Origin of the sequence: Psychrobacter sp. L7 (assembly GCF_002810365.1) — a bacterium.
In the GTDB taxonomy this organism is placed as follows: Bacteria; Pseudomonadota; Gammaproteobacteria; order Pseudomonadales; family Moraxellaceae; genus Psychrobacter; species Psychrobacter celer.
This window is the reverse complement of record NZ_NEXR01000004.1, coordinates 115,344-230,686: the sequence shown is the minus strand read 5'-3', so window position 1 is coordinate 230,686 and position 115,343 is coordinate 115,344. Positions and strand designations below refer to the sequence as shown.

Genomic DNA, 115,343 nt, shown 5'->3' with positions numbered 1-115,343 from the left:
TTGCCACTGACCCACGCGCCATTATCAACGGATTGATTTTTTCTAACATCTGCGCGGCTGTCAGGGCTTTGGCTTTGCCGATGTCACTAGGCAAAAACAGCGTCTGCCGCTGCAGATTGCTGGCCTCAATCACATCATCATCGATCAAATGGATTTGTCCAAGCCCCGCCCGTACCAGCGTTTCAGAAGCTGGACACCCAAGGCCACCGGCTCCTATCATAACGACGCGCGCTGATTTTAAACGTAACTGAGCATCGACATCCCAGCCCTCTAGCAGTATCTGCCGCGCATAACGCATCAGCTCGCTATCTGATAGCGGCTGTACCTCTGTCGCCTGCGTCATATCTTTCATCACACTCTTTCACCACGATTTGTTAGAAAAAATATCTCAAAAGCCCTTTATGCCAGATGCCCCAGCGTCACCCGATCGTTTCCGCCATAGTCTTGCACCGTCTGTACCGCGCCAAAGCCATGGGACGAGAGTATCTGACGCACCGCCTCACCTTGATCAAATCCGTGCTCTAGCGCCAGTAGCCCGCCTGCACGCAGATATTTAGGTGCCAGCTGCGTGATATGCTCGATATCAGCCAGACCATGATTGGGCGCACTAAGAGCGCTCATTGGCTCGGCTCTCAAATGTGCCAAGTGCGCATCTTCCTCATCGATATAAGGCGGGTTTGAGACAATCACATCAAAAATCATGTCGGTCGGCAGCGACTCATACCAACTGCTCTGGATAAAATCAATATCCCCCACTTCATTGATCAGCGCATTATACTTAGCAACCTCTAGCGCTTCAGGCGAGACATCGAGCGCAACAGTATGCCAATGAGCATATCGCAAGTGGTGATTTAGCTCATGCGCCAAGCTGATCGCGATACAGCCTGAGCCAGTGCCTAAATCCAAAAGACGTTTTGGTGTAGGATGCTCGTCATTTATCGGCTGCGATTGTATCCATTGTAGTACTTGCTCGACCAATACCTCGGTGTCGGGCCGAGGAATGAGGGTATGCTCATTGACAGTAAAGCTAAGCGACCAAAACGCTTGTTGACCGGTCAGATATGCCAATGGGGTACCAGCCTGCAGTTTGTCGATACCTGCATAAAACTGCGCAAGCTCACTTTCTGTCAGCTGATACTCTTCGTCAGTGATCAAAAATAAGGACGGTTTATCAATGACCGCCAGCAGCCAATCTGTAAACCAAAACGAAGGCAAACGGCTATTGTCAGCCTCATCCGATAGCTGGCGAATGTACTGTTTTAGATGTTTAATACTAGACATGACTACCGCTTATATTTTTCATATATACTCTCAAACGCCGACATTAACTACAGAGCCCTAACGATATAAATGACCACTACTCTGATGCACGAGGCGGCGCTTTGGTGTCAGTCAAGTTAGGGTTTGCCTTGGTCAATGAAGGCACGCCCGCACCATTATCATCATCGTCATTATCATAAATATCATCATTATCACCGATGACGATGTGTTTATCGACAAAATAAATCAGCGCCAAAATTGGAATACCGATGGCAAAGGTAAAAATAAAGAAAAATGGATAACCCATGCTATCGACGATAGAGCCAGAATAGCCGCCCATTACCTTAGGAATCAAGGTCATCAATGAGGAAAAAATCGCATACTGCACAGCCGTAAAACGTATGGACGTCAAAGCAGACAAAAAAGCGATAAACACAGCACTGGCCAGCCCTGCCGCCAAATTATCAAATATCACCGCCATATACATGATAGGCAAGCTGCCTGGATTATAAGTCAAAACCACAAACAATAAATTGGTCGCACATGCCAAGATGGCACCAATCATCATGGCATGCATGATACGAAATCGCTGCGCTAACAGTCCACCCAAAAAGCCACCAGCGATGGCCATAATCACCCCAACCAGTTTTACCGCATTGGCGATGTCGGTTTTGCTAAAGCCCATGTCTTGGTAAAACACATTGGATATGACCCCAGCGACGATATCAGAGATACGATATAGACCGATCAGCGCCAGTAGCAAAAGCGCTTTCATACCATAGCGTTTAAAAAAATCAACAATCGGCTCAATCCATGTCGCCATGGCGATTTGTTTGTTGACTAGCCCCGCCTGCACCAGCGCAAAGCCTGCTACTAAAGCGACCGCCAAGCTCATCAATAAATGCAGCGTCTCACTAACAAAGCTGACAAACACCCCGTCAAACGCCGGCAAGAGCTGCCCTGTCAATACATAGGCGGCGATAAATGCCATGACAGCAAAGACAAACAATAATACAAGTCTGACATAGTCTTCACGCGTCTCGGCCACCAGCGGTGCTTTATTGATGATTTTTGGCTGATTGATAATAAAGTACAGCAGCAGCAGGGGCGCACAAGCAACCAATGCCAAAAAGTAAAACTTGATACTGGGCAGAGCGACCTGCGGTATCAATGCCACAGGAGTATCGAGCGCCAAGTTAATCAGCATATTGAGTAAATAAACCACACCAAACAACAGCCCTGGTATGAGCAGCAACGCTGAATAAATCAAAAAAACCTTTAAATTGCGATGTTGTTTGTTGCTTTGCAATATCTCAGCGGTCGGCTCATAGCTGGCAAACGTCGTCAAGATACCTAATGTCATAACCCCTGCCATAATATAATAGGTATTGCGCCATGCTTCATAACTATAAAAAGCCTCCGTCGAGCCAAAATAGTCCGCCAAATATAGCGCACCTGCCCCAGCGACAATCATACCGATACGGTAGCCTGACACATAAATAGAAGACAAAATCGACTGCATAGACGGCGGTGCCAGCTCAATACGATAGGCATCAATGACGATATCTTGGGTGGCTGACGAAAAACCCAGCAATACCGCCGCACCTGCCATATAAATCAGCACATCTTCACTGACAGGGTTGACGGTCGCCATCAAAAAGATCGCCAATACGATAAGCAGCTGCGACACCACCATCCAGCTGCGACGCCGTCCCAGCCACTTGGTCAAAAAAGGCACCGGCAGCGCATCAATCAAAGGCGCCCAAATAAACTTAAACGAGTAACCAAGTGCCGCCCAGCTAAACATCGTCACCACGCTGCGATCTATACCCGCTTCTCTTAGCCATAACGACAGACTAGAAAATATCAGCAAGATAGGAATACCGGCTGAAAACCCCAAAAACAGCATCACAATGACACGCGAGTCCAAATAAGCCTTGGCGGCCTCGCCCCATGATTTTTTTGCACTCGGTTGATTGGGTGGCACAGATTTGACAGCAGACATAATAACTCACCAGCACTTAGGACAGATAACACACCATCATACAGCACCACACGCGCATTGGGCTTGTATGACGATAGTCATAATAACAAAATTGAATTATGGTACTTGAGAACGCTGACCTTGACTAGATATTTTTGTATGGGCTGGCAAGTAAATCTAATATTGAGGCTTTATGTTGTCCCTTTATCAATCACTGTATCCCTTTACCGCTTCTACCTTACTTTATTGTTAATCATATTTCTTATTCAACGCTGTATCTTGCTTCTTTAAACAGTTCTTTATCGCAAATATGGTATGACAGCTAATAAAGCTGAATGTGACGAAACTTTCTATATTCACAACCTATGTTTACAGCCTATATTCATAATTATCATAATTTGATAGCTATTTATTATATACAAGAATAATAACTTTGTTTTACACTAGGCCGTATTCGTACGTTTTCATTTTTATATACAAGCATTTTATATACAGGCAGGGTCTGTGTATTTATATAATAGGATTTAGTTATGGCAATCGACGTAGTGGTCAATCAGCGACATCTACAAATTCAGCTCAAACAGTTGGAGACGGTGTGGCACACGGTGATTAATGGCTATAACTTAAGCCAGGCTGCGACCGTACTACACACCAGTCAATCGAGCTTATCCAAACATATTGCCGCGCTCGAAAACCAGCTCAAGACCGAAGTGTTTATCCGTCAAGGCAAACGTCTGACTGGGCTGACGGCAATGGGTACGGCGCTGATGCCGCATATTGAGTCTATCTTTGCTGAAATCCGCACCATCGAAAACCTAAGTCTGGATTTTAATAATCCAAATATCGGTACTTTGACAATTGCCACCACGCACACGCAGGCCAGATACGTACTGCCAAAAGTGGTCAAAGAGTTCAAAGAGCGATTTCCAAAAGTCAACTTGATCTTGCAGCAAGCGGATCCTGAGACCATCGCACAGATGGTCATTCGTGGGCAGGCCGATATTGGTATTGCAACGGAGTCATTGCTCCATAATAACTACCTACGCTGTTATCGTTATTATGACTGGACACACCGCGTCATCGTACCAAGCGATCATGAGCTTGCAGGCTTAGAGTCCATTGATCTGCCGACGCTGGCCAGCTATCCGATTGTGACTTACCATGGCGGCTTTACCGGTCGCGGCGCTATCGACAAGACCTTTAACAATGCTGGTCTTGAGCCTGATATCGTTTTGGCCGCGCTCGATGCCGACGTGATTAGCACTTACGTGGGTCTAGGGCTGGGCATTGGGATCATCGCCGAGATGGCGTTTGAGCCCAGTCACTATCAAAACCTAACCGCCATCCCCGTCGATCATTTTGGACGGTTTACCAGTTGGATGGCTGTACGCGATGATGCTGAGATTCGCCAATATGGCCGCGCCTTTATGACGCTCTGTCAGCAGCAGTTTAGTCAATCGCTATAGCAGCTGCTAAAAAAGCGCCTATACCCGCTATTCCCCTAGCCGAGATATAACAAGACAAAAAACCTTTATACAAGGCACCGCCCCTCCATACAGGGCACCGCTATTGATATATAGCGGTGCTCTGTATTTTTATCAGCTCAACGAGCATATTAAAAAATTTTGAGATTTGTTATTGCCACTTTTAAATTGCAGATGTGCCCTAATACAGTCAACTATAAATATAATCATACCGCTTAAAGGCGGTCACAAATATTAGGTGACTTATGAGTAATACCATCCCTTTATCGTTTTTGGATCTCGCCCCCGTACCCGAAGGTAAAACCATCGCTGACGGTATCGCCCAAACCGTGGCAACCGCTCAGCAAGCAGAAAAAGTCGGCCTCAACCGCTACTGGATGGCAGAGCACCACAACATGCCAGGTATCGCCAGTGCCGCCACCTCGGTGCTACTCTCACATATTGGTAGCCAGACCAGCCGTATCCGTATCGGTGCAGGCGGTGTGATGCTGCCCAACCACGCCCCGCTGGTCATCGCCGAACAGTTTGGCACCTTACAAGCGCTTTATGGCGATCGAATTGATCTCGGCTTGGGCCGCGCTCCTGGTACTGATGGCGCGACATTTCAGGCGCTGCGCCGGCAGATGAAAGATGCTGAGCGCTTTCCGCAGGATGTACAAGAGCTGCAGTATTTTTTGGGCAACGATACGGACAACAGCCCTGTACAGGCGTTCCCTGGAGCCAAGTCTAATGTGCCCATTTGGATCTTAGGCTCATCGCTGTTTGGCGCGACATTAGCGGCGCACTTAGGCTTGCCGTATGTGTTTGCCTCGCATTTTGCCCCGCAGATGCTAGCGCAAGCGATTAATACCTACCGCGAGCAGTTTACACCTTCAGCATATTTACAAAAGCCGTATGTGATGCTGGCCGCCAATTTGCTACTCGCTGATGATGATGCGACCGCACAGTACCACTTTACCTCAGCGCAGCAGAGCTTTGTACGTTTGCGCCGGGGCGAAACGGGACAAATGCCCAAACCCACTCATGATATGGATAGTATCTGGAGTGCGGCTGAAAAAATGATGGTGGATAATGCGCTGTCAGTATCGTTTATCGGTTCGGTTGAGACAGTCAAACCAAAGCTTGCTCAGTTTTTGGCACAATATAAGCCAGATGAGCTAATCGTCACGGCCAACGTCTATGATCAAGCAGCGCGTTTGCGTTCACTTGAACTTACACCTGAGCTAAATTTGTTTACTTTACAATAAGATAGGGCGCTTGCATAATTATTAATAAACCACTATGAGATCATATTTATGGAACCCTCTGCTTTTATTGGTTCATCGATATTTTTATACATTGCAGCATTTATTGCTGTGCTGGTCGTTGGCGGTTATCTGACGTATCGTACCAGCCCCAAACGCAAGCAGCGCCGCGATAATAAGCGTGCAAAAGACGAGTAGGCCTATGCCTGCAGTATGCCATTGTTCACATTTGTTAATTTCAATACTTGACGATGGCATTGATATAGACGGTGTGTATGGACTGCCTCAAATAGCGCACGCGCCTCATTCAGACCGTCTATATCAGATCAAAGCCAATATACGCAGCATCGCCGCCCCAATCGCCATACCAAACATCCCCACCACTGTCGTAAAGGCTAAAATATTGGCCGCGAGCACATCATTGCCGCCCATGGCTTTTGCCATCACGTAGCTGGCGGCGGCGGTTGGTGACGCCACCATCAAAAACAGCACGCCCATATGCATCCCCGACAGCCCAAAGCTCAGTCCAACGGCGATAGCAACGATAGGTGCTATCACGATACGGCCGATACTGGCCTGCATGGACAAGCCCGATGGATGCAGCATCGATTTTAAATCAATACTCGCGCCAGCACATATCAGCGCCAGTGGTAGCGCCACAGCCGCCAACAAATCGCCTGTCTTATGAATCACCCCCGTCAGCGGTGGTAGCATCAGCGCCTTGTAGGTAAACGCCGCCAGTAAAGCAAGTATCAGTGGGTTGGTAAACAGTTTTTTGCTGATCATCACACTGCGGCTCACCCACGTATCGTCTATGTTTTTCGACACACGGCTGAGCGTAATGACAGCGAGGATATTAAACAATATAGTCACTACGCCCATATAAACAGCACCGATACTCAGGCCGCGCTCGCCATAGGCGTTTGCCACGGTCGCCAAGCCAATGATTGCCATATTGCTACGAAAGACACCTTGGACAAAGACCCCTTGATCGATAGGCCGACTGACGAAACGCTTGGCATAGAGCTCTGCACCGACAAACAAAATAAAGGTCACGATAATACCTGCCACGATCAGCGTGATTTGCTTAGCATAGTCCACTTCACTGTCGACAACACTAAAAAAAAGCAAGCACGGCAGGCAGTAATTAAACACAAAGCTTGAGGCCTGATCGATAAAAACCTGACTGGCCTCACCGCGTCTTTGCATAAAAAACCCCAACCCCATCAGCGCTAAGTTAGGTAAGACAATAGTAATCGCAAAAATGATGGCTTCTATCATAAAAAACTCAAAAAACACCATAGACGCACAGCAGCACGCTTGCCGCCATGCCTCTATATCAGGTGATAAGGTGACTAGAAAATCAGATAAACGCCTAATCTAGCATAAAATCGGCTGACGTTTGGTCTGTCGTAATGCGGCTGTAGTCAATCCCGCATAAAGCTGGCAGGCAAGATACTGTGTGCTACGTACTTCTGAGTGTCAGTAACTACTTCTCGCTACAGGCCAAAAGCGTTATTTATGATCTGGTTTTTTGACCCATTTGCCGTCCGAGTTTTTTTCGTAGACGTTTTCGACCGCCGCCCATGCCGTGGCAAACCAGCGTGACTCGTCGTCGTATTGCTCGCTTGCACTATTAAATGCCGCAAGAAATATCTCTTGTCCGTGTTTGGGTAGATGGTCTTTTACTGCCGCTGGCAGCTCTGATAAGGTATTGTAAGGCATCATCGCACTCCTTTTTTGTCATTCATTGGCTTCATTGCCGATACAGTATTCTACCTGCTATTTTTACTGTCGCCAAAAACCGCCAAGCCTTTAGCAACAAAAAACCCATAATGACGAATCATTATGGGTATTAGGGCGAGCCTCTTGCCGTCTTATATTGAATAACAAATCTGTGTCATCATCAAACGTTAAGCGTCGCCTGTGCTTTCTTTTGTTTTTTGACCGTCATGGCCAGTAGCTGAACCGCCGCCGGCGTCACGCCGCTGATGCGACCAGCTTGACCTAGCGTCGCAGGCCGTACTTTCGATAGCTTTTGTACGATCTCATTTGATAAGCCTGAGACCACACTATAATCAAAATCCATCGGTAATGTCGTACTTTCCAAACGCTTCATTTGCTCAATCTCTTCGGATTGACGGTCGATATAGCCGGCGTATTTGACCGAAATCTCTATCTGCTCACCGACTTGCTCATCGACTTGCGAGTCAGTCATCGCAGCAATATCTGCAAAGTGAATCTGCGGACGCTTTAGCAAGTCAAACGCCGTGGCTTCTTTGGATAAGACTTCACCGGTTTGCTCAGTAAGTTTTTTTCCGAGCGCATTGGCAGGCGTGGCCCACATGTCTTTTAGACGAGCAGATTCGGTCGCGATGGCTTCCATTTTGTCTTGATATGCTTGCCAGCGAGCGTCATCAACCAAACCGAGCTTGCGGCCCGTCTCGGTCAAGCGCTGATCGGCATTGTCCTCACGCAGGAGCAAACGATATTCAGCACGGCTGGTAAACATACGATACGGCTCTTTGGTACCATGGGTGATGAGATCATCGACAAGTACGCCCAAATATGCCTCGTCACGGCGCGGTGTCCACGTCTCAAACTCACTATTATTGGTGGTGACGAGTGCCGCGTTAGTACCAGCCAGCAGCCCCTGCACGCCCGCTTCTTCATAACCCGTCGTACCGTTGATTTGCCCTGCAAAGTACAATCGATCAATGGATTTGGTCTCAAGCGTGGGTTTTAGGCTTTGTGGATTGAAGTAGTCGTATTCGATGGCATACCCTGGACGAGTGATATGCGCATTCTCAAGCCCCTTCATACTATGAATAAAGTCTAACTGCACATCAAAGGGCAAGCTGGTTGAGATGCCATTTGGATACAACTCATGCGTGGTCAGGCCTTCAGGCTCGATAAAGATTTGATGACTGTCTTTATCAGCAAAACGATGGATTTTGTCTTCGATAGACGGGCAATAACGCGGGCCGACGCCTTCGATTTTGCCAGAAAACATCGGCGAGCGATCAAGGTTTTCACGGATGATGTCATGGGTACGCGCATTGGTATGGGTGATATAGCAATTGACTTGCTCAGGATGCATAGAGACATCCCCCATATAGCTCATTACGGGCAGCGGTGTATCACCCGGCTGTACCGTCATAACGCTAAAATCCACCGTACGCGCATCGATACGCGCAGGCGTGCCTGTCTTTAGGCGGCCGACTGGCAGTTTGAGCTCACGCAAGCGGTCAGCCAGCTTGATAGAAGGCTGGTCTCCTGCGCGGCCACCTTTTGCGTTTTCAAGTCCGATATGAATGACACCGCCCAAAAACGTCCCTGACGTCAGAACGACTGTTTCTGTCTTGAAAACAATACCTGTCGAGGTGACCACCGCTGTCGCACGGCCATTTTCTACTAAGATATCATCGGCCGCTTGTTGAAATAAATCAAGATTGGGCTGGTTCTCAAGCGTATGACGAATGGCGGCTTTGTACAAGATACGATCCGCTTGTGCGCGCGTGGCACGTACAGCAGCACCCTTACGGCTATTTAACACCCGAAACTGGATACCCGCCTTGTCGGTTGCCAATGCCATCGCACCACCTAACGCATCTATCTCACGTACTAGGTGCGACTTGCCAATACCGCCAATCGCGGGGTTACAGCTCATTTGTCCGAGCGTCTCAATATTATGGGTGAGTAGCAAGGTCTGCGCGCCCATACGTGCGGCTGCCAGCGCAGCTTCTGTGCCAGCATGACCACCACCGATCACTATCACGTCGTAATGTTTTGGGTATTGCATGTATGCCTCACTTGACTCATAACGCGGCCCTCGCTCACTACTTTTTTGTCACGTAGCAAACGCCCAGCCCACAAACGTCAGTCGAATTAAAATCGAAGAAAAAATAAAAAGAGACAACGGCTCAGATAAGCCGCTGATCAGGGAATAGATGACCCATTATTATAACAATTTTTTGATGTGTAAAAAATGCTCAAACAAAAACTATTTATAGCAAATAACTGAGGAAGCCAAAGCAAATAATTACCGCTTACTTACTCATAAAGCCGTCTAAATGCCATTATTCTATGCTATTGCCAGGGCTTAGTGGCACGATACGATCTTTTTGACTGCTACCAAGCATATGGTGACTACCATAGCCTTCTGGGTTGATTTGCAAATACGCGTTCATTTGTCCAATCGCCTCACCATCGTTGCTGGCCAAGATGGTCTCTTTGATATGATCGACAGGCGGTAACGGCAGATTTTTGAGTAAGGCCAAACGCTGCGTATTGTCACCCTTATTGACGACCAACTCAATCAGCTGGCGCGCATCGATGGGCAAATCAGGCGTGTTTTGTGCCAACAAGGCCAGGTGATAAGCACCTGCTGCGTCTTGATCGGCCACGATACGCTGCTCAATAGCGATATAAGTCGCTTCAGTGGCGCCGCCTGCCACACTGAGCTGATGGATACACTTAAGTGCCGAGTGTGGCTCATTATTCGCCATATCGATCAGACGCTGCGACTCAGCTTTTAAATGCTCGCGGCGCTTTTCAATAGCGGCTTGCTCATTTTGCGGTGCGGTGCTTTTTTCGGGATGATTCATAAGTATCTCTTATTATTAAAATGGCATTTATCCTAAGCCCTATATGGGGCCAAAACCGCTAAAAACAATGCAAAATGCCGCATCACGCCCACAAAAAACCCGAGCCGTGCGTAGGCAGACTCGGGTCTTGGACAGATGTTGCGCCGTTATAGAGACCTTAGCGGCCACATCTTCATACAGATATTACGCTGCAGGACTGTTGGCTTCAACCAATGGCTTAAGCTCACCTGATTGATACATCTCTAAAATAATATCTGAGCCGCCCATCAGCTCGCCATTGATCCATAACTGCGGAAACGTAGGCCAATTGGCAATCTTAGGCAAGGTCGCACGAATCTCTGGGTTTTCTAAGATATTCACAAAGGCAAATGGACGGCCGATTTGCGTCAAGACTTCGATCGAGCGTGCAGAAAAGCCGCACTGCGGAAATTGTGGCGTGCCTTTCATATAGATAAGGACTTTGTTGTCACGGATCTGATCACGAATCAGTTGTTCGACATCGTTTGCAGCGGTGTTTGGGGTTTGCTCACTCATAAAAGGCTCCTATTGATAAAGCGGTTTATTAAAAAGGTTTGTGGGGTAACGGTATTGCCAATCATTCATTGGATAGACAAATAGATAGACAAATAGATAAACAAAGAAATAAAGGCTATGGCTGATACATGGGGCGATGGTCCGTATATTACAAGCATGGCTTGCTAGCGTTTGATCCATCGCCTAAACATTGTCAGTTCTCATAAAAGAAGTGCCAATATTATATCCCTCATCATTGTATCACCCATCACAGTCACGCTACCGAGGCTCAGCGGCGAGCAATAATACCACGGCACTGGCCATGATGCCCTCTTGACGGCCGGTAAAACCCAGTTTTTCTGTGGTCGTGGCTTTTATGCTGACATTACTGATATCGGTTTGCACATCACTGGCGATGTTGGCGCGCATCGCTTGATTATGCGGCGCAAGTTTTGGGCGCTCGCACATGACAGTGATATCGGCATTGCCCACTTTATATCCTGCATCGACTATTTTGCTATAGACATAACGTAGCAGCACTCTCGAATCAAGACCAGCATGCGCGGCATCAGTATCAGGGAAGTGCTGCCCGATATCACCGAGCGCCAGTGCGCCCAATAACGCGTCAGCAAGTGCGTGTAGCACCACATCACCGTCAGAGTGCGCCAGCAAACTGTGAGTATGCTCAATCGGTACGCCCGCTAGTATGACATACTGCTGCTGCTGACCATTATTATGAAACGCATGAACGTCGATACCTTGACCAATTTTTATCATTATTATTCCAAATACAAAACAGAGGATTAAAATAATTCAAAACCACTATCTGAATTTTTAAAGTGATTTTGCCAGCAACAAGATGCCATAGCTCGCCACCAGTTTCAATTAACTGGTATAATACGATGCTTAATTTTAACATAATACCCCGTTCAAAAGATGAGACGGCAGCAACATTGAGCGCATTTGCCACGCTGATTGGTTTTGGTGATTGTCTGTATTTTGCTGCCCTCTTTGATATTGAATCACGTATAAATAGTTGAGCCGTCTTATGTCAACCACCGCCTACCCTTACACTTCTGTCTCTCATGCTTTTAGCGCCCAGCGTCCTTTGACGCTTGCCGACATCGACAATCCTAGCAGTAAGCATGTGATTGTCGGTATGTCAGGCGGTGTCGACTCTTCGGTATCTGCCGTTCTTTTGCAGCAAGCAGGCTTTGTGGTAGAAGGGCTGTTTATGAAAAACTGGGAAGAAGATGACGGCACCGAATACTGCACAGCCATGGACGACCTCGCCGACGCGCAAGCGGTCTGTGACAAAATCGGTATCAAATTGCACACCGCAAACTTTGCGATGGAATACTGGGACCGTGTGTTTGAGCATTTTTTGGCTGAATACAAAGCCGGACGCACGCCTAACCCTGATATTTTATGCAATAAAGAAATCAAATTTAAGGCGTTTTTGGACTATGCGCTGACGCTTGGCGCTGATTATATCGCCACCGGTCATTACACGCGCCGCAGCGTAAATTATAAAAATAGCGCGGGTATGGAGGTAGCGCAGCTATTGCGCGGCCTTGATAACAACAAGGATCAAAGCTACTTCTTACATGCAGTTGGCGGCGACAAGATAGCCAAGACTTTATTCCCAGTCGGAGAGTTAGAGAAGCCTGAAGTACGCCGCATCGCAGAAAAGCATGATTTAGTGACCGCGAAGAAAAAAGACTCAACCGGTATTTGCTTCATTGGTGAGCGCCGCTTTAAGGACTTTTTGCAGCAGTACTTGCCTGCCCAAAAAGGCGATATCATCACTGACGATGGACATGTTATCGGTCAGCATGATGGGCTAATGTACTACACCTTAGGTCAGCGCGGCGGTATCGGTATCGGCGGTGTAAAAGATCGTCCTGAGGAACCTTGGTTTGTCCTTGCTAAAGATTTAGAGAAAAACCAGCTAATCGTTGGTCAAGGTCACGAGCATCCTATGCTGATGAGTAATGAGCTACAAGCGTACAAACTCGACTGGGTTGATGGTCTTGCGCCAAAAGATAGCTTTAGCGCTGAGGGCTTACGCTGCATGGCAAAAACGCGTTATCGTCAACCCGATCAAGCCTGCACAGTTTTTGCTATCGATGAGCAAGGCCTTGAGGTCAAAGTTGTTTTTGATGAGCCGCAGCGCGCAGTGACGCCGGGTCAGTCTGCGGTGTTTTATATCGATGAGGTTTGTTTGGGTGGCGGCGTGATTGAGTCTATTGATGCGCCTTGTGGGCTTTGATCGTTTTATTTTAACTATACTATTCTGGACTGGTCATTTTTCTCGTCAGTATATGGCTGATAATGTATCGCTTATAAAATTACCGCAACCAATCGCGCCAATAAAAGCATCGATAACTTTGTCATGCAGGATATCTTGCAGCAAGCAAGAAAAAACAGTGCGACGGTAACATCACGATTGAGCAACCCTGCATATAATACCGCTGACTATGCGACCGATAGTGTCGCCATCGGCAACAATGGTACGGTCAAGACAATTCCCTTGTCTTTAGCGCCGCAGACGCAGCGTAGCTTTTATTTTAATACCAAATATGGTTCGACCATGACGCCCTAATTAGAGGCTGACACCAATAGATTGCTTTATTAAGTCTGTATTTCTGCTATATTACGCACATCAAATTTAACCATTCACTTATATAGCGATTTTCATTGGCTATAACTTTTGCAGTTTTTCATTTCATAACTATCGAGGCATCCTTATGACTCCACTTACCGCACTCTCCCCGATCGACGGTCGTTACGCATCGAAAGCCGACAGCTTGCGCCCTTATTTGTCTGAATTTGGCTTGATCAAAGCGCGCGTCACCGTCGAAATTCGCTGGTTACAGTCATTGGCGGACAACAGCGCCATCGGTGAGTTGGCAGCGTTTGATGCAGATACCAATGCCTTTTTGAATAGTATCGTTGATGATTTTAGTGAAAGTGACGCGCAGGCGATTAAAGATATTGAGGCGACGACTAATCACGACGTCAAAGCGGTTGAGTACTTTATCAAAGATAAGTTTCGCGGCAATCAGCAGCTAGAAGACAGCTTGGAGTTTATCCATTTTGCTTGTACCAGTGAAGATATTAACAATTTGTCTTATGCGCTTATGCTCAAAGACAGCCGCGAGCTTGTGGTTGCTAAAATGCAGCAAGTGACCGATAGCATCGTTGACTTGGCGATTACTCACGCTGATCAGCCCATGCTGTCACGCACGCACGGTCAAACTGCTAGCCCAACGACGCTAGGTAAAGAGATGGCCAATGTCGCTTATCGCTTAGCTCGTCAAATTAAGCAAATCGGTCAGGTTGAGCTACTCGGTAAAATCAATGGCGCAGTCGGTAACTACAATGCTCACCTATCAGCCTATCCAGAAGTCGACTGGCAAAGTCATGCTGAGCAGTTTATCAATCAAAGCTTAGAGCTGACGTTTAATCCTTATACGACTCAAATTGAGCCACATGATTATATCGCTGAATTGTTTGATGCTGTCAAACGCTTCAACACAGTATTGATCGATTTTAACCGTGATATTTGGCAGTATATTAGCTTAGGCTATTTTAAGCAGCGCCTAAAAGACGGTGAAGTCGGCTCATCAACCATGCCGCACAAAGTCAATCCTATTGATTTTGAAAACTCTGAGGGCAACTTGGGCGTGGCCAATGCCATGCTTGCGCATTTGGGCGAAAAACTGCCAATCTCACGTATGCAGCGCGATTTATCAGACTCTACCGTCCTGCGTAATATCGGCGTGGGCTTGGCGCAAAGCATGATTGCATTTGATGCTTGCCTAAAAGGCGTGGGCAAACTTGAGTTAAACGCTCAGCGCTTAAACGATGACTTGGATCAGGCACAAGAAGTATTAGCAGAGCCGATTCAAACGGTCATGCGTCGCTACCGCGTCGAAAACCCATACGAGAAATTAAAAGCCCTAACTCGTGGTAATGCTATGACTCGCGAAGCCATGCTCACCTTTGTAGAGAGCGATGAGTTGGCTGCTGTCTCAGATAGCGACAAAGCAAGCCTGCGCGAGCTGACGCCAGCTACTTATACGGGTAACGCTGCTGAGCAAGCACGCGCTATTCAAGACTGGATAGCAAAGCTTTGACTTCCTCCCCTCCCTAAACGGAGGGGATTCCTACTAAAGACGGCCAAGCCCGACCGCGAGAATGTTTTTTGCTCCATTAACGTCACGTTGATGGGTCGTTTTACAAGAACGACAAAACCATACTCTTATACCAAGACCTGATCTACCTTTCGGACTGTCTTGGCGAGAGCCGCAACACGAGCAGGTTTGGGTGCTGTACGCTTCATTGACTTCGATATAGTGGCAACCTGCGTTCGCGCATTTGTAATCCAGTTGCCGTTTAATTTCAAACCAACCAGCGTCATAGACGGATTTGGCCAGTTTGGATGAAGTGAATGATGTTGATTTAATCTTACCAACAACGATTAAGCTGTTGGACTTAACAAGCTTTGATGTGAATTTATGGATTAAGTCTTGGCGGGTGTTTTTAATCTTGGCGTGAATGGCACGGACCCGTTTTTTGTTTTTAGCTCTTTGGGCAATGGCCAGTTTTTCGGCGTATTGATGAGTGACTTTGATTTGTAGCTGATCACCATCACTACTGACTGCTGAATCCTTACAGCCTAAATCAATACCGACTTGGCCAGTACCACACTTAATCTTTGGAAACTCTTTAACGGTGATACAGGCGTACCAGTGACCACGTGCGTCTTGTACCAATTCGCACGTGTTGATGCGGTAGAGGGTTAGGTTATAGCTGTCCCACATATCAATGATTAGTTTTTTACCCTTAGCAAGGCTTAGCTGAATCGTAGATTTAAGGCTTTTCTTACCTGATTGACGAGTTGATAGGTGCTTAATAGCGGTCTTTTTAAAAGGAATCCAGCCCAAACTTCTTCTCTTGGCCTTTGGGTTGTTGGTGCGCCAGTTGAGTTTGGCTTTTTTAAACTGTTTACGGGATTTAGCGTGAACCTCACTAATCGCTTGCAAGGTTTGGCTGTGCAAGTTTAAATACTCGCCACTACCTTTGGTATAAGTAGCCAAGTCATAGGCTGAAAAGAATTGACCTGTGCGCTTAAGATGTTTAAAACTAAGCTCATTGACGTAATTCCAGACAAAATTAACTGCCCCAGCCAAGATATTGAGCTGAGTGGCGTATTTGTCTTTGATGCGTAGCTTGAGGGTTTTCATGGATTAATTATGATCTCAATGGGTTTCGGTATCAAGGGGTTCGCCATACTGGGCGACAATGGCTGACGCCTGATATCTACGCCCTAGAAGGATGTGGTTTTACGGCGTTAGATGATAAAGTTTGCTAAGGTGAATTGAATACCTTAAAGCAATAGAGATAAGGCACAATTGCCTCATCTCTATTTGTTCAAACTGGCTATACATTCGCCTAAGTCTATAAAAAGACAACCTTACTTTGCATGCTATGATGATCTTAAAAACTCATAGGTGATAAGTAAGGTTTTATTTTTTATCCTTTTTATCATCATCGTCATCACTGTCGCCTGGTATGATAGCCTTGCCGACCGCGACCGTGCCTTTGACTACGCCTTTGGTGGTTTTATAAGCAACTTTGGCAGGTACAGTGACAATTTTGTGGACACAAGCTTGTAGGACAAATACGCTGGCGATAATGACGATGAAATGCAACTTTTTCATAAACTTCCTATAATTTTAAGATAAGCCGATAGTCTTTGTATTAAGCTATCGAAAAGTCATCATAAACGATTAAAACTCTCCTATAAAGTCATCCTGACTATTAATTTTTCCTAATTTTTATATGGATTTACCAATGAGCGCTATACCCCTTTGTTTACCTGATAATATGACCCCTGAGCAATTCTTAAACGAGTATTGGCAAAAAAAGCCATTGCTGATCAAGCAAGGTCTGCCGCAACTAATCGGTATGTTTGAGCCAGAAGATATGCTCGGCCTAGCGCTTGAAGAAGAAGCCTCTGCCCGCCTGCTCACTCAAGCGGCAACTAAGCCTGTCGATGAGCCGCAGTGGCAACTTAAAAAAAGCCCCTTAAGCCAAACCGACTTTGACAACCTACCAGCGCAGTGGACAGTCCTTGTGCAAAACCTTGAGCAATGGTCACCTGAGCTTGGGCAATTGTGGCAAGCGTTTGACTTTATCCCGCAGTGGCAGCGTGATGACATTATGGTCTCGTATGCGCCTGCTGGCGGCTCGGTTGGCAAGCACTATGATGATTATGATGTGTTTTTGGCGCAAGGGTTTGGCTCACGCCGCTGGCAGCTCGGTAAGTTTTGTGATACAGACACTGAGTTTGTGGCAGATGAGCCGATTCGGGTGTTTGACGATATGGGTGAGATTATCTTTGATGAGATCCTAGAAGCGGGCGATGTGCTTTATGTACCGCCAAAGCTCTCGCATTTTGGGGTGGCGCAAGATGACTGCCTGACGTTTTCTTTTGGCTGTCGTCGTCCCAACCTTATGCAAATCATCGATAGCTTGGCTGATATCGCCACCAACGACAGCGATTTATTTATCCCGATGCTGTTGCCGCAAGCGCTGCAAGCGTCCGGCGAGCTACAAACAGATAGTATTGAGGCGATTAAGGGTAAACTATTACAACTGCTGCAGTCTGAGCGCGGCGACGACATCATTGGTCAAGCCGTGTCTGAGGTCGTCAGCAAACGCCAATATGATGCGCTGGTACCAGAGGAGACGCTGGACACAGATGAGCTGATACAGGCCTTATCAGAGGGCGCAGCGCTGCAAGCGGATTATAGCAATCGCCTACTCTACCGCCAAACGGACAAAGGCGACATATTATATGCCAATGGCCAGCGCCTCGATGGCATTGATGAGGCAGCAGCGACGGTACTCATTCGTTTGGCAAATGGCGAGCGTTTGACTTATCAAGATGTGACCGATATCGATCCAGACGACTTGAGCGAGTGGCTAGAAAACGGCTGGGTTTGGCTTGATTATGCTGAGTAACTGCTCATTGTTTTGTACAAGTTTTTTTATATAGGCCATCTCAGTCTGTCCTCAATAAAAAAACCGATACCTAGGCTTTCAGATATCGGTTTTTATTATTACTGTTGATTTTATCTTGCGCACTCACCGCTTAGCATCATCTATCTATATGATTTAAGCCGCGATGCAAGAAACAACCCTAGTCGGTACCAAGCTCAAGCAAGCTGGCATTACCACCAATCGCGGTGGTATTGATGGTTTTGACGCGCTCAGTGACAAACCGATGCAGATAGTCAGGCGTGAGCATCTCTGACATGCCGTCCATATCGGTCACACTAATGACTTGCGTCAAGATACCATCGGTGTTGGCCAGCTCTTGGCTGATGGCTTGCACTTCACTATTACTGCCTGCCACTGCGACCTGCGCGAGGCGATCGATGTATAACAGTGTGATGGTTTGTGAGTCGTTGGCGACGCTTAAGACATCATCGCTTACTCCTATCTCATAAAGCACTTTTGCCGCTTCATCGCACATCTCCGCTTGACTTGGGCAGTGCAGTATCACTTCATTACCCGTCAGCAGGGCGGCGATTAGCTGACCAAGCACTGCCATCGTACGCGCTGACTCACTACCGATGACCATGGTTTTGCCACGAGCCGTCACGTACAAATCGTTGGACTCTCCTGTCGCGCCTGTCATGCGGTGCACCTCATCTAAGCTTGGCGCAGCGCTCAACAAATGGTTGAATAAGCGCTTGGCTTTATTGGCATCGCCCGTCAACAAGGCCAACCGAGGAATGGCTGCTTGCAGATAAGCGGCGCGATTGACCGCGCCAAGTAATCGCCAAGACTCACAAACTTGGGCATGATTTTTTTTAAATTCAGTCGCCATCTTGCTACTCCTTATGCGATTGCTGATTGCGTGGATGTTGAAGGTTGATTATCGTTATCTAATTTCATCAGGCGCGCCACATAATGCGGGCCACCTGCTTTGGGGCCAGTACCTGAAAGGCCACAGCCACCAAATGGCTGGACGTTGACCACCGCGCCGATTTGGTTGCGGTTGATATAAGTGTTACCCACCAGCACGCGGCGCTCGATATGCTCAGCGGAGTTTTCGATACGGCTATGAATACCTAATGTCAGACCAAAGCCGGTGCTATTGATGGCATCGATCAGCTTGTTTAGATCACGTGCTTGATAACGCAAAACGTGTAAGATAGGACCGAAGTGCTCACCGCCTATCACATCAATGCTTTTTACTTCTATCGCTGTCGGTAAGACAAAGGTCGATTTTTCTTGACTGACGACCGAGCTGACACTCATGGGCGTCTGTGCCAAGATCGTCGCGGTTGGCTCAGCACGCATGCGCTCGATATGTGCTTCTAGGCCATTTTTGGCATCGGCATCGATTACCGGACCGACATCCGTGGCGGCGTACAGCGGATTGCCGACCGACAGCTCCGCCATATTGCCTTGCAGCAGCTCAATCAAATCATCAGCCATCTCTTCTTGTACACACAAGATACGGCATGCTGAGCAGCGCTGACCCGCTGAGCCAAAGGCAGATAGCACAGCGTCTTTGACCACTTGCTCAGGCAAGGCGGTTGAGTCGACGATCATCGCATTTTGTCCGCCTGTTTCGGCGATTAGTATTGGTAGCTCACCACTGCTTTGTGCATGACTGTTTAAGCTTTGGTTGATACGCTGGGCGGTCTGGGTAGAGCCTGTAAATATCACACCTGCGATATTGTCAGTGGCCGTCAATGCGCCGCCTACCTCACCTGCGCCTATTACCAACTGCAACGCTTCTACCGGCACCCCTGCTTGATACATCAATTGTGCACCAAAATGCGCAATCAGGCTGGTTTGCTCAGCAGGTTTAGCGACCACGGTATTGCCTGCGGCCAGCGCCGCCACGATTTGACCGGTATAGATGGCCAGCGGAAAGTTCCAAGGACTGATACAGACAAAGGTACCGCGCGCTTTATACACTTGACGTGCAGGCTTACCAGACAAGTCTGTAAACTCGTGCACCACCTCATCTAGGCGCTCTGCTTCATCCGCATAAAAACGGCAAAAATCGACCGCCTCTTTGATCTCATCGATACTGTCTTGCATGGTTTTGCCCGCTTCTACTTGGCACAGTGCCATGAGCTCAGCGTAGTTTTCTTCATACAAATCAGCAATCTTACGTAGTATGGCTGCGCGCTTGGCCGCTGACTGCGCTTGCCATGCTGCTTGTCCTGCCACGGCCGCTAGGGTCGCTTGTTGTGCCAGACCAGCATTGGCATAAACCACTTCACCAGCGATCACATCGTGATTCCAAGGCGCGCGTACTGTGTGCGCTTCAAGCTTGTTGACTTGATCATCCGCTTTATACTCATCAATCGCAGTGCCATTGATGATAGAAGTCGCTGACCATGTCTTGTGCAAGTGGCTATCAATCGCCGCTTTAAACGGTAGCCACTGCGACTCTACAAAGATATTGGGACCAAAGCTGGCGCGGCGCTCGCCATAGATATCTAATGGCAAAGGAATCTCTGGATTGTGCAATGTTGCGTTGGCCAGTAGCTTATCAAAAGGGTGTACAGTCAGCTTATCAATCGGATAAGACTTGTCTAGTAGCTGATGGACAAACGAGCTGTTGGCACCGTTTTCGAGCAAACGACGTACCAAGTATGGTAGCAAGTCTTTATGAGCACCGACTGGCGCATAGATACGCACCGGAATCTGATAGGCCTGCAAGATATGATCATAAAGCGCATCGCCCATGCCGTGTAGACGCTGAAACTCAAAGTCGCGATGCGCACTCATGGTCATGACTGATGCTAGCGTATGCGCATTGTGCGTCGCAAACTGCGGCCAAATCAGCCCGCGCAGATGATCTGATAACAAGAAGCGCGCGCACGCCAGATAGGCTGTGTCGGTGCCTTCTTTTCGTGTCCAGACAGGATAACCTGCCAGCCCTTTTTGCTGAGCCAATTTGATCTCCGTATCCCAGTACGCGCCTTTGACCAAACGTACTGGAATGCGATCACCCATTTCTGCCGCTAACTGCGCCAGCCATGCCAAAACCGCAATCGCGCGCTTTGAGTAGCCCTGCACCACCAACCCTAAGCCATCCCAGCCGGCAGTCAAATTGTCACGATACAAAGACTCAAACAGTTTTAGCGAAATCTCAAGGCGATCCGCTTCTTCGGCATCGATACTGATATCGACATTGACAGCGCGCGCCGCTTCGATCAGTAGCAAACAGCGCTGGCGCAGTAGTCCCATCACTTGCGCTTCTTGCGTGGCCTCATAGCGTGGATGCAGCGCCGACAGCTTGATAGATACTGACGGTTTTGGCATACCCTCAGCCACTTTGATATCTGCGGTGGCTTTGATGGCGTGCAGATAATCATTAAAGTACTTTTCAGCATCTTTATGCGTGATGGCCGCCTCACCCAGCATATCAAATGAATAGGTATAGCCTTTATTGCGATACGGCTGACTGTTTTTATTGGCGCCCTCGATGGTTTCCCCCAATACAAACTGATGCCCCATGATGCGCATGGCTTTTTGCATGGCACTACGAATCACCGGCTCGCCCATTTTTTTGGTCATACGATCCAAAAACCCTGTGGCCGTGGTGTTGCTATCGATACTCACGACGCGGCCGGTCATCATCATGCCCCATGTCGAGGCATTGACCATAAAACCATTGTCATTTTTGATGTGTTTTTTCCAGTCAGCCACGCTCATCTTGTCATGGATCAAAGCATCAGCCGTATAATTGTCTGGTACGCGAATCAAGGCTTCAGCCAAGCTCATGAGCAAGATACCTTCTTGGGTATCAAGGCTATACTCAAGCAATAATGAGTCGACCATTTTGACGGCTTTGCCATCATTGCGTACATGCTCGACCAGCTGGCGTGTTTGCTCAGCAGCGTCGTCACGCTCTTTGTCGCTGGGCTTAGCAAGTGGCAACAGCTCTGACAACCAGCGCTCTTCATCCACACAATATAAAGGTGAGATACACGCGTATAGTGCTTTTGACGACTGGGTAATATACTCTGGCGCTAGCAAATCGACAGGCTTAAATAAAATCGGCTCTTGCGGGGTAAACTGGTCTACTGGGTTCATAACAACTCCATAACTATCGTTTAAAAACCATCATAAATGGGGTTTTAGGAAGTCTGATCGTCTTGTATCACCGCTAATGACAGCGGTTAAATAAATAGCAATCACAATATATGCATACAGCGATAATCAAAAGACCAAACGGCACCATCACAAAACGAGAAAATCCAGCATAGGCTGGAAACGGTTAAGTAGGTCGTTCGAGTGTTAAACGGGCTACGTTAACAATACAAAGGCAACAACGAAAAGTTAAGCGGCATTAGTGCCTTCTTCTTGTTAGTAGTGAAAGGAGTGCGATGAGCAGGTTTTGCGATAGCGACATCAAACATCGACGTGTCAAATATGGCGATTCCCTGTCATCTAAGATAACGCAAATTCACTGTAAGAAAAACCTCTACGGCGTTGATTGAGGTGATGCGCTTAACGTCGCTATAATATCATGAAAAAAATTTTCCAACTAACGATATCGCGTATTTTTGACAATTAATATCTTACTAAAAAACAATCAGTTACTAGCACATTTGCCATCATGACGCCTGAGTTATATTTTTGTGTTTACTATTGTGTGTTAATTGTTTTTCTAATCAAATACTTGGACGCGCCACTTGCTAAAACCTGCACCCTAAAAACCCTCTACTGCACCCACATAAAAAAACCCTTTTTATCCATATCAGATAAAGAGGGTTTTTACGGATTACAACGCCATATTGAGCCGTTATATCAAGCGTATTTGTATCAAACGTATTGATAACGCCAAATACTTATAGCAGTACCAGCTTGGCAAGCAAAATAGCCGTCAACACCCATACAGGGATGCTAATTTCTGAAAACTTACCCGTCATCAGCTTGACAGCAGTAAAGGTGATAAACCCAAGCGCGATACCATCAGCGATAGAGTACGTCAGCGGTGTGAGTAGCAGGACTACCGCCACTGGTGCCGCTTCGGTTAAGTCTTCCCAGTTGATATCTTTTAGCGTAAACAACATCAATACCGAGACATAAAAAATTGCGCCAGCAGTCGCATATGCAGGAATCATCCCAGCAAGGGGTGCAAAGAAAATACTCAGCACAAACATCACGCCCACGGTCACGGCCATCAGGCCTGTACGGCCACCTGAGGCCACACCTGAGGCGCTCTCGATATAACTGGTCGTCGATGATGTACCTAGCATAGCGCCTGCGACCGTCGCTGTTGAGTCAGCAAGCAGCGCCTTGTCCATGTTAGGGATATTACCGTCTTTATCGATCAGACCTGCCTTGTTGGCGATGCCCACCAGACTGCCTGCAGTATCAAACAAATCGACAAACAAGAAAGCAAAAATCACACTGATCATACCGATATCAAAGGCACCTGCGATATCGAGTTTCATAAAGGTTGGTGCGACAGATGGCGGCGTCGACATGATGCCTGTAAACTGTGTATGCCCTGTGAGCAAACTGATCAGAGTAATCGCCAAGATACCAATCGTCACCGCGCCTGGGACTTTTTTGTAGACCAAACCGATAATAATAAAAAAGCCCAGCGCCGCCATCATCGGTGCAAACGCGGTCATATCGCCTAGCATCACTAATGTCGCATCGCGGCCAACGATGATGCCTGAGCTCTGTAAGGCAATAAAGGCCAAAAACGCACCAATACCCGCCACGATGCCTTGCTTGAGGCTGGCTGGAATGGCGTTGATGATCCACTCGCGAATCTTAAATAGGCTTAAGAGAATAAACAAACAACCTGATAAGAAAACAGCGCCTAACGCGGTTTCCCACGCATAGCCCATCCCTAAAACGACGCCATAGGTAAAAAAGGCGTTTAAGCCCATACCAGGAGCCAATGCCACAGGCAGTCGGGCATAGATACCCATGATAAAGCAGCCTAATGCTGCTGCCAAACAGGTAGCAACAAACACTGCCCCTTTGTCCATACCAGCTTCTGCCAATACGTTGGGGTTGACAAAGATGATATAAGCCATCGTCAAAAAGGTGGTTATACCGGCGAGGATTTCCGTTTTGACCGTGGTGTTTTCACCGTTGATCCCAAAATAGCGTTCAATTGCATTCATAAGTGTCGCGCCCAGCTTGCTAAGGTATGGCCTTATTTAAACATCAAAATATATAAATAGACCATATCTTAGAGAAAGAACAAATTTATTGGTGCCTAAAATAAATATGACGTCAGCAAATAGATTGCGACGTCATTATCAAAAAGGCAGCGGTAATAAAGTGCAACATTTTAGAGAAATTGGCGTACAAATTCAATCATTACCCGTGCCTGATGGGTGCAAACAGCCGTTTTCGCTCTATTTATGACTGTTTTGTGGTTTAGGTCATGTGATAAATCACCAAATCAATTGAAAATAGCAACGTATCATTTGTACCGGTTTTATTTACCGTTTAACACTTTAATAAATGACCTTTTTTTCATTTCACAGTACACTACACTAGGACGTGTCCTACCAGTTGTTATTCATCACTCATGAGTCAAATACATGCCTGAATCATTAAACATTATCGACCTTATTACCCAAGCCAGTTTGCTGGTACAAATCGTCATGGCGTTGTTGTTATTGGCCTCGCTACTTAGCTGGGTGATTATTTTTCGTATGAGTGCACGGCTGGGTACTGCCAAAAACTTCGACCAACAATTTGAGACGTGGTTTTGGTCGGGTGAAGACTTGGCCAAGCTCTATCAAGGCGTGCAAGGCTCCCCTGATCGGCAAGGGCTTGAGCAGATTTTTTATGTTGGGTTTTCTGAATATTTAAGAATGCATAAAAAACGCCAACCCAAAGACGACATCATCGATGGTGTGGAGCGCAAGCTACATGTCGGATTGGGTCGTCAGCAGTTATTACTAGAGTCAGGACTGACCACGCTTGCCAGTATTGGCTCAGTGGCGCCTTATATTGGACTGTTTGGGACGGTTTGGGGCATTATGAATGCGTTTTTGGGGCTATCACAAACTGAACAAGCCACCCTCGCTGCGGTCGCTCCTGGGATTGCTGAAGCACTGATCGCCACTGCCATGGGTCTATTTGCTGCGATTCCTGCTGTACTGGCCTACAACCATTTCACCGCCAAGTCTGGCCGTCTGTATGAGTCGCGCGCGCTGTTTTGTGATGAAATGACTGGTATGCTCCAGCGTGAGACCAGCGCTGAGCGCAGCACAAACCGCGAAAACAACCCAAGCTCAGAGGCACCATCGAGTGCCAGTCAGGTGCAAGGACGCTAAGTATATGAGACAAAGCCCCTATCGCCGTGAAAAAAAACCCCTAAATGCAGAGATGAATGTCGTTCCTTATATCGACGTCATGCTGGTACTACTGGTGATATTTATGGTGACCGCGCCGCTGCTCATCACTGGTGTCGACGTGGATCTGCCCAAAGAGCAGACCAACACCATGAGCCAAAGTCAGCTGCCAATCATTGTGTCTTTGACGGCGAGCGGCGAGCTATTTATCAGCTACGAAAACAACATTGATATGCCGATTAGTGAGCCTGAGCTGATCAATACGCTGTCCAATCTTCAAACACAAAACAGCAATACTGGCGAGCCACCGATACAAGTGATGATCAATGCCGATCAAAACAATCAGTATGGCGCTATCATGACATTGATGGCCAGCCTACAACAAGCAGGGATCGAAAAAGTCGGACTACTCACTGGTGCGCCTTTACCGGCCCCATCGCTGTGATTGTCTCGCTATTTGTGCCAATACAGTGCCAAGCAATGATACAGCAAACCATAGCAAACAATCTGATATACCACGCTCATGAGTAATCACACCATGCATAATGCTCCTGTCGTTTATGTGCCCACCGAGCCTGAAGGTAACGGGCTCACCTTGCCTATGCTGCTGAGCTTGCTCGCACATGGGCTGGTGCTGGGCATCTTGGTATACGCGTATCAACATACCGATGTAGAGACAGCAGGTAGTATCGAGACGGTCATGGTCTCGCCAGAGCAGCTCGCTGAGATGCAAGGACAGATATTGGCCAACCGAGCTGCCGCTGCAGAGGCCATGCAAACCGACAGTAGTACAAACGGTATATCCAGCACCTTGCCGCCTCAGACATTTGATAGTAGCTCTACCAGCCAAAGCACTGACCAACCGAATGCGCAGCGAGCACCTGTATTCACACGCTCTGATGATCCTGCGAGTGCACCAATTCTCATGAGTGAGACGCAGCACCAACGTCTGCTTGAGCAAAATCAAGAATATGAACGCCGTATGGCAGAGTGGGCAGCCAAGCTTGATGAAGCCGTGTTAGAAGAACACGAAGCAGTTGAACAAGATAAAAAAAGGCAGCTGATAGAGGAACAAAGACGGCTGGATGAGTTTCATCAAAAACAAAACAACCCACCCAAGATTACTCGTCCTACGCCGACCGACCGAAATCTGAAAATTGATACTGGTAGCGGTGCTAAGACCTTCAGCCTTTCAGAAGGTCAATCAACGGCTGATAGCAAGCCTGCTAGTACCCGTAGTAGCGCTTCGGCTTCTGCGGATGATTTTAAGAACAGCATAGCCGCTGAAATTCAGAGAAATTTAAAAGCACCGCTTGAAACCCAAGGTATTACTGCTAAAGTAGCTTTAAGATTAGATAATCAAGGTAACGTATTATCCGCCAAAGCTACTGGCGCTAATAGCGCTGTTAATGATGCTGCAGTAGAAGCCGCTTTTGCCGCAAGCCCCCTACCTATTGATTTGACCAACCCTGCCAGCTTTGCGGCTTTAACTATCAACGTTATGGTTCAATAGATTAAGGTAAAAAGTATTTGAGGGCTAGTGTCAAAGAGGGCGACATTAGAGCTTTCTGACATTTATCTCATACCGCCGATTATTTTAAAATTTTTAACTTAGGGTATTCACCTATGAAACCATTATCTTTAAAGCTACCAACCTCAAAGATCACCACCTTCTCCGCGTTAAACCTCGCTTCGGCTTCGCTATTGGTTACTCCATTGCTGTTTGCTCCTTTATATTCTGCTACTGCTGCGCCTATGGAGATCGATGTCACGGTGGTTGCGCCAAGACAACAAAACCAAGTCGCGTTTGTACCCTTTGCAGGAGACTCGGTACTATCGCCGATTATTCTCAATGACTTGAGCAAAACAGAGCTAAAAGTCACCAGCAAAGACTTGCCGCAGCAGCCGCATAGTAGCAGCGAGCTGGCAGGTAGCTTGCCGGTCTGGCAAAGCATGGGTATTCCTTATTTGGTGGTGGGCAGCACTCGCAGCAATCGCGGTAAAGTCATCACAGAGTATGAGGTCATCGATGTCAAATCAGGTCGGGTGCTACAAGGCAAGCAAAGCCTCAGCGCTGACAACAACAAAGACAGCATGCGCTATGCCGGTCACGTCATCGCTGATAAGGTGTATGAGCTGATCACCGGTACGCCAGGCGACTTCTCAGGACGCATCGCCTATATCGAAGAAGTCGGCACCGGCAAACAAAAAGTCTCACGCCTAAAAGTGATGGATGCCGATGGCGAAAACGCCAAGACCATCACCGAAGTGGCAGGCTCTATCTTCTCGCCTGCTTGGTCTCCTGATGGCAACCGCATTGCCTATGCTATCCAACGCGACCAGTCTTATCCGGTGATTTATATCCAAAACGTGAGTGGCGGCGGTGCCAGCGCACTTACTCCATTTAAAGGCAGCAATCTTAGCCCGTCGTTTTCGCCCGATGGTAGCAAGATACTGTTTTCTAGCAGCTTTGAAGGCAGTGCGCATATCTATGAGATGAGTACCAGTGGTGGTCAGCCCAAAAGACTGACCAACTGGCCAAGCAGCGAGGTACAGCCAAGCTACGCCCCAGATGGCAAATCGTTTGTGTTTGTCAGTGACCGTGCAGGCTTTAATAAGCCGCAGATTTATCGCTATGAGTTTGACTCAGGACGCACGACCAAAGTCTCAAACAGTAGCTATGCCACCAGTCCGCAGTTCAGTCATGATGGCACGCAGATCGCCTTTTTGAGTGGGCGAGCCGCAGCGGTGATGAATAGCAATGGCACGGTGACAGCCAATTTAGGCAATACGGGCATCGATGAAGCGCCAAGCTTTTCGCCAAATGGTAAGCGTGTGGTATATGCCGCTACCCAAGGTGGCAAAGGAGTGCTAATCATCAAGTCCCTAAACGGCGGCGAGTCCTTTGGCAAGTCTGGTCAAGGCGTGATACGCTCGCCTGTTTGGTCAGCCAGTCCGCAATAGACTCTCATATCATCAATCCGCTATAAAAACGATACAGCGAGATGAAACGTTTTTTTATGCCAGCGAGCTACTCGCTTGGATCATAGCCTGGTGGATTGGCGTGTCTTAATTTGGCAACATCGGCGGCGGTCACCGTATCGGTAAACCCATTGAGATCGCTGACCACATATTGCGTGACAGCAGCCATTTGCTCATCGTCCATCATCATATGAAAAGACGGCATACCGCGAAAGCCATTAATCAAGATATCGATAATATAATATTTTGACTGCATCTTGCTGTTATTCGCCAGCGGCGGGTAATATCCTGCCCCGTACGCGCCTTGACCTTCGTGCATATGACAGCCTGCACAGGAGTCGTGGTATAGCTTTTTGCCATCGGTGGTGACAAAAGCATTGGTGCCCTCAAACTTTGCCTCCCATTTACTAAGGCTGGCATCTTGCGTCATACTTGGCAACGAGCTGTCATCGACGACGTTGATCTTCGGGGCTTTTAGCTCGTCGCGACTCATATAGACACCGCCCCAACTGCCCGTATTGCGGCTGGCTTGATAATCTGGAGCAAGGTCAGCTTCTTGTACACTGGCCACCGTTTCCACATCATCTGCTTGCTGGCTACAGCCCATTACCACCGCGCCACTCATCACACTCAGCAACATCACAGGCAGCATTTTTGATGTTGTATTCTCCCTGATTGTTTTTTTTACGATTGCATTGTCCATGATAGCCTCTGAATTTTATTGTTATCAATATTAACCAAGCATTTTTGCTTTTTTATGCAGGCGATTGGCGGCGTCTATGCCAGATAAAATAGCGCCTTCTTGCCATGCTGGGATATGAGAGCAATGCTCGCCAGTTAGGACGATACGATTGTCTATGCTGCACAGCGTATCGTAGTGCTGTTTGCGGCTAGATTCGCTCCAGATACCATAACAGCCCAAAGTCCACGGAATGCGATGCCAGACCACTGATGTCCCAGCACGAAACTCTTTGGGATACTGTGGGTGGATGTACTTACCATAAGCCAGCGCGACATTGATGCGCTCCTGCGGCGTTAGGGTATTAAACTTATAAGAAGTCGCACCAAAGCCATACGCCCCTAATAAAACGCCTGTGCCATCCTTAAACATATCCTCAGAAGGATAAGCGATTTGGGTAATTGGCATATTGGTATAAGTTAAGCCGCCATAGATCCACTCATCCTCTTCCCAAAAACGGCGCTTAAACTCTAAACCGACTTTATAAGAAGTATCATAAGGCACCGCCGCCATCGCCTGCTTCATAGGCTTTGAGACATTGATATCAAGCTGGGTCAAAACGGTCAGAGGAATATTGCAGACACACCAATCCGCCCGTACCGTCTTCACTGCCCCCTCTGGGTTATTGCTATCTACATAGCTGACCGTCACACCCGTCTCATCTTGGTGAATCTTAGTGACCTTGGCATTAAATTCGATCATATCGCGGCACTCACGCGTAAAGGCGTCGCCTATCTTACCCATGCCACCCACTGGCTGAAACATCGTGGGCTGATGCGCATATGTCATATGATTGCTATAAATATCAGACCACATGCCTGAGTCTAGTATCTCACTCATCGGTAATGGTTTTGAGGGTGTCTCTGTCGGCATAAGTCCACCGCCTGGCAAGACGCTATAGCCGCGGTGCTTGCTGGTGGCATTGCTCGCGCGATAACGATAGTCTTTGTCCAGCACGCCCCAACCTTTTAAGCCTTCTAGTAGCTTTTCTTTATCTTCGGTATTGACTGAGCGATCCAGGCCGCCGACGTTGACCACCTTGGACATCAGCTCTGCGATATTGCCTTGAATATCGTTTTTGACATCCCCTAGACGCTGAGGGACACCGCCGAAGTGATTGGTCCGATGCAAGTAAGCTCGATCATTGGTTTGGATAAACGGCTGCATTTCTACGCCAAATTTTTTGCAGTAATGAAACACTGCATAATGATGGCTCGGTAATCGCCAAGGCCCACCATTAAAATAATTGCCTTCTTCAAAGTCGCATGTCACTTCCGCACCGCCAAGCTCGGTATATCTATCTCCGCTATTTAGCGTCCAGCTACGCCCGCCGCCGCGGTTTTGAAACTCCAAAACCTTGACATTATAGCCTGCCTGACGCAGCTCATAAGCGGCCGTCAGACCACCCAAACCTGCTCCAAGGACGATAATACTAGCGCCCGGAGGTGCCCCTTCAAGCTCCATGGATTCTTGAAATGTCGACTCAGAGGCAAACCCTAGCGTGGTCATCGCCTGATACATCGCCGTTGCTCCGGCTGTTTTACCGATCATGGAGAGCAATTGGCGCCGTGTTGGGGATTGGAGCATGTCTTTCATAATCATATCCTTAAAGTTGGTGCATGACGGTCCGCTTGTGGTTTTTTGCTCTGTGTGGCACCGCCAGTTTGAGTATTGATAGGCTGTTTCCCTATAAAGCTATCAGCTTGGTAGCAGACTGATGATGCTACTATGCGATACTCAGCGTGTGCGCGGCCGTCTGCCCTATTATTATTTGTGATTGGTTTTGCTAAATAGTCTGGCGTTACTTAGTAGCATCCATGACAAAAGACAGCAAGGTTACGGATGGCGTCTTTTGCGCATGATGGCTCGTATTATGAATATGATGAGCAAAATCGCCACAATGATGCCAATAATCGCCAGCAAACCTGCGTATTTTATTAAAAACGGCTGCTCATTCCCGGTCGACGCAATACGTTCGACATCAGCAGCACTGACGTCGCTGTCTGTCAGTCCGCCGAAGTTTACGCGCACATAATTGGCGATACTAGCAACCTGCTCACTATCGAGCTGGTCGGCAAACCCAGGCATAATCGGTGAGGTATTGGTGCTGCCGACTACCCCATGCAAGATGATATTGACAAGCGCGTCAGGGTTATCACGGCGAATACTGCTCAGACCAACGATAGGAGAATACTGAGCATCCGGTTGACCATAGCCATTGATACCATGGCAGCTACCACATGTCGCTAGGTACAAAGACTCAGGCGAATTACTGCTATTGCCCGCACCTGCTTTGGCCTGAGCCAGATAATCTTTTTGTGCCAAAAGATCATGAGTGATCGAGTCATTGATAGGGGTTGGCAAGCGTGCCACATCGACAGCTGATACTTTGTCATCTGTCTGCACCGCTGGGATGGCTTTTAGATAAGAGGCGATCGCGCTTAAATCTTCGTGTGTGAGGTACTGCGTACTATGAGCCACGGCCTCGCCCATCGGACCGCCAGCATACGCTCGCTGATCGAGCTCCCCTGTCCGTAGATAGGTGATGATATCCTGCTCACTCCAACTGCCGATACCGCTTGACTCATCAGGGGTGATATTGGGTGCATACCAATGCCCGAGCTGGGCACCAGATAGGTATTTTTCTTTATCAAACCCCATGGTACTGTTACGCGGCGTATGACAAGTACCGCAATGCTCGAGATTATTTACCAAATACTCACCGCGCTGCTGCGTTGGGCTCAGGCCTTCACGGTTTTCGGTCGATGGCACGTTTAAGAAGTTCCAGCCCAACATTAGGGCGCGGATATTAAAGGGAAACGGCAAATCAGTCTTTTGTTTGGGCGCCTCATCGACAGCGGGCACCGTTTGCAAATACGCAAATAGTGCCTTGATGTCTTCATCCTTCATACCATGATAAGAGGGATATGGCATAGCAGGATAAAGCATATGCGTAGGAGCACGGCCTTTTTGCAAAGCATTTTTTAGGTCTTTTTCGGTATAATCACCGATGCCATGACGTTTTGAGGGGGTGATATTGGTAGAGTAAATATCTCCCATGGGAGTCTCTATGGCGGTCCCACCTGTATAGTCCTCGCCGTGACAGGCCATACAGTCAGCCGCCCGTGCGATATAAGCGCCGCGATTGACCAGCTCGCTATTGGCGGGGCTGACATTGGGCAAGCTGGCATTTGGTAGGGTGGCGCGGGCAACGTTACTGCCTTGCGCCATGACGGTACCAGAGGTCATACCGATGACGAGCATCGACAACATCATAGACAGTGGCTTCATAATATCCTCTTATAGCTGGCATCTAGTTTTAATGATTTAATATTTTTAATTCACTAAGATGTTTTCATTATTGTTATCTTTTAATATTGGCTTCCTGACGTATCTTAAAAATCCATTTCTCCAGCATATGACTTATCAAATAATTTTTGACCAGATAATATAGTCAATTCATTCTAAAAATGACATAGCGCTGCTGGGATGAATTTTGCGCAGCCTCTGTGATAACAGCACGCAAGTAAAATTTATACCAGTAGCGCATTTAGATTTATAACAATTTTAATTTGAACTGACTATACATCTGCGTTGACCATCACTTATTTGGCACTGTACATCTTCTTTAAAGCAGCAGATAACACACTCATGGCCAGTATATTGCGCTTAGTTGTTATCTTTTACTGACTAATATCTTTTACTGATTAATATCTGGTCTAAATCAGCGTTATAAATGGTTACTCGATACTCTCTACTCCCTTACTAATGTAAAGCTATTTTTCTACTATTGCTTGCGTAGTAACTTATTACCTCCATTTTTTTACAAAAGTTAAAAAAACCACCTGCGCCAACTCGCTGTATTTTTTAAATAATATATAAAAAAATATTTTATAAAACAATTCAGAAATATAACATCAAAAACAATAGCTTATCTTAAACATTCATTTTTATATTTTATTAAAACGCGCCATAATCTTGTATAATGCTAAAAAACTGGCGTTATTTTTTACTTTGTCCTGCCTTTACTGTACATAATAGATACATTGCTGGATGCTGTATCCCCTATCAGACCTGTTATACAGTGATATCGCTTGCTTGTTTGTCGCAGGCAGGGCTCTTTTTGAGATTTTATTATGAAGTCACTATTTGCTTTATTGAGCATGACGATGCTGCTATCAGGCTGCCAGTCGTTTCAGTTTGTCGAAAGTCCTATTCCTGTTGTCTCTGCGCCTACCACTCTGCACGCTCACGTTCATGAGGCCAAATAAAAATCTCTATAGTCGATTGGGTATAAAACCAAAAAAAGCAGACAACATTGGCTGTCTGCTTTTTGGGTACTATTTAAGTTCAGAGAAAATAATTTGCTTTAAGAAAGGATAATCACTGATACTCGAACCATCCTCAAACCGATAGAATCAGTTTAAAATAACATTGTTAGAAATGTATGATGCGCCGCTTCTGTGGGTGCAGCACGCACATAAAACTTGTACCAGTAGCGCCCTGTCATCTTTAGAATAAATCGACTGTATGATATAAACAGCCATATGATATGGCAAAGCTGATACTAGGGTCTACTATCGGCTGGCTGATGTTTGATAATAGTCTTAGCCAAATGATTACCAAACCAAATAGCGGTATCGATATCGCCGGGTCCTGGCGTCGTTTCAGGCGGCCCATCAAGCGACTGGGTCATCAAGCCCAAAAAGCTCGACAAACGGTTGAGGTCTGTCGCTTCGTGGCCCGTTGGCATCAGCGGCAAGCCAATCCAGTTCATACCATGCTGCATCGCATACAAGGATATCTGCTGTAAGACTGCGAGCTTATCCCCGCTTAAACCGCCCGAGTTGGCAAAAGCGGCAGCCCACTTGCCTTCCCATTTTCGGTGGTACCAGCGCTTTGAGGTCTCGTCCATAAAGGTTTTGAACTCAGCGGTGACACTGCCCATATAGACCGCACTGCCAAATACCAACAAATCTGCCTGATCAACAAACGCCCAATCGATGTCGTGCACATCAATCGCGCGTGCCTGATCGGCGGGCAACTGAGTACGCGCACCTTGTACGATCGCTTCTGCGACGCGCTTGGTATGACCATAGTTACTATGATAAATAACCGCCATCGTTACGTTAGGCGGGCTTTGGGGAGCGGCAGCTTTGGTTGATGTGTTCATACAAACTCTATAATGATAAATAAAAAAACGAAAATAAATAAAGGCCAAATCAGTGACCAATTAAACAGCGTATCGTCTATGACATCTCGCTGCCCGTATGGCTCACAGCGCCACGCACGATAATCAGCGCCATCCGCCCAGTCGCAGGCTGCTGCAAGTGGGTTTGCCGACGATAGGAGTAATAGTGCGAGTCGGCATAGCTGCAGCTAATCGGCGCTTTGTTTGCTAGGTTCACGCCCGCATGGCTGAGCTGGTCGGCGGCTATCTTAGGCAAATCTAGTGTGATCTTATCTTTACAGGCAGCAGAATCGGTGGTTTGATGCGCCGCTGACGTGGCCACATACAACTGATCAAAACGCTCCGTACCGCTTAGGGTATGCGCAGGTAATGCCTGACTGTCTCGGCATCCTGCCAGTAGCTTGTCTCGCACGCGGCTGTCTACTTCGTAGTTGGCTTGGCTGATACACACCCCTATCCACGCCTGAATTTCTCCTGCCTGCGTAAAGCACTGCACCGCCGCTGGAATGACACCGCCCGCCAGCCCTTGCCAACCAGCATGAATCGCAGCAATCTGACCACTGGTGGGTTGGTACAGTACCACAGGCACACAGTCAGCGGTCATGATAGCCAGCCCTAACCCTGCTTGTTGACTGACCATGGCGTCCGCTGCCGCGGGCTGCATACTTAGCGGACAAGCATCGACATCATAAATATGCTTGCCATGAACCTGATCGACCCAATGCAAACGCTTAATATAGCGGCCTTGGGCACGGTCAGTCGCTAAAGCGTCAACTGGCCTGAGCTGCTCGTTGATGGCTGCCAATACGCGCATGCGGTTGCCTAGTACCCTAACTGCATGATCATTGACATGCAGGCCTAAATTCAGCGCACCGTAGTTTGCCTGAGCAGTTGATTGCTGGCTTTGATATAAATCACTACTAATATCTGTATCTGTCTCAAGACAAGCGGCCGTTTGAAAGACCACCACATCATCAATGTGTGCCAGCACTGTCATTGGCAGGTTTTTTGTCATAGCAGCTTCCTGTCTCTTAGCACGCGTTAACAATAGTATGACGGTTACTCGTCATCGTAACCATCACTTAATACCGAAATAAGCGTTTGCATGTCTTCTGGCAGCGGTGTGGTGACTTCGATATCCTCGCCTGTGGTCGGATGGACGAACCCTAACGCATAGGCGTGCAAAGCCTGACGCGGAAAGCTACTAATCGCTTGACGCTGGGCATCGCTTAAACCTGCGCGTAATTGACGACGCCCGCCATAGACACGGTCACCAACTATCGGATAAGTAATATGACTCAAATGCACACGTATTTGGTGAGTACGACCCGTCTCCAGACCGACGTCTAATAGACAGTAGTTTTCATTCAGCGGGGTCACCTCTAACAAATGAGTGACCGCCTCACGCCCTGCTGTCATCACAGTCATTTTTGTACGCTGATTACGGTGGCGACCGATTGGCGCATCGATACGGCGATGACGTAGCAGGCTTGCCGCATCTCCTGCGACCACGCACTGATAATGACGATAGACAGACTTGTCTTTTAACTGTTCCATCAAGGCCATTTGGGCAGGTTTGGTTTTTCCTATCAGTAGTAGCCCTGAGGTGTCTTTATCGATACGGTGCACCAGACCTGCACGCGGCAGATGGTGCTGCTGAGGATAATGATACAGTAACGCATTGACCAAGGTGCCCGTCTGATTGCCCGCGCCAGGGTGGACAACCATACCGACAGGCTTGTCAATCACCAGCACATCATCATCTTCGTAGACGACATCGATGGCGATATTCTCTGGTTGATCTTCGCTGTGCTGCTGCAAAGTCGTGGACAGATGTAGCACATCTTCAGCTTTGACACGTATTTTGGGTTTTTGGACTTGGCCATTGTGTAGCAGGCTACCATCACTGATCCAGCCTTGTAACTGCACTCGCGAAAAATCCGTAAAGACTTGAGAAGCCAGCTTATCAATACGCAGACCAGCCTCATCTTCTGTGACAGTATGGGTCACATTCACCACGGCTTGGTCAGCGGCTGGCGCATCATCATCCTCACTATCGTCAATGACATCACCATTGTCGCTGTCATCGCTGTCATCGCCCTCTTCATACGCGAATATCTCGCTGTCTTCGGGCTCTGCGTCCTCTGCTGCTACACTAGCATGTAACGGCTCATTGAGTGTCATCTGCGTGTCATCAGTTGGCTTACTATCATTCAAAACATCATTTGGCATCGGGTTAGGTGACTCTTGCGCTGTTGAATCAGTCATGAGCGAGTGATTCGATATTGGATGGGTGGAAGGGTTTGTCATAGCATCATTATTCATCATATGGTCATACCGCTGACATAGGCCGATAAGTCGATTTTGTCAGGCGGTCTTTATCTGCTTTCTTTATTTACTGTGGATATACTTTGGCTCAGATACTCTGATAAAGCCCTATATTAACTGCCTGTTACAGGCTATCGTTCGTTCAAAATAATATGTCATTTTTAAAGTGTATCGACTATCACCAAAGCACTGACCTCACAAAAAAAAGCAAAAACAATATCATCATAGTGTATCATGCTCAGCGCCTAAGCCCTATAGATGCAGTACAGTATCTGTCAGATTTTGCGCCTCATAGGTCAGTCAGCAATATCGCTTAACTCTCTGAAATATAACATGGCTGTAATTTACTGTATATTTACCATCGTCAGGGATATTGCTTATCGCTCGCTAAGGCCGCTCATGCTAAACTGCAAAAATCATCGAGGGTCTGCTATATTGTCGGTGTCGAGCAGGCGCAGCACAAGCACGCAGCCGCCAAAACATGGCATGTATGGTGATGAGCATAAAGATAAACCATAGACGAAGCACAAGTTATTATATAAAGTAAACCATATTTTGCTGTATGCTATGGGGCTGTCTTTTGATATTGGCATGCTCAATAACAGACCATGAGCCGGTGCCTAAGCATCGTTTTTTATTATTAACCTTTTATATTATATAGCATGGTAGCGCCGCTACTATTATGCGTCCTGTGTCGGAGAAAAAGTATGCAAGCTGTTGGCAATACGTTTATCAAACTGTCCTCAATCACCCTACTGGCGCTGAGCGTAAATCTTGTAGGTTGTCAGACCTTTAAAAATCTGACTGGCGGCAAAGACGTCGACGCGGTAGAAACGGCAGAAAAATCCGAGCAAGCTTACTATAACGATGCGATTACTCAGATTGATAAAGGACGCTATACTCAAGCGATCGAAGATTTGACCAATTTGCGCACTTTTTATCCCACCGGTCAGTATGCAGAGCAAGCGCTGCTCGACATGATGTATGCCCAATACGAAAGCGGCAAATATGAGATGGCGGCGGCCAGTGCTGAGCAGTTTATTCGTCTGTATCCTTCTAACCCACAGGTCAGTTACGCTTACTATGTGCGCGGCGTCGCCAATATGCAAGGCTCATCTGAGGGTCTTAAGCTGTTTAAGCTCAATCAAGCCGAACGTGATACGGCCTATTTCCGTCTGGCCTTTGCCAATTTTCAAGAGCTTATCAACAAATACCCAAACAGCCCATATACGCCAGATGCCGTGCAGCGCATGACGTTTATTTATAATCAGTTTGCCGAAAGTGAGATGAGTGCAGCCAGCTGGTATATCGAGCGCGAAGCCTATGTGGCAGCAGCCAACCGTGCCAAATGGGTGTTTCAATACTATCCACTCAGCGAATCTATTCCAGAAGCCATCGCTGTCCTTGCGTATAGCTATGACAAGCTTGGCATGACCGACTTGGCAAGTGAATATAAGACACTGTTGCAGATCAACTACCCCACGTGGCTGACTCGTGATGGCCGCGTGAAGCTAAGCACCAAACGCGACCGTAGCTGGTTTAATAAGTTTACCTTTGGTCAGCTTGGACGCTCAGGCATGAAAGACACCTCGGTGGCGACAGGTGAATACAATGGCGCAACCAAAACCCAATTAGTGCGCAATGCCCATCAGCTCAGATTGCCCGCGAACAACACAGCAAATACCAATACAGCGCCAAGCAGCGCATCGACTAGCAGCGCGCCTACCCGTAATCGCGGTATCAATATAGGTCTGGGCTTACCTGAAGCTGAAACGGAGCGCGTGACCGATCAAGCCAGCACAGGCTCTACCGCCAGAGAAGCAAACGTCGATCCGCAAAACACCAATCCAGTACGCCGTACGACACCCGTAGAGTAGGCTGTTTTTTTAGCCCACAGTCTCTGACATCATAAAATAAGGTCAACACATTGTTGGCCTTATTTTTCTGTTTTTGTATGATAGCCAGACGCGCATAAACGCATATAGACACATATATCCATCAAAACCACTGACCTATGGTAAACTGTTTTTTGTATGAGCATCCCTAACCATATCCTTGAGCAACTAAACAGCCAAGCTGACTTGATCAGCATCATTGGTCGTCATACCACGCTCAAACGTGCAGGTAATGAGTATAAAGGCTGCTGCCCCTTTCATGGCGAAAAATCGCCGTCGTTTTATGTCAATCCACAAAAAAACATCTATCACTGCTTTGGCTGTGGTGTCGGTGGCAATGCCATCAGTTTTTTGCGTGATTATGAGAGCCTTACCTTTATTGAGGCGGTCAATGAGCTATCCAAACAAACGGGCATTGAAGTCCCGCAAGAAGAACAGCGAAATGTGAGCTATCAGCGCACCAAGCAGCCGCCTACTACTAAATCAGCGGCGCGGCCAATTAGCAAGTCACAAGCTGACAACCCCTCGTCACCACATAGGTCTTTTGATAATCAAGAGCAAGCAAACCATACCCACTATGCCGAACAGCCCGACCAAGCTCGCCATGGCTATGACGATTATCCACCCTTAGCAGCCTATGACTTGGCCCCTTATGCAGCAGAGGACTATGGCTCAGACTACCCAAACGACGCCAGCTACCCGCCCGCTTGGCTAAGCGACTCAGATAGTGGCATGGGTTTTGATAGTGTCAACAGTATCAATGACGGGGCGCTTGACCAAGAAGGCAACTTGTACGACCTGCTCGAACAAATCCAGCAGTTTTATCAGCGCAATTTGACCACACATCCGCATGCCAAGCATTATTTTTTGTCACGCGGTATCACAGAAGATACATTTGAGACCTTTGGTCTTGGCTACGCGCCCTTTGGCTGGCAGCACCTTGAACATCAGTTCCCGCAGGATATCGAAGGCCTAAAAGCCCTAGGACTGGTGCGGCAGTCTGAGTCTGGCCGCGACTACGACCTACTACGTGATCGAGTGATTTTTCCGATTCGAGACAACCAAGGGCGCACCATCGGCTTTGGCGGTCGAGCGCTCGATGACGAGGTAAAACCCAAATACATCAACTCCTCAGACTCGCCTGTATTCCATAAGCAGCATGTGCTATATGGTTACTATGAGTCTCGCCAGCAGCGCGCCGACAGCTGGCTGGTGGTCGAAGGCTATATGGATGTCATAGCCCTCTACCAAGCTGGCATCTATGGCGCGGTGGCGTCCATGGGCACCGCCATTAATGAAAGCCAGATATCGCGATTACTAACGCTCAACCCGACCCTCACCCTGAGCTTCGATGGCGATAGCGCAGGACAAAAAGCGGCTTGGCGCACCCTTGAGGTAGCACTGCCGGTACTCAGTGACGACAAAGAGCTGCGCTTTTTGACCCTGCCCAATGGCCATGATCCTGATACCTTTATCAAGGCTCAGGGCAGCGATGCCATGCGCGAGCAAATCATAAACGCCATGCCATTGTCGCAGTATATTTTTGCCTATCTCAGTGAGCGCCACGATTTATCCTTGGCAGAAGGCAAAGCCAAGCTGATGTCGCAAGTACGCTCATTGACCGCGGCATTGCCTAAAGGCAGTAGCTTTCGTTACTTGCTAAACAACGATATTTACCAAAAGCTTGGCGGCAGACGCAACCAAAACAAAGACGCCAAAGACGCGCTGCTAGATTTTGATGGTGAGATGACCATCAGCCAGCAGTTGCAGCTGTGTTTTTTGTTTCAGCCGCGGGCGTTGCTCGATGACCCGATAGAGTCGATTTGGCGGCAGGCAGGTATTCATGATTTACAGCTACCTGCCCATATCAGACAAAAAACCTCAGCCGATACCCTGCGGCCTTTGGCGTGGCAAGACTTGCAAGATAACGAATTGCTGGATATTGTCAGTACCATCACGCGCTGCTTAAAGTACTTGCCTGCAGATGTAAACGCGGCAGCTCATTTTGTCATGTCCAATGTCCAGCCCGGCACGCAAGAAAACCTAAGCCGTAGCTGGAGCGGTTTTTATCGCGCCTTGACGGCTCGCAATATCTTAAGCCTCGATGGTCTCATTGAAGAGCTGGTCAGCCAGCTACTTGAGCGCAGCATGAAGAAAAAAATACAAGATTTGATAAAAAACCCTGACCATATCAAGCTGGCGATTGTCCGTAAGCAGACCCAGCTGCTAAATGACTGGCTACGCGCGCAGCAAGCAGAGCAGTCAGCACAGATGACCACGGTCTAGGGTTGATTGATGTATGGGGGATGACAGCTTTGAAAATGTCATTTTTAAAAATAATGGCATTTAAAAATGCCTCTTTAAAATAATAATTAGACCTACTAAAGACCGCTGGTTTTTATTAAAAAAGCACATCCCCTTTAAAAGCAAGGCCGCCGCCCCCACTACTAGTGATTATGCCAAATAGCCGGCGCACGACTTGATGAGCGGCTAAATAAAAAGACCGCAAATAATCGGTAAAAAACCGTTGGCCACCATCACTACCTCGTGCTTGATGACTGCGGTCTGTGGTAAACTGTGGCGCTGCGTATTGACAGCCTTGTTTGCTATCTGCCGATTGGCAGGTGTCTTTAGATAGATTTTAGGGCGCATTCTCATTTTTTAGCCCATTTATGTGACTATCGACTGAATTGAGGGTATGTCCTAGTACCGATATTACGTCTTGTTTTAACACTTGACGTTTTTTGAGTTTTTAGCTGTTTTTAGCAAAATTATTGTAGTGTTTTGAGCCTTTATTCATATCCACTCATTTTTGATATTATTGACAACCTCTACGCCCTATTTTGATCATTCCATTGATAAGATCAACGCACCCCGTAAGCGATAGTGAGTCACAATATAAAAATGTCCGATGCAAGTAAGCGAGTATTTATGAACGATAAGTCAGTTTCCAAGTCCACATCTCAACTGGCCACCTTAATCCAAATGGGTAAAGAGCAGGGGTATCTAACCTATGCTGAGGTGAATGACCAACTGCCAGACTCTATTACCGAAAGCGATCAAATCGAAGATATTGTGCAAATGCTGACAGACGTTGGTATCAAAATCTTCGAATCTGCGCCTGATGCCGATGACATCTTGATGAACGATGATTCAAGTGATGATGACATGGCAGCAGACGAAGCAGCGGCTGTACTCGCCTCTGTTGAGACTGAGCCTGGTCGTACCACTGACCCGGTGCGTATGTATATGCGCGAGATGGGTACGGTCGATCTGTTGACCCGCGAAGGCGAGATTGCCATCGCCAAGCGTATCGAAGAAGGTATCCGCGACGTGCAGCATGCCATGGCTTACTGGCCGGGTACGGTGCAGTTCGTCCTTGACGAGTATCAAAAAGTCCAAGATGGCGAAAAAAAACTCTCTGATGTCATCACAGGGTTTTTAGACCCTGAAACCGAAGAGGACAAAATCGCCGCGCAAGAAGCCAAAGACGCAGCAAAAGAAGAGCGCGAGCGCATCAAAGAAGAAAAAGAAAACCCGCCACCTATCAAAGCAAAAACCAATGCCAAACTGGCATTAGATGACGACGATGAAGAAGACGAAGACGACGTCGAGGAAGAAGCGGAAGAAGAAACCAGCGGCCTTGATCCAGAAGAAGTCCGTCTGCGCCTAGAAGAGATCGAGCACTTATTTATCAAAGCCAAACAAGCCTTGCTTGATTATGGCCGTGGTAGTGTCGAAGCAGATGCTGCCTATGCGCTATTGGCTGAGCGTTTTATGATGCTCAAGCTCAATAACCGCCTATCAGATCAAGTCATGGCCATCATGCACGATGTCTATGACGATGTGCGTAAGCTGGAGCGCCAAATCATGCGTTTGGTGATTCGCCGTGGTCGTATGCCGCGTGACGAGTTCCGTAAGACCTTCCCTAGCAACGAAACCAACGTCGATTGGCTCATTGAGCGTATCAAAGGTAAACCTGCGTTTGCCGGCACCCTAGAAAAAGTCGCCGACGATGTAATTTTATTGCAGCGCCGCATTCGTGACTACGAGCAGAAGCTCGACATGAAAATCCACGATATGAAAGACGTTGCCCGCCGTATGGCCGTCGGTGAAGCAAAAGCGCGCCGCGCCAAAAAAGAGATGGTCGAGGCCAACCTGCGTCTGGTCATCTCTATCGCCAAAAAATACACCAACCGTGGTCTACAATTCTTGGACTTAATTCAAGAAGGTAACATCGGTCTGATGAAAGCGGTCGATAAGTTTGAATATCGTCGTGGTTATAAGTTTTCGACCTATGCAACATGGTGGATTCGTCAGGCGATTACCCGCTCTATCGCTGACCAAGCGCGTACCATCCGTATCCCTGTGCACATGATTGAGACCATCAACAAGATAAACCGTGTCTCACGTCAGCTGCTACAGGAGATGGGACGCGAGCCGACGCCTGAGGAGCTAGGCGAACGCTTAGAGATGGACGAAGTTAAAGTCCGTAAAGTGCTCAAAATTGCCAAGGAGCCGATCTCGATGGAGACGCCTATCGGTGATGACGAAGACTCGCACCTAGGTGACTTTATCGAAGATGGTACCATCTCAAGCCCTGTTGACGATGCCACAGCAGCTGGCCTACAAGAAGCCACGCGTGATGTATTGGGCAATCTCACCGAACGTGAAGCGCGCGTGTTAAAAATGCGCTTTGGTATCGATATGCCAACCGATCACACACTAGAGGAAGTCGGCAAGCAGTTCGATGTCACCCGTGAGCGTATCCGTCAGATCGAAGCAAAAGCCCTGCGTAAACTGCGCCACCCTTCGCGCTCTGAGCATCTGCGCTCTTTTTTAGAGAACGACTAAGTTATCAGGGATATACGGAGTCTAGCTAATAGATTTCGAGTATTTGCTAACACTAAACTTGCTAACATAAAAAAGCTGAGTATATCTCAGCTTTTTTTGTGTCTACACATTGTGTCGCTCTAGGGGTGTTGGACATCAGACAGCTTTTGCCCATTCATCAATAAAACGTCTTTGCATCTCATCATCTATCCTCTCAAAAGCACTTAATTCAAAAAATTATTGCCTTTATGTATTATTGAGCGTATAACTACCTACCGTTCGGTAGTTATACAACTTAATAGTGAATAGTACAATTTTATGAATCAGCAAACGCATATAAAACACATCAGTACCCAAACCGTCATCTCTCTTGCCATCATCGTGGCGCTCGGCCCAGCAGCGATTGATATGTACTTGGCTTCTATGCCAAACATGGCAAGAGACCTCCAGACCTCCTACGCCACTACTCAAATCACTTTAACCGTTTTTCTCATCTTTATGGGCTTAGGGCAGTTGGTTTTTGGCCCTGTCTCTGACGCCATCGGGCGCATCACACCATTGTTTATAGGGCTGCTCGCATATATCGGCGCTTCTGTATGGGCGATGTGGTCGCACAGCATCGAGAGCCTAATTTTTGCCCGTATTCTGCAAGGTCTTGGCGCGTCGATGGCTATCGTGGTGGTGATGAGCATGGTGCGTGATCTCGTCGATGGGCCAAAAGCGGCGCAGATTTATGCAGTACTAAATACCATTGTGGCGCTTGGCCCCATTGTGGCACCCGCCATCGGTGGTATCGTTGGCGCGCATCATGGCTGGCGCGGCGTGATGTTTATTTTGGCGGCATTGGGCCTGCTGGTGCTTATCAACACTCTCATCCAAATCAAAGAAACCTTACCAAAAGACCAGCGTATTCAGTTAAATATAAAAAACATCACGAGCATTTATGTCGGTATCTTAACAAACAAAACCTTTGTCTTTAATTTGTTTGCTCTATCTGCGGTGTATTTCTTTTTGTTTGCTTATATTGGCGGCTCTGCGTATGTCTACCAAACTGATTACGGCCTGAGCCTAGAGCAATTTGGCTTTGTCTTTGGTTTGACCAGCATCAGTCTGATTTTGGGCGCATCCTCTACCGCGTATTTGGTCAAAAAAACATCGTCATCGCATCTGGCCCTAATCGGCGCTGGGGTCATGATGCTCGGCAGTACCGTCTGTATCGCAGCCTATCTACTATCGCTGGGTTTGATCGGTATTGTAACTGGCATTGCTTTAGGACTCTTCGGTCTTGGCGTACTAGAGGCGACATTGATGGCGATTGCGATGGACTCACAGCGTAGCGCTTTGGGGTCGAGTGCGGCTTTATTGGGCGCCATTCCTATGTTACTCTCATCGACTGCCACACCCATCGCTGGACAATTGGTCGAGAGTCATACGTTATATTGGTTGCTCTTGCTAGGGGCTATGGGACCGATAATTTTGGCATTGGTATATCTGGGCTTGAAGACTCAAAAGCCACACACCACTGCCGCGACTCCATCATTAGAGGAGGCTTATGCAAAGCCATAAACCGCGCTCAAGCGCAAAGCTGCGTATTATAGATGCCGCGTTTGCGCTTTTTTTTATGCATGGCTATGAGGGCGCGTCACTCAGTGACATTGCCAAGGCTGTGGGTATCCGCAAAGCCTCGATTTATACGCATTTTGCCAGCAAAGAAGCCATATTTTTAGAGTTACTACAAGACGCGCTCGAGTCAGAGTGCGCGTTTGTTAAATCATGCTTTGCAGCAGATAGTGAGCCTTCTGTGCCTGGCGAGGCTTATTGCCACGCGTTTGAAGCGCGTTATGAAAGTGCGATTACCCTGCGGTTTTTAATTCGCATGGCTTATGCGGCGCCTGTACACCTGACCGATAGCAGTGCAGCGACGTTTAATGTCTATATTGCCGCGTTGACTGAGCAAATACAGCAAGCGCTGCAGCCTTATCAGCTCGACTCTGCACAGCTAGCGCTGTATACCGATGCGTATCTGGGCGTGATCGATAGCTTGAGTGTGGAGCTGCTGTATGCAGAAGGACTGTATGAGCGGCGTTTTAAAGCCATGCTCATGCTTTATCACACTGCTATTAAGCAGCTGACAAAAAAATAGATTTTTAAATCTAGGTCATTTTTATATATGGTTATTTGAGCATCACTTGCTAATGGTGGCTGTTCTCGCCTATCATAGAGCGGATTTACTTTAAACGCTATTTTATCGTTATTATTAAAAAATAAACCTTAAAAACAAACCTTGTCGGGGTGCTTTGATTTTTTTGTCGTCAATCAAAATCATGGCTGAGAGTTACCCGCGAACCTGATGCAGTTAGCACTGACGTAGGAAACAAGCGTGCCGATATATAAGTCACATTGACGCCACAATTTGCCAATCTATATTATTTAGACTGGTACATGAGTCATGTCTTTTCACCTATGCGCCCTACGCTTTGCTTACTGGTATTTTATAAAGGTAAGTAAAAACCATGAACTACCAAACACTACGTCACCGCTGCCCTACGTGGGATGACTATATTCAGCATGACTTTGTCAAACAATTGGCCGCCGGCACCCTCGCCCCTGATAGCTTTCGCCACTACCTTGTCCAAGACTACCTATACTTAATTCACTATGCTCGCGTGATGGCGCTGAGCGTGTATAAGAGCGACACGTTGGCACAAATGCGCGTCGGTCAAGCAGGACTAAACGCCATGCTCGATATGGAGATCGGCATGTATCTAGACTTTTGCCGTCTTTGGGACATCCCTTTGCACGAGGTCGAGCACGCGCCTGAATCTGCTGTTACCATCGCCTACAGCCGCTATATATTAGACGCGGCCATGTCAGGCTCGCTGGCGGAGCTGTATGCCGCGATTGCGCCTTGCCTGATGGGTTACGGAGAGATTGGCAAGCACATTAAAGAAGCTGGATTTATCGCCGGCAACCCTTATCAGCCTTGGATTGATGTCTTTTCTAGTGATGACTTTCAGGCCATTACCGCGCAAAACGAAGCACAGATTGACCTGCTATTGGCAGATGCCAGCCCAGCACAGGCCAATAAGTTCCAGCGCTTATTTGACACCGCCGCACGGATGGAAGTCAATTTTTGGCAGCAGGCGTTGGACTTGTCTTAGACTGTACCTTTTATAGTATGATTTATTGACTTTAAATCAGCGATAGTTCTACTCGCATCGTATCTTATACATTCATTTTATTTAATATTGATAATAAAACAACAACCACCCTCAAGGAGAGATTTTATGGCAGCATTTGATGAGCATGCCAGCGCATACGACAGCTGGTTTTTGGACAACCAAAACTTACTGGCCAGCGAGCTAAAGCTGGTGGCGCACTTTTTGGATAAGGACAGCGAGATACTGTCTATCGGCTGTGGTAGCGGTCTGTTTGAGATGCTACTGGCCAAGGATTATGACATCCATATCAAACACGGCATCGAGCCGTCAACAGATATGGCAAAAATCGCTGAAAAGCGCGGCTTGCAAGTAGATATCAGCCCTGCCGAAACCAGTGAGATTGCGCCCAACAAATTTGACATCATTATGTTTAATGGCAGTGTCAGCTATATCAGCGACTTGGACTTATGTATCAAAAAAGCCTTTGACGCGCTAAAGACTGGCGGCAAACTTATCCTCATTGACGTACCAAAAGAAAGCGGTTTTGCCAGTCTTTACAATCTGGCCAGTGCAGTAGATAGCTGGGCGCATCCCCTGCTCGCGCACATCTCCCCTGCCAACCCCTATCCTATCGAGCTGGTCCGCTCTGCCAATTGGCGCACCTCTGATGAAAAAATCGAGCTGATGCAGGCCAATGGCTTTACCGACTTGCAGTACGCACAGACCCTACTGACCCACCCTATGTATGCAAATGACCAAGTACAAGAGGTCATCGAAGGGTATGATCGCGGTGATTATGTGGCTATTTGTGGTTATAAAAAGTAGCTGTGGCCAGAGGCACTTGAATAATACCAGCTGCGCCATCATAAACAGCACAATGTATTTTTATAACAGCGAGGCAACATTATGAGTGACGACCCAAAAGATAACGACCAAAACCCGACTGCTCACCGAGCGGTCAATGTCACTGACCTAACCCCTAATGACGGTGTGCTAAAAGGCAAAAAAACCGATATCCAAAACCCAGAGCTGTGGGACTTTCCGATGAACTACCCGATGAGTATCATCGGTCATGAAGGCGAGCATGAGAGCTTACTTAACGAAGTCAAGCTTATCCTCGGTAGTCAGTTCCCTGATTTTGATTTGGCCTCGATAGATGTCAAACCCTCAAAAACAGGCCGCTTTCACTCAGCACGCGTCAATCTGTATCTGACCGAGGCTGAGCAAGTAAACACGCTGTATGCTGCTCTTGATAGCGCCAAGACCGTCCGCATGGTGTTGTAGGGCTTTTTGTCACGATAAGCGCTGCTAACCGACGAGCTGATGGACTTTTAAAAAAACCAGTCCGTTTTTCGTCTAAATCGTCACTCATATGGGTGGCGATTTTTTATGGTCTGCTGTACAATCTGCATCCGCATCGTGCAGCTGCAAAACAAGGCCATGGATCAATTTTTTGGGCGACAATAAAAAGTAAATGTCTACCACATTTTTACAAAAAAAATTATCCACGAGGCTATTCGCGCCTAACCCTTATGCCATCACCCTTTGCCAAAATTGGCGGCATCGGCAACCTCTTGGCAACATAGATTGCCACTAAAATCAATATAGCATTTTCAAAAATTTCCCGCTATATTGTGCCTACCTACTAACAAATACGCTATATGTAGTGCTCAGTGAATTTTTAATTTGCTACGAGTAGCGGTAGAGTTTTGCCTAAAAAAACACCCTACCATCACAAGACAGCTATAGCGTCACAAAGCATGCCAGCGGGCTATTTCCGCTTCGCATCACAATAAGCAATCAACTTAAGAGGGCAACATGACACACATCGACAAGATCAAAGTGACCAAACGTGACGGACGATTAGAGCTTATTGATTTGGATAAAATTCATAAGGTAATCGAATGGGCTGCTCATGACTTGGATAATGTGTCTGTCTCACAAGTTGAGCTAAAGTCGCATATTCAGTTTTATGAAGGCATCAAAACCCGTGACATTCACGAAACCATCATCAAGTCTGCCGCAGATTTGATCTCTGAAGAGACGCCTGATTATCAGTATCTGGCCGCGCGCCTTGCTATCTTTCACTTACGTAAGATTGCGTATAACAAATTTACCCCGCCGCACCTATTTGATCATGTGACGACACTGACAGAGGCAGGCAAATACGATGAGCATATCCTAGCCGACTATAGCCGCGCAGAGTTTGACGAGTTAAACGAGTACCTCGACCACTGGCGCGATATGAATCTTGCCTACGCTGCGGTTGAGCAAATGGCAGGCAAATACCTCGTACAAGATCGCGTCACCAAGCGCGTTTATGAAAGCCCGCAGTTTTTGTATATGCTGGTCGGTATGTGCCTGTTTGCCAACTACGACAAGGCCAGCCGCTTAAGCTATGTCAAACGCTTTTATGATGCGACCTCACAGTTTAAGATTTCCCTACCAACGCCTATCATGTCGGGCGTGCGTACGCCATCTCGTCAGTTTAGCTCGTGCGTCTTGATCGAATGCGGCGATAGCCTAGACTCTATCAATGCCACCACCAGCGCCATCGTGCGTTATGTGTCACAGCGCGCTGGTATCGGCATCAACGCTGGTCGTATCCGTGCCCTTGGCAGCCCTATTCGTGGCGGTGAAGCGCAGCATACTGGCTGTATTCCTTTTTATAAGCTGTTTCAAACTGCGGTGAAGTGCTGCTCACAAGGCGGCGTACGCGGCGGTGCTGCAACACTGTTTTACCCACTATGGCATCTAGAAGTTGAGTCGTTACTCGTCCTCAAAAACAACCGCGGCGTCGAAGACAACCGCGTCCGTCATATGGACTATGGCGTGCAAATCAACAAAACACTATATACTCGCCTGATCAAAGGCCAAGACATCTCGCTGTTTTCGCCCTCGGATGTCCCAGGCTTGTATGATGCGTTTTTTGAAGATCAGGACAAATTTGAAGCGCTATACACCCAGTATGAGCAAGACCCGAGCATTCGTAGCCGCCAGATCCCAGCCTCTGAGCTGTTTAGCTTGATGATGCAAGAGCGCGCCAGCACTGGCCGTATCTATATCCAAAACGTCGATCATTGCAACACCCATAGCCCGTTTGACGCGACCGTCGCACCGATTCGCCAGTCAAACCTCTGTATGGAGATTGCCCTACCGACCAAACCACTTGACAACATCAATGACGAGACTGGCGAGATCGCCCTATGTACCCTATCGGCAGTCAACTTGGGTAAAGTCGAGAGCGTCAGCGACATCGAAGAGCCAGCAGAGCTGATCGTCCGTGCACTAGATGCCCTACTCGACTATCAAGACTATCCAGTCAAAGCCGCTGAAAACGGCAGTATGCGTCGCCGTACCCTAGGCGTGGGCGTGATCAACTATGCGTACTACTTGGCCAAAAATGGCGTGCGCTACTCAGATGATTCAGCATTGGGTCTGACGCATCAAACCTTTGAAGCACTACAGTACTATCTGCTCAAAGCCTCAAACAAATTGGCCAAAGAGCAAGGCGCTTGTCCTGCGTTTAATGAGACCACGTACTCGCAAGGTATCTTGCCGATTGATACCTACAAAAAAGACTTGGATAAAATCTGCCAAGAACCGCTACATCTTGATTGGGAAGCGCTACGTAGGGAGATCACCGAGCATGGCCTACGCAACTCTACGCTAACGGCCTTGATGCCGTCTGAGACCTCAAGTCAGATCGCCAACGCCACCAACGGCATCGAGCCACCACGCGGTCTGGTGTCGATCAAAGCGTCAAAAGACGGTATCCTCAAGCAAGTGGTGCCTGAGATTGACAAGCTAAAAGGTCAATACGAGCTACTATGGCAAATGCCAAACAATGATGGCTATATCAAGCTTGTCTCTATCATGCAAAAATTCGTCGATCAAAGTATCTCGGCAAACACCAACTACGATCCGACGCGCTTTGATGGTCAGCGTGTACCGATGAAGGTACTACTCAAAGACTTGCTCAATGCGTATAAGCTTGGCGTAAAAACCTTGTATTACCATAACACCCGTGATGGTGCCAATGATGCGCAAGCGGATATGGAAGATGATTGCGCAGGCGGTGCATGTAAGATTTAAGCATATGCCTAAACCTGATACCCAGCAGTATTTTGAATAAAAATAAAGGCTCGGCTATAGAGCATGTGACCAAAGGGGTTGCATGTTCTCTGCTAAGTTGTCTTAAAGAAGATAGGTTTTAAAAGGAGTTAACTAAAACAAGGAGGGTAACACTGCGCCAAAAATAAAAAAAAGCCCAGCAAAGCTGTTAATTCAGCATGAGCCAGGCAATCTTACAGCTTAAATCTTTAGATGATATCCTGATATAGATACGGGACGAACACCGATTTTAAACTTTGTTGTACTTCTGAAGGGTACCTGCGAAGTTTAACATTCATAATCACCTCTTGTCTACCTCGGGAATCACTCTTATTTTTCATCATTGATGTTCCTAACGAGGTTATTAAATATGATTTTATATCAACTTGCCATAAAGATTACAGTAGACATTTTAGTATTATTTATTAAATATGCTTTAATCTCTGATATCGGCAAACAGTTCGTAAGCTTTATTTTATCAATATTTAGCTAGCATTTGCAGTTGATAATTTCGAAGTGATAATAGCCTATTGGCTGTTATCATCTTTATACCTAAATGCTAATATTTTTTAAAGCTGTATACTAGATAGAATAATATAAAGAATAAAAATGACGGAGGTCATAGACGTGCAATATACCGCAATCATCAAAGACGGTGGGCTTTTTATCCCAAACGTGTTTTCTGACCTAAACGATGGTAGCTCGCATATCGTACAAGTAGACGTCGACATCGCAGAAGTACGACAGCAGCTAAGCGAGCACACCAGCACAATCGAGACCAAAACACCCAAAAAACCCGCCAAAAGAGCCAATAAAAAGGCTGAGCAAAAACCGCCAAAAAGCACCGATGACGACGGCATAAGTACCCGACGCAAAAGCGCAATCGACGAGCTAGACGCCCTAGACGATGCAGAGCTAAGCGAGATATTCAAAGCCTATATGAATGACGGACAAACCCCAGAACAAATATCGCTAGAAAACCTATAAAACACTCAACTCCGTATAAACCAATAACCGTATTACTGATAAAGGTAGAACAATGACGTACTCGATTTTTTCTCAAACGCCAAACAATGCGCTAACAGAGCCGATGTTTTTTGGTCAGCCAGTCAACGTGGCACGTTATGACCAGCAAAAGCACCCAATCTTTGAGCAATTGATCGAAAAACAGCTGTCGTTTTTTTGGCGTCCAGAGGAAGTCGATGTGTCACGCGACCGTATCGACTTTAGCAACCTCTCCTCGCACGAGCAGCATATATTTTTGAGCAACCTCAAGTATCAGACCCTACTCGACTCTATCCAAGGCCGCAGCCCAAACGTGGTGCTACTCCCGCTGGTGTCTATCCCTGAGCTGGAGACTTGGATCGAGACGTGGTCGTTCTCCGAGACCATTCACTCGCGCAGCTATACCCATATCATCCGCAACATCGTCAATGACCCTGGCGTTATCTTTGACGACATCATGCAAAACGAGCATATCTTGCAGCGCGCCTCTGATATTGCGCAGTATTATGACGATCTGTACCGCAGCTCGCAGCTGTATAGCCTATACGGTGCCGGTACGCACAATATCAATGGCGAGCAAATCACCGTCGATCTAAAGTCACTCAAAAAACAAATGTATCTGTGCATCATGGCGGTCAACGTCCTAGAAGCCATTCGTTTTTATGTATCATTTGCCTGCTCATTTGCCTTTGCTGAGCGTAAATTGATGGAAGGCAACGCCAAGATCATCAAGCTGATCGCGCGTGATGAGGCGCTGCATTTGACCGGCACTCAGCACATGATCAATCTGATGCGTAATGGCCGTGACGATCCTGAGATGGTCGAGATTGCTGAAGCCTGTTATGAGGAAAGTATCGAGATTTTCCGTAAGGCTGCCGAGCAAGAAAAACAATGGGCAGGCTATCTGTTTAAAGATGGCTCGATGATCGGTCTAAACAAAGACATTCTTTGTCAGTATATCGAATACATCACCAACCTACGCATGGAAGCGGTCGGCTTGCCAGCGGCGTTCCCAAATTCAAAATCCAACCCTATCCCATGGATTAATACGTGGCTGTCGTCTGACAACGTACAAGTGGCACCGCAAGAGACAGAGATTAGCTCATACTTGGTCGGTCAGATCGACTCTGACCTATCAGACAGCGACTTTGATGACTTTGAGCTATAGCTGCTGGTTTTGTCGCTTTCTATAAGACGACTATATCAGCGATGTTTATTAAACGCAGATGGGCGCCTCGTGCGCCCTATACAGATAAGGTAACGCTAAAAAGACATTTAAAGAGACTGGCGCACGATCACCAGTGAATAGGATTTATAATGACTTGGGTAAAGACCAGTAAAAAACGGTTTTATCTGCATGATGATGAAAGCCTACTCGATGGCCTGCTACGCACCGGGCACGATATCAGCTATCAGTGCCGTGAGGGCTACTGCGGTAGCTGCCGCGTCAAGCGTATCTCAAGCTCACACAGCGTCGACTATCCATTTGAGCCGCTGGCGATGATAGATGAAGACGAGATCCTACCTTGCTGTTGCCGTGTGCAAGGGGTCATTCATATCAATCATGAGCCCGTGATTAAATAAAGACGGCTCACCTTAAAATCAGCAGCCAAAAAAAGCGCGCTACCTTTTGAGGCAGCACGCTTTTTTGTGGCAGTTACCAACCTCTATACCCTACTCAAACAGCTTGAGTAGCTCCTCACGCATACGATCACGCTCTGCCTCTGACATCATCGGTACCTCTTCATCTGGTAAGTGTGGCTGACCGGTACCGCCGAGCGTTTCGTCATGGATGATGACGGGACGCGGGGTTGGCTCTTGTACCGGACGCTCCTCTAATACGATTTTTACCTGCGCGTTTTTGCCTTGGCGTAGTATCTGGGCATTGAGCTCCGTATTGGGCGGCTTACGGGCCACATACTGAATCAAGGTATTGGCATCGGTCATCTCGACCCCGTCGATGGTCAAGATAATATCGCCCACTTGTAGGCCACTTTTGGCCGCAGGACCTTGGTCGATGACGTTTAATACTTCTACGCCGGTCGAGGTCTCAAGCTGCGTAGGATCACGAAGCTGTGACTGAATCTCGATACCCAGCCAGCCACGACTGACCTTGCCATCTTTGATTAAGGCATTCATCACCTGCTCGACAAGGGCGGTCGGAATAGCAAAGCCGATGCCCATCGAGCCGCCAGAGCGGGAGAATATCACAGTATTGATACCGACCAGCTCGCCATGCGCATCGACGAGCGCGCCGCCTGAGTTACCCGGGTTGATCGCCGCATCAGTCTGAATAAAGTCTTCAAACTTATTGACCCCAAGACCAGTACGCCCAGTAGCGGAGATGATCCCTTGCGTCACCGTTTGGCCGACACCGAACGGGTTGCCAATGGCCAAGGCCAAATCGCCGACACGGATAGGATCCTCGCGAAAACCAAGCGGCGTCAGTCCGGTCATATCGACTTTGATCACCGCCAAGTCACTATCAGGATCGGTGCCGATGATCTTGGCGCGGCTCTTGCGTCCGTCATTAAACGCGACGGTGATTTCATCGGCTTTTTCGATGACATGGGCGTTGGTCACGATATAGCCGTCTTCTGAGACAATCACCCCAGAGCCTAAGTTGGTAGAGCCTTGATCCTGCGATGGCCCGCCGTGAAACTCAAAAAAACGGCGCAAGACAGGGTCATTCATGTATGGATGCTCGGCCATGGTCTGCGTGGTATAGATATTGACGACCGACTGTGACGCGCGGGCGACGGCATTATGATAAGAGGAGATCGGTGCAGGCGTGTCAGCGACAGGAGCCGATGCTTGCTGCTCAGCAGGTGGCGTCCTCGGTGGCTCCCACGTCGCCTCTGACGTCGTTTTCATACTCATGAACAACCAGATAAACGCTGCCAATACTAGCAGCAATAAGATCCAAGGAAGCCACTTTAATACAGACGCCTTGTTATTGGTGTTCGGGGATGGCGACATATAAAAACCTCTATAATTTTGATGCACACAAACAATAAAAAAACAATGATAAATAAGACAGGGACAAATCGCAGGCCAGTTACTACTGGCCTACTGTGAGCAATAGCATAACAAACATCAGCAGCAAAACGCTATCGCTCAAGTGGTCTTGGGTATCGTCAGTTCTAAAGCTGACCCACCATAGGCAAATTATAACTGCCCATTCTACCGAATAGTAACGCATCGTGTACCATTTCAGTTATTGGCCTTGTCTACTCTTTGGCACTGTCATGCTAAAATGCAGATTATTTGCCTCACTGGGGCCAATCAAATAACGCAAATAACGACAAGGAACCACCATGACCGCGCACGATACCCCGCTCTCTGCCGATACGACGATTACTGCCCAAGCGCTGACTGAGTTTTGTGATGACTATCTGTCTGCCAGCGCATTTAAAGACTATGCGCCAAATGGCCTACAAGTCGATGGCGGCCGGCCTATCAGACGCATCGTGACTGGCGTGACAGCTTGCGAGGCACTCATCGACGCTGCCATCGCCGAGGACGCCGATGCGATTATGGTCCATCATGGATATTTTTGGAAAGGCGAACCGATGACCATCACTGGCATGAAAGGCCAGCGTATTCGTAAATTGATGCAACACGGGATCTCGCTGATTGGCTATCACTTGCCGCTCGATGCTCATCCAAAAATCGGTAACAATGCCAAGCTCGCCGAGATGTTAGGGCTGACCATTACAGAGGCGCTATACCCTCATGAGTCGCACCCTGTTGGCAATATCGCCACGTGCCCGCCGCAAAGCGCCGAAAGCCTAACTCAGACCATCACGCAAGCTCTAGGACGCATACCGCTACATATCTCAGGTCATTATCAGTATTTGGCAGATGCAGCAGCAGCCCCAAAACTGTTGAAACGTATCGGCATCTGTACTGGCGGCGCACAAGATATGATCGAGCAAGCCGCAGCCATGGGCTGTGATGCTTATATCTCAGGCGAAATATCAGAGCGCACGACCCATAGCGCCCGTGAGCTTGGGATTGATTATTTTGCATGTGGCCATCACGCGACAGAACGCGCAGGGATTCAAGCCCTCGGAGACATCATCGCTCAACAATTTGGTCTGTCTGTACGCTTTATCGATATCAATAACCCCGCTTAGATTCGGCGTCAACCCAGCATAAGTAAAGTTAACACCAAGACTCTTGGTTTAAGGTATTAAGAGCTCGATAAGTCACTGATGGTTATTTGATGACTATCTAACGATAAAACTTAGTCGTTTTTTGGCCTTCTATTTTATAATACAGCCAAATTTGACCGTTTATAAGCAAATTGTTAAGTTTTATCGCTAATTTCTTAACTCTACTTGAATAATAAAACCAGTAACCGCATATTACTACCTGTAACAAAGAATGTTTTGTCATGAAACTTCCCATTATTACAGCTTCCGGTTATGGCACCAAGATAGATAACAAATAGATAATAGACAGCCATTTAGCGTTACTATTTATCTATGGCTTAAGTTTTGCGAGATTTACGCACGACTTATTATCTTGGTGTTGCGATGGTGGTTTGATGTTTTTTGTCAGTCGGTGTTATGACTGGGTAAAAATAAATAACCCTGTATCGCTGAACAGCAAATATGATCGGCGGTTTACTCTACCCTAAACGATATAAAGAGTAAGCCGCTGCTGATATTAGCGTAGTGTATTGACCCTATCATTGAGACGCATGGTTTAGCGCTGCTTTGATACAGGTATCTACGTGCTTGCTTCAATAATTTAATCATGACCTTACCTGTGTTTGTTAGGGAGTCGTTACGTTCAGTCTTATCTATTGTCGATGAAGGAATCATCTGATTTATCGCCTTCTGGGTTTTTTGCGTCTGTTTTTTGCAGGCATGGCTTTTTTGATAAGCTTTTTTTGACAATAGATACTTGACTGTGACAGCGCTGCACGTGTTTATAGAAAACTCACACGCGGCACGACTTTTTAATAAACAAACTGAGCGCACACGACAGTTATTTAACCGTGTCCCTCAGTTGAAATGCAACCTCGGTATATGTGCTATTGGCATACACAAGCGAGCATTTACGGTAAGTAGGATGGCTAAAATCAGGAGACATCCATGCAGCGTATTACTTATCGTGTGAAAGTATCAGCGCAAGGGGCCAAACGCCGTATTTCTTATCTACTGCGTCCATCTAAGCGCCTACCAAACACCAAAAGTAACATCGTTTCATCCGTTACCCCTACTACTTCAAATCGGTTTGCCAAGACCAAAAAACTGGTGCAAGTGTCTAGTATCGCCCTGCTCTCGCTACCTGCTGAGAGCCTAACGACGATGCAGGCAAGCGTACCGGCCTATGACCATGTCATGCTAGACAATACCCTGACCGTCGCTGCTGTTCCAGGAAATAGCACGTATTTTGCGACCGATGGGTTTCAGCATGGTTTTGGGTTTGACTTGGTACGTACTTATGCTGACGAGCTCGGTGTCGATATCGACCTAAAAGCCTACGCCAGCGAAGAAGCAGCCTTACATGCTCTAAAATCTGGTGAGGCGGACATGGCATTGACTACCGCCAGTACTCAACTAAAAAGCCAGCTAAATTTGTCATCCATCAACGTCAGCTGCGGCTATGATGCCAGTTTGACCAAAAACGGCCTACATCCAAAGGTCAGTTGGTCGTTTAATGCCCCTGATGATCCATTGTCACAAAAAGCCAGTTATTTTTTATGCGATAGTATTAAGCTAAAAAACACCCAAAAGCTGGCCGCGTTTTATAATCAAACCCTACTAAAAGACGCTTATAGTCAAGATCACTTTAAAAAAACACTGACAGAGAGGCTGCCTGATTATCAGTCGTCTTTTGAGGAGCAAGCACGTAACTACAATCATGATTGGGAGCTGTTGGTTGCGATGGGCTATCAAGAGTCACATCTGGATGCCAATGCGGTCTCGCCCACCGGCGTACGCGGCCTGATGATGCTTACCAACAATACCGCCAAAGCGATGGGCGTATCAGACCGTGTGGACCCGTATCAAAGCATCGGCGGCGGCGCGCGTTATTTAGAACAAATGAAAGATGAGTTCGCTGATGTGCCAAAGTCTGATCGAATTTGGTTTGCACTAGCAGGGTACAATATGGGTCCAAATGCGGTCAAAAGCATTCAGCGTAAACTGCGCGCGCAAGGCATCGATGATAAGAGCTGGGCCAACGTCTATGCCTATCTCGCAGAACACAGAGCTTCTAACAGCCGCTATGGTCAAGCGATGCACTATGTCAGCAATATCAGAAGCTATCTTGAAACCATTAAGACGCAAACTGTCTAATGACATGACACTCAAAAAACGCAAAAGCGGCTCTTATGATAAGAGCCGCTTTTTTGTGTGATGACTATATACGCTATTAACGATTGGGTACCGTCAGACGCTGACCACGCTGTAGCATGGTGTCGGCTGCGATATTATTCATATCTGCCAACTCTTGGGTCGACACTCCGTATTTACGCGCCAGCCCGATAAGACTATCTCCTGAGCCCACAGTATAGCTGACGGTTGCTTTTGGTACTTTTAATGTCTGTCCGCGTTGCAGCTGGGCATTGGTTGCCAAATCATTGGTCGCCGCCAGATCTTCTACCGACACACCAAACTCTCTGGCAAGCGCAATCAAACCATCGCCTGACTTGACCTTGTAGTTTTCGGTATTGCCCAGCTTTTTGCCGCTGCTGACTGTACTGGTTGAGGTATTGCTCGTCGCATTGCTGCTTTGGCTGCTGGCACGAGAGACCACTGGGCTACCACTAGCGGGAATCGTAATGGTACGGCCTAGTATCAAGTTTGAGTTGGTCTTTAGGTTATTGGCGGCAGCCAAGTCACTCAGACCGATATTATAACGTCTTGCCACGCCCGTTAGGGTATCACCGGATTTGACCTTATAACTGACCGCTTTATCATTTAGCTGACGATCGACGATATCTTTGGACGCAGGCACTTTAATCGTTTGACCACGTTGCAGGCGAGCTTTGGCATCAAAGTTACTGTTTACCGCTGCCAGCTCTGCTGGACTGACGCCAATACTGTTGGCAATACCAATTAAAGTCTCACCTGATTTTACCTTATAACTGGTGGTTGCCACTGAGCTTGCACTACTCTGCGCTCTACTGCTGCTAGTACGAGAGGCCGCGTCTATGTCTGCGTTGGCAGGTACTTTTAGGGTTTGCCCGACATATAGAGAGTCTGTGCTGTTAAGGTCGTTGAGACTGGCCAAAGTAGCGGTTGGCACATTGAACTGACGCGCCAAAGCGATCAAGCCATCCCCTGCTTTTACTCGGTAGCTCTGGGTCGCCGTGGCAGATTTACTGGGTTTGGATGATGGCGCGGCAGGTGTCGTTGCAGGTGCAGTGACTTTGCCAGGTACCAGCCACAGTTTTTGACCTCTGAGTAAATCCGCGCGACTACTTAGGTTGTTATAACTGGCCAGCTGCGTGACCGATAGACCAAAGCGGTTGGCCGTCCCAATCAGCGTATCGCCCCCTTGTACTATATAGCTTTCTGGCTGGTTGGCCGCTGTGCTGCTCGCACTGCTCAGAGGCTTGATGGGCTTGGCATTGTATAGATACAAGGTGCTGCCAGACAGCAGCTTGGCGCTGGCATCTATTTGGTTCCATTCGGCGATATCGCGCCAGCTCACGCCAGCTCGACTGGCAATATTGGACAGCGTATCACCACGTTTTACCGTATAGGTGCTACGTGTGCCTTGTGGCTTTGGCTTGCTGACTGGCGTTTTTGCAAAGCTCAGTTTTTTTTCATCGCCTGTCGCCTCCAAGATAGACTGCTGCGTCTGCACCGCTGATAAGTTGATGTTGCCATCGGCGTTGATGACATTGGTCTCAGGCGTGCTGCTGCGTATCTGCTTGGCAATAAAATCACGTTCTTCTTTGCTCAAAGGCGGCTCTTGAACGATGGTATTGTTTTGAGTGATTTTTGCAGACGTGGTCGGTAGGCTGTTGCTGCTTTTTAGCTCAGCATTGATTTTATTGGTCTCGGCGGTGGTCAACGGCGGCTCAGTATGTACGGCGGCGTTGTTGCTATAGACCGAGCTGCTCGTCTGTGTCTTTGTGGGCGAGATATAGCTCGTCGTCTGCTGCGGCACACTGGCATTAGCGGCATAGTCTGCCAATGCGCTGCCAGTAGATGGCAAAGCAGAGCTGGTATAAGGTTTACTATTATAGCTTGGTGAGCTTGAGCTGCTAGTGGTGGTGCTGTTATTACTGGCAGTCAACACATTACCCATGCCATTACCACGTAGCGAGCTGAGCTTGGCGTCTAGGTTGAGGCTCACATCATTAGGGATAATCACCCGCTGCGGGCCTGAGGCATCGACACGCCCTGAGGTGAGCGCGGTATTGAGTCTTTCGAGCTCATCATAACTGACGCCTGTGATTTGTGATACTTCCGATAAACTGACACCATAATTGACGGGCACACTGCGAAAATGCTGACGGTTGGCGATAGCTGGTAGATAGACACCGTACTGCTCAGGCTTGGCAACGATTTCGGCCACTGCCAAAAAGCGTGGCACATAGTTCATGGTTTCGGTGGGCAGTCTAAGTGACCAGTAATCCGTGGGCAGACCACGAGCCGCATTAGCATCGATGGCTTTTTGCACACGACCGGGCCCTGCATTATAAGCGGCTAACGCCAGCTCCCAACTACCAAACTGGTTGTGCAATGCGGTCAGAAAGTCATAGGCGGCGCGCGTCGACTCAATGACGTCACGGCGACCATCATAAGTGCTGCTTTGATTTAACCCATAGATACGGCCCGTACTAGGGATAAACTGCCATAAGCCAGCTGCCGCGGCACTACTGGTCCCGCTTGGGTCATAAGAGCTTTCGATCACAGGCAATAGCGCCAGCTCGGTTGGGATATTACGGCGCTCTGCTTCTCGCACTGTGTGATAAATATAACGACTGGCACGCGCAGTCAAACGGTTTAGATACTCTTGTCGACTGGTAAACCAGCTTTTTTGTGCTTCGATACGCTGGTTATAAATTGGCTGTCCGCCGTTCATACGGTAGCCGGCACGCAAACGATTCCACAAATCACCGTATTGCTGAATGGCAAGTTTGTTGCCTTCTACCATGGTCATGTCTGTCGCTTCTAACAAATCCGCTAACTCATCTAAGCTTTCAGCATCAAGATAAGCGGTAGAGTAATCCGTGGTGGCAGATTTTGCTGCTTGCTTACCAGCACGCTTGGCAACCGTCGCTGAGGTGTTGGTCGCGCCTTTGTTTTTTACCGGCGAGGTATTGCTACAAGCACTGATGAGTAACGTCGATACCGCAAGCGTCAATGGTAACGCAATAAATGAGCGAGGGTTTGAGAGCACAGTAGACATGATATTGGAGGTTTCCTAACGACAAGAAGTAATGAGATAAGTTGCTTGATAGTATAGTCTGCAATGTAAAGCAAAGACCAGTCTGATGTAAAGACCTTAAGCAAAAATTACGGCCGCTCTTTTTTGTGACTTTTATGAATATAAGCATAGATATATAAACAAAACCTTATAAGGAATGGTTATATATCATGGATGAGCTGTATTTATTCACCATCTTAATGCTCGATGGTCTTAACTAGCTACTCTTAATCAGATACTATTAATGAAATACTCTTAATTAATAGTCACTTGTGAGACCGCACGCAATAAGACAGCATTGCCCGTCGAGAGCGTCAAGGTCACCCGCGAGGTGGTGACAAACGAGACCTGCTGACCATCTTTTACCCAGCTTTCATTGGTGGTCACATTGGCTTTAGCCTGTCCACCTGTGATGACGATGTTATCGACAGAGATATCGTAGCGATAATTGGAGGTGTCGTTCCAGCTGTTTTGCAGCAGTTTTAGATAAGCTTCTTTGTCCAGACTGGTTGATTTTCCTTTTCTAGATAACGAAATCAGCGCATCATCAGAGACCAAACGTGCAACTTGGTTGATATTTTGGCTGTTCGCTGATGATTTCATGGCAGCGGCGTAGTTTTTTACCAATGCTTCTGTCATGGTCGCCGCCTGCGCATTGATCGTGATGGTGCTTGCAGCAGCAACGACAGCGGCCACACTGGCACTTTTTATCATCAGAGCCAAAAGCCCGTTTCCCCATACTCGTTTCATGATAATCCTTAGCGATATTATCGGCGTTATGGTCATACATTTTCTATTTATCATACATTTTATATTTATCTATGTATTGATATAGAGACCACAAGCGCATTTATCGTCTGACTAAATAGGCCACCTATACTAAGTATAGGTATTGACGCCTTAATATTGACTTTACGAATCATTTTGGTAATTTTTTTAGTCCAAACACGGCAGACTCGTATCATAGTGTGAGACTATCATTCAATTCTCACAGCCATGTGACACCCTGTGTAATTATTGCGAATATCTATAACGATAGACTATCTTGAAGTCTACAGTCATATCAAGCCTTACTGATTATCACAATAAGACTTGATAACGATGGAGACTCAGAGCAGCGCGGCGGCAGCGTAATCAGTCACGCTTAGCATTTTCTGAGCCATTGTCTTCAGACTGTTCATCATCGCTGAGCTTCATACCGAGGCGCTCTACGCGTCTGTCCATCATTTGCCGTGCCAGCGCCTGCATGTCCTCGACGCGGTCTATCTCATCGACAATCTCCAGCCCGAGCAAGGTTTCAAACACATCCTCCAACGTCACCAAGCCTTTGACTTCCCCATACTCACCCACAGTAATGGCAATGTGAACACGGTTTTTTAGCATCAGCTCTAGCAAGTCAAACAGCTTCATCTTTGAGAATACAAAGGTGATCTCTCGTTTAAACTGGGTCAACGGTTTGTGCATAGCGTGGTTGACTTTGGCCAGCAGCATATCTGTTTTTAGCACAAAACCGGTAATATTGTCCAAATCACCATCATAAATCGGCAAACGCGAAAACGTCAGCTTAGGGCGATCCACCAGCAGCTCAGCCACGGTTTTATTTTCTTCAAAAGCGAGCATCACTGAGCGCGGCGTCATGATATCCTCAACCTTGATAGCGCCAAAGGCCAGCAAGTTACGGATAATGCGCGACTCTAGCGGGTCTATCTGACCTGACTCCTCACCGATACTGGCCAAAGCAGCAAACTCACGGCGGCTAAAGGTTTGCGGCTCTTTACCGCGCACCAGCAGTTTGGTGAGGCGCTCTGATATCCAAATCAGTGGATACAGCAGTAAGATAATACCGCGGACAAAATAAGCAACCAGACCGCTAAGCTGACGCCAGTACAGCGTGCCCAAAGTCTTGGGAATGATTTCAGACAAAAATAAAATCGCCAGCGTCATAATCGCCGAAAACAGTCCAAACCAAGCACTACCAAAGACGATAGTCGCTTGGGCACCAGCGCCGATAGAGCCAAGCGTGTGCGCCACTGTGTTTAATGTCAAAATAGCGGCCAGCGACTGATCGATATTGTCAACTTTTAGGCTTTTAAGCATTTCCGCTTTTTTGGGGTTGCTTTCTTGTACGTCCGCGATAAAAGACGGCGTCATACTCAGCAAAACAGACTCGGCTAACGAACATGCAAAAGACACGCCGATAGCCAGTACGACAAAAGATATCAGCAGCATCACACTCAGCGCTGTTGGAGCAGCCGCCGCATCAGCCGCCCAAGCCAGCTGCGGTAGTAGCAAGACGGCAGGCAACGGCAGCACCGCGAGTAACGGCCGACCAAAACGAGCAGGACGACACATCTTTGGGGGAGGTTCTGCTGACTCATCTTGACGACAAGCCCGCGGACGATTTAAACGAGGTACAAACATAAAAGAGGTGGACAAGTTAGGTAACCTAAACAGAAAAGAAGAAAAAAGATAATATCATGAGTACGCGCCGCCAAACATCTACCGCATAAAAGCTGGTTAATACTCGATAAACAGGCACTCATCGATGCCCACCACCTTGCCTGACAGCTTGTCTTATAAGCAGTTAATAGCCCAGTCAGTCAACAACCAACATCTGGCTGCTGTGCGTGACATTTTATAAGGACAGCTTACCAGCCCTACCCTCTGGGTATCGTGTGGCGGCAATTATTGCCATTTGATAGTAGCATTGATGATAATATTTCACAATAAGCCGCGCTTTTTAAGTGCGATTTTTTAGGTACGCCGTTTATCCCCGAGGTTTTACGTTTCGTCATACGGGTTTTTGGCTAGCATTTGATGCGGTCAATCGCCCGATATACCAGAGAAAACACACCCAGCTTATGATTAACAGTTACCAAGTCTGGGATTTTTTGTTACTATGCGTCTAATTTTATTATTGTCTATGACTTACTGAGAGTAAATTATGTTGCTATTTATCCAAGCCGCCCATGCGGCTCCAGAAACTGCAGGCGCTGCGTCAATATTTGGCCAGATCTTATTGCCTGTCGCTTTTTTTGCGATTTTTTATTTTTTAGTCATTCGTCCGCAGTCTAAGCGTACCAAAGAGCATCGTGCTATGGTCAATGCGCTGAGTGTCGGCAATGAGATTATCTTTGCCGGTGGTCTGATGGGCCGTATCAAAGACATCGAGGGCGACTATGCTGTCGTCAGCTTGAACAACAACACAGATGTAAAGATACAGCGCGCTTCTGTCATCTCAGTATTGCCTGCTGGCACTATCGAGAGCGTATAATTATCAGCCGTGCTGTATTTATGATCGTGCGCTCGTCGTACTGATAAATACGTACGTGCCTAAAAAATGACCGTACCTTGTCTACGGTCATTTTTCGCTATAAAGTAGCAAAACCTTGCATTTTATAATGCCAAAGACGGCGATAAGTTGTCAGCTTTATGTTATCGATAATCTTTCGATAACAGATATTTTAGATGACGGCGCAAAGCGTCATCTGTATTATTTGCTTTATTGTTTTATGCTTTATTATCATCGCGGATGATCGCAATGGTACATGACAACGACTGCTAAATACGGCACTCGACCATTGCTATCGCTAACTTCCCATCTGCTAACTTGTGGCCTACGTCGCCAGTCGTTTATCAACCTAAAGAAGTGATTATGCAATATCCCGCTTGGAAATACTTACTCATCGCCGTCGTGCTTATCATTGCCGGTCTGTATGCTGCCCCCAACCTCTACCCTGACGAACCTGCCGTACAGATTACCAGTGCCGCCGCAGGTACTCAGCTGTCTGAAGGTATTTTGACCGAGTCACAAAGCCTCCTTACTGAGGCAGGTCTGGACAGTCATGATGGTACGTTTGAGGGCAACAGTGCGCTGGTACGCCTAAAAAACCCAGTCGATCAGCTCAAGGCGCAAGAAGTACTGCGCCAAAATCTGGGCGAGGACTATGTTGTGGCGCTCAACTTAGCACAGACCACGCCAGAGTGGCTACGTAGCATCGGCGCAAAACCGATGAAGCTTGGTCTGGATTTGCGCGGCGGTGTGCGCTTTGTCCTCGAAGTCGATATGGATAAGGCTCTCGAGCAGCGCTTAAGTAGTGCGAGCCGTGATATGCGCCGTGAGCTACGTGCTGAACGAGTGGCGGTCAAGGGCATCAAAACTGAAAACCAAAGTGTCGTACTGCATTTTGCCGATACCGACGCGCGTAACCGTGCTCAAAACATCCTACAAGGCTCAATGGGCAATACTTTTAGTTTGCAGTCTTCGATTGATGAGCAAGGCCCAGCGCTAATCTTGGCATACAATGACGCCACTCTCGATGAGATCAACAGCTACGCGGTCAATCAAAACCTCACGACCCTACGTAATCGTATTGCAGAGCTGGGCGTGACTGAAGCCTTGGTACAGTCACAAGGCGCTAGCCGTATCGTGGTCGAGCTACCTGGCGTACAGGACACAGCCGAGGCCAAACGTGTCCTTGGACGTACGGCAAACCTTGAGTTTCGTATGGTCGCTGAAGACGCTGATACCTACACAGGCGGCATTCCACCAGCAGGCACTGAGGCTTTTCCCTTTGAGACGCTCGATGGCCCTCCAGTACTGCTAGATCGTCAAGCCATCGTCACAGGTGATAAAGTCACCAATGCACAGACAGGCGTCGACGAAAACGGCTCGCCTGAAGTGAGCATCACGCTAGACAGTGCTGGCGGTAAGCTAATGCAAAATGCCACCCGTACTGCTGTTGGCAAACAGATGGCGGTTTTGTTTATCGAAAACAAACAAAGAATCACCTATGAAGAAGACCCAGAGACTGGCGAGACCGTCGAAGTACGTACGCCTTACGCTGAGACAAAGGTCATCAACCGCGCCAATATTCAAGCGGTACTTGGCTCATCTTTCCGCATCACGGGGCTAGATAGTAGTGCTGAAGCAGCTGAGCTGGCGCTGTTATTACGCTCAGGTGCCTTAGCGGCCCCGATGTACTTCGTCGAAGAGCGCACCATTGGCCCATCACTCGGGCAAGAAAACATCGAAAAAGGCTTATTTTCGACGCAGGTTGGTTATTTGTTGGTCTTTGCCTTTATGATTGTTTTTTATCGCCTCTTTGGTGTCATCGCCAACGTGGCCCTAGCGGTAAACGTCATTATTATCATCGCTATTATGTCGATTTTAGGTTCATCGCTTACCCTACCAGGCATTGCAGGTATCGTTTTGACCATCGGTATGGCGGTCGATGCCAACGTCCTGATTTTTGAGCGCATACGCGAAGAGCTAGCCAACGGCGTACGGCCAAAATCCGCTATCGTGGCAGGATTTGATCGCGCCTTTAGTAGTATTTTTGATGCCAACCTCACCACGTTGTTGGTGGCGTTTATCTTGTTTGCCATCGGTACAGGCCCGATCAAAGGCTTTGCGATTACGTTAGCTATCGGTATTGTCAGCTCACTATTTACCGCCATCTTGGTGACACGTGCGCTGGTACAAATTGCTTATGGTAAGCGTAAATCTATCAAACGTTTGAGCATCGGTTAGGAGAACACTATGGCGATCGATAAGAACAACCCTTTAGAACAAAACAATCCAGATCGAAATGGTCCAGGCGGCTCAAACACAGACGCTAGCAGCACACGCCGCCGCAAAAAACCACGCCGTGATGGCAAAGGCAGCAACAACCAAGCCAAATCAAAAAAAGCACGCCGCGGCAATAGCGGTGATAACGCCGCGCAAACGCTCAGCACCCAAGCCATCGATCCAAATCTGGATATAGGTGATGCAGAGGACTATGCAGCAGCGCAAGCAGAAGGCGGTATCAAAGCGATAGGCGATCAGCGCATCATTCCATTTATGAAGATAGAAAAGCCAATGGCGCTTTTATCGCTCTTGATGGTCATCGGTAGTATCATTGCAATTGCGGTCAATGGCCTAAACCTAGGCCTTGACTTTACCGGAGGCGTCTCAGCAGACGTACGCTATGAGCAACCTGTCGAGCAAGTAGAGGTCGTACAGGCTTTAGCCGATGGTGGCTTTGATGATGCTGTGGTACAGTATTTGGGTACTCGAGAAGAGCTGCTGGTACGCCTACCGCCGCAGTCTGATAATGTCGATGGACTAAATGCCAGCTTGACCCAAGCATTGGCACTGCCCGATAATGCTGCTGATATCAGCAACGTCAATATCATCGGTAGCCAAGTGGGCAACGAAGTGTATTTAAACTCCGTCATGGCGTTGGCGCTGGCACTGGTTTGTATGCTCGGTTATGTGGCCCTACGTTTCCAATTTAAGCTATCATTGGGAGCGGTGCTTTCGCTGTTTCATGACGCCATCGTTACTATTGGTGTTTTTGCCCTATTCGGCTTTCCGTTTGATTTGACGGTGTTGGCTGCTATTTTGGCCTTGATCGGTTACTCATTGAACGATACGATTGTCGTCTATGACCGCATTCGCGAAAACTTCCGCCGCGTCCGTGGTATCTCACCGCGTCAGACGATTGACCTGTCTTTGACAGAGACGTTGCGCCGTACGATTATGACCATCTCAACCGTGTTACTTGTGGTATTGGCCATGATGTTCTTAGGCGGTGATGGACTATACTGGTTCTCAGTAGCGCTATTTATCGGTCTACTGGCTGGTACGTATTCATCGACTTACATCGCAAGCTCAATCCCACTACGTATGGGACTGTCACGTGACGACTTTATTGTAAAGGTAAAGCCAGAGTTTGAAGAAGAAATCGTGACGTTTGACGATCCAAAAATGTACGAATAAAGCCGTATTTGGCTATGATGGCATTCTCTTATCTCATGGCCAACTGACAACATAAACACAAAATTTGTATCTTTAATACAATAATAGCGTGTAAAAAGAAGCACCTGACTCACCAGCTGTGAGTCTAGGTGCTTTTGTCTTTTTGCTGCGTTTACGGACTGCTGACCACAATCAGGTCAATATAAGACAGCCTCAGCCAGCAAAAAGACGTGTACCTATCACGTATCATCATATTGTATGTCGATTTTATTTAGCATCACCTACGACAGCGCACTGTCTTTAACAAAGGGCATAAAACGGGTCAAAAATGTCAGTTACCGCCTCCTCTGCTAACGCCTTACCACCGATTGATACCCGCTACGCGCGCATCATCGCAATTGCGCTGCCAGTTTTGCTGGCAAATCTGGCCATGCCGCTACAAAGCGTGATCGATACGGCCATCGTCGGCAATATGAATGATACTGCTAAGCTTGCAGGTATGGGGCTTGCAATACAATTGCTGTCTTTACTGCTAGTCAGTTTTAACTTTTTGCAATATGCATCGTCTGGGCTATCCGCGCAAGCTCTGGGGCAACTGGCGGGCCGTATGGACGGAGCAAGCGAAGATAAAAACACGTCTGCTTATCATACTATCGCTCCTTTGCTGTCCATCTTACAGCGTGCTTTATTGTTGGCCACGGCTATCGGCTTGGTATTGCTGCTGACAAAACCATGGCTGATAGACTTTGGCCTACAGGCACTATCGGCCAATCCTGAAAGTGGCCGCGCGGCCAAGACGTATTTGGATGTGCGTTTTTGGGGTGTCATCGCCGAGCTGATGAACTTTGCTTTTATTGGCTGGTTTGCAGGGCAAGGCAAAACCCGTTATATGCTGTATCAGCAGGGCTTTATCGCCGTGCTCAATATTGTCCTAACGCTGTTTTTTGTCTTTGGGTTACAGATGGAGCTGGTCGGTGTGGCACTGGGCACCACCATTGCGTTTTGGTCAGGTGTATTGCTGGCTTTATGGCTGAGCTGTCGGCACCTAAAGATATCTTGGCAAACCTTGATTTGTGCTGATCGCCAGCATTTTACCAAAGAAAAAATGCTTAGGCTATTTTCGCTGAATAAAGACATCTTTATACGTACGCTGATTCTCACGTTAAGCTTTGCTTGGATTACCCGTCTATCTGCTCAAAGTGGCGATGTTATATTGGCTGCCAATGCCATATTATTACAAGTATTGAGCATATCAGCTTTTGCTTTAGATGGCGTCGCTGTATCAGCTGAGACGCTGAGCGGACAGGCAGCTGGGCGACGCGACTGGGCAAGCTTTCGCGTCGTTATCAAGCGCACTGGGGTCGTCAGCTACACACTGGCTATCTTATTAAGCGCGGTTTGGTGGCTGGCCATGCCTATCTACCTGCCATTTATGACCAATATCGAGGCTGTATTTCGCTTAGCTGACCAATATCACTGGTATGCGGTGCTCTTACCCTTAGTCGGTGTGGGCGCGTATTGGCTGGATGGCATATTTTTTGGTCTGACTGCTGGTAAGGTGATTCGGAATGCCGCGCTTATATTAGCAGCTGTATTTTTTCCGCTGAGCTGGCTACTCTATCAGCAGTGGGATATGACTGGTATTTGGCTCAGTGTCTGGAGCCTATTGCTACTCAGACTTATCATTTTAATAGGTTTTTTATATCGGGCTCATCAGACAGGCGAGTATGAAAAGCTCCAAATAGACGCGTAAGGCGGTATTTGCTCCGATGTTGATATCGTCAGTTCAATATAAAAACGTTATAGCAAGTTAATAAAAAAAGTCAGTAAGAAAATTAGGATGTCACGTGACTACTCAATCAAAACCATTACATCAGCAGCATAGGACCCACTACGACTGGGCCGAGGGATTTAAAAAAAGTTTGCCTGTGGCAATGGGTTATCTGCCAGCGGGGATAGCCTTTGGTGTGCTCGCGCAGGTGGCGGGCGTCCCTATATGGGCGACCATTATGCTCAGTGTCGTACTCTATGCAGGCGCCGCTCAGTACGCCTGCTTGCCCATGCTAAGTGCCGGCCTACCGATTGGCAATATGGCAACCAATATTGCCGCAATTAACCTGCGTCATGTGTTTTATGGCATACCATTGCTCCACTCTCTTCCGCAAAATAAAATCGCCAAAACCTACTGTTTGTTTGCCTTGACCGACGAGACATTTTCGGTGATGACCAGCCTACCTCAGGAGTCAAGGCGGTCGCTCATTTTACCCATTAGTCTGTTTAACCAAAGCTGGTGGGTGTTGGCGGGCGCGATCGGTGTGATGATCGGCAGCACCCTTAGTGATATGGTGCCGCATTTAGATTTTGCGCTGGTCTGTCTGTTTGCGATATTGGCCTATGAGCAGTTTCAGAGCATCAAACGCTATTTTCCTATTGGCATTGCCATTGTTGCGCTACTGATTGCCTCACTATTTACCAGTAACTGGTTATTATTGGTGGCCATTTTTATTTGTATGTTGATGATTTTGGCACGTGGTTTTTGGGTACAGCGCGGTATAAAAGGAGACGCTCATGAGCAGTAGTTATCTGATTTTAGCCACCTTTGCGATGGCTGCAGTGACCTTTGTCACGCGTGCACTCCCCGCTTTGATACCAAAAAAGCTGCTGGACACGCCGTGGCTACACCGTTTAAACGAAAGCCTGCCCTTATCAGTGATGGTGCTGCTTATCCTCACCAGCCTTTCTTATCAAAACTTATCAGTGACCACCGGTATGCATAGCGCAGAGCTACATTTGCTGATGGCACAGATTGGCGCGCTACTGTTGGTGCTACTGGTTTATCATATCAGCCGTCAGTTATTGGTCAGTATGGTCGTTGGTATCGCTGCCATTAATGGGCTGCTATGGCTGTTTACTCAGTTTTTGGGCTAACAGTTTTATAGCAGCACCGCTTTATCTTTATCTTGTGATGAAAAAGGCTGAACTCTGATAAGAGTCCAGCCTTTTTATTAGATACTATGAGCGGCTGCTCAGTGAGACATTATAGCTCTTCGACGCCCATCATATCGACTGGCGTATCAGCGACGATTTGCACGCCTTTTTTACCTGTTTTGGCAGTGTCGCTGCGCTGCTCTTGTAGATGGTCAAGATAGGCTTCGTTGATTTGACCTGTGATGTAGCAGCCATTAAACACGGCACAATCAAACCCTTCTACTTTGCTGTGCTTGGTGTCCTTGACCGCGTCAATCAAATCCTCTAAATCTTGAAAAATCAAACGATCAGCACCGATGATATCACGCACTTCCTCTACCGTATGACCAGAGGCGATCAGCTCGCTACGCACCGGCATATCGATACCATACACGTTTGGATACTTGACTGGCGGCGCGGCACTGGCAAAAAACACTTTGTTGGCACCAGCATCACGCGCCATCTGGATGATCTCGTGACAAGTCGTACCACGGACGATAGAGTCATCTACCAACAGTACGTTTTTGCCCTTAAACTCAAGCGGTACTGCACTGAGCTTTTGACGGACAGATTTTTTGCGCTGCTGCTGACCTGGCATGATAAAGGTACGCCCGATATAACGGTTTTTCATAAACCCTTCACGGTACTTGACGTTCATCTTTAGCGCCAGCTCCATCGCAGAGGTGCGCGAGGTGTCTGGAATAGGAATCACCACGTCGATATCGTGATCATCGCCCCACTCTGCAAGGATTTTGTCTGCCAGTTTTTCGCCCATGCGCAAGCGTGATTTGTAAACCGAGATGTTGTCCATAATAGAGTCTGGACGGGCAAAGTAAACATACTCAAAGATACAAGGTGTGTATTCTTTTTGCTCAACACATTGATGGGTATGCAGCTTGTGATCCAAATCGATAAAAATCGCTTCGCCTGGTTTGACATCACGAATGATGCTAAAGCCTGACCCTGTCAATGCCACAGACTCGGATGCCACCATGTATTCGGTGCCACCGTTGGGTGCCATGCGCTTACCAAAAATCAGCGGACGAATACCGTTTGGATCACGAAACGCCAATAAGCCGTGACCTGTGATCAAAGCGACCACGCCATAAGCGCCTTCGCAGCGGCTATATACCGCTTTTACCGCTTCAAAAATATCGTCAGCGCTTGGGTTGGTTTTGCCCAAGTTTTGCATCTCATGCGCTAGTACGTTGAGCAGGACCTCAGAGTCAGAGTCGGTATTTAGATGGCGACGATCTTCGATGTACAGCTCTTTTGCCAAACTCTCAGCATTGGTTAAATTACCATTGTGTGCCAAGGTGATGCCATAAGGCGAGTTGACATAAAATGGCTGAGCTTCTGCGCTGCTAGAGGTGCCCGCTGTTGGATAGCGTACGTGGCCGATACCAAATTTGCCGACCAGCTTGATCATATGACGGTTCATAAACACATCACGGACCATGCCGTTTTCTTTACGCAGATAGAGTCGTCCATCTTGCAACGTCACAATACCTGCTGCATCTTGCCCGCGATGCTGTAGCATCGTCAAGCCATCATAAAGAATCTGATTGACTGGCTCATGAGCTGCAACCCCAACGACTCCACACATAGTTTTATCCTATTTTGACCCATACATTAGTACTACAATGACGACGAGACTTTAGAGCGGCCTGTTTAACAGCCAGCATCGCCTTGCCATCTACCTGATGATATCTCTTACTACACTGATGTGTTATTTGTCAAAAACGCCCGCTATCGACTCTAGAATGTCGATTGCCCGTTTATGAGCTGTAATTGCTATCAAATCATTTTTTATCAAGGAAGAATACGAAGATAATGTCATAAAATTTGGTCTAACCAAAATTGGCCGATGATATCGAACGCTTAAGACTGATTGACCTGATCCCACGCCATGCCCAGTACATCTGACACCAAGGCTTTACCCATCGGTGCATAAGGCAATAGCTCTGGCGCGAGGACGGACGTTTGCCACTGCGGCATTTGTACCAGCAGAGGCGCGCTGACACTCAGCACCACCAAGACCATCAGTACGTTTTTTGCCGCGCCAAGTACGCCGCCTGCCATTTTATCCAACACACCCAAACGCAGCGTCTGAAGAACACCGGAGAATATAAAAGCAACCAAGTGCATAATGGCCAAAATAACAATCACCACCAATAAAAACGCCATGGCTATCTGCAAAACAGGGTTCTGTACCACACCCACCAGCTGCGGAGCAATCGAACCTGCCAACCGAGTGGCGGCGATCAGGGCGACAAACCAGCCCAGCAAACCTACTGCCGTCTTAATCAGACCTACCTGAAAGCCGCGCCAAAGTCCAACCAAGACGACGATAGCAATCACGATATCCAAACCACTCATGTCCTATGCCTCATTGGTTGTATCATCTGTATGGTGAGAGAGTGCCGCTGATGACATGCTTTAGCTTTCCATGGCGTCATAATAGCCGCCGATCGCCTGAATACAAGACTGTACCAGACCCGGCCCACGATAGATAAGCCCAGTATATAGCTGTATCATATCGGCTCCTGCTTCGATTTTTTTGACCGCTTTGGCACCGCTGTCGATACCGCCAACCCCAATCAGTGCCACCTTGCCCTCTAGCTGATCTGAGAACTGCTGCAATATCTGGGTGCTGGTATGGCTCACCGGACGACCTGATAGCCCGCCTGCTTGATCGCCATCTCGCAGATCCTCAACCCCGACTCGGCTCAGCGTGGTATTAGTTGCGATTAGACCGTCAATCTCAAAGTCTATTAATTGCTGCGATATATAGTCAACTTGTAATGGCTCTAAATCTGGAGCGACCTTTAGCACCAATGGCACATAAAAGCCATATTCGCTAGCCAGCTGACTGTGGCGGTTTTTGATCGTATGCAGCAGCTGCGTCAGTGCTTCCCCACTTTGCAAATCGCGTAAGTTTTTGGTGTTGGGCGAGGAGATATTGACCGTAATATAAGAGGCATGCGGATAGACACGCTCAAGACAGTATACATAGTCATCGGCCGCCTGCTCTACAGGGGTGTCGGCGTTTTTACCGATATTAATTCCGATATTGCCTTTGTATTTACACCGCTTAACGTTTTTTATCAGATAATCAACGCCCTGATTATTAAACCCCATACGATTGATAATCGCATCGGCTTGTTTGATTCGAAAGAGTCTGGGCTTCTCATTGCCCGCCTGCGCTCGAGGCGTGACGGTCCCGACCTCAATAAAGCCAAAACCCAGCTCCGCCAGCGCATCGATATAATCGCCGTTTTTGTCCAGTCCAGCGGCCAATCCTACAGGGTTGGAAAACTGCAATCCCATACAGTCAGTGGGCTGCATCAACTGACCATAGGCCAACCCCAATACACGCGCTCTGTGCGCTTTGTCCAATAAAGACAGTGTCATCTCATGGGCGTGCTCAGGATCCATATTAAACAAAAAAGGGCGAAGTAAGGCATAAGACATAATGGTGGCAGACCCTGCTCGAAAGTTATGGTGAATGAAAAGTGCGAATAAGATCAAGCGCTGCGATTATATCAGCTTAACAGAAATAAGAGCAAAGTTTCATGGGCTAAATTTTTATATTAAGGCACAGGGCGATTGTCTGTGAGTGCAATCCAGCCTCTGATGATTCGGTAAAGATGCCAAATAAAAGTAAACAGCATTATTAGCAATCCCACCCCTGCCAGTAGTACCGAACCGATGGCCATGTTGTTGCTACTATCGGCCAACATACTCACCCCAAATCCACCGAGCGCAAAGGCAATAATAACAATGCCCAAGACAAACCAAACAATACTGTACCAAAAAGTCTTGATTTGCCAATCAAAATGAGTAGCAAGCCATGAGCCATCGGCATCATGACGCTTAGCATAGTTCATCACGATCGGCACAATCCACAGCAGACCTGCGGTAAAATAACTGACCACATAGAGCAGATAAGTGATGTGATTGTAGGTGATTAAGGAGCGGCGTTTGTCGCTATTCATAGTATCCTTCGCCTGATTGTTATTGTTATTCATAGGATAATTGGCCATTGTACGCATCCATATCTGACAGTGACTGATACTTAGTTCATTGTGTCAAACAAAGGGGTTTTCAATGGTGCATCTATCAATAGCCTGCTGTAGATGACTCACTGAGCGATGGTCGCTTGTACTTGTATCAGCTGACTGGTCAAATCCTGTTGCATCGATAGCTGAGTAAACTGCCAACCTTGCTGCTGCAGCTTGGCAAGTGCGCCACTGACTACCGCTTGACTAGCATGATCAAAGCTGAGCTGTACCGCATCGCCCGCCGCGACGACTTGCGCGTTGGCAATGCCTGAGTGATCAAGTAGCGTACTGACGCGGCTGGCAGGCGGCATGGCCGCTGCGCCGTCTGGAGCAGCAGATGCAGTGAGCGCCTGACTGTCGATATTGCCTGCCTGAGCACGCAGCCAAAAATAGTCAGCCACTTGCGCTTGATAGGCGTTTTTACTGTCTGTTGCTGCTTGATGCATACTATAGCCACCATAACCACCCACAAACACCAATAAAAACACAGACAGTACCGTTAGCGCTAGCTGATCGCGTGATGGCAAGGCATGCCAGCGCGACGATAAGGTGTTTCGGTAATGACTAAAGCGCTCCAATAAAGCATTGTCCTTTATCAGCTTACTCGGCTCAGCAATGCTGTTGCGGCTCTTGGCACGGCGCTGTAAACGTTTCATTTTCTACCTTTTGCTGATTTTGCGATAAGTAAGAAAGACTTAGACTATGAGGTCGCCGTGGCCGCTTGCAAGTCCGCACTCTCTACGACCGCTACTGTGATCTGACCACTGAACTGCCCTTGCTCAGTGCTATTGACCTGAGCCAGCTTTGCATCGATGCCTTGGGCGACCAAGGTGCTGGTAAACTGGTCAAGACTACCACGATCAGAAGCAATCAAGGTAAAACTCAGCGCAGAGGGCTGCATCACCAAAGCTTGTGCATGCAATGAAGACTGTTTGATCAATGGCGATATCCGTGCCAGTGTCGCCATATGAGACGCTTGTGCTTGACTGTCATGGCGCAGTTTTGGTTGCAGCTGTATTTGTAGCTTGTTGCGACTGCTCAGTGGCTCGTTGGCAAACCAAGAATTATACTGATTTGCAATCTCAGCTTTGGTCGCCGTGGCTGCCTGCTGGTACTGATACCACTGCACGCCATCGGTTGCTATTTGTAGCACTAGCGCTGCCAACGCCACCATCATCGCCACCCGCAAATACGGCGATAACTGAGAATCTGCGGATTTTACAAAGAAATTTAGCGCATGGCGCTCAGGGTTTTCAAGTGGTACTGGGGGGTCAGATAGCGGCGTCAGCAGCAGCTGATGATCAGCGATAAGCGCAGCGGTGCAGGCAAACCAATCAGACCGAGCGTCCAGCTCGTCTGGCTGTTCTATAGCGGTGATAGGCGGTAAAACGCTCACCTCGCTTAAGTGCGGAAAACGCTCAAAAATCAGCGGTAAATAACTGACCGCCATGCCCTGCCATGCAGACTGGCGCAGCAAAGTGGTTTGCTCGTCTTGATAAAGCGTGATTTGCTGACCGGCCTGCTCCGTTGGCGCAGGCAATAACAAAAAATCAGGCAATAGTGCGATGAGGCTCATGCCAGCCAACTGCGCGCTTTGTTGCCATGAGTCGATATCGCTCTGTGCCAAGGCATACAATTGATGACGCTCAGCGTGACTGATCTGGCGAACGGCCAACTGCTCCACAGGAGTCAAGGACATCTCTTCAAACAAATACTGCTTGCCACTATTGCCCAGCTGCTTGAGCTGGGCAGTATTTAGCTCAGTATCTACCTGCAATACATGACTGGATGGAAAGTACAGGCAGACCGCATTTTTTCCATTGGCTTTATAACTCCCATACCGCTCTTGTAGCTGCTGCCACCCCTCAACGCTTTGCCAGTGTTGAAGGTCTTCATGCCAGACAGCCAGTGGGCTATGCTGCGCCCGTAACCAAACATGTATCACTAAGCATGTCCTTAATCATTAAAGCATTTATCAAAGGTAGGTGGCGTTATTGTGTAGACAACTGCTACTGGGTGACGATCATAGTCATGGGCAAAACACGCATCACATCAAACAAGCTAATAAGGTTGCTTTGGTACAAAGCGATCCGTTTCCCGCGCCATGCCAGCCATCACAAAGTCCATCTCAAACACTCGTGCTTCTGCCAAGGCAAACGACTCAGGATACTCCCCTATCAGCAGTCCTGCGATGTGAGCGACGATTGACATATGACACACCACAACCAAGCACTCGGCTTCAATATGACCAAGGTCGATCAAAGCTTGATGCGCATCATCTGCTGGCGTAATGTTATCTAGTATGACAAAGGGCACCGTTGGCGCACAGGCTTGAAACGCGGCCAAGGTTTGCTGCGCTCTATCATAAGGACTCACGACAAACTGATCTGGCTGATAGCGCGTCATCACGAACTCTACCGTTTGCGCCGCCTGCTCTCTACCCAGATCTGTCAGTTGACGCGCGCTGTCTGGCCGCGTGTCGTTCTCTGCTTGACCATGACGTACCAATATAATTTTCATAAGCTTCCTTAATGCCGCCTAAGCGCTACATACCTACTGCGAGTTTTTAGCAAGTCGGCTTTTTATTTGGCGTATTATTTGTCTTTATCACTATCCTTGTCAGCGGTTTTGCTGGCTGAGCTTTTCATATGTGCCGTCAGCGCTGCATTGCTATGATCATGCGCCATCACAAACTCGACATCGCTACGAAACCCAGCTTCCATCAGATGCAAAGCCACACCCAAGGCGGCCTTGTCTTCATAAATGACAGCGTAGAGGGCATGAGTAATGGGCATATAGATGCCCTCGCGGGTGGCTTTTTCGTGCACTTGCTGGATGGTATTGACCCCTTCCGCGGTCTGACCCAGCTTTTTGACTGCCGCATCGATATTCATACCACGGCCAAGCATATTACCGATACGAAAGTTGCGACTGAGCTCTGAGTTACAGGTTGCGTATAAATCGCCAACACCTGACAGGCCTAAGAAGGTCAATGGATTGGCCCCCGCCTCGACCCCAAAACGGCTCATCTCAGCCAAAGCGCGAGTCAATATCATGGCCTTGGTGTTTTCGCCGACTTCATAGGCCGCCGCCATACCCATAGCAATCGCATAAATGTTTTTGAGCGCGCCGCCCAGCTCTACGCCTTTGACATCATCACTGGCAAATACCCGAAAAAACGCACTATGCAGCGCGGCTTGCACCGCATGACGCAGCGGCTCAGACTCACTCGCAATCACCGTAGCAGAGGGCATGTTTTTCATGATTTCTATGGCCAGATTGGGCCCTGACATCACGCCAAAATTCACCTCTGGCAACTCTTCTTTGATGATGTCACTCATCAAGGCAAACGTATCTTTTTCCATACCTTTGGTCAAAGAGACAATGGATTGCCCACTGATAAAAGGCGCGATGTTTTTTAGTGTCTCACGAAAGGCCAAACCAGGCACCGCGATAAAAACAATGTCTTTGTCTTTGACTGCAGCGGCCAAGTCATGACTGTATTTTAAGCGATCATCAAGCTTATGTCCTGGCAAATATTTTTTGTTGGTTTGGGTTTTTGCCATCGCCTTAACAGTGCGCTTATTGCGCACCCAAAGCGTGGTATCACAGCCATTCCGCGCCGCGAGGTTTGCCATGGCAGTACCAAAACTGCCGCCGCCCAAAAACGCCAAACGTAGCTTGGTCGGATTGCTATGGATTTTGGCCATGTTTTTTGCAACGGCAGACTCTACCGCACTAGGATTGAGCTTTTTGCGGCCCAGACCTGATTTGGTGGCGCGCTCGATGATGCCTGCCAGCAGACTGTTTTGTTTATCAGAGCTTTGCTTATCCGTGTCATTGTGCTCGTTATTGGTGTCTTTATTACTGTCGTTAGGGCTAGTCATGTTCTGGTATCCGTGTTGACTGACTCATTATAAGTAGCATTATCGTGATTAAAAACCAAGATGCCGACCGTGTTTATTGTATATTGTGGGCATCTAAACCAAAGCGCCTGTAAACCTTATGACTCAAAACGTATGAGCGGCTCAATGTCAATGGGCTTGCGTGTAGGCTCATCCTTAGGACTGGTGCCAGTATAAACAAAAGCCGTAATATAATCATCTGCCCCCACGCCAAAGTATGCCTTGACCGCAGGCTCATTACAAAGCAAACCTGTCCGCCATACCGTACTAAAGCCTTGTGCCTTTAGAGCCAGTAGCATATTTTGGACAGCGGCGCCTGCGCTGAGCAGCTGCTCAAAAGGCGGCACTTTTTTGTGTGCTTGCATGTTGGTCACGACCGTTATGATAACAGGTGCACGTAGCGGCATGGTATGAGTTTTTTTGATGGTTTTTTCGGTCAGCACTTCACCTTGTTGTGCAGCCTGTGCCTTTGCGGCGCTCACCAATGCCGCGCCCAACTGACGACGCGCCTCACCTTCGGTGACGATAAACCGCCACGGTTGCAGCGTTTTGTGGTCAGGCGCTGTGGCCGCACAGGCGATTGCTGCTTCTATCTGAGCACGGGTAGGTGCAGGCGTGTCTAGATTGCCCATGCTGCGCCTCGAGCCAATCCAGCCGATCATCGCTTCACTATTGACTGGCATCTCATCCGTGTCGATACTTTGTATAGACTGCTTTTTATTATTTTTATCAGAGGTAGTCATTATCGCTCCTTATTTATTTTGTGGTCACAGACGGGTTGCGTCAAGCTTTGATAATCCTTGAAGCTATTTTTACTCAAAACGACTAAAAACCATTGCATGCGCACACTGATATCATGCCTTTGTGATACCTTTAACACACCCTTGCCCTCAACAGCTATTACTGTACTTAACAGCCATTGCCGCTACGCAGTCTCTTCGGTGCGATGCTCCGTACGCAGGTAGTCTTCTGATTGCATCTCAAGCAAACGCGAACGTGTACGTTCAATCTCAAAAGCCAGTTTTTCTCCCTGATAGAGCTCAAGAATAGACTGCTCGGCACGCACCAGTAGCTTGACACGGCGATCATAAAACTCATCGACCAGATAAATAAAGCGCCGCGTTGGATCACGTAAATCATCGTCTAAGGCTGGCACCACATCGACCAACACCGTACTAAACTGTTTGGCGATTTCGATAAAATCTGCAGCAGAGCGCGGCTCCATACACAAGTGTCTAAAGTCACAAAACAAGATATCTTCGGTACGGGCGTTGACCTTAATCGAGCGGCCATTGATGACGATGGGCTCTTTGCTGATTTTTTGGTTGTTAGACAGGCTGGCAAAACGGTTGGCCAGCCAGTGATGATTGGCCTTGGTCAATGGCGACTCATACAGCTCAGCTTGCTGCAGTACCCGCAAACGATAGTCGATGCCTGAGTCGATATTCATCACCGTAGTATGGTGCTCGACCTCAGCGATCGCAGGCAAAAACCGGTCACGGTGCAGGCCATCTTTATACAGACCTGCTGGCTCGATATTGGAGGTGGCGACCAACGTCACGCCGCGATTAAACAGCATGGTAAACAAATCGCCTAAGATCATGGCATCAGAGACGTTGGAGACAAAAAACTCATCAAAACAAATCACCACCGCTTCTTTGTAAATAATATCAGCGACTTTTTCGAGTGGATCACTTTGACCTTGGAGCGCGTTAAGCTCTTGGTGCACGCGCTGCATGAAATGATGAAAGTGCTGCCGCATCTTACGCTCGATGGTCAACGAGTCATAAAACATGTCCATCATCCACGTCTTACCGCGGCCTACCCCGCCCCACATATACAGACCCTTTGGGGCAGCAGGCTTGGATTTCAAAAAGCTAAAAAAGCGCTTTTTTTGTGGCACGCTGTCACTGAGCTGATGATACAGCTCATCGAGATAGCTCATGGCCTGATATTGCTGTTCATCTCGCGTAAACTCACCTGTGCTGATGGCTTGCTCGTAGCGTTGCAACGGGGATAAACTCATAATGCGACTCATTGTTTAATAAAATTTATTTAATAAAATCAAATGGTTGTATTTTTACCATTGTATATAGCTGACGCGGCGCTCATAGCAATCGATCCTAGCTATCGTCCAGAAATACTGTGGTGCTCAAGCAGTTTTTTTAATTCAGACAAACGCCCATGAAAAAAGTGCCCCGCCCCATCGACCACACTGACGGCGATACCCAGACGATCCGCAAATGCCTGCATCTTAGCAGGGTCAATCACCTCATCAGCATTACCATAAATCTCAAAGGTCTTGTCAGCAGGTAAGTCGATATCACTACTGTCGTTTTTTTCTACCGATGGCGCGATAAGCGCGATATTTATAAGCTCAAAATCGCTCACGTCCCAGATATGTGAGGCCTCAAGCACTTGTTCGGCAACGCGCGCGGTGACATACCCGCCAAAGGAAAAACCGCCTAGCCACAGCTTGCGCGCGCCGGTTTGCTCAGCGATCCATTGTAGCACGGTCATCGCATCGACGACTTCGCCATCGGCATAGTCATGCTCGCCTGTGGACTGACCGACACCGCGAAAATTAAACCGCACCACATGCATGCCACTATCGCGGGCAAAGCGGTACATGGTCGTGACCACTTTGTTATTCATCGTCCCATCAAACAAAGGGTTGGGGTGACAAAGCAGCGCCACCGTATCGGTATTGGGATCGTTAGGGTTGTCTTGTTGCCAGAGCGCATCGACCTCGAGCACGCCAGCAGGAGCAGGAATCAGGTGCATATTGTTACTTACTTAATTAAGAATGAATGTCTCAATTATCCTAGATATGGTTTATATTTCAAGTGATTTGCTGTACAGACGCCTTAGGGCGTGTCCTCAATTCAATCAATAGCCATCTAAATGGGCTAAAAATGGTTAAATCTGGCCAAACGGTGTCAAATAGCTGACTAATATCTCACGCCTAAATGCCTACAAGTAAGACAACGGTAAGAGCGCACACAATAACTACCTAGACACCAAAGCGCCGAATGGGTTAGATTCATACTGATTGTGTAGTGGTGACTGGCAAAGTGTCAGTGCCATTTATCATCATTAAAATACTCAACGTCTAAATTGAGGAATACATTATGATTACTATGAATAAAACCGCCGCTTTTGGTGCCACATTGGCCGCCGCACTTGCTTTGAGCGCTTGCCAAAGCACCCCGTCATCACCGGTCATTCAACGCGCCAACGCTACCTACGAAACCACCGGTATCGCCGATACAAAAGTTAAAGCACAACAAAATGCCATCGATAGCGCTCAAAAAACGTGCCGCAGCAAGCAAGTGATTATCATTGAGGACACAGTCAACTACAATGGTATCTTAGATGAGCGCACAGGCCGCATGGTTGGACAAGCTGGCGCGGTGCTCGGTAGTATCTTTGGTACCGGCTCACCAGATTTATCGCGTGATGACGACTATGAATACACCATCAGCTTTCGCTGCCAATGATTCGCTGCCAATAACGTGATGATGCGCAAACACCGCCGCTAGCCACTCGCCAGCCCTTCTGTTTGTCACAGCATTTATGCAGCAGATCGGTTGGCTTCTCTTTTTGTGACTGCGCTTTTGAGGTAAACTATCATCAGCTTAAAACCTCAAGCGATACACGCAGCGCTATTTCGCGGATTGTCAACTTGCCTTGCTCTCTGATTGATAGGATTGGTTGTTTTTTTGCCGCGTTTTTTGCCGCATTGCTTTTTACAATATGGTTTCTTTAGTTTTGATAGCAACCATTTCATACCTTTCTGTCCCACTTTATACTTTTATGTCTTAGTCGGCTTTGGTCTCCTATTATGCGCAAACCCAATCTCTCAAATATCAAACAAGCCAAAGTCCTAGCCCCTGCCAAAGACTTGGCGACGTTAGAAGCTGAGCTTGCTGAGCAAGAAAACAGCCTAGAAGTCAGTTTAGAAGACACGGTGCTGCGCTTAAGTGACTACTTGTCGGCGGTAGAGATGGTGGTAAAAGAAACCTTTAACCATCGCGTGTGGGTGAAGGCTGAGATTCGCAACTTATCGAGCAAAGGCGGACATTATTATTTTGAGTTGGCCGAAAAAGATGACGACGGTAAGGTCGTGGCCAGCTGCCGCGGCAACCTCTGGCGCTTTAAGGCCGCCCGCGTTTTGGCGAAGTTTGAGCGCGCAACGGGCATGCCACTTGAGCGCGATCTGACCGTACTGCTCAAAGTATCGGCAGGTTTTCATGCGCAGTATGGCTTTTCGCTCACGATCGAGGATATCGATCCAAGCTACACGTTAGGCGATTTGGCGCGGCAGTATGCTGAGATGGTCGACCGCTTAACGGGCGAAGGACTCCTGCACCTCAATCAGCAGCTACCGACACCGTTTGATATCGAGCATGTGCTGGTCATCGCCCCCGAAAAAGCCGCAGGATTGGGCGACTTTCAAGCCGATGCAGACCGCTTAGCCACTACCGGTGCTTGTCAGTTTCATTACCATCATGCCACCTTTCAAGGCAATCATGCGCCAAGCGAGATTCGCCAAGCCATCGTCAGTGCGCAGCAGCAATTCCAAGATACCTATCAGCGTTTGCCAGATTTATTAGTAATTATCCGTGGCGGCGGCGCGGTGGGCGATTTGGCTTACTTAAATGACTATGAGCTGGCAGCATTGGTGGCTGAGCAGCCTATTCCTGTGTGGGTCGGCATCGGTCATGAGCGGGATAAAGTCATTCTAGATGAGGTGGCGCATACCAGCTTTGATACGCCATCAAAAGTCATCGCAGCGATTATCAGTCATCTGGCTCAGCTCATTACCCAAACGCTGCAATACCAAGCACAAATCAAACAAGCGGCCACACAGCAGCTCACGATGGCTGAGCAAAAAACGTCACGACAATTGAACCATATCCAATCGCAAACCATCGGCCAGCTGACCGCACTGCGAAAAGACAGTGATTATGCGTGGCGTAGCATTCAGCAAAGCGCCCAGCGCCAAGTTAAGCAAGCCGCCAGACTCACCAGCAATCTGCGTGCGCAGACTCAATCCTTGGCTTATCAGCAATTAGCAGCCGCTTCTACTTATAGTCAAAACTACCAAAAAACAATGATACAAACCGCCCAGCTGCGTGTCATACAAGCGCAGCGTAACAGCGAGCATCTGCGCGACATTGTCCTTTTGCACCGTCCTTCTCGTGTGCTCAAGCAAGGCTATACCATGCTCACTGATGCCAAAGACAAACAAATTCTGACCAGCAGCACGCAGCTTTATCCTGAGCAAACCATTCATATCGTCTTAAAAGATGGCAAAGCACAGGCACAGATTGTTGAGATTAAAGACAATCACAAGAGAACAGAATCTGCTAATACGCTAACCGAATCAGACAACAACGTTTAAGAACTAATTACTTAAACCCTGTTATCTACCAAAATCATTACCAGAGATTAGGAATACCTTATGACCACCCCGACTCGCCGACGCAAAAAAGCCGCCCCAAAAACCTTTAAGGCGGCTTACGATATTTTAAAGACCAATGCCGAGCAGCTACAGCAGCAAGATGAACCCGATATCGACAACCTTATGACCACGGTCGAAGAGTCAATCGCCGCGTATCGCGTCTGCGAAACCCGCATCAATGCCGTACAGCAAGCGCTAGATGCGGCGTTTGCTGAAGAAGATCGCACAGAGAGTAGTGATCAAAATAGCAACCGCTAATGGCGCTTTATTATGGCGTATCCACCTCAAACACTTGGCGAAGATAGGCAAGATAAGTATCGTTGTTAATCATGGTCTTGCCTGGGCTGTCAGACAATTTTGCCACAGGCTGACCGTTACACTCGACCAGCTTTAACACGATATTGATTGGGGTGATGCCCATGTCATTGGTCAAGTTGGTGCCGATACCAAAGCTGGTTTTGATACGGTCTTTAAAATACTGATGCAGCTCCCACGCTTTGTCTAAATCCAAACCATCACTAAAAGTCAAAATCTTAGTCTTGGGGTTTATCTTGAGCTTTTTATAATGCGCGATGGCCTTGTCACCCCACACATAGGGGTCGCCACTGTCGTGACGCAAGCCATCAAACAGCTTGGCAAAATACAAGTCAAAATCACGCAAAAACGCATCCATACCGACGACATCTGTCAGCGCGATTCCTAAGTCGCCGCGATACTCATGGACCCACGCTTCCAGCGCGGCTTTTTGTGAATCGCGCAAACGCACATCCAATGCCTGAAATGCCTGCATAAACTCGTGCGCCATCGTACCGATCGGCGTCATTCCCAGTTTTTTTGCTAGATAAACGTTTGAGGTGCCGCCAACTATCTTTGGGGCAGCCTTGTGTAGGGTCTCCACCACATGCGCTTGCCAAGATTTGCTAAAGCGGCGACGCGTACCAAAATCAGCCACGATAAAAGGCGGTGTATCGGGGTTATAGCTGCTTTGCTCGGCTGCATAATGATGCAATAGCTCAACTTTGGCGTCTAGCCGGCGCTGGCCTTCTGCCAAGACTTGAGAATCTGATAAGGCACTAAAATACAACTCATTGACAATGGCCAAAACAAACACTTCAAAAAACATCGCCTGTATCATCGGTCCTTCGATATCGATGCACAGTCTGTCTTTCTCATCGGTGCTGACGGTGATAAAACGGCGCTTGAGCTTAAACAGCTCAAGATAATCGACGAAGTCTGAACGAATAAAGCGCAAACCGCGCAGATACTCTAATTCATCTTCCAAAAACCGTAACTCGCACAGACTATCTAGTTGCTGCTCTAGAGCGTCTTTGATATCGGCTAAGGGATAGACAGTATCCTTATTATTGCGGCAACGAAAACGATAAACCCCATGCGTCTGTGGAAACTGATGCAGCATGGCTTGGAGCATGGTGAATTTGTACAAATCGTTATCAAGTAACGAGGTAATAATAGGTGCATAGGTAACGGTCATACTATGGCCTTAAAAACACAGAAATAAAAAATAACGTCACCTAATACTCAAAGCGACACAGTATACAATATGATAAACAACCAGATATGGCGCACAAACAGCACGTTTGCAGCGCGCATTCATCAGTCGTCAAGTATAACGAAATTTGCTGCTTTTTTCAGAGTTCATGCTTTTTTGGTGCTTTTATTAAGGCGTGTCCTCAATTTAATTGATAGTCAGCTAAGAGTCAGCTAAATGGATCAAAAATGGCAAAACAGTGTATAACATTGTACAACGCTGTTGATACCACTACGATGTAATCAGTTTGACCAAAGGCGCATAGCCTGACTGCGGCATCACATCGACGGGGATAAACTGCAGCGCGCCACCATTGATACAATAACGTAGGCCACCACGATCCTTTGGCCCATCGGGGAACACATGACCCAAATGTGAGTCCGCGACCCGCGAGCGCACCTCGGTACGCACCATATTAAACGCTCGGTCTTCGTGCTGGGTAATCACCTGCATATCAATGGGCTTGGTAAAGCTTGGCCAACCGCAGCCTGACTGGTACTTATCCGTGGATAAAAACAAAGGCTCGCCCGAGACCACATCGACATAAATCCCAGGGGCAAACAAGTCATCATACTCATGACTAAACGCCCGCTCTGTCCCTGCCTGTTGAGTGATATTGTACTGAGCTTTGGTGAGCGTCTGCTGTAGCGCACCTTTATCAAACCCAGCATAACGCTTGGGCTCTAGCGCTTCTGCGACAGTGCTAACAGGCGCAAGCTTGGGTGGTGCCGTACTCTCAAGCTTATCATCGGCAAGGCTGAGATCGACATGACAGTAGCCATTGGGGTTTTTTGCCAGATAGTCTTGATGATACATCTCCGCCACATAAAAGTTGTCTAACGGCTCATTTTCGACCACAGCTTTTTGCTTATATTGGCTCTGTACTCGCTTTAGCGCCGCGTCGATGACCGCTTTATCGTCTTGATCGGTATAATACACCCCAGTACGATACTGCACACCGCGATCATTGCCTTGTTTGTTTAGGCTGGTCGGGTCAATGACGCGAAAATAATACTGCAAAACCGTATCAAGATCTATCTTATCAGCATCATAAGTGACTTTTACTGCTTCAGCATGCCCTGAGCCGCGAATGACCTGCTCATAACTGGGGTTGGCAGTATCCCCATTGGCATAGCCTGATAGCGCATCGACCACGCCATCGACACGCTCCATATAGGCTTCAACACCCCAAAAGCAGCCGCCTGCCAGATAGATAGAGCGGGTATTGATGGCGTTGCCTTTGTCATTATAATACACCCCATCTTTTTGCTTGATGGTTTCAATCTTGCTATTGCTGGCTGCCGCTTGGGCGGTTGCAGGCTTGCTACTGCCAGCCTTTAGCTCGGCAAAGTCGTTTTCGGCATTGTCCGCCAGCGCATACGCTTGCTCGGGCGATATATTGCCTTTGACTAAGTGTACCAAGTTGCCGTTTTTATCCAGTATCGCCCAGCTTGGATAGACCTGCACGCCCAGCTGCTTGATAATGGCGCCAGAAGGGTCAGTCAATACCGGTAGTTTGGGATACGCTGACTGCACGCCTGCATACCATGAGGCAAACTCACCCTCAGCTTTCTCATTGAGATGACCAGGACTTGCCATAGTGACTACGTTTAAACCAGAAAACTTAGGATCGAGGCGCCACGCTTCGGTCTCAGCCAGCGTGCCCAAACACAGCGGGCACCAGCTCGCCCAAAACTTAACCAAGGTCGGCTTATCAGGGTCGATCACTGCCGCGCCTGTCTCGCCCAGACCTGTGGTCAATTGCGGCAATGCTTGCATCTGCCCAAGCATGTCAGATGGCAGCATATCTCGTGAGCTGGTCACGCCGCTGTTTTGCTGACTGGCACTACTGCCAGCACTACTACTGGCACTATTATCAGCATTACTCATTTGTCCGCAAGCCATCAGCAGCCCAGCACTGAGCACCATCATCACGCCATAGCGGCTGGCGTTTTTTAGGTAACGTGATGGTTTTGAGCGAGAGGGCTGTTTTACTAAATGCTGTGATGAGGGGTTGGCGGCAACGTTACTTATAGAGTGGCTGATACTTGACTGATCTTTGTACCAATTTAAGTGGCGCGGTTGATCGTTTTTATCGGTAGGCTGGTCTGACATAATAGGTCCTTTAACTAACACTGCTATGAGTGGCAGATATTTTTATGGTACGACCATCTTTGTCTAAATACAATTCAGACAATATTAAAAACAGCGGTTTCATATTGAGTTTTTGTTAACCACTGTATCACCGATCAAACCCTACACTCTATCGTGCAAAATGCCTTTGCTGTCGATAAAAAACGCCAAAATCAGCATCACGACTTAGTGTGCATAAACTGCGCCACATAATCATCAGCAGGGTCGTGACGTAGCTGCTGCGGGGTGCCCGTCTGTACCAAACGACCACCGTTTAAGATGCTGATGCGTTGGCCGACCTTGATGGCCTCATCGATATCATGGGTAATAAAAACGATGGTCTTGTTCAGCCGATCTTGCAGCTCCAGCAGTTGGTCTTGTAGCTGAGCACGAATCAGCGGATCAAGGGCAGAAAACGCCTCATCCATCAGCAAGATTGGGTTGTCTGTCGCCAGTGCCCGTGCCAGCCCAACCCGCTGCTGCATACCGCCTGATAGCTCGTCAGGGTAGCTGTGCTCTAGATTGGGCAGTCCGACTTCATTGAGCCAATGCCGTGCAATCTCATGGCGCGCTTTGGTACTCATCTTTCGTACCCGTAGGCCATAGGCAACGTTTTGTATGACAGTCATGTGCGGTACTAGGCCGAAGTGCTGAAACACCATACTGACGGTATGCTGACGATACTGCTGCAGCGCTTTATCATTGAGCGTCAATATATCGATAGCAGACGATCCTGCTTGCGCTGTAGTCTGCGTCTCCTCTGCTACTGCGGTAGCAGGCGCGCGACTAGGGTTTGTTGTATGCAGGCTGGTATCGACCCATATTTTGCCACAGCTTGGGTCTATTAGACGATTGATATGCCGTATCAAAGTCGACTTGCCTGAGCCTGAGAGCCCCATGATACAGTGCAGCTCCCCTGCTTTGATGGCGAGGTTGATGTCATAAAGCCCGACCGAATACCCTGTCTGCTCTTTGACCTCGGTACTGTCCATCCCTTGCGCCAATAGCGATAAAGCTACCTGCGCCTGCGCCGGGCTGGCATTATAAATCTTACTGATATTTTCAAGCTGAATATGGTTCATCATGGTTCTCGCTATGGGGTTTTTATGCGGTTTAGCACAGCTTAGCTCGATGCAGCCGCTACTTATCAACCTATCGGACGCTTGCCAGCGTCGATGGTTTTTTGGCGGGCGCGCTTGCCTTGACCAAATGCCTGAGTGATACGATCAATGATAATGGCGACGATGACGATCGCGGTGCCTGCTTGTAGCCCTTGACCGATATTTAGCGTTTGAATAGACTGCAGCACATCCTCACCAAGACCTGGCGCCCCAATCATAGAAGCCAGCACCACCATGGACAGTGACATCATCACCGCTTGATTGATCCCCGCCATGATACTTGGTAATGCTTGTGGTAGCTTAATCCAAATCAGCAGCTGACGATGCGTACTGCCAAACGAGCGCCCTGCCTCGATCATCTCATGATCGACTTGGGTAATACCCAGCGTCGTCAGGCGAATCAGCGGCGGCAAGGCATAAATAACGGTAGCAAACAGCGCTGGCACCTTACCAATTCCAAATAGCATCAGCACCGGAATCAAATATACAAAGCTTGGCATGGTCTGCATCACATCTAAAATGGGCGTGACTATCTTACGCAGTACCTTACTGCCCGACATCGCAATCCCGATCGGAATGCCAATCACCACGGTCACCAGCACCGAGACGATTAGCAGGGCAAAAGTATCAATCAGCGCGCCCCACAGCCCAAAAGCACCGATCAAAAACAGCCCTGCGCCGCATGCCAAGGCAAACCACACCTTACGAACCGCAAACCATCCCAACACCGTGACGAGTAAGATAAGCAGCCATGGCGGCATCGCGGTCAATAGCCGCTCAATCGGTAATAATAAATAAGTAAGTGCCAAAGTACTGATGGTACGAAACACCTCACCGTAGTTTTTTACCACGCTTGCCAAGGTGTTATTGAGCGGAGTCTCAAGCGACCATGATGGGAAACTCGATGCAAGGCCAAATGCGTGATTATTGATGCCATCATCATGAGCGATAGTGCTATCGTTGGCTGCCGCACCTGTGAGGCTAATGCCTAACTGCGCTGCTAGATTGGTGGCCGCTTCGTCAGTCACCCACCTGCGCCAGACGTCTGGATGCTCGCGCAAAAACACCAACGCTTGCTCTTCGCCGCTACGTTTGTTTTCACTCATCTCTAAGATAGCGCCATTGAGCGCATCGGCACTAAACTGTACGTTATTAAAAACATCAACCAGCGCTGGGTGGGACGCTATAAACGGGGTGGAGACAGCAATCCCCAAAGGAGAAACGGGGAAGCCTGAGACGCAGTCAGCGCTGCCATCTGCACGCAGCAAATCCTGCCAGCAAGTATCATCGTGCGCGGGAAACTCAAGCGCGGCAAAGTCGTATTTCGCCATCAGCCCTGTCGGCTGCCAGTAATAAAACAATAAGGGTTTGTGCTGCTCAAATGCAGACGATATCTCGGCATCGAGTGCCGCACCCGTACCGGGGTGCGCGTTGTTAAACACACCATCCAATCCTGTATTTTTCAGTAGCCGCGTATTAAACACCTCACAAGTCCAGCCAGAAGGGCAATTCATAAAACGAGCACTGCCTGGGTCTTCTGGGTCTTCAAACAAATGGGCATACTTGGGCAAGTCTTGGTAGCTGCGCAGTCCCGGATTTTCTTCTAGCACGTATTTGGGCACATACCAGCCTTGGGTTGCGCCGCCTTTTAGCGTATCGCCGATGACGGCAACTTTATCTTGCGCAATGGCCTGCTCCATGATCGGTGAGCGCCCAACCCACTGCTCACCGATGACTTGAATATCGTCTTGCGACAGCGCGGTTTCGAGCGCAGGGCCAGCACCTGGCACCTCCTCGACCGCACATTCATAGCCATCTTCGACGATATACTTGAGTACCCCAGAGATAAACTGACCACTCTCCCATGTCAGCGCGCCAAATTTGACAGGTGATTGGCAGGCTGCCGATGCTGCCACGGGCAGGAGTAATGTACTCATACAGAGTAAACTTAACGCAATCCATTGGCGCATGCTCAGTCCTATTTATGATGGGTGCCGCTCGCTTATGCCCTACGCCTTAGTATGAACACATCTCTTGCGTCAGTAGCACGAATGAGCGATTGGCTTAAATGATAGGTTGCCGTTGTTTAGAGGTACTACAAAGTGTAGCGACTTCTCACACAGATGACAAATGCTTATTGCTCACTACCCACGTGTTGCCTACCGCTATTTGACCGAAAAAAAGCACCTACCTAGGTAGATGCATAAGTATGCTTAAAACGTGTCGCCACAAGGCTGTATCAGGCATGGCTACACTGAGCATGACTATATCGGATACAGTGACTTACAAGGCGACTGTGTTTGAGTGCTACTTTAAAAATAGAGCCATGGCTTTTTTAAACAGTCCACCATAAGGCGGTAGTAGTAAATTCATGCCGTTGAGCTTGGCCTGTACAAACACAGGCTTCATGTGACTAAGACGCTCAAATCCTGCCTTACCATGATAAGCACCGGTGCCCGAATCACCAACGCCGCCAAAGGGTAAATCATGCTGCGCCACGTGCATGATGACCTCGTTGACACACAGACCACCTGAAACCGTGCGATTACGCACTTGCTCTATATCGCCTTGATGTTCGCCAAAAACATACAAAGCCAGCGGACGCGGGCGCGAATTGATAAAGTGAATGGCATCATCTAGCGTTTCGTAGTGTATCAAAGGCAAAATCGGCGCAAAAATCTCATTGTCCATGACCTCACTGTCTAACGCAGGCTCCCGAACGATCACAGGTGGCATCAGGCGTGTTTCGCTGTTGGCCTCAATCGGGGTCAGCGCATGCACCTGCTCGCTCGGTAGCGCGTCTACATAGCCTTTTACGCGCTTAAACTGAGCGCCATTGATGATGCGCGAGTAGTCAGGATTATGCTCAATATCAGGATAATGCTTATCCATCCAGTCTTTTGCCGCTTGGATAAATGACTCATGATAGCGACGCGGAATCAGCACATAATCAGGGGCGATACAGGTTTGGCCGGCATTTAGTGTCTTGCCCATCATCACGCGATTGACCACTGACTCTAGATTGGCATCATCTAAGACGATCACCGGCGACTTACCACCCAGCTCTAATGTCACTGGCGTCAGATTGGGGGCGGCAGCGGCCATGACTTTTTTGCCGACCGCCGTCGAGCCAGTATACAGCAGATGATCAAACGGCAGCTCACTAAAAGCCACCGCGATATCGACCTCGCCCAGCACCACACATATCATGTCGGAAGAAAAATAACGAGCCACAGCATCGGCGAACGTCTGCGCGAACTTTGGCGCCGCCTCACTCATTTTGATCATGATTCTATTGCCCGCGGCGAGCGCATCTATCATCGGACCTACGGCCAAAAACAGCGGATAGTTCCAAGGCACCATGATGCCGACCACACCTAACGGCTGCGGCTGGATTTCGTTGTGGGCTGGCATATACAGTGCCGAGATCGGCGCACGCTGGGGCTTCATCCATTTTTTGCCGTGTTTTTTGGCATGACTAATCCCTGTAAAACTCGGGAACAACTCAGCAAACTGCGTCTCAGACTCACTACGATGGCCAAAGTCAGCGCTGATGGCACTGGCAAAGCTGGCTTGGTTGTCGCTGAGCATCATCTCAAGGTTATCCAGCTGCGTCTCACGTGTGGCCCAGTCGTTTATCGGCTGCGTACGGCTCAGCGCTTGTAGATGCTCGAATTGCGCTCGCATCTCTTCGGCAGTGTGCGCGATACTAGAGGCTTGATGCGGCATATGCTCATTGATATTTTGGGTATTGTCTGTCATGTCTCTTCCTTGTTATATGCGTTGGGACTGATATACTTTTTTGGGCGAGCGGCGCTGTATTTTTAGCACACATCCTGCCTGTCTTCGTTTTTAGCAGACCCAACCAAAATCCGTCATAAAAACAGTCATAAAATTGTATCCCTTACGCTTTGTAGACGCTCCGACGGGCACTTTAATGTAGCGCATCGACTGAGCAATGAATAGCATTTTAAACTGACTAGTGCGTTTTTTAATAGAGCAAAAGTCATCGCTTACGCCGCGGCCAAACTTTTTAATTTCCAAATTTTTATTTGGGCGGTATCTAATAAGCAGATAAGTTTGGGCGACACTGCCAAAAACTGCTACACTTTAGGCAACTGACCTACTTGGCCGTGTCCTCATTTTAAAAATAGCAATAAAAATGAGATAAATTGCCGCCAAACACTGTAGGGCGTGTTGAATATTCAACACGCCCTAATCAAACAACGAAAATAGCGCAGATAATATCGAGATATTCATTAGCTATTTGATACTGTTTGGTCAGATTTAGCCATTTTTAACTCATTTAGATGGCTATCTATTGAAGAGGACACGCCCTTGCCTTCATACCTTTTGCCAATTCTATATATCTACCATACGTTGTGACTGCCATGCAAAACGCCATACAACCCCTGAGTGACACGCTGATCAGTAAGTCTTTGTCCGCGGCCGATTATGTCCCTACCTTGGATGCGATGCTCGCGCGCACGCTGACACGTATTGAGTTAAAAAAAACCAAACAGCAGCGCACGCCTGATGAGCTGTGGATCGTCGATCACAATGATGTCTATACCTTAGGACAAGCGGGTAAAGAAGAGCACATTTTACAGCGTACAGACACCCCAATTATCAAAACCGATCGCGGTGGTCAAGTGACTTGGCATGGTCATGGGCAATTGGTGCTGTATTGGTTATTTGATTTAGAGAGCTTGGGCTGGAGTGTGCGCAATTTAGTCTCACACGCTGAGCAAGCCATCGAAGATGTGATCAATGACTGCTTACAAAACCACACAGCTGGTGATACGCGCATTCGTGCCCAAGCGCGCCGTGATGCGCCAGGCGTCTATCTCTATGCCGATACCAGCGCAGAGCATGACGACAGCCCTACCGATAAAGGCATTGTATCGACTGATATCCAGCCGTCGTCCATCATGTTAGGTAAAATGGCGTCATTAGGCTTTAAGATTAAGCATGGTTTTAGTTACCACGGTATCGCTATTAATTTAACTTGTGATTTATCCGCGTTCAATGCCATCAACCCATGTGGCTATGCTGGCATGCAGATGCTTAGGTTAGCTGATTTTATCAACATGTCCCCCTCCCCAAAGACACGAAGCGCAGAGCAAACCCGCGAACCCTTGAGCTATGAGAGCGTCACACAAAAACTCATCGACAATATCGCTCAGCGCCATGCAGGACAGATAGCACTGCGCGCGTTGGCTCCCAAACCAAGTCGCTAAAGCTTGTGGCCTTTGAGTCTTTTTTTGCATAATATCTTGCACGCTTAGACTTAAGCATTTTGAGAAAAATTGTCGCAAACTTGCTATAATCGCTGGCGGTACAGACAGCTGTCATACCTATATGACAGCTCAGCTCAACCTTTGAGCTTTTCTTATTGTATTTAGACATTTAAAACAAAAGCAAATCGGAGTATTTTATGGCAGATTTTAACAAAATTTTGGACGCAGGCGACGTAGACGGCGGCATCATCAACGTGGTAGTAGAAATCCCTACCGGTAGCAGCCATAAAATCGAATGGAACCGCGAATTGGCTGTGTTTGAGCTGGATCGTATTGACCCACAAATCTTTGCCAAACCTTGTAACTACGGCTTTATCCCGCAAACGCTAGACGAAGATGGCGACGAGTTGGATGCGCTGATCATCACAGAGCAGCCACTGCCGACTGGTATTTTCTTAAAAGCCAAAGTCATCGGCGTGATGAAGTTTGTAGATGATGGCGAAGTCGATGACAAAATCGTCGTCGTACCAGCGGACGATCGTGATACCGGCAATGCGTACAACAGCTTAGAAGACCTACCTAAACAGCTGATCAACCAGCTACAGTTCCACTTCAGCCATTATAAAGACCTGAAAAAAGCGGGCACCACTGTGGTTGAATCATGGGGCGACGTGGCTGAAGCCAAAGAAGTTATCAAAGAGTCTATCCAGCGCTGGAAAGACCTATAAACCACCACTGAGACTCAGATAATCTCACTGCAATATACCGCTGTCATAACAATGATGGCGGTATTTTTTTGTTTATCTGCTGCTCAAATACCGCTCACCGCTTGAATGGTGCTCGGTTAAAATGGTTATAATAACTCATGCTTACATGCTTACATGCTATATGCTCATCGACAATAAGGAAAACCATGTTTAACCCCGACCCAAGCTCAAAGCCAGTCAATCCAAAACTGCCAAAAGATGTGATCATGATGGTCGAAAAAAACAACCTCGTCATGGCCATCAAAACATTGGCGCAAGATGAAAATATCAGTATGGATGAAGCCAAGGTGCGAATAGACGCTTATGAAACCGCGTTAAAAGTAAAGCAGCAACAAAAACTCAATACCATCGCAAACAAACAAGGCATCTCTAATCACGCCATTAGCTTTGATCGAAAGCAAGAAACAAAAGAAGAGCTAGAATCTGGCAAACTGATCAAAACACGCGTCAAAACCACCAAGCAGACTCAAGGTTTTAAAGACTTACAACAGGGGGTTGATAGCCAGCTAAATAACTTGGGGTACAAAAAACCCTTAATACCATATTGGACAAAACGTTTATTGCTGATTGTGGTGATTATGGCAGGATTGTTTTGGATATTGTGGCGAGTGTTTGGTTAGGGCGACATGGCGGGCTTTATTAGGATATCCCTTTTACCAGCTGTGCTTAACAAAATACGTGGTAGTACAAACGCTAACAAATCCTTACCATCAGCCTCGTGAAAACAAAAAAATTGTCTGTTATTTTTGCTTGTTATAGTGAGTTCAGTATAACAACGATACCGTGGGACTGGGATGAATTTTACGCAAGGTTTGATCTTAACGATAATAAGGATATTAAAATGAAAACATCTATAGCGGCAAAATCGCTTAAAAATAAATTCTGGATAGTATGTTGGCTGAGCCTCTTGAGTCTTGGTGCTTGCAGCAATGAGACCCAAAAGCCAGATGATAACAATAATAATATAGAATCTAGCGAGATGACGCCTGTGCAAACAGCGAACGAAGATAAGGACCAAGCTTCTACTCCTAACTCTACAGAAGATGAGGAAGGTGCAGGAGGTACAGCGTACTATTCTAGCAGCGGCAGTGTAGAAAATGACCAAAAAGCTGATGATACGGTGACGGTCAATGAAAACAATCCCAACTTAGATAAAACATCTGCAGATGGGGTGCAGTAAGTAAGAATCAAGCCTCAGTAGGGAGCCTTCTTGCACTCCCTACTGAGCGCTTATACTAGTGATGCTCACCAGGCAGTATTTTTGCAAAAATACGCTGCGCTAAATTCGGCTTACTATCGGTGGTCTGGGCAGCCGTCGAGCTTGGGAATATACGATAACCAATAGACTGCACCCCCACATTAAATGCAGGTACCAACGAGTAGCTTGCAGACGCAAATCTACCCATGTTGCTGGCGATACTGTTTGGTTTATGAACGATCGCTTTGGCGATCATCATCGCCGCCTCATCAGGCATCAATGCTGGCATATAACGATACAGCTTGGTCGGTGCAATCATCGGCGTGCGCACCAGTGGCATAAAAATGTTGGTGACTTTGATATTATCGCCTTTGACCTCTGCTGCCAGACAGCGACTAAACGCATCAAGCGCTGATTTTGAGGCGACATAAGCGGCAAAACGCGGACTGTTTGCCAGTACGCCAATGGAGGAGATATTAACAATTTGACCCTTCTTCCTGCCAATCATCGTCGGAAGTAGTCCCAAAATAATCTTGACCGCACCAAAGTAATTGACATCCATCGTGCGCTCAAAGTCATGAAAACGGTTGACTGATTCATGCACTGAACGGCGAATCGAGCGCCCCGCATTATTGACCAATACATCGACATGACCAAAATCAGCAAGAATCCGTTTGCTGACGTCTTCGATATCATCCATATTGGTCAAATCACATGAATAATAACTGGCCCTGCCACCGAGTGTTTCGATGTTGTCCGCGACAATTTTTAGCTTGTCTTTGGTACGTGCCAATAAAATCACATGGGCGCCGCACTCACTGAGCAAAAAAGCAGTACGCTCGCCAATACCACTTGAGGCACCCGTGATTACGATATGCTTATCTTTAACCGCTTTAGCGATTGCTTTTTTTGAAGGGTTGGCCATAAAAAGTCCTTTTTGTTTGTTTTATGTTCTTTTGTAGGATAGCAAAAAATATGGCCTGAGGTGAATGAATCGTCAGTACAAACATCGCGATTGATGATTATTTACCCGCCCTAGTGACTACTGATGCGTACACAAAAAATCCTCGACCACACGAAACTGTCCTGCGGTACTCTCTTCGCCATACATCGCTTGGCGAAAGGCATTAGAATTTGGAATGCCCGTGGTATACCACGCAATATGCTTACGCGCAATACGGCAGCCTGAGTATTCACCATAAAAATCATACAGCTCTTGTAGATGCGCGAGCACAATCTCTTTAATCTCGCGAACACTTGGTGCTGATAGCCGCTCACCTGTTCGCAAAAAATGACCGATATCACGAAACAGCCACGGCTGACCTTGAGCGGCGCGCCCTATCATCACGGCATCGCAGCCTGTCATCTCGTAGACATATTGGGCTTTTTCAGGGCTATCGATATCGCCATTGGCAATGACAGGGATACTGATACTGTCTTTGACTTCGCGTATCAGCTCATAACGCGCCGTACCTGTATACATATCCTCACGCGTCCGCCCATGAATCGCAATCGCTGCGATACCAGCTTGCTCAGCGCGGCGTGCCACTCGCAAGATATTTTCGCGGCCATTTTCATAACCCAGTCGCGTCTTTAGGGTGACGGGAGCATCGACTGCACCTACTGCCGCATCGAGCAGACGTGCCACCAAATCTTCGTCTTGCAGCAAGGCTGAGCCTGCCAGCTTACGGCAGACTTTTTTGGCAGGACAGCCCATATTGATATCAATAATCTGCGCGCCATTGTCAATCTGATAACGCGCCGCTTCAGCCAATTTATCAGGCTCAGCCCCTGCTATTTGTGCCGAGATGGGCGCAATTTCATTATCAAAATTGGCACGGTACAAAGACTTTCTGCTGGCATAAAGCGCGGTATCGGCGATGATCATTTCACTGACTGCATGCCCTGCGCCAAAGGATTTGCACAGTCTACGAAAAGGGTTGTCCGTCACGCCGGCCATGGGCGCGACCATCAGACGGTTTTCGATACTCAGACCACCGATATCAAGCGGCTGTAATAAGGGATGCTGAGCGGCAACTGGTGCTGAAGAATCAGCCATCACAGAATTCGCAGAAGTATTTATAGACATAAAAAACGGCTTGATTTGCATAGAAAACAAGCCGTTATTCTAAGGGTTCGTACGCATATTGCAAGCCATTCACGTCAATCCTTTGCCGCTATGACTTCCAATACGACTTTCAAATAGGCGATGCGCCGCTTACTTATCAAACACACTACCCTGCTCTAGGGTAATATCATCGTCATGTTCCTGCATACGCCAAGGCAAAATATCGGGCGAAACATTGACGAAATGCAGATATTTTTCAAACTGATCGATGATATCATTGATCACCGACTCTGGCTGATAACCATACAAGTCATAGGTTTGGCCACCGCGGCGCAAATAGACCTCGGCACGGTGATGGTGCTCTTGTGGCAGAGTACCTGCCATATCTTCAGTATAATAGTCAGGAACCTCATGCTCTGATAGGCGCACCTCGTACCAAAACTCGACATTGTCACCGCGTCTTAGCTCTAATACCGCTCGATTGTTTACCTCATCATAGTTGACCTCAGGCAACCAGCCTGTCTCGGCAAATTTTTCTGCAACCTCCTGCATCGATGACATCACCGTGCCCTTGATATAGCCGAGCACCTTTTCGCGCGTTGGCTGATTGGTAATATAATCAATACGATCACGCCATGCGTCTAATTTGAGCAAATGCGGCGGTAAATGGTTGTCAGTGGCCAGACTTTGATTACGATGCCCCTCGATACGTAGCGCACGCCACATACCAAACGTCGAGATTAAGATAATCACTGCAAAAGGCAAGGCACTGACGATAGCCGCTGTCTGCAGGGCGCTTAGGCCACCTGCGATCAGCAGCACCGCTGCTACAGCGCCTTCTGTCACTACCCAAAATGAGCGCTGCCACCACGGCGTATCACTACGACCACCAGCGGCGAGCGAGTCGATGACCAATGACCCTGAGTCTGATGACGTCACAAAAAAAGTAATAATCAGTAGGACGGTTAATGACGAGACAATTTGAGTAAAGGGTAAGTTTTCTAGCAGCTTAAATAAGGCAATGGCTTGGTTGTTTTGTACCTCACCGATCAGCGCCTCATAACCATCGACCATGATCATATGCAGCGCGGTATCCCCAAATACCGAAAACCAAAAGAAGGTAAACAGCGTTGGCACAAGCATCACACCCAGTACGAACTCACGAATGGTACGGCCGCGACTGATTTTGGCGATAAATAGTCCGACAAAAGGCGCCCACGCGATCGTCCATGCAAAGATAAATAGCGTCCAGCTACCGATCCAATCACTCGACTGATAAGCTTGTAAGCTAAAGGTACGCTCAACGATATTGCCCAAATAACTGCCTGTATTTTCCATAAAGGCATTTAGGATAAATATCGACGGCCCGACCACAAACACAAAGATCATCAAAGCCGTGGCCAGCACCATGTTTAAGATAGACAGGCGTTTGACGCCCTTATCCATCCCAGCCAGCACAGACACCAGTGCTGCGGTGGTCACCAGCGCAATGATGATGACTTGTACGGTGGTGCTCACTGGAATCATATCGGGCAATAAGTAATTCAAGCCTGCATTAATCTGAGCCACAGACAGACCCAAACTGGTGGCGATACCAAACATGGTACCCAAAATCGCAAACACATCCACCGTATGTCCGATAGGCCCATGGATTTTGTCACCGATTAAGGGATAGAGGGTTGAGCGCACCGACAGCGGTAAGCCGTGCCGAAAGGAAAAATACGCCAATGACAGCCCCACGACGCCATATATCGCCCAAATATGAAACCCCCAATGAAAATAGGCAATCTGCATCGCCTCTTTGGCCGCCTCAATCGTCTGCGGCTCTGAGAGTGGTGGACTGGCAAAATGTAAGACCGGCTCGGCAACACCATAAAAGAGCAAGGCAATGCCGTAACCTGCCGAAAACAGCATAGCAAACCATTCAAGAAACTGATATTCAGCTTCTGCATGGTCAGGGCCTAATTTGATACTGCCATAAGGCGAAAACGCCAACACGATGACAAACATCAAAAATATAGCAACTGCCAGCATATAAAACCAGCCGAACGTCTCGGTGGTAAATGCCAGGACGGTACTAAATAGCTCACCGGCCGCCTCTGGATTGATAGCAGTACCAATCACCAATAGCAGCATGATAGCCGCCGCTGGGACGAAAACTGGCAACAAAATAGTGGAGCGAGGTAATTTACTCATAGAAGTGATATCCTCAAAAAGTGACAAAACCGATCAACCGTGCTTATTAAAATATTTTTTGCATAACATGTCTGATAAATACTTGATACTGCATTTTTGACTTCTTACTTCTGACATTGTCTGCTTATGGGCACTGGTTTGATGAATGGGTTCTAAAGACAAAACTGCTTAACCAACAGTCAGCCATTATGATATTTATCACACTCTTTTAAAAAACCCCAGACAATCTCTGTCCTTGTAACACTACTTTAACGATTGTTACATGACTATTACCAAGCAACAAAAAAGGCAGCTTGTTAGCCGCCTTTAATGTATAAGATATATTTGTTTGTCTACAACGGCAATATTATCCTGCAATAACTGCGGCAAGCTGTTGCGCCAGATCTGCCAGCTCGCCTTGATCCGCTTGGGTGACGGCATGACGGCCTAGCTCATGAATACTCGATGGAATCAGATGGACATGATAATGAAACACTGTCTGCCCAGCTTGCGAACCATTTAGCTGCATTTGGATGATACCTTCGCGCTCAAACACTTGGCGCTGCGCTTGCATGACTTTTTTGGCAGTCATCAGTACCGCTGCCGCATATTCTGGCTCCAGATCAGCCAAATCGATTGCGTTTTGTTTGGGGATGACCAGTACGTGGCCTTTTGCTTGTGGCATGATATCCATAAAGGCAAGGGTTTTATCGTCTTCAAAAACCTTATGATACGGAATCTCGCCCTTTAGCATTTTTGCAAAGATGTTATTGTCGTCATACTGAACGTGATTGTTTTGATTCATTGTTATTCCTTTATTCATTGGCCAGTGTGGTGAGTGAATGACTCGGAAGCTTTGCTCACAACAAGTATTATATAGTGGACGAAATAGCGCCTGAGTACAAGCCGCTTGCTGACTTGTCAATCAAAACGCCCATACCAATATGCGCCGACTCGCTCAGCAATTTATTGGCGACTCATAGACTTTAAATGTTATATTAACCCTCTACTTTAATGATGCTATATTTATGGATTCGCCTACCTTGCCGACGCCTTTATCAAACGACAACCTAAACGACCATTTAGCCGCCAGCTCTGCTGCAGAAACGCGTACTGAGCACCCAGCGCAAAGCCTGCCGCCTAATAGCGTGATTTTGGCCGAGGCGCTGACCGATAGCAGCATTCATTGGCAAATACACAACTGCAAAGTCAGCAAAAAAACAGTGACGCAGGAGTTGCCGCTGCCTTTTTTATATCATTACGACAGCTTAGACGATGCCATCAAGCAAGCCAACCCGCTCACACCTGCCCTACTGGCTCAGTTTAATAGGCCGATGAGTGCCAGTGAAGCCGCGCAGCTCATTGGGACTGAGGCCGCGCTCATCAGCAGTCCTTGGCACATTAAGGTCATCGGTTCACTGGTGGTGTTTAGCGAGGCGCTGCAGTTAGCTGTGCGTCTGCACTGGACCAATACGGGCAAAGACACCGAGCAGATCTATACCAAAGAGGCGGTGGATGCGCTGAGCACCGCCTTAAAAGACTGGCAGTTTTTTGGCCGCGTCGATGTGCTCTACAAAAACGACAAACAAACGCTTGTCTCTGTTTTAGAGGATACTGACTCACAAACCGCGGCAAACGAGCGGATATTACCCATCGCCGCCAGCGCTGAGTATCAGCTGTTGCCAGCGCCTCACGCTCTAGAGATTATCGCCCGACTAGAAGCGGATAAAACCGATCTGCCTTGGTTTGACAAAGCCATCTTAGAGCGCCTAGCATAAATTGTCGTGTTGGGCCGCCTTATGCCTTCTTATGATTTATCGTTGATGCGCTTGCAGGACGGCACATTGCTATTAAAATAAGATTTTATCGATACGATGAATACCACATGATCATGGCATATTTTTGTCATTCATATCTAATGGTATGGTCATGACCTAGTATTATTCATTGGTCGTTATTTAGTATAAAAAGCACACTATCATCACAGCTGAGGCTGCACTTTTTTATAAACCTCGCCTATTTGTAAGGAAAATCACATGGATTATCGCTCAAAAACCTCTACCGGTGGTCGCAACATGGCAGGTGCTCGCGCACTGTGGCGTGCAACTGGCATGACTGATGGCGACTTTGGCAAGCCAATCATTGCCATTGCCAACTCATTTACTCAGTTTGTACCCGGTCACGTACACCTAAAGGACTTGGGTCAGATGGTCGCACGTGAAATCGAAAAAGCAGGCGGTGTGGCAAAGGAGTTTAATACCATTGCAGTCGACGATGGTATCGCCATGGGCCATAGCGGCATGCTGTACTCATTACCCAGCCGCGATCTGATCGCCGACTCAGTGGAGTACATGGTCAACGCCCACTGCGCCGATGCCTTGGTATGTATCTCTAACTGTGACAAAATCACCCCAGGTATGTTGATGGCCGCGATGCGTCTTAATATTCCTGTGGTGTTCGTCTCTGGTGGGCCTATGGAGGCTGGTAAAGTCATAGCCAGTACTGTGGCTCATAGTCATAACAATGATGGCGGCAGCGATGTTCATACCACTGATAATAAAGGCAACGCCATTCGCAAGCTCGACTTGGTCGATGCCATGATGGATGCCGCTGATGACACCATCAGTGACGAAGACGTTTTGGCTATCGAAAGCTCTGCCTGCCCAACTTGCGGCTCGTGCTCTGGTATGTTTACTGCCAACTCCATGAACTGCTTGACCGAAGCACTGGGGCTATCATTGCCCGGCAATGGCTCACTGCTTGCAACCCATGCGCTGCGCCGCGAGTTGTTTTTAGAAGCGGGCCGCACGATTGTCTCATTGGCCAAACGCCGCTATGAGCAAGACGACGAGTCTGTCTTGCCGCGCTCTATCGCCACCAAAGCTGCGTTTGAAAACGCCATGAGCCTAGATATCGCCATGGGCGGCTCGACCAACACCATCTTGCATTTACTGGCGGCCGCCAACGAAGCAGAAGTGGATTTTAAAATGGCGGACATCGATCGCCTAAGCCGCGGTGTGCCTTGCCTATCTAAAGTCGCGCCTGCCTCACAAAAGTACCATATGGAAGACGTCCACCGTGCAGGCGGCGTGATGGCTCTACTCGCCGAGCTTGATCGAGCAGGCCTATTGACCACCGACATACCGACCATCCATAGTGCTACGATGAAAGAAGCCATCGACAAATGGGACATTATGAATCCTGACAACACCGAAGCACGGGCGCTATATGTTGCAGCACCGGGCGGTGTACGTACCACTCAAGCGTTTTCGCAGGCGAAAGAGTGGCCAAACCTTGATGTCAATCGCGAGTCAGGCTGTATCCGTAGTGTCAAGCACGCCTACTCAACAGATGGCGGCCTTGCCGTGCTTTATGGCAATATCGCTGAGCGTGGCTGTGTGGTCAAAACCGCAGGCGTTGATGAAAGTATTTTGACTTTTACAGGTCGCGCGCGTATTTTTGAGTCGCAAGACGCGGCCGTCGCCGCCGTATTGGCAGATGAGATCGTCGCAGGTGATGTGGTCATCATTCGCTATGAAGGACCAAAAGGTGGCCCTGGTATGCAAGAGATGCTATACCCTACTACGTATCTTAAGTCTAAAGGCTTGGGCAAAGAGTGTGCGCTGCTGACTGACGGCCGCTTCTCTGGTGGCACCTCTGGCCTCTCTATTGGTCACGCCAGCCCAGAAGCGGCGGAAGGCGGCGCGATTGGTTTGGTTATGGAGGGCGACACCATTCATATCGATATCCCAAATCGCACCATCAACATGCAAGTCAGTGATGCCGAGCTGGCGGCGCGCCGCGAAGAAATGGAAGCACGTGGCCGTGATGCGTGGAAGCCTGTCAGCCGTGAGCGTTATGTGACACCAGCCTTACGCGCTTATGCTGCCATGACCACCAGTGCAGATACGGGGGCGATACGCGATGTGAGTCAAGTTGAGCGCTAACGACATCCCGACTCTCTAAAACCTCAAGCTGTTGAGAAAAGCCTGCATCGTGCAGGCTTTTTTTCACCAAAAAACAACGCAGCACGCGTTTTGATAACGATTTTTTGCGGTAATAATATATTTTTGGCGTCATGATAAGACTGACTCAGAGCAGCGGCGCTGACGACTTCGGACAAACTACCGGTCAGATAACTTAGGTGACAGATAACTGAGGTGAGCTGGTTATCGATTAGGCTGTCATACATTAAATATCTTTAAATAGTTGTCGATAAGAATTTTTATAACATATTTTTATAACATAGTCGCGTGCACCCCTTTATGATTGAGAACTATAACGTCTTCTTATTGGTCTGCGGTATCGCCTTTTTGTTTGGGGCGCTGTTTCCTATCGTGTTTAAACGCACCTCGATCTCATTGCCGATGCTGCAGGTAAGCTTTGGATTGCTCATGGGTTATTGGTGGACGACGTTATCGTTTTTGGATCCGATTGACAATGGCCTTATCATCGAAAAACTCACAGAAATCGTGGTCTTGGTATCACTGGTTGGCGCGGGGATCAAGATTGATACCGAGCTTTCTTGGCGGCTGTGGCGACCGACGATCAGGCTGCTGCTCATCACCATGCCGATTGGTATTTTTGCCATGGCAGCGTTGGGCTACTATGCTTTTGGTTTGAGTTTGGGGGCGGCGATTTTGTTGGGTGCGGTGTTGGCACCGACCGATCCTGTCTTGGCGTCTAGCATTCAGGTCGGCCCACCAAACACTGGCGGTGAGGACACACCGCGCTTTACCTTGACTTCAGAAGCAGGGTTAAATGACGGATTGGCGTTTCCGTTTGTTTATTTGGCCATCAAGGTGGCAGAAGCGTTGAGCGCAGGTCAGCATTTCGATGGCGAGATGCTATGGTCATGGTTTACCCACGATGTTTTGTGGAAGATAGGCGCAGGATTGATGGTGGGTATCGTCGTTGGCAAAGCCATGGCCAAGCTTGTGTTTTCTAAATACAGTCAAGAAACGCCCATCTCGCAAGGTTATGTGGTGATCGCTCTGACGCTGGTCGCTTATGGACTGGCCGAGTATGTAGAGAGCTATGGTTTTATCGCGGTGTTTGTCGCAGCCTTTGCCTTTCGCCGCTCAGAGCACCAGCATACCTACCATCAAAAACTCCATGATTTCGCTGAGCAGTCAGAAGGCTTACTCATGTCGCTGGTACTGGTGGTGTTTGGGATGCTGCTCGGTCAAGGCTTACAGTCAGGCATCGAGCTGACATGGCGAGTCTATATCGTCAGCTTTGTGTTTTTACTTCTGATACGTCCTATCGGCGGGTTTATCGCTTTATCGGGGCTAGGCTTACCTCATACCGAAAAATACGCAATCTCAGCCTTGGGTATACGCGGTATCGGCACCTTGTATTACTTATCCTATGCGCTCAATCACGGCTACTTTGCAGATGATGATGCGCTCAAGTTATGGGTGGTCTGCTCTATCGTAATTTTGATATCTATCTTTATACATGGTTTGAGTGCGCCAAAGCTGCTCAAAATAACACCCAGTAAGCCGCCTTCGACATAAGCATTATCGAACATGTTAGCAACTTATACACTAGCTACGTGCTACTAAGGCGCTATCAACGCGAGTACTGCTTCGGTCAAAGCAAACTGACGAACGTCATTGAGCATCGTAGTATCGAAGTTATGAATAAAAGCAAACGACAATTGCCGTGATGGATCACACCACGCCACTGAGCCGTTGTAGCCCATATGACCAAAACCCGCCGCAGTATCAGCACAGACACTAAACAGACGATGATAGCCCAAGCGCCAATACATGGGTGCTGGCATGACTGCATCTAACCCTGTGACTTGGGGCGTGGATAACTGCTCAAAAGTAGCGCAATCGATTAGCGTCTGACCTTGCCATACCCCGCCATTGGCAAGCATGGCATATATCGTCGCCAGCGCCTCAGCCGATGCAACCCCGTTAGCAGCAGGGATAACGGCTTGTAGCGTTTGTCGTTGATAGTAATCAATAGGCTGCTTGCCGGCTGGGATAAGCGCTGATTTGTAGTTTTTTAGATTGAGATGGCTGGTATCAAAATACAGACGACTGATACCTGCAGTGGTTAACGCCGGCTGGCGGTGATCTCCTTTATCCGTCCCAGAAGCAGCTACAGAGCGCTGCATCTGCAAGGCTTGCTGCTGCCAACACGCCGCACTTGGTAGATGATTATAGACAAATAAGGTATTTGCCGAGTCTGGTTTTAATGTGGGTTTTTGTCGTTTTTGCCGCAGCTTAGGGGTTGCCATCTCGTCTGTATCAAAGTCTTTGGCCAGCGTGGCGACAAGGTCGACTTTATCATCTGGCACCCCAAAATAGCAGCTATCGGCAATCCCTAATGGCGTTGTCAAATAATGGCTTAGCGCTTGCGCAAGCGGCATCTTGGTGACGACTTCTACCAAGCCGCCCAGCACCCAGCCGTAGATTAGCGCACTATAAGCAGAGTCGTAAGCGTCGGCTTGGTCAGGTTGAGTCATGGTCATGTCGGCAACTTTTTTGCGCATATACGACCAGTCTAGTACCGCCTCGCTATCTGCCTCAATACTGGTAATTGCAAAGAGATCAGCTTGGTGCGACATCACCTGCCGCAGCGTAACATGCACTTTGCCATTAGCCGCAAATGCCGGCCAATACTGGGCAATGGGGACGTCATAAGCGAGTAGCTGTTTGGAGACCAATACATGAACCAGAGCCGCGAGCACCCCTTTACCGGTCGAAAAGTTAATCGCTAGGGTTTGCGGTTGCCATGCCATCTCTGGACGCGCCAAGCCCACACTAGCACGAGCGATACACTCGCCCGCCTGATAGACTACTAGCGCCCCGCCAGCTGGCGCATCATCAAGCTGCAATTTTGTCAGCAATTGCTGTAGACGCTGCTGCAGGGTAGTATTTATTCGAGCGTCATCGCGTTCGTTGGTTTTGTTCATTGTCTCAGTCATGGCAGCCTTACTCTATTATCATAAAAAGGCCACCGTCTGGTCGCCTTTTGTTCTATTAGCCGATTACTTTAGGGTATATCTTATTAGCGCGGGACCAACAAACGATTATACACCTCATCTTCTAGCTTTCTCAGACCGTGACTACGTCCCCGTGCCATGGCTGTATCCATTTTGCGGCCGCGTAGCCAGCCGGCGCGCAGTGCCGTCACCGCGCCCACTCTATTACCAGAGCCACAGTGTAGGGCTACCTTTTTGCCGTGATACTGGCGCAGGATATTATCAAAGGCCAATACTTTTAGCTGCTTTAAATCAGCAGCGCCGCTGATAGACAGCTGCTCATAATACATGCCTGCGCGCTTGACGGCGGCAGCTTCATCGAAGCTCAGCTCGTCATCAGGCTGCAAGTTGATGACCAGCTCGACGCCAGCCTTTGCCAATGCCTCAACTTTTTGTTCATCCAGAGCGCCGCATACGATGGTATTGGCATCAGGACGAAAATAAGGCTCAAAGATGGTCGAAAGCTCAATGCCATTGTCCACATTGTCCGCATCAGCTATGGCGCTGTCGCCTGCTGCAGCGTCATTGGCAGCAGCGGTGTTAGTCGCTGCGACATCATTGATTTGATCTGGATTTGGGGTTGTTACTGTAGTATGTGAGGTCATAATAATAATAAAAAGATTCGTTAGTCTGTCTACGTAGGATATATATAAAGACCAACGCGCTTTAGTTTTTAAACGCGTTTGATCCGTTCGCCATAACTTTCGATAGCAGTTACGCGAGAGCCCCAGCTGTATTTACTTAGCGGTCTTGAGCGTCACCAAACCCGCTAGATGAGGCTTGTCGTTTTTGGCACTAAATAGACCAAACTCACAACCATCATCCGCGTTTTGTAGCTGTGATACCGGCTCGGCAATCAGCTCTACTTCAGCAGGCAAAAAGATAGGGAGTTTAAAAGACACATCGACAGTACAGGCATCAGGCAGCTCATCCATCAGCGCGAGACATTTGGCTTTCGACCACATACCATGAGCAATCGCTTTTGGAAAACCAAAGGCCCGTGCCGATAGTGGATGCAAGTGAATGAGGTTAAAATCCCCTGAGACAAACGCATAACGACGGCCAATATCTTCTGGTACTTCAAAAACACTGTGAGTCCCATTGTCATCGACGGTCGGTTTTACGGTAACCGGACGCGGTTTGCTTTTTTTGTCTTTACTGCTGCTGGGTTTTTTGCCACGTGATAGGTAGGTTGATGTCCCCTCCCACACCACCTCATCTTTTGACTTGACGGTCGTGACAAAATCAAACTGTTGACCTTGGGCATGGTCACGCAGATTATCAAAAGTCACAGACATCGCCACTGTTTCACGCTCGCCGATAGGACGATACTGCGTCACACTGTTGTCTACGTGTACGAGACCGAGCATCGCAAAGGGAAACGGCTCTTTGACCATCATGTTCATTTGCAGCGTCTGCGATAACACAGAAAAATAAGTAATAGGCACTTTGCCATTATCTGCAAAACCACAAATCTTACGATAATCGTCTAAATTCTCTTGATCAATATGGAGGTCATCGACGTAGTAAGTCGCTTGTGGTAACTGATCTTTACTGACTTTGCCACTGTTGCCGATAGGCAATAAGCTTTTGACGATATTGGCATAAGTTGTATGCGCTTTTGGCAACGCATCATAGTGTTTGTCTGACATAAATAAATCCTAAGTGGGGCTGGAGCAAACCTTTTGGGGCATTGTTATCATGAATTCTACGTTTTTATCATAAAAAAGCCACCCTTGGGCAGCTTTATTACAATTTATCAGCAATTTTTTCGTAAGCATATGTTAGGCAATCAAGAAAAAACCTCACATTATGATGTGAGCACCGCTTTATTCTTTAGCGATACTTACCTTACTTACTTTTGCCACAGTTTAGCTATGCACGGACAATTGCTTGTATTAAGCACCCAGTAAGCTTTGACCACAAACGCGAACGATGTTGCCATTTAGGCCACCCGATGCAGGAGAGGCAAACCAAGCGATAGTCTCGGCCACGTCTACTGGCAGACCGCCTTGGCTCATGGAATTCATGCGGCGACCTGCTTCACGAATAGCAAAAGGGATGGCCTCTGTCATTTGCGTCTCGATAAAGCCTGGTGCCACAGCGTTGATAGTCATACCCTTGGCATTGTCTTCTAACTGTTTGGCGGTGGCATTGACCAGTCCGATGACGCCCGCTTTAGAAGTGGCATAGTTGGTTTGTCCCATGTTGCCTGCGATGCCTGAGATAGATGACACACATACGATACGTGCGTTGTCTTTTAATACATCATTTTCTAATAGATAGCGATTGAGGCGTGCGATGCTAGCTAGGTTGATATCGATGACCATATCCCACTTTTTTTCATCCATTTTTGCCAACGTCTTATCGCGCGTGACTCCAGCATTATGAATGATTGAATCAAGCCCACCGCGCTTTTGTGCCGCCTCTGCGATTTGCTTGCCTGCATCCTCGCTGGTGATATCGACTGTCAGCACAGAGCCGCTGATTTCGCTTGCGACTTTTTGTAGATCTGCCTGCTGCTGAGGTACATCTAAGCAGATAACGTGAGCGCCTTCGCGAGCCAATACGCGCGCGATTGCCTCACCGATACCGCGGCTGGCACCTGTCACCAGCATGGTTTTGCCACCTAAAGGCTGTGTCCAGTCGACATCTACTGTGTCACCTTTACTGACACGTACCACTTGTCCTGATACATACGCTGAGCGCGCTGAGGTAAAGAAACGCAGCGTTGAATCAAGATTTTGCTCAGCACCTTCTTCGACGTAGACCAACTGGGCGGTGATACCGCGCTTAAACTCTTTACCAACAGACTTCACAAAACCCTCAAGCGCACGCTGCGCCAAGGCAGCTTCTATGTCTGTGAGGTTCTCTGGCGTACGGCCAATGATGATGACACGGCCTGATTTTTCGACACGGCGCGCCACTGTATGAAAAAACGCATATACTGCTTTTAGCTGATCGGCATTACTGATATTACTGGCATCAAACAGTAGTACTTTGAACTTATCATCACCGCCAGTATTGGCTTTTGCGTCTACACCAGCATCAGCCAGCGCATCTTTGATATCGTCGCTACTATTGACGTACACATCTGCATGGACCTCTGATAAGATGCGGGCCACTGCAGCGCTTACGCTTTTGTCGTCGCCATCAGCGCGACCGACCAACACACTGCCACGTACCAAAGGCTCACCGCTCTCAAAACGATCTAACGTCACTGGCAGTGGTAGACCCAAATTTTTGGCCACTTTTTTACCAATAGACGACTGAACAAAATCACCATAACGGTCTGACATAATATAATCCCTATAATAAATGGTTAAAATAATTAAAAATACAATGCGCCTATTATATAGACTCACCGGACGCATCATTATTGATATTTAGTAAATGCATTAAAATCTGGCTTAACTATACACTTACACTATAAACAAGTCCAAAAACTGACAAAGTCTACAACAATCTGTAAACAAGCCAGTATACAAGATGGCAACTTTTTTTCGCGTCACCGTGCCTGATACTGTGTTAAAATCAGACCCATAAGTTATGGCAAATGCAATTATCGATAACAATATATTATCAAATGCATTATTATGCAATGATAATAATCGAGACGCCTGAGTTTACAAAAATAGTCTGGGTTTTCAAGCCGCTCTTTTGCTTCTAAAAATCCTGACCAAGCGGCGACAAATAAGCGTCACATCGTTTGCCAAAGACATACATTATGCTGGTAAAAACGTCTTATCATAGATGACCATAGTAAGTAATAAATAATGGCCAGCAGCCACCCTTTTTCTTTTGTACCCATACTCTTTAAGGATAATATTATGAGTAATAAAAACAATCACCCTGATAGTCCAGTCGTTGAAAGCACTGTCGTAAAATCTACCGATAGCAGCAAAAAAGACACTACAACCAAAGGCGCTGATAGCAAAAAAACCACTGAGGGCACTGCCGCAGCCGTCGGCAAAACAGCAGCTGCTACCCAATCAAAAAAGGCCAAACCAGCCTCAAACCTAAACCGCGTCGCAATCTTGGGCGGCAACCGTATCCCCTTTGCCCGCTCAAACGGCACTTACGCTGACGTCAGCAATACGGACATGCTAACCGCTGCATTAGATGGTTTGGTCGAGCGTTATAACCTACAAGACGAAATCATCGGAGAAGTCGTCTCTGGTGCGGTCATGAAGCTGAGCCGCGACATCAACTTAACGCGCGAGGCGACGCTAAACACAGCCCTAAACCCTCATACGCCAACATACGATATCTCACAAGCCTGTGGTACTGGCTTACAAGCGACCTTTGCCTCTGCCAACAAAATCGCCCTTGGTTTGATTGACTCAGCCATCACAGGCGGTGTCGATACCACCTCTGATGCGCCTATCGCTATCGGTGATGGTCTGCGCAAAGTCCTTATCAAACTCGGTGCGGCAAAAGACAACAAGCAGCGCCTAAAAGCACTAATGGGGCTAAACCCGAAAGATTTGATCGACACCCCACAAAACGGTGAGCCGCGTACCGGCCTATCAATGGGTGAGCACCAAGCCATCACCACGCTTGAGTGGAATATCAGCCGCGAAGCCCAAGACGAGCTGGCGTTTAACAGCCACAAAAACCTAGCACGTGCTTATGACGAAGGCTTCTTTGACGACCTTATCACGCCATATAAAGGCTTGACTCGTGACAACAACTTGCGCCCCGACACCACGCTTGAAAAGTTGGGCAAGCTAAAGCCAGTATTTGGTAAAAAGAACGCCAACCCAACCATGACAGCGGCCAACTCTACCCCCCTCACTGATGGTGCCTCTTGTGTCCTACTCGGTACGGATGAATGGGCAAAAGAACACGGCCTCAAGCCATTGGCGTACATCGCGCACCAAGAAACAGCAGCTGTTGATTTCATCGGCAAGTCAGGTACTACTGAAGGCTTGCTAATGGCACCTGCCTATGCGGTACCGCGTATGCTGGAGCGTGCTGGCCTAACGCTGCAAGACTTCGACTTTTATGAAATCCACGAAGCGTTTGCGTCACAAGTACTCTCAACGCTTGCAGCATGGGAAGATGAGACATTCTGTCAAGAACGTCTGGGTCTTGATGCACCACTTGGCTCCATCGATCGCAGCAAGCTAAACGTCAATGGCTCATCATTGGCAGCAGGCCATCCATTTGCAGCGACAGGTGGCCGTATCCTAGCCACTGCAGCTAAGCTACTGGATCAAAAAGGCTCAGGCCGCGCTCTGATCTCTATCTGTGCAGCAGGTGGCCAAGGCGTCACGTGCATCCTAGAAAAATAATACCGCCATTGCCTGTTTAACAGACAGATAGCTTCGGTTGTCTAAAACACCCATTAATCACGCGATTAATGGGTGTTTTTTTGTGTATACAATCAGCCAATAAAACCGATGACCGTTGTCTTATCAAAGACCACTTCACACAATAATCAAACGCACCTACCGCCTAGTCCCCCTGCCAGATGTGCTAAAGTAAAGACCACAACAAACAAAATCATAATAATATTTGGCAGGAGCTTTTTATGAGTAAAATTCCTTCGGCGATTGACCCAAGACTCTTAACCACACAAGAGCGTCAAAAGCTTAGCCCACCCGAGCAAAACAGCTTTATCAGTCGGATGGACAAGGAAGTGTTTGATGATGAGCTACGTCGTAAAATGCACGAAGACCTTATCGACACCTATGATGAAGAGCTAGAAAACGAAATAGATGATTATGTGCGTGATTTTCGTTTTGATGGGCGGGAGATGAGCGAACAAGAAAGGCTGGATCGCCGACTGTACTTTCAGGAGCTGGTGCGCCTGCAGCGCGAGCTTATCAAGCTACAAGACTGGGTGGTCGATCGCGGCGAGCGTATCGTTGTGATATTTGAAGGACGCGACTCGGCGGGCAAAGGCGGCGCGATCAAGCGCATCACCCAGCGCCTAAACCCACGGGTATGCCGCGTCGCTGCTCTGCCCGCACCGACAGAGCGTGAGCAGTCGCAGTGGTACTTTCAGCGTTATGTCGCTCACTTACCAGCGGCTGGCGAGATCGTCTTGTTTGATCGCAGCTGGTACAACCGCGTCGGGGTTGAGCGCGTCATGGGGTTTTGTACTGATGCTCAGTATGAGGAGTTTTTTCAGTCGGTGCCTGAGTTTGAACGCATGCTCGTGCGCTCGGGTATTCGCTTGGTCAAATACTGGTTTTCGATCACCGATGACGAGCAGCATTCACGCTTTATGAGCCGTATTCATGACCCACTCAAGCAGTGGAAGCTCTCCCCAATGGATTTGGAATCGCGGCGACGCTGGGAGGACTATACCAAAGCCAAAGAAACCATGTTTGAGCGCACTCATATTCCTGAAGCGCCGTGGTGGGTGGTAGAAGGCAATAACAAAAAACGCGCGCGCCTCAATTGTATCGCCCATTTGCTCGAGCAAATCCCTTATAAAGAAGTACCGCGTGATGAAGTCGAGCTACCAGAGCGCAAACGCGATGATGAATACTACCGCGAGCCTATCCCAGATGATATGTACGTGCCGCCGCGTTATTAACGACTTATGATTATCTTGCCCTACTCTGTCTTAAACAAAAAGGCCGCGGTATCTTAAATGAGATACCGCGGCCTTTTTTATACGCCTAGCATAGCGTGCCAGTCATCACCATAACGCGTCAGCTACATGGTATAAGTAGACTGCAAACTGTCGATTTTGCCAGCCAATAAACGCTCTACTTCGTTTTTGATTCTTTGCCCTGCGATATCGGTGCCGATTTGTACCGCAAAACCGGCTGGCCGGCCACTTTGGGTTTTAGAGTTGATCCATACCACCTTACCATTCATCGGTAAACGCTCGCTGGAGTTTGGCAACGTGATGGCAATAAACACCTCATCGCCCAACTGCTGTGGACGATCAGACGGTACAAATAACGCTCCATTGGTCACAAAAGATAAGTAGCTGGCATATAGCGTTTCGATGTCTTCAATATGGCAGGTTAAGACCCCGCCGCGTCCTGGCATGGCCATAGTCAGCTTCCTTTAGTCATTGGGTTAAATGTTTATGAGTGAGCGCTCGTTTTAAATGTTGGTTTATAAACGCGCCAATTCTTGCATCAGCTTATCATAGGCATATTTTTCTTGCACATTTTGTTGTAGCGCAACTTTGCTTTGCTGCAAGCGATTAGAAAATACTTCTATAGCACTGTCGTCAGGGGTACAGCCATCAGCCTGATCGCTCGTAAGCGCTGTCCAATTGATATCCTGCTGTAGCACTGCTAGACCTAAACAGACGCGGCGTATGTCGAGCAGCATCAGCTCAGAGAGCTGAATAAACTCTATAATACTAAGTTGTGATTGCCAATAGTCACTAGCCGCCACGCTACTACGTTTGCCGCCTCGCAGCGCCAGCCAAGTCGTCAGCCATAAGGCACGCTTGCTATACCATGGGGCGTTGGCCAAGGCGATCGCAGCGAGCGGCGCGCCATTGGCCAGTTGTATAAGCTGGCGAAGCGCGGCTGGGCTCACGGCTTCACGGTTGACCGTCGCCCCAAGTGCTTGCGTTACATAATCCATGGCGACTGCAGGCTCAATCGTCTGTAACGCCAATTGCTGGACGCGGCTTTTGATCGTGGGTAACAGCTGGGCTGGACTGTCGCTAATCAAAAACAAATGTACCTGCGCTTGCGGCTCCTCCAAGGTCTTGAGCAGCGCGTTGGCGGCAGCGACCGTCATTTGCTCTGCATGGTCTAACACACAGATGCGCAGGCCTTGGCCGCCTTGATAAATAAAGGGCTGTAGCGCGCGGATGTCATCTACTTTTATTTTTAAG

95 protein-coding genes (2 of these 95 cut by a window edge) are annotated in these 115,343 nt (G+C 47.9%); 44 read left to right on the top strand and 51 right to left on the bottom strand.

Annotated features, from left to right (window positions below; genetic code table 11):
• From CAP50_RS06895 to CAP50_RS06885, 3 genes are all read right to left on the bottom strand, one after another.
• Positions 1-352 carry the beginning of a HesA/MoeB/ThiF family protein gene (locus CAP50_RS06895; RefSeq protein WP_241900683.1) on the bottom strand. It extends 452 nt beyond the left edge of the window, so 352 of the gene's 804 nt are visible here — the first part of the coding sequence; its start codon is at positions 350-352; its stop codon lies off the left edge, out of view.
• 47 nt (positions 353-399) lie between these two features.
• Positions 400-1,281, bottom strand: a complete 882-nt coding sequence (gene prmC / locus CAP50_RS06890; protein ID WP_100749494.1) for a peptide chain release factor N(5)-glutamine methyltransferase — start codon at positions 1,279-1,281, stop codon at positions 400-402.
• A 76-nt stretch (positions 1,282-1,357) separates the two neighbouring features.
• Positions 1,358-3,265 carry an AmpG family muropeptide MFS transporter gene (locus tag CAP50_RS06885; protein ID WP_100749493.1) on the bottom strand — a complete coding sequence of 636 codons (1,908 nt, stop codon included), beginning with the start codon at positions 3,263-3,265 and terminating at the stop codon, positions 1,358-1,360.
• Between the two features lie 509 nt (positions 3,266-3,774).
• Here CAP50_RS06885 and CAP50_RS06880 point away from each other — a divergent pair.
• From CAP50_RS06880 to CAP50_RS12695, 3 genes are all read left to right on the top strand, one after another.
• On the top strand, positions 3,775-4,710 hold the full coding sequence (locus CAP50_RS06880) for a LysR substrate-binding domain-containing protein (RefSeq protein ID WP_075102417.1): 936 nt from the start codon (positions 3,775-3,777) through the stop codon (positions 4,708-4,710).
• A gap of 263 nt (positions 4,711-4,973) precedes the next feature.
• Complete coding sequence (locus CAP50_RS06875; protein WP_100749492.1) at positions 4,974-5,975, top strand: LLM class flavin-dependent oxidoreductase; 1,002 nt, start codon at positions 4,974-4,976, stop codon at positions 5,973-5,975.
• A gap of 48 nt (positions 5,976-6,023) precedes the next feature.
• Complete coding sequence (locus CAP50_RS12695; protein ID WP_172953078.1) at positions 6,024-6,170, top strand: hypothetical protein; 147 nt, start codon at positions 6,024-6,026, stop codon at positions 6,168-6,170.
• Positions 6,171-6,293: 123 nt separating this feature from the next.
• Here the strand turns inward: CAP50_RS12695 and CAP50_RS06870 are convergent, their stop codons facing one another.
• The 6 genes from CAP50_RS06870 to ispF all read right to left on the bottom strand — a co-directional run bounded on the left by CAP50_RS06870 (position 6,294) and on the right by ispF (position 11,869).
• Complete coding sequence (locus CAP50_RS06870) at positions 6,294-7,253, bottom strand: AEC family transporter (RefSeq protein ID WP_100749566.1); 960 nt, start codon at positions 7,251-7,253, stop codon at positions 6,294-6,296.
• A gap of 234 nt (positions 7,254-7,487) precedes the next feature.
• The gene (locus tag CAP50_RS06865; RefSeq protein ID WP_241900682.1) at positions 7,488-7,700 is read right to left on the bottom strand and encodes a ChaB family protein; all 213 of its coding nucleotides are present in this window, start codon (positions 7,698-7,700) and stop codon (positions 7,488-7,490) included.
• Positions 7,701-7,878: 178 nt separating this feature from the next.
• Positions 7,879-9,774, bottom strand: coding sequence for a tRNA uridine-5-carboxymethylaminomethyl(34) synthesis enzyme MnmG (gene mnmG / locus CAP50_RS06860; RefSeq protein ID WP_100749490.1), 1,896 nt, complete (start codon positions 9,772-9,774; stop codon positions 7,879-7,881).
• Positions 9,775-10,051: 277 nt separating this feature from the next.
• A complete protein-coding gene (locus CAP50_RS06855; protein WP_075102414.1) occupies positions 10,052-10,579 on the bottom strand; it encodes a hypothetical protein in 528 nt (175 codons plus the stop codon).
• Positions 10,580-10,762: 183 nt separating this feature from the next.
• Positions 10,763-11,113, bottom strand: a complete 351-nt coding sequence (grxD, locus tag CAP50_RS06850; RefSeq protein ID WP_075102413.1) for a Grx4 family monothiol glutaredoxin — start codon at positions 11,111-11,113, stop codon at positions 10,763-10,765.
• A 258-nt stretch (positions 11,114-11,371) separates the two neighbouring features.
• The gene (gene ispF / locus CAP50_RS06845) at positions 11,372-11,869 is read right to left on the bottom strand and encodes a 2-C-methyl-D-erythritol 2,4-cyclodiphosphate synthase (RefSeq protein WP_100749489.1); all 498 of its coding nucleotides are present in this window, start codon (positions 11,867-11,869) and stop codon (positions 11,372-11,374) included.
• Positions 11,870-12,140: 271 nt separating this feature from the next.
• Between ispF and mnmA the strand changes: the two genes are divergently transcribed.
• The 3 genes from mnmA (at position 12,141) to purB (ending at position 15,234) form a co-directional block, all read left to right on the top strand.
• A complete protein-coding gene (mnmA, locus tag CAP50_RS06840) occupies positions 12,141-13,364 on the top strand; it encodes a tRNA 2-thiouridine(34) synthase MnmA (RefSeq protein WP_100749488.1) in 1,224 nt (407 codons plus the stop codon).
• Between the two features lie 123 nt (positions 13,365-13,487).
• Positions 13,488-13,697: a hypothetical protein gene (locus CAP50_RS06835; RefSeq protein ID WP_100749487.1), complete on the top strand. Its 210-nt coding sequence runs from the start codon at positions 13,488-13,490 to the stop codon at positions 13,695-13,697.
• Positions 13,698-13,842: 145 nt separating this feature from the next.
• Entirely contained in the window at positions 13,843-15,234 is a 1,392-nt protein-coding gene (gene purB / locus CAP50_RS06830) for an adenylosuccinate lyase (RefSeq protein ID WP_100749486.1), read from the top strand.
• Positions 15,235-15,267: 33 nt separating this feature from the next.
• Here the strand turns inward: purB and CAP50_RS06825 are convergent, their stop codons facing one another.
• Positions 15,268-16,344 carry an RNA-guided endonuclease InsQ/TnpB family protein gene (locus CAP50_RS06825; protein WP_100749485.1) on the bottom strand — a complete coding sequence of 359 codons (1,077 nt, stop codon included), beginning with the start codon at positions 16,342-16,344 and terminating at the stop codon, positions 15,268-15,270.
• 282 nt (positions 16,345-16,626) lie between these two features.
• The gene (locus tag CAP50_RS06820) at positions 16,627-16,821 is read right to left on the bottom strand and encodes an NF038104 family lipoprotein (RefSeq protein ID WP_100749484.1); all 195 of its coding nucleotides are present in this window, start codon (positions 16,819-16,821) and stop codon (positions 16,627-16,629) included.
• Positions 16,822-16,954: 133 nt separating this feature from the next.
• Here CAP50_RS06820 and CAP50_RS06815 point away from each other — a divergent pair, with 133 nt between their 5' ends.
• Entirely contained in the window at positions 16,955-18,127 is a 1,173-nt protein-coding gene (locus CAP50_RS06815; protein ID WP_100749483.1) for a cupin domain-containing protein, read from the top strand.
• 178 nt (positions 18,128-18,305) lie between these two features.
• Here the strand turns inward: CAP50_RS06815 and CAP50_RS06810 are convergent, their stop codons facing one another.
• From CAP50_RS06810 to CAP50_RS06800, 3 genes are all read right to left on the bottom strand, one after another.
• Positions 18,306-18,998 (bottom strand): 1-pyrroline-5-carboxylate dehydrogenase, encoded by a 693-nt coding sequence (locus CAP50_RS06810; RefSeq protein WP_075102406.1) that lies wholly within the window; start codon positions 18,996-18,998, stop codon positions 18,306-18,308.
• A gap of 11 nt (positions 18,999-19,009) precedes the next feature.
• Positions 19,010-22,234, bottom strand: coding sequence for a bifunctional proline dehydrogenase/L-glutamate gamma-semialdehyde dehydrogenase PutA (gene putA, locus CAP50_RS06805; protein ID WP_100749482.1), 3,225 nt, complete (start codon positions 22,232-22,234; stop codon positions 19,010-19,012).
• 758 nt (positions 22,235-22,992) lie between these two features.
• A complete protein-coding gene (locus CAP50_RS06800; protein ID WP_100749481.1) occupies positions 22,993-24,288 on the bottom strand; it encodes an NCS2 family permease in 1,296 nt (431 codons plus the stop codon).
• Positions 24,289-24,714: 426 nt separating this feature from the next.
• On the opposite strand from CAP50_RS06800, the gene tolQ reads away from it, so the two are divergent.
• The 4 genes from tolQ (at position 24,715) to CAP50_RS06780 (ending at position 28,437) form a co-directional block, all read left to right on the top strand.
• The gene (gene tolQ, locus CAP50_RS06795) at positions 24,715-25,455 is read left to right on the top strand and encodes a protein TolQ (protein WP_100749480.1); all 741 of its coding nucleotides are present in this window, start codon (positions 24,715-24,717) and stop codon (positions 25,453-25,455) included.
• 4 nt (positions 25,456-25,459) lie between these two features.
• The gene (tolR, locus tag CAP50_RS06790) at positions 25,460-25,918 is read left to right on the top strand and encodes a protein TolR (protein ID WP_100749479.1); all 459 of its coding nucleotides are present in this window, start codon (positions 25,460-25,462) and stop codon (positions 25,916-25,918) included.
• 78 nt (positions 25,919-25,996) lie between these two features.
• Positions 25,997-26,986 (top strand): cell envelope integrity TolA C-terminal domain-containing protein, encoded by a 990-nt coding sequence (locus CAP50_RS06785; protein WP_241900681.1) that lies wholly within the window; start codon positions 25,997-25,999, stop codon positions 26,984-26,986.
• Between the two features lie 113 nt (positions 26,987-27,099).
• The gene (locus tag CAP50_RS06780; RefSeq protein WP_172953077.1) at positions 27,100-28,437 is read left to right on the top strand and encodes a PD40 domain-containing protein; all 1,338 of its coding nucleotides are present in this window, start codon (positions 27,100-27,102) and stop codon (positions 28,435-28,437) included.
• Between the two features lie 67 nt (positions 28,438-28,504).
• On the opposite strand, the gene CAP50_RS06775 is transcribed toward CAP50_RS06780, so the two are convergent.
• The 3 genes from CAP50_RS06775 to CAP50_RS06765 all read right to left on the bottom strand — a co-directional run bounded on the left by CAP50_RS06775 (position 28,505) and on the right by CAP50_RS06765 (position 32,485).
• Positions 28,505-29,158, bottom strand: a complete 654-nt coding sequence (locus CAP50_RS06775; protein ID WP_100749477.1) for a c-type cytochrome — start codon at positions 29,156-29,158, stop codon at positions 28,505-28,507.
• A gap of 30 nt (positions 29,159-29,188) precedes the next feature.
• Positions 29,189-30,790: a flavin monoamine oxidase family protein gene (locus CAP50_RS06770; protein ID WP_100749476.1), complete on the bottom strand. Its 1,602-nt coding sequence runs from the start codon at positions 30,788-30,790 to the stop codon at positions 29,189-29,191.
• Between the two features lie 240 nt (positions 30,791-31,030).
• The gene (locus CAP50_RS06765; RefSeq protein WP_100749475.1) at positions 31,031-32,485 is read right to left on the bottom strand and encodes a cytochrome c; all 1,455 of its coding nucleotides are present in this window, start codon (positions 32,483-32,485) and stop codon (positions 31,031-31,033) included.
• Between the two features lie 845 nt (positions 32,486-33,330).
• Here CAP50_RS06765 and CAP50_RS12885 point away from each other — a divergent pair.
• Positions 33,331-33,465: a hypothetical protein gene (locus CAP50_RS12885; protein WP_256713781.1), complete on the top strand. Its 135-nt coding sequence runs from the start codon at positions 33,331-33,333 to the stop codon at positions 33,463-33,465.
• Between the two features lie 296 nt (positions 33,466-33,761).
• On the opposite strand, the gene CAP50_RS06760 is transcribed toward CAP50_RS12885, so the two are convergent.
• The 3 genes from CAP50_RS06760 to CAP50_RS06750 form a co-directional block, all read right to left on the bottom strand.
• The gene (locus tag CAP50_RS06760) at positions 33,762-34,367 is read right to left on the bottom strand and encodes a flavodoxin family protein (protein WP_075102604.1); all 606 of its coding nucleotides are present in this window, start codon (positions 34,365-34,367) and stop codon (positions 33,762-33,764) included.
• Positions 34,368-34,443: 76 nt separating this feature from the next.
• Positions 34,444-35,400 carry a polyphenol oxidase family protein gene (locus CAP50_RS06755; RefSeq protein ID WP_100749474.1) on the bottom strand — a complete coding sequence of 319 codons (957 nt, stop codon included), beginning with the start codon at positions 35,398-35,400 and terminating at the stop codon, positions 34,444-34,446.
• A 44-nt stretch (positions 35,401-35,444) separates the two neighbouring features.
• Positions 35,445-36,653 (bottom strand): RluA family pseudouridine synthase, encoded by a 1,209-nt coding sequence (locus tag CAP50_RS06750; protein ID WP_100749564.1) that lies wholly within the window; start codon positions 36,651-36,653, stop codon positions 35,445-35,447.
• Positions 36,654-37,420: 767 nt separating this feature from the next.
• Here CAP50_RS06750 and CAP50_RS06745 point away from each other — a divergent pair.
• Positions 37,421-38,590, top strand: coding sequence for an outer membrane protein assembly factor BamD (locus CAP50_RS06745; protein WP_100749473.1), 1,170 nt, complete (start codon positions 37,421-37,423; stop codon positions 38,588-38,590).
• Between the two features lie 156 nt (positions 38,591-38,746).
• Positions 38,747-40,894, top strand: a complete 2,148-nt coding sequence (locus CAP50_RS06740; protein WP_100749472.1) for a DNA primase — start codon at positions 38,747-38,749, stop codon at positions 40,892-40,894.
• 204 nt (positions 40,895-41,098) lie between these two features.
• On the opposite strand, the gene CAP50_RS12690 is transcribed toward CAP50_RS06740, so the two are convergent.
• Positions 41,099-41,266 (bottom strand): hypothetical protein, encoded by a 168-nt coding sequence (locus tag CAP50_RS12690; RefSeq protein ID WP_172953076.1) that lies wholly within the window; start codon positions 41,264-41,266, stop codon positions 41,099-41,101.
• Positions 41,267-41,539: 273 nt separating this feature from the next.
• Between CAP50_RS12690 and rpoD the strand changes: the two genes are divergently transcribed.
• From rpoD to yfaE, 10 genes are all read left to right on the top strand, one after another.
• On the top strand, positions 41,540-43,462 hold the full coding sequence (gene rpoD / locus CAP50_RS06735; RefSeq protein ID WP_100749471.1) for an RNA polymerase sigma factor RpoD: 1,923 nt from the start codon (positions 41,540-41,542) through the stop codon (positions 43,460-43,462).
• A gap of 297 nt (positions 43,463-43,759) precedes the next feature.
• Complete coding sequence (locus tag CAP50_RS06730) at positions 43,760-45,007, top strand: multidrug effflux MFS transporter (RefSeq protein ID WP_100749470.1); 1,248 nt, start codon at positions 43,760-43,762, stop codon at positions 45,005-45,007.
• The gene (locus CAP50_RS12880) at positions 44,994-45,584 is read left to right on the top strand and encodes a TetR/AcrR family transcriptional regulator (RefSeq protein ID WP_100749469.1); all 591 of its coding nucleotides are present in this window, start codon (positions 44,994-44,996) and stop codon (positions 45,582-45,584) included. Before CAP50_RS06730 ends, CAP50_RS12880 begins: the two co-directional genes overlap by 14 nt.
• A 370-nt stretch (positions 45,585-45,954) precedes the next feature.
• Positions 45,955-46,602 (top strand): thiaminase II, encoded by a 648-nt coding sequence (gene tenA / locus CAP50_RS06720; RefSeq protein ID WP_100749468.1) that lies wholly within the window; start codon positions 45,955-45,957, stop codon positions 46,600-46,602.
• A 126-nt stretch (positions 46,603-46,728) separates the two neighbouring features.
• Complete coding sequence (locus tag CAP50_RS06715) at positions 46,729-47,427, top strand: class I SAM-dependent DNA methyltransferase (RefSeq protein ID WP_100749467.1); 699 nt, start codon at positions 46,729-46,731, stop codon at positions 47,425-47,427.
• An 81-nt stretch (positions 47,428-47,508) separates the two neighbouring features.
• Positions 47,509-47,886 carry a YbeD family protein gene (locus CAP50_RS06710; protein WP_100749466.1) on the top strand — a complete coding sequence of 126 codons (378 nt, stop codon included), beginning with the start codon at positions 47,509-47,511 and terminating at the stop codon, positions 47,884-47,886.
• A gap of 534 nt (positions 47,887-48,420) precedes the next feature.
• Complete coding sequence (gene nrdA / locus CAP50_RS06705) at positions 48,421-50,697, top strand: class 1a ribonucleoside-diphosphate reductase subunit alpha (RefSeq protein WP_100749465.1); 2,277 nt, start codon at positions 48,421-48,423, stop codon at positions 50,695-50,697.
• Between the two features lie 627 nt (positions 50,698-51,324).
• A complete protein-coding gene (locus CAP50_RS06700; protein ID WP_241900680.1) occupies positions 51,325-51,702 on the top strand; it encodes a hypothetical protein in 378 nt (125 codons plus the stop codon).
• Positions 51,703-51,754: 52 nt separating this feature from the next.
• Positions 51,755-52,888, top strand: coding sequence for a class Ia ribonucleoside-diphosphate reductase subunit beta (gene nrdB / locus CAP50_RS06695; protein ID WP_100749464.1), 1,134 nt, complete (start codon positions 51,755-51,757; stop codon positions 52,886-52,888).
• A 149-nt stretch (positions 52,889-53,037) separates the two neighbouring features.
• Positions 53,038-53,304 (top strand): class I ribonucleotide reductase maintenance protein YfaE, encoded by a 267-nt coding sequence (gene yfaE, locus CAP50_RS06690; protein WP_100749463.1) that lies wholly within the window; start codon positions 53,038-53,040, stop codon positions 53,302-53,304.
• 90 nt (positions 53,305-53,394) lie between these two features.
• Here the strand turns inward: yfaE and CAP50_RS06685 are convergent, their stop codons facing one another.
• Complete coding sequence (locus CAP50_RS06685; RefSeq protein WP_100749462.1) at positions 53,395-54,699, bottom strand: S1C family serine protease; 1,305 nt, start codon at positions 54,697-54,699, stop codon at positions 53,395-53,397.
• Between the two features lie 338 nt (positions 54,700-55,037).
• Between CAP50_RS06685 and CAP50_RS06680 the strand changes: the two genes are divergently transcribed.
• Both CAP50_RS06680 and CAP50_RS06675 read left to right on the top strand, forming a co-directional pair.
• On the top strand, positions 55,038-55,859 hold the full coding sequence (locus tag CAP50_RS06680; protein WP_100749461.1) for a Nif3-like dinuclear metal center hexameric protein: 822 nt from the start codon (positions 55,038-55,040) through the stop codon (positions 55,857-55,859).
• Positions 55,860-56,825: 966 nt separating this feature from the next.
• The gene (locus CAP50_RS06675) at positions 56,826-58,034 is read left to right on the top strand and encodes a transglycosylase SLT domain-containing protein (RefSeq protein WP_100749460.1); all 1,209 of its coding nucleotides are present in this window, start codon (positions 56,826-56,828) and stop codon (positions 58,032-58,034) included.
• A 76-nt stretch (positions 58,035-58,110) separates the two neighbouring features.
• Here CAP50_RS06675 and CAP50_RS06670 read toward each other — a convergent pair whose 3' ends face one another.
• From CAP50_RS06670 to CAP50_RS06660, 3 genes are all read right to left on the bottom strand, one after another.
• Positions 58,111-61,104: a LysM peptidoglycan-binding domain-containing protein gene (locus tag CAP50_RS06670; RefSeq protein WP_100749459.1), complete on the bottom strand. Its 2,994-nt coding sequence runs from the start codon at positions 61,102-61,104 to the stop codon at positions 58,111-58,113.
• A gap of 273 nt (positions 61,105-61,377) precedes the next feature.
• Positions 61,378-61,872 (bottom strand): hypothetical protein, encoded by a 495-nt coding sequence (locus CAP50_RS06665; protein WP_100749458.1) that lies wholly within the window; start codon positions 61,870-61,872, stop codon positions 61,378-61,380.
• A 384-nt stretch (positions 61,873-62,256) separates the two neighbouring features.
• Complete coding sequence (locus CAP50_RS06660) at positions 62,257-63,543, bottom strand: CNNM domain-containing protein (RefSeq protein WP_100749457.1); 1,287 nt, start codon at positions 63,541-63,543, stop codon at positions 62,257-62,259.
• A 523-nt stretch (positions 63,544-64,066) separates the two neighbouring features.
• On the opposite strand from CAP50_RS06660, the gene yajC reads away from it, so the two are divergent.
• The 6 genes from yajC to CAP50_RS06630 all read left to right on the top strand — a co-directional run bounded on the left by yajC (position 64,067) and on the right by CAP50_RS06630 (position 70,795).
• Positions 64,067-64,396: a preprotein translocase subunit YajC gene (gene yajC, locus CAP50_RS06655; RefSeq protein ID WP_075102080.1), complete on the top strand. Its 330-nt coding sequence runs from the start codon at positions 64,067-64,069 to the stop codon at positions 64,394-64,396.
• 381 nt (positions 64,397-64,777) lie between these two features.
• The gene (gene secD / locus CAP50_RS06650; protein ID WP_075102081.1) at positions 64,778-66,655 is read left to right on the top strand and encodes a protein translocase subunit SecD; all 1,878 of its coding nucleotides are present in this window, start codon (positions 64,778-64,780) and stop codon (positions 66,653-66,655) included.
• A 9-nt stretch (positions 66,656-66,664) separates the two neighbouring features.
• Complete coding sequence (gene secF / locus CAP50_RS06645; RefSeq protein WP_100749456.1) at positions 66,665-67,888, top strand: protein translocase subunit SecF; 1,224 nt, start codon at positions 66,665-66,667, stop codon at positions 67,886-67,888.
• A 307-nt stretch (positions 67,889-68,195) separates the two neighbouring features.
• Positions 68,196-69,620 carry an MATE family efflux transporter gene (locus CAP50_RS06640; protein ID WP_100749455.1) on the top strand — a complete coding sequence of 475 codons (1,425 nt, stop codon included), beginning with the start codon at positions 68,196-68,198 and terminating at the stop codon, positions 69,618-69,620.
• 94 nt (positions 69,621-69,714) lie between these two features.
• Positions 69,715-70,446: an AzlC family ABC transporter permease gene (locus CAP50_RS06635; protein ID WP_446737507.1), complete on the top strand. Its 732-nt coding sequence runs from the start codon at positions 69,715-69,717 to the stop codon at positions 70,444-70,446.
• The gene (locus CAP50_RS06630; RefSeq protein WP_100749454.1) at positions 70,436-70,795 is read left to right on the top strand and encodes an AzlD domain-containing protein; all 360 of its coding nucleotides are present in this window, start codon (positions 70,436-70,438) and stop codon (positions 70,793-70,795) included. The genes CAP50_RS06635 and CAP50_RS06630 overlap by 11 nt, the downstream gene beginning before the upstream one ends.
• Before the next feature lie 109 nt (positions 70,796-70,904).
• Here CAP50_RS06630 and purF read toward each other — a convergent pair whose 3' ends face one another.
• The 11 genes from purF to CAP50_RS06575 all read right to left on the bottom strand — a co-directional run bounded on the left by purF (position 70,905) and on the right by CAP50_RS06575 (position 81,587).
• On the bottom strand, positions 70,905-72,440 hold the full coding sequence (gene purF, locus CAP50_RS06625; protein ID WP_100749453.1) for an amidophosphoribosyltransferase: 1,536 nt from the start codon (positions 72,438-72,440) through the stop codon (positions 70,905-70,907).
• Between the two features lie 275 nt (positions 72,441-72,715).
• Complete coding sequence (locus CAP50_RS06620) at positions 72,716-73,213, bottom strand: CvpA family protein (protein WP_100749452.1); 498 nt, start codon at positions 73,211-73,213, stop codon at positions 72,716-72,718.
• A gap of 60 nt (positions 73,214-73,273) precedes the next feature.
• On the bottom strand, positions 73,274-74,308 hold the full coding sequence (locus tag CAP50_RS06615; RefSeq protein WP_100749451.1) for a quinone-dependent dihydroorotate dehydrogenase: 1,035 nt from the start codon (positions 74,306-74,308) through the stop codon (positions 73,274-73,276).
• Between the two features lie 119 nt (positions 74,309-74,427).
• Entirely contained in the window at positions 74,428-74,880 is a 453-nt protein-coding gene (locus CAP50_RS06610) for a DUF4870 family protein (protein WP_100749450.1), read from the bottom strand.
• A gap of 98 nt (positions 74,881-74,978) precedes the next feature.
• Positions 74,979-75,554 carry a type II secretion system protein GspM gene (gene gspM / locus CAP50_RS06605; protein WP_100749449.1) on the bottom strand — a complete coding sequence of 192 codons (576 nt, stop codon included), beginning with the start codon at positions 75,552-75,554 and terminating at the stop codon, positions 74,979-74,981.
• Positions 75,555-75,598: 44 nt separating this feature from the next.
• On the bottom strand, positions 75,599-76,843 hold the full coding sequence (gspL, locus tag CAP50_RS06600) for a type II secretion system protein GspL (protein WP_100749448.1): 1,245 nt from the start codon (positions 76,841-76,843) through the stop codon (positions 75,599-75,601).
• Positions 76,844-76,959: 116 nt separating this feature from the next.
• A complete protein-coding gene (locus CAP50_RS06595) occupies positions 76,960-77,418 on the bottom strand; it encodes a SixA phosphatase family protein (RefSeq protein WP_100749447.1) in 459 nt (152 codons plus the stop codon).
• A 74-nt stretch (positions 77,419-77,492) separates the two neighbouring features.
• Positions 77,493-78,785 (bottom strand): NAD(P)H-dependent glycerol-3-phosphate dehydrogenase, encoded by a 1,293-nt coding sequence (locus tag CAP50_RS06590; RefSeq protein ID WP_100749446.1) that lies wholly within the window; start codon positions 78,783-78,785, stop codon positions 77,493-77,495.
• A gap of 116 nt (positions 78,786-78,901) precedes the next feature.
• A complete protein-coding gene (locus CAP50_RS06585) occupies positions 78,902-79,486 on the bottom strand; it encodes a nitroreductase family protein (RefSeq protein ID WP_241900697.1) in 585 nt (194 codons plus the stop codon).
• A gap of 242 nt (positions 79,487-79,728) precedes the next feature.
• Complete coding sequence (zapE, locus tag CAP50_RS06580) at positions 79,729-80,829, bottom strand: cell division protein ZapE (RefSeq protein WP_100749444.1); 1,101 nt, start codon at positions 80,827-80,829, stop codon at positions 79,729-79,731.
• 101 nt (positions 80,830-80,930) lie between these two features.
• Entirely contained in the window at positions 80,931-81,587 is a 657-nt protein-coding gene (locus CAP50_RS06575) for an alpha/beta hydrolase (RefSeq protein ID WP_100749443.1), read from the bottom strand.
• A 347-nt stretch (positions 81,588-81,934) separates the two neighbouring features.
• On the opposite strand from CAP50_RS06575, the gene CAP50_RS06570 reads away from it, so the two are divergent.
• The 3 genes from CAP50_RS06570 (at position 81,935) to xseB (ending at position 84,528) form a co-directional block, all read left to right on the top strand.
• Entirely contained in the window at positions 81,935-82,303 is a 369-nt protein-coding gene (locus CAP50_RS06570; protein WP_075102097.1) for a hypothetical protein, read from the top strand.
• Between the two features lie 344 nt (positions 82,304-82,647).
• Entirely contained in the window at positions 82,648-84,210 is a 1,563-nt protein-coding gene (gene xseA, locus CAP50_RS06565) for an exodeoxyribonuclease VII large subunit (protein ID WP_100749442.1), read from the top strand.
• Between the two features lie 60 nt (positions 84,211-84,270).
• Positions 84,271-84,528: an exodeoxyribonuclease VII small subunit gene (gene xseB, locus CAP50_RS06560; protein ID WP_075102099.1), complete on the top strand. Its 258-nt coding sequence runs from the start codon at positions 84,271-84,273 to the stop codon at positions 84,526-84,528.
• Between the two features lie 10 nt (positions 84,529-84,538).
• Here the strand turns inward: xseB and pncB are convergent, their stop codons facing one another.
• The 5 genes from pncB to CAP50_RS06535 form a co-directional block, all read right to left on the bottom strand.
• The gene (gene pncB / locus CAP50_RS06555) at positions 84,539-85,762 is read right to left on the bottom strand and encodes a nicotinate phosphoribosyltransferase (protein WP_100749441.1); all 1,224 of its coding nucleotides are present in this window, start codon (positions 85,760-85,762) and stop codon (positions 84,539-84,541) included.
• 288 nt (positions 85,763-86,050) lie between these two features.
• The gene (gene msrAB, locus CAP50_RS06550) at positions 86,051-87,724 is read right to left on the bottom strand and encodes a bifunctional peptide-methionine (S)-S-oxide reductase MsrA/peptide-methionine (R)-S-oxide reductase MsrB (RefSeq protein WP_443575823.1); all 1,674 of its coding nucleotides are present in this window, start codon (positions 87,722-87,724) and stop codon (positions 86,051-86,053) included.
• Between the two features lie 407 nt (positions 87,725-88,131).
• Positions 88,132-89,034, bottom strand: a complete 903-nt coding sequence (locus CAP50_RS06545; RefSeq protein ID WP_100749561.1) for an ATP-binding cassette domain-containing protein — start codon at positions 89,032-89,034, stop codon at positions 88,132-88,134.
• A 65-nt stretch (positions 89,035-89,099) separates the two neighbouring features.
• Complete coding sequence (locus CAP50_RS06540) at positions 89,100-91,043, bottom strand: glycine betaine ABC transporter substrate-binding protein (RefSeq protein WP_100749439.1); 1,944 nt, start codon at positions 91,041-91,043, stop codon at positions 89,100-89,102.
• Positions 91,044-91,380: 337 nt separating this feature from the next.
• Positions 91,381-92,835: a coniferyl aldehyde dehydrogenase gene (locus CAP50_RS06535; RefSeq protein WP_100749438.1), complete on the bottom strand. Its 1,455-nt coding sequence runs from the start codon at positions 92,833-92,835 to the stop codon at positions 91,381-91,383.
• 629 nt (positions 92,836-93,464) lie between these two features.
• Between CAP50_RS06535 and lipB the strand changes: the two genes are divergently transcribed.
• The 4 genes from lipB (at position 93,465) to CAP50_RS06515 (ending at position 96,260) form a co-directional block, all read left to right on the top strand.
• A complete protein-coding gene (lipB, locus tag CAP50_RS06530) occupies positions 93,465-94,313 on the top strand; it encodes a lipoyl(octanoyl) transferase LipB (RefSeq protein WP_100749437.1) in 849 nt (282 codons plus the stop codon).
• Positions 94,314-94,510: 197 nt separating this feature from the next.
• Positions 94,511-95,041 carry an inorganic diphosphatase gene (locus tag CAP50_RS06525; RefSeq protein WP_075102105.1) on the top strand — a complete coding sequence of 177 codons (531 nt, stop codon included), beginning with the start codon at positions 94,511-94,513 and terminating at the stop codon, positions 95,039-95,041.
• Positions 95,042-95,226: 185 nt separating this feature from the next.
• On the top strand, positions 95,227-95,700 hold the full coding sequence (locus tag CAP50_RS06520) for a hypothetical protein (protein WP_100749436.1): 474 nt from the start codon (positions 95,227-95,229) through the stop codon (positions 95,698-95,700).
• A 98-nt stretch (positions 95,701-95,798) separates the two neighbouring features.
• Positions 95,799-96,260 carry a hypothetical protein gene (locus CAP50_RS06515; protein ID WP_241900679.1) on the top strand — a complete coding sequence of 154 codons (462 nt, stop codon included), beginning with the start codon at positions 95,799-95,801 and terminating at the stop codon, positions 96,258-96,260.
• A gap of 55 nt (positions 96,261-96,315) precedes the next feature.
• Here the strand turns inward: CAP50_RS06515 and CAP50_RS06510 are convergent, their stop codons facing one another.
• The 4 genes from CAP50_RS06510 to CAP50_RS06495 form a co-directional block, all read right to left on the bottom strand.
• Complete coding sequence (locus CAP50_RS06510) at positions 96,316-97,203, bottom strand: SDR family NAD(P)-dependent oxidoreductase (RefSeq protein WP_100749434.1); 888 nt, start codon at positions 97,201-97,203, stop codon at positions 96,316-96,318.
• Between the two features lie 117 nt (positions 97,204-97,320).
• On the bottom strand, positions 97,321-98,337 hold the full coding sequence (dusB, locus tag CAP50_RS06505) for a tRNA dihydrouridine synthase DusB (RefSeq protein WP_100749560.1): 1,017 nt from the start codon (positions 98,335-98,337) through the stop codon (positions 97,321-97,323).
• A gap of 159 nt (positions 98,338-98,496) precedes the next feature.
• Positions 98,497-100,542, bottom strand: coding sequence for a BCCT family transporter (locus tag CAP50_RS06500; RefSeq protein WP_100749433.1), 2,046 nt, complete (start codon positions 100,540-100,542; stop codon positions 98,497-98,499).
• 346 nt (positions 100,543-100,888) lie between these two features.
• Positions 100,889-101,326 carry an HIT family protein gene (locus tag CAP50_RS06495; protein ID WP_100749432.1) on the bottom strand — a complete coding sequence of 146 codons (438 nt, stop codon included), beginning with the start codon at positions 101,324-101,326 and terminating at the stop codon, positions 100,889-100,891.
• A gap of 223 nt (positions 101,327-101,549) precedes the next feature.
• Between CAP50_RS06495 and CAP50_RS06490 the strand changes: the two genes are divergently transcribed.
• The 3 genes from CAP50_RS06490 to CAP50_RS06475 all read left to right on the top strand — a co-directional run bounded on the left by CAP50_RS06490 (position 101,550) and on the right by CAP50_RS06475 (position 106,040).
• Positions 101,550-102,299, top strand: a complete 750-nt coding sequence (locus CAP50_RS06490; RefSeq protein ID WP_100749431.1) for a hypothetical protein — start codon at positions 101,550-101,552, stop codon at positions 102,297-102,299.
• A gap of 258 nt (positions 102,300-102,557) precedes the next feature.
• Positions 102,558-104,468 (top strand): dihydroxy-acid dehydratase, encoded by a 1,911-nt coding sequence (gene ilvD, locus CAP50_RS06485; protein WP_100749430.1) that lies wholly within the window; start codon positions 102,558-102,560, stop codon positions 104,466-104,468.
• A 318-nt stretch (positions 104,469-104,786) separates the two neighbouring features.
• Positions 104,787-106,040, top strand: coding sequence for a cation:proton antiporter (locus CAP50_RS06475; protein ID WP_100749428.1), 1,254 nt, complete (start codon positions 104,787-104,789; stop codon positions 106,038-106,040).
• A gap of 44 nt (positions 106,041-106,084) precedes the next feature.
• Here the strand turns inward: CAP50_RS06475 and CAP50_RS06470 are convergent, their stop codons facing one another.
• The 4 genes from CAP50_RS06470 to CAP50_RS06455 all read right to left on the bottom strand — a co-directional run bounded on the left by CAP50_RS06470 (position 106,085) and on the right by CAP50_RS06455 (position 110,820).
• Positions 106,085-107,464, bottom strand: a complete 1,380-nt coding sequence (locus CAP50_RS06470; protein ID WP_100749427.1) for a serine hydrolase domain-containing protein — start codon at positions 107,462-107,464, stop codon at positions 106,085-106,087.
• A gap of 83 nt (positions 107,465-107,547) precedes the next feature.
• The gene (locus CAP50_RS06465; protein ID WP_100749426.1) at positions 107,548-108,126 is read right to left on the bottom strand and encodes a beta-lactamase hydrolase domain-containing protein; all 579 of its coding nucleotides are present in this window, start codon (positions 108,124-108,126) and stop codon (positions 107,548-107,550) included.
• Positions 108,127-108,258: 132 nt separating this feature from the next.
• Entirely contained in the window at positions 108,259-109,173 is a 915-nt protein-coding gene (locus CAP50_RS06460; RefSeq protein WP_100749425.1) for a MaoC family dehydratase, read from the bottom strand.
• A 246-nt stretch (positions 109,174-109,419) separates the two neighbouring features.
• Positions 109,420-110,820: a 3-oxoacyl-ACP reductase gene (locus CAP50_RS06455; RefSeq protein ID WP_075102117.1), complete on the bottom strand. Its 1,401-nt coding sequence runs from the start codon at positions 110,818-110,820 to the stop codon at positions 109,420-109,422.
• Positions 110,821-111,351: 531 nt separating this feature from the next.
• Here CAP50_RS06455 and CAP50_RS06450 point away from each other — a divergent pair.
• Together CAP50_RS06450 and ppk2 are read left to right on the top strand one after the other, a co-directional pair.
• Positions 111,352-112,818: an acetyl-CoA C-acetyltransferase gene (locus tag CAP50_RS06450; RefSeq protein ID WP_100749424.1), complete on the top strand. Its 1,467-nt coding sequence runs from the start codon at positions 111,352-111,354 to the stop codon at positions 112,816-112,818.
• A 239-nt stretch (positions 112,819-113,057) separates the two neighbouring features.
• Complete coding sequence (gene ppk2, locus CAP50_RS06445) at positions 113,058-114,071, top strand: polyphosphate kinase 2 (RefSeq protein WP_241900678.1); 1,014 nt, start codon at positions 113,058-113,060, stop codon at positions 114,069-114,071.
• 122 nt (positions 114,072-114,193) lie between these two features.
• On the opposite strand, the gene CAP50_RS06440 is transcribed toward ppk2, so the two are convergent.
• Both CAP50_RS06440 and CAP50_RS06435 read right to left on the bottom strand, forming a co-directional pair.
• Positions 114,194-114,541, bottom strand: coding sequence for a PilZ domain-containing protein (locus CAP50_RS06440; protein WP_100749423.1), 348 nt, complete (start codon positions 114,539-114,541; stop codon positions 114,194-114,196).
• A 63-nt stretch (positions 114,542-114,604) separates the two neighbouring features.
• Positions 114,605-115,343: the 3' portion of a DNA polymerase III subunit delta' gene (locus tag CAP50_RS06435; protein WP_100749422.1), read on the bottom strand. It continues 380 nt past the right edge of the window; only the last 739 of its 1,119 coding nucleotides appear in the window; its start codon lies beyond the right edge, outside the window; the stop codon is at positions 114,605-114,607.

What these genes read in the sequence shown, in the direction of transcription:
- CAP50_RS06540 (WP_100749439.1), bottom strand. Translation starts at nt 91,043, where the DNA reads ATGCGCCAATGGATTGCGTTAAGTTTACTCTGTATGAGTACATTACTC.
- CAP50_RS12885 (WP_256713781.1), top strand. Translation starts at nt 33,331, where the DNA reads ATGAAGTCACTATTTGCTTTATTGAGCATGACGATGCTGCTATCAGGC.
- CAP50_RS06855 (WP_075102414.1), bottom strand. Translation starts at nt 10,579, where the DNA reads ATGAATCATCCCGAAAAAAGCACCGCACCGCAAAATGAGCAAGCCGCT.
- rpoD (WP_100749471.1), top strand. Translation starts at nt 41,540, where the DNA reads ATGAACGATAAGTCAGTTTCCAAGTCCACATCTCAACTGGCCACCTTA.
- CAP50_RS06590 (WP_100749446.1), bottom strand. Translation starts at nt 78,785, where the DNA reads ATGACTAGCCCTAACGACAGTAATAAAGACACCAATAACGAGCACAAT.
- msrAB (WP_443575823.1), bottom strand. Translation starts at nt 87,724, where the DNA reads ATGGCTTGCGGACAAATGAGTAATGCTGATAATAGTGCCAGTAGTAGT.
- zapE (WP_100749444.1), bottom strand. Translation starts at nt 80,829, where the DNA reads ATGAGTTTATCCCCGTTGCAACGCTACGAGCAAGCCATCAGCACAGGT.
- CAP50_RS06525 (WP_075102105.1), top strand. Translation starts at nt 94,511, where the DNA reads ATGGCAGATTTTAACAAAATTTTGGACGCAGGCGACGTAGACGGCGGC.
- CAP50_RS06455 (WP_075102117.1), bottom strand. Translation starts at nt 110,820, where the DNA reads ATGTCAGACCGTTATGGTGATTTTGTTCAGTCGTCTATTGGTAAAAAA.
- CAP50_RS06575 (WP_100749443.1), bottom strand. Translation starts at nt 81,587, where the DNA reads ATGCACCTGATTCCTGCTCCTGCTGGCGTGCTCGAGGTCGATGCGCTC.
- CAP50_RS06770 (WP_100749476.1), bottom strand. Translation starts at nt 30,790, where the DNA reads ATGAAAGACATGCTCCAATCCCCAACACGGCGCCAATTGCTCTCCATG.
- CAP50_RS06675 (WP_100749460.1), top strand. Translation starts at nt 56,826, where the DNA reads ATGCAGCGTATTACTTATCGTGTGAAAGTATCAGCGCAAGGGGCCAAA.
- CAP50_RS06465 (WP_100749426.1), bottom strand. Translation starts at nt 108,126, where the DNA reads ATGACCTCACATACTACAGTAACAACCCCAAATCCAGATCAAATCAAT.
- CAP50_RS06460 (WP_100749425.1), bottom strand. Translation starts at nt 109,173, where the DNA reads ATGTCAGACAAACACTATGATGCGTTGCCAAAAGCGCATACAACTTAT.
- CAP50_RS06750 (WP_100749564.1), bottom strand. Translation starts at nt 36,653, where the DNA reads ATGACTGATTCAACAGCGCAAGAGTCACCTAACCCGATGCCAAATGAT.
- purB (WP_100749486.1), top strand. Translation starts at nt 13,843, where the DNA reads ATGACTCCACTTACCGCACTCTCCCCGATCGACGGTCGTTACGCATCG.
- secD (WP_075102081.1), top strand. Translation starts at nt 64,778, where the DNA reads ATGCAATATCCCGCTTGGAAATACTTACTCATCGCCGTCGTGCTTATC.
- CAP50_RS06885 (WP_100749493.1), bottom strand. Translation starts at nt 3,265, where the DNA reads ATGTCTGCTGTCAAATCTGTGCCACCCAATCAACCGAGTGCAAAAAAA.
- prmC (WP_100749494.1), bottom strand. Translation starts at nt 1,281, where the DNA reads ATGTCTAGTATTAAACATCTAAAACAGTACATTCGCCAGCTATCGGAT.
- CAP50_RS06775 (WP_100749477.1), bottom strand. Translation starts at nt 29,158, where the DNA reads ATGGACAATGCAATCGTAAAAAAAACAATCAGGGAGAATACAACATCA.
- xseB (WP_075102099.1), top strand. Translation starts at nt 84,271, where the DNA reads ATGACCACCCCGACTCGCCGACGCAAAAAAGCCGCCCCAAAAACCTTT.
- CAP50_RS06535 (WP_100749438.1), bottom strand. Translation starts at nt 92,835, where the DNA reads ATGACAGACAATACCCAAAATATCAATGAGCATATGCCGCATCAAGCC.
- mnmG (WP_100749490.1), bottom strand. Translation starts at nt 9,774, where the DNA reads ATGCAATACCCAAAACATTACGACGTGATAGTGATCGGTGGTGGTCAT.
- CAP50_RS06765 (WP_100749475.1), bottom strand. Translation starts at nt 32,485, where the DNA reads ATGAAGCCACTGTCTATGATGTTGTCGATGCTCGTCATCGGTATGACC.
- CAP50_RS06475 (WP_100749428.1), top strand. Translation starts at nt 104,787, where the DNA reads ATGATTGAGAACTATAACGTCTTCTTATTGGTCTGCGGTATCGCCTTT.
- CAP50_RS12690 (WP_172953076.1), bottom strand. Translation starts at nt 41,266, where the DNA reads ATGAGAATGCGCCCTAAAATCTATCTAAAGACACCTGCCAATCGGCAG.
- CAP50_RS06570 (WP_075102097.1), top strand. Translation starts at nt 81,935, where the DNA reads ATGATTACTATGAATAAAACCGCCGCTTTTGGTGCCACATTGGCCGCC.
- CAP50_RS06440 (WP_100749423.1), bottom strand. Translation starts at nt 114,541, where the DNA reads ATGGCCATGCCAGGACGCGGCGGGGTCTTAACCTGCCATATTGAAGAC.
- CAP50_RS12695 (WP_172953078.1), top strand. Translation starts at nt 6,024, where the DNA reads ATGGAACCCTCTGCTTTTATTGGTTCATCGATATTTTTATACATTGCA.
- CAP50_RS06800 (WP_100749481.1), bottom strand. Translation starts at nt 24,288, where the DNA reads ATGAATGCAATTGAACGCTATTTTGGGATCAACGGTGAAAACACCACG.
- CAP50_RS06665 (WP_100749458.1), bottom strand. Translation starts at nt 61,872, where the DNA reads ATGAAACGAGTATGGGGAAACGGGCTTTTGGCTCTGATGATAAAAAGT.
- CAP50_RS06835 (WP_100749487.1), top strand. Translation starts at nt 13,488, where the DNA reads ATGCAGGATATCTTGCAGCAAGCAAGAAAAAACAGTGCGACGGTAACA.
- CAP50_RS06660 (WP_100749457.1), bottom strand. Translation starts at nt 63,543, where the DNA reads ATGTTTGTACCTCGTTTAAATCGTCCGCGGGCTTGTCGTCAAGATGAG.
- CAP50_RS06470 (WP_100749427.1), bottom strand. Translation starts at nt 107,464, where the DNA reads ATGACTGAGACAATGAACAAAACCAACGAACGCGATGACGCTCGAATA.
- secF (WP_100749456.1), top strand. Translation starts at nt 66,665, where the DNA reads ATGGCGATCGATAAGAACAACCCTTTAGAACAAAACAATCCAGATCGA.
- CAP50_RS06730 (WP_100749470.1), top strand. Translation starts at nt 43,760, where the DNA reads ATGAATCAGCAAACGCATATAAAACACATCAGTACCCAAACCGTCATC.
- CAP50_RS06880 (WP_075102417.1), top strand. Translation starts at nt 3,775, where the DNA reads ATGGCAATCGACGTAGTGGTCAATCAGCGACATCTACAAATTCAGCTC.
- CAP50_RS06825 (WP_100749485.1), bottom strand. Translation starts at nt 16,344, where the DNA reads ATGAAAACCCTCAAGCTACGCATCAAAGACAAATACGCCACTCAGCTC.
- grxD (WP_075102413.1), bottom strand. Translation starts at nt 11,113, where the DNA reads ATGAGTGAGCAAACCCCAAACACCGCTGCAAACGATGTCGAACAACTG.
- CAP50_RS06490 (WP_100749431.1), top strand. Translation starts at nt 101,550, where the DNA reads ATGGATTCGCCTACCTTGCCGACGCCTTTATCAAACGACAACCTAAAC.
- CAP50_RS06815 (WP_100749483.1), top strand. Translation starts at nt 16,955, where the DNA reads ATGAGCGCTATACCCCTTTGTTTACCTGATAATATGACCCCTGAGCAA.
- CAP50_RS12880 (WP_100749469.1), top strand. Translation starts at nt 44,994, where the DNA reads ATGCAAAGCCATAAACCGCGCTCAAGCGCAAAGCTGCGTATTATAGAT.
- lipB (WP_100749437.1), top strand. Translation starts at nt 93,465, where the DNA reads ATGCAAAACGCCATACAACCCCTGAGTGACACGCTGATCAGTAAGTCT.
- tolQ (WP_100749480.1), top strand. Translation starts at nt 24,715, where the DNA reads ATGCCTGAATCATTAAACATTATCGACCTTATTACCCAAGCCAGTTTG.
- CAP50_RS06610 (WP_100749450.1), bottom strand. Translation starts at nt 74,880, where the DNA reads ATGGCCAATTATCCTATGAATAACAATAACAATCAGGCGAAGGATACT.
- CAP50_RS06620 (WP_100749452.1), bottom strand. Translation starts at nt 73,213, where the DNA reads ATGAGTGGTTTGGATATCGTGATTGCTATCGTCGTCTTGGTTGGACTT.
- CAP50_RS06510 (WP_100749434.1), bottom strand. Translation starts at nt 97,203, where the DNA reads ATGGCCAACCCTTCAAAAAAAGCAATCGCTAAAGCGGTTAAAGATAAG.
- dusB (WP_100749560.1), bottom strand. Translation starts at nt 98,337, where the DNA reads ATGGCTGATTCTTCAGCACCAGTTGCCGCTCAGCATCCCTTATTACAG.
- CAP50_RS06685 (WP_100749462.1), bottom strand. Translation starts at nt 54,699, where the DNA reads ATGTCGCCATCCCCGAACACCAATAACAAGGCGTCTGTATTAAAGTGG.
- CAP50_RS06710 (WP_100749466.1), top strand. Translation starts at nt 47,509, where the DNA reads ATGAGTGACGACCCAAAAGATAACGACCAAAACCCGACTGCTCACCGA.
- CAP50_RS06545 (WP_100749561.1), bottom strand. Translation starts at nt 89,034, where the DNA reads ATGAACCATATTCAGCTTGAAAATATCAGTAAGATTTATAATGCCAGC.
- tolR (WP_100749479.1), top strand. Translation starts at nt 25,460, where the DNA reads ATGAGACAAAGCCCCTATCGCCGTGAAAAAAAACCCCTAAATGCAGAG.
- yfaE (WP_100749463.1), top strand. Translation starts at nt 53,038, where the DNA reads ATGACTTGGGTAAAGACCAGTAAAAAACGGTTTTATCTGCATGATGAT.
- CAP50_RS06670 (WP_100749459.1), bottom strand. Translation starts at nt 61,104, where the DNA reads ATGTCTACTGTGCTCTCAAACCCTCGCTCATTTATTGCGTTACCATTG.
- CAP50_RS06595 (WP_100749447.1), bottom strand. Translation starts at nt 77,418, where the DNA reads ATGAAAATTATATTGGTACGTCATGGTCAAGCAGAGAACGACACGCGG.
- CAP50_RS06760 (WP_075102604.1), bottom strand. Translation starts at nt 34,367, where the DNA reads ATGAACACATCAACCAAAGCTGCCGCTCCCCAAAGCCCGCCTAACGTA.
- CAP50_RS06520 (WP_100749436.1), top strand. Translation starts at nt 95,227, where the DNA reads ATGTTTAACCCCGACCCAAGCTCAAAGCCAGTCAATCCAAAACTGCCA.
- CAP50_RS06875 (WP_100749492.1), top strand. Translation starts at nt 4,974, where the DNA reads ATGAGTAATACCATCCCTTTATCGTTTTTGGATCTCGCCCCCGTACCC.
- gspM (WP_100749449.1), bottom strand. Translation starts at nt 75,554, where the DNA reads ATGAAACGTTTACAGCGCCGTGCCAAGAGCCGCAACAGCATTGCTGAG.
- ilvD (WP_100749430.1), top strand. Translation starts at nt 102,558, where the DNA reads ATGGATTATCGCTCAAAAACCTCTACCGGTGGTCGCAACATGGCAGGT.
- CAP50_RS06700 (WP_241900680.1), top strand. Translation starts at nt 51,325, where the DNA reads ATGACGGAGGTCATAGACGTGCAATATACCGCAATCATCAAAGACGGT.
- CAP50_RS06585 (WP_241900697.1), bottom strand. Translation starts at nt 79,486, where the DNA reads ATGCCAGTCAATAGTGAAGCGATGATCGGCTGGATTGGCTCGAGGCGC.
- CAP50_RS06780 (WP_172953077.1), top strand. Translation starts at nt 27,100, where the DNA reads ATGAAACCATTATCTTTAAAGCTACCAACCTCAAAGATCACCACCTTC.
- nrdA (WP_100749465.1), top strand. Translation starts at nt 48,421, where the DNA reads ATGACACACATCGACAAGATCAAAGTGACCAAACGTGACGGACGATTA.
- xseA (WP_100749442.1), top strand. Translation starts at nt 82,648, where the DNA reads ATGCGCAAACCCAATCTCTCAAATATCAAACAAGCCAAAGTCCTAGCC.
- ispF (WP_100749489.1), bottom strand. Translation starts at nt 11,869, where the DNA reads ATGATAAAAATTGGTCAAGGTATCGACGTTCATGCGTTTCATAATAAT.
- mnmA (WP_100749488.1), top strand. Translation starts at nt 12,141, where the DNA reads ATGTCAACCACCGCCTACCCTTACACTTCTGTCTCTCATGCTTTTAGC.
- nrdB (WP_100749464.1), top strand. Translation starts at nt 51,755, where the DNA reads ATGACGTACTCGATTTTTTCTCAAACGCCAAACAATGCGCTAACAGAG.
- CAP50_RS06810 (WP_075102406.1), bottom strand. Translation starts at nt 18,998, where the DNA reads ATGGCGACTGAATTTAAAAAAAATCATGCCCAAGTTTGTGAGTCTTGG.
- CAP50_RS06495 (WP_100749432.1), bottom strand. Translation starts at nt 101,326, where the DNA reads ATGAATCAAAACAATCACGTTCAGTATGACGACAATAACATCTTTGCA.
- CAP50_RS06715 (WP_100749467.1), top strand. Translation starts at nt 46,729, where the DNA reads ATGGCAGCATTTGATGAGCATGCCAGCGCATACGACAGCTGGTTTTTG.
- CAP50_RS06615 (WP_100749451.1), bottom strand. Translation starts at nt 74,308, where the DNA reads ATGTCTTATGCCTTACTTCGCCCTTTTTTGTTTAATATGGATCCTGAG.
- CAP50_RS06740 (WP_100749472.1), top strand. Translation starts at nt 38,747, where the DNA reads ATGAGCATCCCTAACCATATCCTTGAGCAACTAAACAGCCAAGCTGAC.
- purF (WP_100749453.1), bottom strand. Translation starts at nt 72,440, where the DNA reads ATGTGTGGAGTCGTTGGGGTTGCAGCTCATGAGCCAGTCAATCAGATT.
- putA (WP_100749482.1), bottom strand. Translation starts at nt 22,234, where the DNA reads ATGAACCCAGTAGACCAGTTTACCCCGCAAGAGCCGATTTTATTTAAG.
- CAP50_RS06755 (WP_100749474.1), bottom strand. Translation starts at nt 35,400, where the DNA reads ATGACAAAAAACCTGCCAATGACAGTGCTGGCACACATTGATGATGTG.
- CAP50_RS06820 (WP_100749484.1), bottom strand. Translation starts at nt 16,821, where the DNA reads ATGAAAAAGTTGCATTTCATCGTCATTATCGCCAGCGTATTTGTCCTA.
- CAP50_RS06640 (WP_100749455.1), top strand. Translation starts at nt 68,196, where the DNA reads ATGTCAGTTACCGCCTCCTCTGCTAACGCCTTACCACCGATTGATACC.
- pncB (WP_100749441.1), bottom strand. Translation starts at nt 85,762, where the DNA reads ATGACCGTTACCTATGCACCTATTATTACCTCGTTACTTGATAACGAT.
- CAP50_RS06865 (WP_241900682.1), bottom strand. Translation starts at nt 7,700, where the DNA reads ATGATGCCTTACAATACCTTATCAGAGCTGCCAGCGGCAGTAAAAGAC.
- yajC (WP_075102080.1), top strand. Translation starts at nt 64,067, where the DNA reads ATGTTGCTATTTATCCAAGCCGCCCATGCGGCTCCAGAAACTGCAGGC.
- tenA (WP_100749468.1), top strand. Translation starts at nt 45,955, where the DNA reads ATGAACTACCAAACACTACGTCACCGCTGCCCTACGTGGGATGACTAT.
- CAP50_RS06630 (WP_100749454.1), top strand. Translation starts at nt 70,436, where the DNA reads ATGAGCAGTAGTTATCTGATTTTAGCCACCTTTGCGATGGCTGCAGTG.
- CAP50_RS06500 (WP_100749433.1), bottom strand. Translation starts at nt 100,542, where the DNA reads ATGAGTAAATTACCTCGCTCCACTATTTTGTTGCCAGTTTTCGTCCCA.
- CAP50_RS06745 (WP_100749473.1), top strand. Translation starts at nt 37,421, where the DNA reads ATGCAAGCTGTTGGCAATACGTTTATCAAACTGTCCTCAATCACCCTA.
- CAP50_RS06680 (WP_100749461.1), top strand. Translation starts at nt 55,038, where the DNA reads ATGACCGCGCACGATACCCCGCTCTCTGCCGATACGACGATTACTGCC.
- ppk2 (WP_241900678.1), top strand. Translation starts at nt 113,058, where the DNA reads ATGAGTAAAATTCCTTCGGCGATTGACCCAAGACTCTTAACCACACAA.
- CAP50_RS06785 (WP_241900681.1), top strand. Translation starts at nt 25,997, where the DNA reads ATGAGTAATCACACCATGCATAATGCTCCTGTCGTTTATGTGCCCACC.
- CAP50_RS06450 (WP_100749424.1), top strand. Translation starts at nt 111,352, where the DNA reads ATGAGTAATAAAAACAATCACCCTGATAGTCCAGTCGTTGAAAGCACT.
- CAP50_RS06870 (WP_100749566.1), bottom strand. Translation starts at nt 7,253, where the DNA reads ATGATAGAAGCCATCATTTTTGCGATTACTATTGTCTTACCTAACTTA.